Genomic DNA, 115343 nt, shown 5'->3' with positions numbered 1-115343 from the left:
TAATAGTTGTTGTAAATTTCTTTAGATCCTACCAAAATTTTCACACCGTAATAATTTTCAAAATCCTTAAACACCTTTCCTAGTGGAGTGGTATTGTATGAAAACCGATTTTGTTTCCAGCTTAAAACGGCTACCTCATCTGCCTTTTTCACCTTTATCTCCTTTCCTGGTTGGATATCTACCAATTCGCCAGGCGTGATTTGTTTTTCCGTCCCCTGGGTATTTTTCACAGCCACTTTTCCAGTAGAGCAATAAACTTGATAGCCATTGTTGCGAGAGAAAATGTTGAAAGAAGTTCCCAACACCCTTGTTGATCCCAAACTAGAACTAACCTCGAAATTCTTACCCTTTTTCACCTGAAAAAAGCCCTCGCCCTCCAGCTTTAATTCTCTGGAAAAATTCCACCAGTATGGAAAATAAGTAAGTTTAGAATTAGCATTAAGCACTACTGAGGATCCATCGGGCAAATCCACTGTTTTGGATTCAGCAAACTGGGTAGTAACCACTTTCGTGGATAAGCGCATAAATAAAAACGCCCCTATTAGTGCCGCTACACTAGCAGCAGCAACGTACCTAAAGTAAAGAGGAATTACCTTGCCTATAAAAGATTTAGATTTTGTTTCAATTCCATTGGAAAAAAGGTCCTTTTCCAAATCGGCCCATACCGCTTCCTTACTCCTACTGTAGCGAGTTTCTACCTTAGAAAAAAGCTTTTTTTCCTCTGGACTAGGTGTGTTATCAGGATGATTGGACGACATGATGTAATGCTTTTCTTAATTCTTGTAAGGCTCCGTTCATTCGCTTTTCCACGGCTTTCACAGATAGGTTTAAACAAGCCGCTATCTCCTTGTAACTCATTTCCTCCTGGCGACTCATTAAATAAACGGCCCTTCGTTTTTCCGATAGTTTCCCAAGGGCTAGTTCATAGACTTTTTTTAGTTCTTTAAGGTCCATGGCTTCTTCAGTTGAATTGGGGTTTTCGGACTTTAAATGCAGTTGATATTCCTGTTGTTTGTTTTGCTTCCGGTATTCCGAAATCCAGGTTTCTTTAGCAATTTTATAAACCAAACTTCGGGTTGCGTCTCCTTGAAACTCCAATTGCTTCTCCCATATTTTAACAAAAGTCGACTGCACTATATCCGTGGCAAGATCGGGATCTTTGCACCGGAAACAGATGTAGTTTCTAACTTCTTCGAACCACTGGTCGAAACAATATTTAAATTCTTGTTGGGTCAATGTGCTTGAAAGATAAAGCGGTACACTAAAGTGCACCGCATATCCAATTAAAATCAGTCTTTTTTACAAGCTTCCATAGCAGCTTCGAACTCTTCGACATTATTTATTACGCGGGTAGATCCGTCTCTAAATTTAATAGTAACTGGAAACTGCACTTTCCCCCTTCCATCAATATCTGGATTGTTTTTATGCCATTCGTGTACCAATCTCCAATCCTTTCTTTCGGTTAACTCTATCAGCGTTTCTCCATCGGGCATTAGCAAGGTAAAGGGATACACCTTTTTAAAACAAAGCAGGGGTTTGATGGCATCGCGACAAGCGTCTTTGGCTTCTTCCAACTGATCCTGATCTGTGATGGTCACAACGGAATCCTTGTAGACAATCTCAAGTGGAAATACAAACTCTGGACGATCCGTTAGGTCTGGATTGGATTTATAGTAATGCTTCACTTTTCGCCAGTCAGCTGGACTCGCTAATGTAACTTCACCGGTATCTGGAAGAATTATTTCTAAAGGATAAACAAAACGGAAACATTCTTTAAGACGCTTGCGAATAAATCTTCCTTTTCTTTTTTTCTTCCCCCTTAATTCGCGACCGTCTTCGGAAAAGTACGTAGTTCCTTGGTCGCCAATATAAGCTCCTTCTGCTCTAGTTAAACTTACCTCATACCCGATCCCATTAGCCTGCAAAGCTTCGGTTACCACATCCCCGTCGTAATCGTTTTCAATTATGTTTAAAGACAAGGCTGGAAGATCCGCTTCGGTGATGGCGCTCTTTTCTGCACTCTGAATGGCAGCTATAAGTTCATCATCTGAATTAATTTGGGAAACTGAGTTGTGGTCTTTCTTACAAGCGAAGAACACCGTTGCTGCGATAATTAACATCGCAAACCTGGATAATAATTTTGAAGTTTTCATGACTTTTCGTTTTAGCGTTTGGTTATATACCGCACGAAAAAGCCATTACCCTACCTTGATTGAAAAATTTTAATGATGTACCGATGAAACTGTGAAAGGATTGAGCAATGGAACAATTTGGAAATGTGGAAATTGAGGCGCTGCCCGGGTAGGTTGACGATGTGCTCCAAATAATTAAGTTGGTAGGGCATTGCATCTGAGGTTGGATTGCAAATCCAATGGGGCGTCCGTTGGAGTTTGGTTGGAGTAGTTCTGGCATGAAGATGGGATTGATTTGCATGGCAAATCATCCTTAATGGGGAGACGCTCCTAAATACACCTATCCCACAAGCGTAAAATGCGAAGAAAACAACAGGTTCGAAACTAATAATTATATTTTAACCTCTTATCCAAACACTATGATTACACCTTTTCTGAAGAAGACCTCTTTAGACGTTCCGTTGAGAAACTTAATGATATAAACATAGGTTCCTTTAGGGACTTTCTGGCCATTCATTTTACCATCCCACCCTTTTTCTGGGTCGTTTGAAGAAAAGATTTTAACCCCCATTCTACTCCAAATCTCAAGAGTATATTGAATTGGGACAATACCAGAAAAAATCGGTACAAACACATCATTTACGCCATCTCCATCGGGAGTAAAGCTATTAGGTATAAGGACATCAGATAAAACATCTTGCAAATAAAGATCCATGCAGTACTCATCAACACAACCAAGGGTTGTACTGACCTCCAAACAAGCCCTTGCAGCAAATGATTCATCAATGGAAAGACTTATTGTATCGGGATTAAATCCAAAGTACGCTTCTGCTGATCCACCAAAATCCCACAAGTAAGCATCTCCATTAATACTTAAGTTTTCAAAGGTGAAATTATACCCTAAGTCTACTTTGGTCTCTTTGTAAACGAATAATGCGGTTGGTTGGATTCTGTAAATAATAGAATCCTGAAACAGTCCAATGCACCCGTCATTATTGACTTCCAACTCAAAATTATATGCACCAAATACAGGAGCTGAAACTAAAAATTTATTGGTCGAGTTTTCTAATGAAATATCCAAACTGTCAGAAGTACCTGAAGAAATTCTTATCTCTGAACTGGTAGATTTTACTTCTACCGAAACCTCTTTTTTGCCACAGGTAGGGTTTTCAAAAACAATATCAACAATGGGTTTAGATTTCCCCTTAACATCTGAATCCAATACGCTACTACAGCCATTTTTGTCAGTAACCGTTACCCTGTATGTGCCAGAAGCTATTCCTGCATTTACTTTACCACTAACATTATTAGACCAGTTAAAGGTTAAATTTCCAGTTCCACCTTTTGCGGTAGCTGATAAATATCCTCCCTTTTCACCTATACAAGTATTTACGATAGAGTCTATTTCCAATTCTATTTCTGGTGGAGCTACCAGATTAAAGTCAATGGAATCTACACATCCTAACTCCGTAATTATTTTTACGGATCCCAAACCCGCAGGTAAATCTATTCTACTAGAATCAGTAGTACTCTCCCCATCAGACCATTCGAACTGAGCATTCCCTATGGTTCCTGTAGTACCCACTTTTATTTGTCCTGTGCTTTCATTGGCACAAAGTGGGTTTAATTGAGCATCGAGAAATAAGCTAAACAGAGGCGCGCTTTCAATTTCAAAGTCTAGGATACTAATACACCCCTTTGCATCTACTACTTCTATTTCTCCCACCCCGGGCCAAATACTAGTGACAGAAACATCATTGCCAGTAATATTAACCTGAGACTCTGGAATTAAAATGCTGTTTACACGTGCTTTCACTTCAAAAGGCGCTGTTCCACCCTCAATCTTCAATTCTATTAGACCATTTTTATAATCTTCACAAGTTTCATGGACTACATTCTCCAAAATCAGATTTAATTTTTGGGGCTGCCCCACAACAATAGGTTCTATTACTTTACACCGTGGCAGATCAGCATAACTTAAATCAAGGTTATAAATACCGGCCCTTAATCCTTGAATCGCACTTCCAACTGCTGTAAATTCCGTACTATCTGTCAAAGTCCAATTAAAAGCCGCCTCCAAATCAAGACCTAGTGACGTTTCTACCTCAATGCTGCCGTTAAAAAGACCAAAACAAGTTACATCAACAAGGTCCGTCGAAATTACTTGAGGTAATGGAAGTATTTCAGTAGAGTCTTTGATTTCTTGGTAACAAGTTCCTTCTAATAAGGAGAAATAAAATGTTCCAGGTGGCTTTTGATTTTCCAAAGAGAAATTGTTTGCCTTATTTAGGGCAATCTTTTCTTGCATCCCACTTTCATATTGGTAGGTTAATTCGAATTCATAACTATCCTCCTCAAAGAAGAAATGAATGGAATCTGAGGATACACAAGCAAGAGAATCAAGCTCAAAATTAAAGGTTTCTCCAAGTACATTAACTCCAACAGTGTCCCTTGCAATGGGGCATACACCATTGGCAATACTAAGAACATAAGTAGAAGTGTCTATTGGGACATCTACCCAGGAATTTTGAGTTTCCTCAAGAACATCAAAACTTTCTGTACCAACCGATTTTTGCCATGACAAAAACTCTCCCTCATAACTTGCTGAAACCACTATAGTATCTGGGGAGCAAAGCGCGCTATGGGAGACATCAAGATCAAGAATGGATGCTCGTTTATCAGGTTTGTCGATAGTAAAGTTGGAATAGGACACGCAAATATCATTTACCAATTTTGCTCTTGCTGCTACAGATATATTCTGAAGGACAATTTCTACAGGATTTACCTTGTTATTTAGAGATTCAAAATCAGAAATCAATGGATTAAACACTTCCCAATCCACTAGGGAACCCGTAAATTCTTTTAAAAGAAGGAAAACTGTATCACCCTCACAATAGGCTTCCTTATCTGAGGAAATAATGCCGGGGTCAGGATACTCTAAAACATCTATAGAAATTTCATTACTCACTGGGGCATTGGGACCAGAATATGCTCTCAAACGGAAAGTACCCGACTGTGTTGGCTGAATGGTAAAATTAGTAGAAGGGATTTCATAAAATTCTTCAAAGGTGGAACCTCCATCCATTTTATATTCTAGATATATTGGCGATAAGGAAGACTGACATTCAATTGTTATCTCATCCCCAATGCAAATTTTATTCTTATCAATCACCAATATTGGAGGCTCTTCATGTTCTGCACAATCTTCAAATTTCACGTATGATACTCGACTTGTATCTTTACATGATGGAAAAAATTGGTGTTTTACAATGGCTCTATAGCTTCCGGTCTCGGTAACAGATAAAGTAGAACTGGAGCTTTTGTAGTTCCAGCTATTATTATCTTCTTTATACCATGTGTTGGAAAAACCCTGTAAACCAAGCAGGGGAAGCGAATTTTCATCGCAAGCTTCAAAACAACCACTCATAACTAGTTCCGCGTTAGGCATGGGGTATACCTGAAGGTGTTTACTTGTAGTTTTACTGCATCCAAATTCATTGGTTACCGTTACGAAATGAGTTCCGCCTTCAGCTGTATTTAAAAAACTACTTCTAGAAGCATTGGTATTCCAATAATAACTTAGATTCTCCTCATCGGTATCCACCTCTAATTTTGCCTTTCTACCCTCACAAATGTCAAAACCAACATCACTTACTAATTCAACATTTCCAATTTGGTGTTTTTCTACATTAAATGGTTTTGAAGTACCCTCACAACCGGTGATATCATCGGTTTGGGCAACTACAAAATCACCCTCTTTATCTGAATATATGGTATTTCTTAAAGAAGTTTGACCAACTCCGTCTACCTTCCATGCATATGAATGGTCCCTAACAAAGTCTACACTGACCCCATTTACATTATTACAAAACCCTGGAGCGGACGGGGAAAAAATAACAGGTTTCGGTCTTAAATTTACCCCCACCTCTATGGGGTCAGGTATTTGTAAACACCCAAAATCATCAATTAAGGTTACACCATATTTACCTTCGTTTTTTGCGTAAATCGATTTAGTCGTTTTAAGATTTGACCATTCAAATTGCACACCATTGGGTGCAGATAAGTGTGCTGAATCTCCTTCACAAATTGGTACGGCATCTAATACAGATATTGAAACATTTTGTGGAGAATTCACATTTACAGTTAATGTTTTTTGATTACTACAACCTTTTTCGTCTATTGCACTTAGGGTAATGTTATTAGTACCCACATTTTTAAAAGTGAATATAAATTCATCGAAATTTGACACAACAGTACCATCAAAATCAAATTCATGGTAAATCGATGTGTTAAGTGTAGGTGTGGGAACTAAAATACTAATGGGTGTGTTTATACATAAAGGACCTGCTAGATCAAAATCGACAATCGGTTCAGTAACTGTTATTACCTGAGACGATGTTTGGCTACATTCAGAATTACTAACCCTAAGGCTTACTGTATATGATCCTGCGGAACTGAATCTATGACTTGGAGTTTTAGAATTGGAAAAATTATTAGAGCCCGAGGAAGGGTCTCCAAAGTTCCATTCCCAATTGGTCACATCATTACCTGGAATCCAAGAGGAAGTTTCCTCAAAATATATTTCCCTTCCGTCACATTTATTGGGGACAAAAAAATCAGCGTTTAAGGGTAAAATAAAAGCTTTTGTTTCGCTATAGGAACAATTTGTTGGGTCACCGTTTTCATCCACTCCGGGCAAGTTACCTAGTAAAGTTGCCAAATATTCACCAGCATCCATTTTGTATTCATGCACAACGACCTCTCCTGGTGAAGTAAAGTTATAGCTATCACCGTCTCCAAATTGTAATCTTAAATTACTAGCATTTGAAGAAGATGTGTTTGTGAATGTAATTTCATTACAATTTTGTGACATGGTAAAAGACACCTCACCACTGGACTGAAAACAGTTAGGTGGTACTTGATTGCAAGTACTTTGGAATACAGAAAAATCTCGGGAGTTTTGGCACCCATAATTATTTGAAACCAAAACATTATATTCCCCAGTACTATTCACATTCAAAGTGTGATTTTTAGCACCGGGAATAGTTGTACCATTTTTGCTCCATTGATAATTGTACTGTACAGCATCTAGGGTAAATAAATCTATATCAACAGCATCACCTTGACAAACTTTTCGCCAGGAAGGGCCACCTATAACCCTAGGTATAGGGTTTGGTTCAGCTTCAAACAACTTACTACCCTTACACCCTACATTATCAATATAGTTAAGAACAATTGCCCCTTTTTGACTGATATTAAAGCTATTGTTTGTGCTCACTAAGTCGCCATTAAACTCCCAGGAAATTACATTACTTGCATTTGTGGTAACGCTTGAAGAGCTACCAACACAAAAGGGTTGAGAAATATTAATTTCAACTGGTGATGCTGCCTTAATGCTAATAGGTTTACTTATTGTTTGCATTGTATTTCCACAAGCTTCAACTTCTAGTTTTACTGTTGCACTTCCAGCATAGTCGTTAAATTGAATTTTGGGCTTTTGAGTATACTGCCCAGAAACTATTACACCTGCTTTCTCAGGAATTATTGTCCATTTAAAATCACCGTCGAATTCAGTTATACTTTCACCATCAATCAGAGCTTCCAGTGCTAGATCAGAATATGTACAGAAGCTACTTTCCATAGAAAAGTCTATATCCAGTCCACCAAAAACTGAAACCTCCTTCTCACTGGTATCCCCAGGACACATAAGAAAATTTCTATTAATTAAGCTTGCTGATAAAATACCATTGGGATCGGTCCATTCAACATCAACGTAATTTCCTGAGCGCACTTTAATGCTTCCTCCTTCAATCCTCCAGTTAACTCTATAACTATTTAAATCAAAGAAGTTTGTTTCGTACCTATATGGTTTACCTATGCAGATGAGGCTATCACCAGTTATAAAATCAACGGGAGGCGCAGCCTTGGTTACTGAAATTACTTGTTGCTTAGTCGACTTACAAAATTGGGGGTCGGTATTTTCGTAGGTAACAATTGCTCTATTCCCAAAACCTGCTTTTATAGTTAACTCGTCAGATTCAATATTTTCTATACTGGCACCCACAACGGACCATTTACCACTGTTGGAGTTACCAGAATAAGCTTTACCCGTCTCCCCTGCACAGAGGTTAGTGGGAGCTGATAAAAAATGTTGTGGTTTTACATTAACCTGTAATTCAGAATTACCTGAGCAATTTAAAGTTGGATTGAAATAAGATAACTTTACTTTTCTAGAACCAACCCCATACCAATTAACAACTATGTTCGATAAATTGGATTGCGAAATAATTTCACCACTGCCCTCTATAGACCAATTATACTGCACCCCTGGAATGGGATCAATATGGTACGTATAATTCCCATATGCACATGGTTCAACCTCGCCTTTGATTGATATAGCATCCGTAATTATGGGCACTTTGACAATAGCCTTATCTGGACATAAGTTTCCTTCACAGTCAGCAACTTCCAACTCCAATATACCAGTTGTTACCTGTTGGTCCCAGCCAACCTCTATCGTTTTTGTTCCTTGACCTTTTTTGATGGTCCCTCCTATTACATTCCAAGAAAAAAAAGCGCAGGCCTCAGAGGTATTATATAATACTTCAGCACCAAAACAGGCAGGTCCAACACAATTAATAGTGGGAGCAATTTTATCACTTATGGTAACCGGTTTAATTACCGAATCAGCACAGTTATACTCATTGTATGCTAATAATTTTACCAAGTACTCCCCTGGGCTACCATATGCGTGAACCGGGTTAGTCTCAGTTGAGATAATTCCATCCCCGAAGTCCCACAAAAACTTCTTTGCCTCTTGGGTTGTATTTTGGAAATAAACATCCCCCCCTATACAACTATTATTCGCTTCGAAATTTGGTGCTGGCTTTTCAAATACTGAAATACAAATTTCAGTGGAATCTTTACATCCGAATTCATTCGTTAAAAATAATTGCAAATTTGTGTTTGTACCAGATTCCCAATCTACGGTAACAGCGTTCTGGCTATTTTCACCTATCAATTGTCCTCCATTCGAAACCCATTGATGCCCACTACCAGATGGAAACTGAGACCTATAATTTGCTGGTATATTTTCACAAACAGGACTACAGGTAAAAATTGTTGTTGAATCCTGGAAAGGAATTGTATCGATCTGCGAAATGTCATCAAAATTATCTTCAGAGTAGAAAATATCACCTAGTTCATCAATAATTACGGCTTTAGGATTAGGGTTAATGGTAATTTCGATTTTACTGGTAACCCTCTCTCCATTGGCATAGGTCCCCTTTAGCACAACTTCTCCATTCCCACTTCTTCCCCAAAATACTTCTATAGAATCATTAACTTGCGTGAAATAATTGCTTCCAAAAATCACCCATTCAACCTCAACAAAATCTTGGTCAGCCCTATACATAGCCCGTACTCCTTCACAGACTTCCTTTTTCCCAATAATTTCTACAACCCCTTGCCCAGCTACATTAATTGTTAATACAGAAAGGAGTAAAAAATATATGTATCTCATTTATTTCAAATTACTCAGACCACTGAATTCAATAGACCACGCAGAATTCAAAAGCAAACTAATAATAGTTAAATTTTAACAAAAGTATATTAAATTATTCAACTAAAATTGGATTCTACGACCAAGTAATTGTTAAATAACATGTAACTGCCAAAGTGAAGCAATGTAGAAATGAAGCGCTGCCCAAGTGCTTACCTACGGTGTCACCAATGCAATTTGGCTAATTAAAATAGAAGAATAGCCCGTCACATCTGAGGTTGGATTGCAAATCCAATGGGGCGTCCGTTGGAGTTTGGCTGGAGTAGTTCTGGCATGCAGATCGGATTGATTTGCATAGCAAATCATCCTTAATGGGAGGCGTACTCGATAAAAGCCGCAAAAGGGATTTTGCTGCTGTTTTTGTTTTTCAGAATTCCCCTTACAAAAGCAAGCTTAAACCTTCGGCTCCAGAGGAAAATGGGGATTGATTTGCATAGCAAATCATCCTTAATGGGAGGCGTACTCGATAAAAGCCGCAAAAGGGATTTTGCTGCTGTTTTTGTTTTTCAGAATTTCCCTTACAAAAGCAAGCTTTTGATGGTAAATTCTGAAAAACAAAAAGCCACAACTTTCGTTGTGGCTTTTATCGTGACTCTGCAGGGATTCGAACCCCGAACCTCCTGATCCGTAGTCAGGTGCACTATCCAGTTATGCTACAGAGCCTTTTCGGGGTGCAAAGATAGACTTTTTCTTTAATCCTCCTACACTTTGCTCTTAATTTACTTCGGCGCTCAAATCGCGATTTAATAGGCTGGTACACATCTGTACCATCTCCTCCAATTCTCCTTCTTTCACCACACATTTACCTCGGTAATGCACTATATACGCACATTGTTCAGCCTGTATGGGATCATGCTTACACACATCCACCAAACAGTCTATTACATGATCAAAAGTGTTGACATCATCATTAAATAAGATCAATTGGTGCTCTTTTTGTTCTTCGAGCAACACATCTACTTCGCTGTATTCTTGCTCCTTTACTCCCGCCATTGCCGATTGATTATTACTTTTTCTATTCAAATCTTTCTAAAAACGCCGATTTACTGGTTCTGGTTGCCATCTCAAATAAATACTCTGGCTCACCCTTTTTAACACTCAGCTCCTTGTCTTTATCCTTTAACTCATTCAAACGCCCCATATACTCCTCGTTCGGAGAATAGGTTTGCATGCGTGGCTTTTCATCGAATTTGTACCTGTAGTAGTACCACTGCTGCGGATCTAACTCATAATAAAGATTGAGCTCATTCCCTCTTTTGCTCTTCATTACTTGCATCTTCCCACGCATCTTTGCAAAAACAGGAACATCATCTATACTCGCTATACCAATTGGAGAATTGGTTACCCAAGAAACTTGTGCCGTATCCCAAACAAAATTTAAGTCGGCCAAAACATAACTCTTCTGCATGCTTTCTGGAATTTTATCCAGCATACCCTTTTCATTTAAGGATTTCTCAAGTTGCTCTGCATCCTTTCCTCCTACCCATGCCTTAGCTGCTTCAACATAATTGCTGGTAGCAATGTTCATAGGCTGTAAAAATGGAAACTCCTTAATTTGGTTGTTGATAATGCCCAACATTTTCTTATCGAAGAAAAAGTCAACCGTTACCAAGCCTTTTAGTTCTGTTTTCCCACTAGAATAGGTGTATTTGGTTTCACCCAATCCAGCTAGCTTAACTTGCCCCAATGGTATTCCAAAATCGAATTCTCCTTGCGAAGAAATGTTACAAGTCTTCGTATTTAAGGCAATTACATTCCCCTCTTTACCTCCTTCGTTTCTCGATTTAGATCCTATCATATAAGAACTAGAGGCGTCATCGTACCATAAGTAACCCGCGCCTTTGGTTATTTCGGCATCAGTAGGATTTATTTTTCTGGAAATAAAGGTGGGGTAAATCTGGTTTTGATCGTTATTTAAAACAATCCCTGCTGCCAGTTTTTCACCAGCATCATTTTTCATTTCACCCGTTATCGGGATCAATGCGTTCTTAGGATCTACCTGTCCTTTAAAAACTAGCCAGTTTCTGGTAATACGATCACAATTGGTTTGCAGCCTGGTAGAACCACTAAAGTTCAATCCTTTTTGCAGTGCCATGAGCATTACATTCCCCTTGTAGTCGAAATAGCTGTTTAGCTTAAAATCTTGCTCTTCGGGTATAGTCCCCACAGCAAAGGTATGTCCACCTGTATCTATGCTGATATCCTCAAATTCGATTACTTGTTTTTTACCAAACTCATCTTCGTAATCGTATTTTCCTCTACCTAGATATTTCTTCCTTGAAACTACATCAACCGAAGCTTCGAAAATGGTGTGGAATTGATTGATATAATCTGCCGTAATGGTTGCATTTTGCAAGGTTTCCATTTCGGCATTTGCCAGGATATTTACCTTACCGCCATCTGGCTCTATAAAGGCATCCGCCACGGTAATCTTTTCTACCTTTTCTGCACGGATTACATTTTCCTTTATATCATAAACCGCCAATGGTGCTACAAATTGTAAGCTGTCTTTATCTGGATGTATGGATACCAACTTAGATGCCAACGAAGTTGAGTCTTCTGCCGCGCTTTGTCGGGTTGATGACATTTCAATTTTTTCATCCTCTATTAACCACTTGTAATTATCCATAAAGGCCACATACTGGTTCTTTGGGAAAGTAACCTTTGATTCATTGATATCATTGGCCGTGAAATTCCCCACTTTATAGGTAAAGTCTATATGGGCCTGCACATTTTGTGTTTCTATAGCCAACACCTTCTCATCTATAGATTTCAACTCAAAATCTGCGGTATCCGCAAAGGCATTTGCGTTGTTATAGGTAAAACGATCAGAGATCACCTTTCCTTTAAACATAGACAGCGACCCCGAACCCTCTAATCCAGCTGGTCTCAAGGTTAAGTCTCCTACTTGCTGCGCCTGATTGGCGAACATGTTCAATGGCGTTTTTATCGTCTTAGCCACTAACTTGCTCTCTTTATCTCCAGCGAAAAGGGTAAAACCGAAATCTTGTCCATTAAAATCTGGAACATCTGGCGATGCTTTTTGCTTAACGTTCTCTATTTTTTGAGCCAAGGCATAGGTTGAATCTGGAAGGAAATTAAAGCGTTTACTATAAGACTTGGAGGTTACGTATTCAACCATTCCATCCCCTTGCAATCCTTCGTCGCTAAGCGTAATGTTGTTATCGAACTTTGCCACGTTTCCATACATGGGCAGCCCACCCTCAGGAGCTTTGTACTTAAATCCTAAAGAATAATCCTCCATTACAATAAGGGAGTCGTTTATATCTGGGAATATTCCAGCCGAAACCAGGGTTCCCGGCATTCTAAAGGCCGATTTAGAGAAGTTATCCAGTGAATCTAGGGTGATTGGATTTATCTTAAAGTAGAATTCATCTTTTTTATATGCACCACCCTGTACCGACGGTTTTTCGTAATAGGTAAATGCATCTTCGGTAGTCTCTAAAACAGGATACTGCGCCTTATCTGCATTTAACCCAGACTTGTTTAGCGGGTTATCTATGAATAAAGTACCTGTAATGTTGTAGATAGGTGTACGGATAGGCGTAAAGCGCATTCTACCATCCTGACTGTATGTTTGAAGATACATGAGGGCAGAATCGGCTTTGGGAATTTCCACCTGAAATTTTTCGTAATTAAATTGGAAGGAATCTCCATATAAATCGAAGTTCCCCGCTTTTAAAACCCCGTCAAATTCAAGGTCTCTATTCTTCTTAACACGCAGGTACTCCGACCTCTTATCTAGGTAGATGGATACGGACTGCGTATCGGATAAAGCCACCTTTTTAACCCCAAAAAGATCTAAGTTGTAGTTGTTTAAATCTAACTTCCCATTTGGAATATCGGTAGATCCAGTATAGGAATCCATCAAAAGCACATCGTAATCTACCTTTCCCCCATTGGCTAGGATAAAGTCGAACATTTTATCCTTCAGCGTAATCATTTCTGTATCGATATCGTAATACAGGAAACCCTTATTTGCCAGGCTAATTATCAGCACCTTAGCATCCACAATTGGGTATCGAACATAGGCCGCAAAATCATCGAGCCTAAAAGTTAGCTTATGCATTTTATTGCTATACCCCCGCAACTGTATTAATGGCGATGGCTGACCAGGCATTTGCAAAGCCTGAAAACGCTTGGGATCGAAAAAGTTAGAAGATTCGAAAGTAGCTCGGGTAGCTGCAGAAGATTTCAACTGACCAAACTCCACATAGTCGTTACCTCTATTCCATGCAATACGATCTACATAGATATCAAGTTGGTGATAGGAGGAGAAAAATGGAGAGTAGGAAATACCTTCATCTCCCCTTAAAATCTCCAGCAATTCTTTCTCTCTATCGTACTTAAAAATAGCTCCAGAATGATAAATGGAATCGCTACCCAAAATCACTTTTACTTCTGCTAATGAGCTACTAAGACGATCTGGAGAAATGTAAAACCCAATGGAATTAGCTTCAACAAATACCTTTCCGTTTTGCTTAAATCTAAGTTGACAGCGATTTAATGGGTCTCCCAAGCCGCTAAAATTGGCTCCTTTCAGTGCAAATCCTCCACGGTAGTCAACATCTGGGAGGATGTCCTTTATTTCCACCGATTTCTCGTTACTCACAAAAGCTGGATATTTGGCATCAGAAGGATCTTTGATGGCCACCACCTTATCAGTAAATTTTCCGGTTAAGCTCTGGGGAAAATACTCGCTTACCAGGGTAGCATTGTCGGCATCGTAAAAAGAAGACCTCAATTTAATTTCAAAACCTTTAAGGTCGGCGTAGTTGGTGCTAGGATCTAACCCTACGCGTTCCCAAGTAACTTTGGCCTTTTCTCCGTAGAACACACCCTGTGTTGGTGACAAAATCCCCTCCACTTCTTCCAACTGCATAGAGTCGGCCTTTTGCGTACAAACCAGTCGATTGTTGCTAAACTTAATACCGTGCAAGGTATCGGCAAATAATTCATAATCTGCATTTCCTACCGACCATTTTACTGCGTTAGATTGGTAGATTACCCTTTGTTCGGTTAATAAAAAGGTGGTTTCTAGGTAGTCGGATAATTTGTTTTTAGATCTTCCATCAGCCAATTCTAGAACGGAATTGGTAAAGGCTTCGAAATTACCTCCACCTCCAGCACCATTCTTTAGGCGCATAGTTGATATTAAAAGATGCGTAAAATGTGGGGTGATTGGAAAACGCTTTTTCACCATTTTTTCCGAAGCATCGTATATGAACTCCTCGACACTCGCGCTTAAACCAGGAGCCTCCCAAAAAGGTAAAAACTCCTCCTCTATTACCTCTTTATAATAATCTGGGTTTGCATCTTTTATTGCCGATTCCACGGCTGCCCAATACTCCTTTTTGGAGCGCGGAACTTCTCTTAAATATTGCGCCTCAATTCCTTGTATACCTAAAAAGGTAAAAAGTAATAAGGCAATAATGTTACTTCTGTAACTGTAAAAGGCACCAGTCATTCTTAAGGGTTTTATTAATGCGCGTTAAACCGAGTTCATTTGCTTTGGTCACCAATATTTCCACATCCGAATTGTAGAAACCAGAGAGAAACAGATCTCCTCCCTGCTTAAGGGCTGCAGCATATTTATCCATATCCTGAAGCAAAATGTTACGGTTTATATTCGCGAGTATTAATTCGTATTTCTCTTGCGGTATCCCATTGGCATCGCCGTGTAAAAAAGCAGTTTTACTACAGTTATTTAACGCAGCATTATCCATTGCATTTTGTACCGCCATTTCTTCAATTTCTATACCAAGCGTTTTTTTGGCACCTAGCTTTTCGCACAGGATGGCTAAAATTCCTGTACCAGACCCCATGTCTAACACCGATTTATCCGTCACTGGGTAATCGAGCAACATGTTACACATTAGATAGGTAGTTTCGTGGTGACCCGTTCCAAAAGACATTTGAGGGGCGATAAGTAAATCCATCTTCACCCTTGTGTTCTCTGGGTGAAAAGGAGCGCGTATCAATAGCCTATCCTCAATTTGTATGGGCTGGAAGTTAGACTCCCAAACTTCGTTCCAGTTTTGATGCTCGTGTTGTTCTACTGTTATTTCAACTTTCGAACTAGCAAGCCAAGCGTGGGATTTAACCTCTTCCACCAAATCATTTTTGTAATCATCGGTGGGAATAAAAGCCTTAAGACCTTCAGAGGTTTCTTCAAAAGAATCGAATCCTAATTCCGCCAAAATCGGATAAAGAAGCTCCTTTTGCTCTAGCGGAGAAATGCTAATGTTCCAGCTGGTATATTCCATTTAAAAGGAATTTGCTATTTGAAGAAAATCGTTTGCTTTTAGGGATGCTCCCCCAATTAATCCACCGTTTACATCCTTACCACCAAAAATTTCTTTGGCATTTCCGGGTTTGCAGGATCCACCATATAGAATTGGTGTTTGTGTATTAAAGCCATTCTCTGAAAGAATCTTTCTAATAAAAGCATGCATTTCTTGAGCCTGCTCTGCACTGGCAGTTTTTCCAGTACCAATTGCCCAAACTGGCTCATAGGCCCAGAGCACCTTAGCACTTTCCGCTTCTGAGAGGCCCTCAAGAGCAGCGAGAATTTGTTTTTCTATTACCTGAAAATGCGTTTCATTCTCTCGTTCGTGTAATAATTCACCTATGCAAATAATCGGCTGAATACCGTCTTTGAGGAGACTCTTAACCTTTAGGTTTACATCGGTATCGGTCTCCTTAAAAAGCGTTCGTCTCTCAGAGTGACCTACGATGCAGTAATTAATTCCGAGGGAGGAAAGCATACTGGTAGAAATCTCACCGGTGTATGCACCGTTATCACTGTGATATACATTTTGTGCAGCAAGGGAGATGTTCTCTAAATCGCGCAAGGCACTAGAAAATTCTGACAGGTAAATTGCTGGTGGAGCAATAATCAACTGGACATCATCGGGTTTTGAAGATCTAGAAATAATAATCTCATCAAGAAGCTTGGCTGCCTCGTGATAGTTCATGTTCATTTTCCAATTCCCTGCTACAATCTTTCTCATGATTTATTTAATCTAATTCTTGGATCTAGGTAGGCATAACTGATGTCTACCAGAATATTAATAATTACAAAAACGGCTGCAAAAAATAATACTGCACCCATTACTACCGGTTGGTCTTCGTTTTGGAGCGCTTCGAATAACTCCAGCCCCAAACCTCTCCAACCAAATATAAACTCTACAAAAACTGCACCAGCCAGCATGCCTGCAAACCACCCCGAGGCGGCCGTAATAACAGGATTTAAAGCTGGAGCTAATGCATGATGAATAAAAATCTTGGTATCCGAAAGCCCCTTCGCTTTTGCGGTGCGAATATAATCGCTACTCAGCACATCGAGGAGCGAATTCCTTGTGAGTTGGACAATTACCGACAAAGGTCTAATTCCCAAGGTCAAGGTTGGCAAAATCAAACTCTTTAGATTTAACACCCTGCCTTTAAATGGATCTATTTCGTACAAGGACCCGGTCATATCTAAACCAGTCCCGCCCATTTCAATGCCCGGAAGCCAAAACGAGGCTGCTAGTATGCCAAGGAAAACAACATTTACCCACTTTCCCCTGGGTGCTCTTTTTAATTTGGGATATATAAAAACATATAGCACCAAAAGCAGAATGGGAACAATAGGTAAGCTAAAAGATTCTGACCATTTAAAACCGAATAACCAGGATATTAGCATTCCCACAAAAAATGAAGGTCCGGCCATTCCCAAGGCCGATATGGCAATGATAAACTTATCCCACCCCTCTCCTTTTTTAAAGGCGGCAAATGCCCCCAAAAGCACACCCAAAATCATGGCCAATCCAATTGAAAAAAGGGCGAGAATAAAAGAATTTGGAATCGTTTCGGCTAAAATATCCCATACCGGGCGCCCGCTTCTATAACTCAATCCTAAATCTGGAGCCTTTATTTCCAACCCTTCGGAAAATCCTATGGGTGATAAGCGCTCTAGGTAGTTTAAATACTGTTCGCTAAGGGATTTATCCAAGCCATATTTAGCGCGAATACTAGTCAAGGTAGCCTCATCGGTAAATTGCCCACCCAACATGCGCGCAGGATCTACTGGATTAACTGCGAAAAGCAAAAATACCAAGCTTAACACCCCAAAAAGGAGCGAGCTGCCATAAAGAAACTTTTTTAGGACAAATCCCAGCAAGAGCGCATTATTTTAATTCCGCAAGGGCTTCTGTCAAGGTCGGTAAATCCGTAGCAGGCCATTTACCCTGTATCACGCCATTTTTCATGAGCATAAGCCCAGGATTAGAACGAATAATGGTTTTTAAAACAATGGCATCGGCTTGGTAAAACTCCAAATAGCTTTTGTTACGAAACTTATACTCCGAAATTTCATCGATTGGAGAAGCTGATAGTGCATATACCTTAACCCCCTTAGTCTTTGCTTCTGCCACCAATGCGTTTAGGTCTTCCGATGCGCTTTCATCGGCTTTATTGATATCGTAAAATATCACGAAAAAGCTAGGATTTGATTCCGAGAGTAACTTTTGAGTAACGTCCTCCCCATCCACACTCATAATTCCAAAATCGTGAATAGGTGGCTCGTAACCATCCTTAACCTTATACGGTTGCCCAACAGCTTCTACAAAATCCCATGATTCCCACATTTTGTTTTGCATGTACACATCAGACCTTACCGTTTGCTCTTCGCTTCCACCCTTTTTCTTCAGTTTGTAATCGGTAGCATATTCCGGGGCTTCTAGGCCAAGCTCTTCTGCACTTTTCATTCCCTCAGGAATACTTTTACCCACCGCATAGGGTCTAAAATCCTTTATTGGCAAATAATAAAGTGTATGGGCAGCAAAGGCTATGGTAACAATTTTCACCCATGCAATTGCTGGAATGTCCGACTGCAGTTTAAGTCCGTATTTAGCCGCTACATACCCCGCAAACAGAATAATGGTAAATATCCACGGGAAGCTCCATCCTAACATTCCCAGACTAAACAGAACGATAAGCACTAGTGAAATTGGGAGGATAATTTTATCCTGAACAACTGAATTTTCCTCTACTTTATTTCTTGCGATGAAAATTATGAGAATGAAAACCAATAGAACTACATCCTTGTAGAAAGACTCCCACGGTGTTAACTTAATGGCATCTCCAAAGCAACCGCAATCAGTTACCTTGTTAAAGTAGGCTGAGTAAAAGGTTAGGAAGGTGAAAAACACAATCATACCCAACAAAAGCCAGGCACTTAATTTCATCCTATATCCAAACAGCACTAATGCACCTAGAACTATTTCTACTAAACAAATTAGGAAGGCTAATGGCAGTGCAAGAGGAATTAAAAACTCTAGGTTTAACACCCCTGGCTCGAAATACTCTACCAGTTTGTAGGAAAACCCAAGGGTATCGTTCGCTTTAATTAATCCCGACACAATAAACAGGGATCCAACAAGAATTCTAGCAATTAAGACAAGTGGTCTCATAATTAATTTTCTTCGTTTAGGTGGATTAGTGAGAATAAGCTGTAATTGATAATATCTAAATAGTTGGCATCAATACCCTCCGAAACTAGGGTTTTACCTTTATTGTCTTCTATTTGTTTAACACGTAATAACTTTTGGAGAATTAAATCGGTAAGGGAACTTACGCGCATATCCCTCCACGCCTCGCCATAATCGTGGTTTTTTTGAATCATTAGATCCTCGGCTTTTTTCAACTGCCCTTTGTACAAATCAGAAACGGTATCAAAATCCATTTCAAGTGGGGCATCCTCACCGAGTTCCATCTGTATTAATGCCAAAACCGAATAGTTTACCAAGCCGATAAACTCGTCTTGCTCGCCTTCTGCAATTTTTTGCGTACTCGCTTCTTGTATGGTTCTAATTCGCTGCGCTTTAATAAACAACTGATCGGTAAGAGAACTGGGCCTTAAAATGCGCCATGCTGTTCCGTAATCTTTCATTTTTTTGTGGAAAAGATCACTGCACAAACCTGCGGCGCTTCTATATTGATTTAGAGTCTTGTCGCTTTTCATAAATTCACCCAAAAATAGCATTTTGAGTCAGCCATCAAACCCAAGTTTCAGCCTAAATATCAAGGGACAAATTCACAATTTCTCTGAACCTGTAGTAATGGGTATTTTAAATATCAATGCAGACTCCTTTTACTCGGGCTCTAGAGTAAACGAAAGCGAATTACTTTCTCGTGTGGAAACTATGTTGCTAGAAGGAATGGATATGCTGGATTTGGGCGCTCAAAGTAGTCGACCTGGAGCCTCAGAAATGCCGGAGGAAACTGAAACGAAAATTCTAACTGCTGCGGTATCGGCGCTGAGAAATAGATTTCCCGAATTAATTATTTCAGTAGACAGTTACCGAAAGCTTCCGCAAAAAGCTTGTTTAGATTTGGGTTCGGACCTTATCAATAACATAGGTATTGATGGAAGTGATGAACTTCTTGCTCCCCTGGCTGTAGAATATTTCGCTCCATATATTGCCATGCATATGCGTGGAACACCCCAAAACATGATCACCAAATCGGAATACAAAAACGTACTACAGGAAACGATTTATGAATTATCTGCGAAGGTGAATTTCTTAAAAAAGCAAGGGGTTATAGACTTAATAATAGATCCGGGATTTGGATTTTCTAAAACGCCAAGCCAAAGCTTAGAACTACTAAAAAACCTTGTCTGGTTTAAAGAGTTTGAGCTCCCAATTCTGGCGGGAATTTCGAGAAAGAGCATGTTCTATAAAACACTGGAAATCAACCCCGAAGAGGCCTTAAACGCCACCACGTTCGGAAATACAATTGCCCTACAAAACGGGGCCAGTATCCTCAGAGTTCACGACATAAAAGAGGCGGTGGAACTTAAAAAGTTGCACACCGCCATGTATCATTAATCTTAGAAAAGAATTCCTTATTCTGGTTGTTGAGATTTTTCCTCCAACATCTGTAAAATCTCTTCAGGAGTCATGTACAGCTGGGTAATAAGTGCTTCTGCATCATCTGCCAAATCGTGCTTTGGAAACTCGTCTAAAAGACGCTGATAATTTTCGCGAGCCTTTTCTTTATTCTTCAAATCCTCGTCGTAAATAAACCCTTTAAGAAATATTATTTCTGCTGACTTCTCGCCTTTGGGATACCTTTCAAGATAAGCATCGAACAACTTAATAGCCTTTTCGAACTCACCAGCCGTTCTTCCAGCTTTCCCCCCTTCGAACAACCACTTTTCTAGTTTAACCGTGTTGGGATTTTTCTCTAGCAGAAGCTCAGCAAACTTCACCTGACTTTTAGACTGGCTAATAATTTGGGCCGGAGGTAAATCTTGTTCCAACTTGGCATGTCCAGCCTTTAAGCTATCCACAATTTGCTCCTCAGAATAAGCATCCGAAGCCTTAGGCTCAACACTTGTGCAAGAAACCGCTAATACAAGAACACATAAAAATCCAACTATTCTCATCTTCCTTTCTTTTTTGTGAAAAACTTCATTTTATAGTGAACATCGATTTTACCTTTTGCGATATCGTCTAATTTCCCCCTAAGCATGTTTCTTTTTAGAGGGTGGATGCGATCTGTAAATAATATTCCCTCTACATGGTCGTATTCGTGTTGAATAACACGCGCAGCAAATCCAGAATAGGTTTCTTCCTTAAGCTCCCAGTTTTCGTCGTAGTATGAGATTACCACTTCCGGTTTTCTTTTTACCTCTTCTCTAATGTCCGGGATAGATAAACAACCTTCAGCAAAAGGCCATTCTTTTCCAGATTCCTCCTCAATTATGGGGTTAATAAAAACCTTTTTAAAGTTCTTAAGCAATTCAATCTCGGCAGGGTCATCACCCTCCTCGGGGTCTTCGGCAAAGGGACTTGCATCTACAATAAACAAACGAATACCCAATCCAATTTGCGGAGCAGCCAATCCCACACCATTTGCGGCGTACATGGTTTCGAACATATTGGCTATTAACTCCTTAAGGTTGGGGTAATCTTGATCTATTTCTTCTGCCTCTTTTTTTAATACGGGATGCCCGTAGGCGACAATTGGTAGTATCATATTAATATAGACTCCTATTTAATATCTATGGTTTAAATAATCTTGAAGAATAATGGTAGCGCTTTGTGCGTCTAGCATTCCCTTTTCTCTTCTTTTGCTCTTCTTCACTCCAGCCTGTATAAGACTTTCCATTGCCATTTTCGAGCTAAAACGCTCGTCTACAAAAGCAATATTAATATCTGGAAAACGTTCTTTTACTTTTTTAGCAAAAGCTTCAATTTCCGTCCAAATATCCGAATGCTCCCCACTGGCTCTAAAGGGTTCTCCAAAAACAATGGTTTCGCATTTATGCTTTTGGATATAGCCTTTTAAAAAGTCCATTAACTCTTCTGCAGGCACCATTCCCAAACGGCTTGCAACAATTTGCAAATCGTCTGTTTCGGCCAAACCACAACGCTTGGCTCCATAATCTATGGCTAGAATTCTCGACACAACTTGCAAAAGTATCCATTATGCCTGTAATATTGTGCCCCAAAAGACGAAAGAAATGCAAAACATCATTGAGGCGGCGTGGGAAGATCGTAGCTTATTGGAGAAAAAAGAGACTCAAGAGGCAATTGAGCAAGTAATTTCGGATTTAGATAACGGTAAAATTCGCGTAGCAGAACCTACCGATAATGGATGGAAAGTAAACGAATGGGTTAAAAAGGCTGTAGTTCTTTATTTCCCAATCAAGAAAATGGAGACCATTGAAGTAGGTTGTTTCGAATTTCACGATAAAATTCCTCTAAAGCGAGGATACCAAGAAAAAGGTGTTCGCGTTGTGCCTCATGCCATTGCAAGACACGGATCCTACGTTGCAAAGGGTGTAGTAATGATGCCATCATACGTAAACATTGGAGCCTATGTAGATGGAGGAACCATGGTGGATACCTGGGCTACGGTAGGATCTTGTGCTCAGATTGGCAAAAATGTGCATTTATCAGGTGGCGTTGGTATTGGAGGAGTTTTAGAACCCCTACAAGCTGCCCCCGTAATTATCGAAGATGGCGCCTTTATCGGTTCTCGCTGTATAGTAGTAGAGGGAGTTAAAGTTGGAAAAGAGGCCGTTTTAGGCGCAAATGTTGTGCTAACTAAAAGCACTAAAATAATCGATGTTTCTGGCGATAAAGAAGTAATTTATCGTGGAGAGGTACCACCACGATCTGTGGTTATTCCTGGGTCTATTAGCAAGTCGTTTCCCGCTGGTACCTACAACGTCCCATGTGCCCTTATCATTGGAAAAAGAAAAGAGTCTACCGATTTAAAGACCTCTTTAAACAATGCCTTAAGAGATTTTGACGTTGCCGTATAATGGATAAAATTCTAATTGTTCAAACGGCCTTTATTGGGGATGCCATCCTAGCCAGTTCACTGGTGCAAACGGTTTTAAGAAACCGAAAGGATGTGGAACTTCACCTGCTGGTACGCAAGGGAAATGAAGGACTATTTAAAAATCACCCCAACATTAAGAAAGTTTGGATATGGGATAAGGCGAAAAAGTACAAGTCGCTTTTTGGCCTTATCCCAACAATTAGAAAAGCAAAATTCGATTGGATATTTTGTGTGCAGCGCTTCGGAACCATGGGTCTTTTAACCACCCTTTCTGGTGCCAAAAAGAAGGTTGGATTTCGGAAAAATCCCTGGGCTTTGTTCTTCGATTTTAAAATAGACCATCAAATAGGCGACGGCACGCACGAAATTTCCAGAAATGCAATGCTTTTAACTCCCTGGCTTGGGACCCAACCTACCGCCGAACCGCCGCATTTGGTCATTGGTGAAAAGGAGCTCAATAAAGTACGGACCTATGCAGATGAAAAGGAATTTATCTGCCTATTTCCAGCCTCCGTATGGTTCACAAAGCAGCTTCCTTTTGAAAAATGGCTGGAATTAATTGCAAAGCACCCCGATCAAAAAATATACATTATGGGTGCGCCTGGGGATAAATTATTAGGCGACAATTTAATTTCCCAGACCCAACACAAGAACATTGAAAACCTTTGTGGCAAATTAAACTTGCTCGAATCGGCTGCCTTAATGACCAAAGCGCGCATGAATTATGTAAATGATTCTGCTCCACTCCACTTGGCCAGCGCTACACAAAGTAAAGTGACTGCCTTTTTTTGCTCTACCATTCCACAGTTTGGGTTTGGTCCAACACAACCCGACGCCAAGATTATAGAGACGAAAACTGAATTAAAATGCAGACCCTGCGGATTGCACGGTAAAAAATCTTGCCCCGAGGGACATTTTAAGTGTGGTAGAGAAATAGAGGTTCCTACGCTTAAATCATAAAAAATTTAAAATAAATTGGTGGTTATCGTATATTCGACCCAACAATTCAACAACCCTATTCGATGAAAGTTTTAAAGTTTTTAGGTTTCACCGTGCTAACGATAGTAGCACTATACCTAATTATAGCAGCTGTTAGCTCTAAAGATGTAGTTGTAGAGCGCAGTACAGAAATGCCTTACTCACCCGAGACTGTATTTAACGCCGTTAACGACTTTAATCAGTACCAGGAGTGGAACGCATGGTTTAAACTAGACCCCAACGTAGAGTATGCCGTATCTGGAGATGGAAAATCTATTGGCGACACCTGGTCTTGGAAAAGTGATAACCCAAATGTTGGTGAAGGTCAAATGACGCACAAAGAAGCGGTTCCTGGAAAGAGCATTATCAACGAAATGACTTTCAAGGGAATGGACGGAACATCTAGCGACGTTTGGATCTTTGAGGAAACAGAAAATGGTGGAACAGCCATTACTTGGAAAGCAGAAATGGAAGCACCTTTTTTAATGCGTCCGTTCTTTAGCACTGTTATGGAATCTGGAATTGGGCCATTATTTGAGCAAAGCTTAACCAATTTAGAAGCACATATTGAAGCAACAAAATGGAAAGGTTTTGAAGAAGGAACAGAAGGACCTTTTGAATACATTTCAATTGCTGGACATATTCCTGTAGAGCAAATGGCGGAATTTTTTCCAAAAAACATTGCAGCTTTATTTGCTCATCTTGAAAAAAACAACATCGAACCAGCTGGTGCTCCAATGGGTATTTTCTACAGCTGGGGTGACAGTACCAAGCTAGAGGTTGCTATCCCAGTAGCGGATGAAGTTAAAACCACCAAAACCATAAAAAAAGGAAGCATTGCAGAAGGAAAAGCTGTTACCTATATGCATGTAGGATCTCATGAATCTAGTGAGGCAACACACTACAAAATGGATGAATACATCCAGAAAAAAGGACATGAATTTGCTGGACCGGTGGTAGAAATCTACTTCGACAACCCAGAAGAAGTTGCTGAAGAAGAACTGCGTACAAAAATCATTTACTTCATTAAGTAAACGATTTATATTTTTGCATATTTAAGGCAGAGCAGATAGGCTCTGCCTTTTGCATTTTAAAAATTCCCTCTTACCTATGAACATGGATTTAAAAGAAGCTGCCAAGGTTGTAAAAGACGGTGGGGTAATCTTATATCCCACAGAAACCATTTGCGGTTTGGGTTGCGATGCCAGAAACCAAAAAGCTATTGACCGCATTTTTGAAATTAAAAACAGACCAAAAAGTAAAAGTGTTTTGAGCTTATTTAGCTCAGAACAGATGTTACTTAGACACTTCAAAGACATTCCCGATGTGGCTTGGGAACTCATGGAATTAGCCACCACCCCCACCACAGTTATTTTAGACAATCCTGTTGGACTAGCCCCAGGTGCAGTTAGTGAAGAAGGTACTGCTGCTGTTAGATGGGTAAAAAGCGGCCTCGTACACGAATTAATTGAAATGGTAAATGTACCTTTGACCTCCTCTTCGGTAAATATATCGGGAGAACCACCGGCCCTCACGGTTAAAAAGGTGCCGGCCTATATTAAAGAGCAGGTAGATTACGTGCTGTATGAGCGTGAAGGAGAAATTGGAACAGGAATACCATCCTCAATTATTAGAATTAGAGCAAGTGGGGAATTACAAATCATTAGAAAGTAGATTTTCCGAACTAGAAAAAATATTGAACTCGGAACCCTTTGTCGGAATACGAAAAGCGGTTAAGAAATTAGATCAACCCGCCTATATTGTTGGTGGATATGTAAGAGATTTTCTACTTCAGCGTCCTTGTAAGGACATAGATTTTGTTATTGAAGGGAGCGGCTTAGATTTTGCAAAGGAGAGTGCAAGGTCGCTTCATCTTCCCGTTAAATCCGTAAATACTTTTGCCAATTTTGGTACGGCTGCTTTTCGCTACCGAGACTACGAATTAGAATTTGTAGGTGCTAGAAAAGAGTCATACCGAGAAGACAGCAGAAACCCTTCGGTTGAAGCTGCAACTATTGCTGAAGACCAACTGAGGAGAGACTTTACCATCAATGCCCTGGCCATTGATTTACGAGAAAATGAGCTGGGAAAAATTGTAGACCCCTTCGATGGAATCTCCGATTTGCAAAAGGGAATTATAAAAACGCCAACCGATCCAAACATTACATTCTCGGACGATCCATTGCGAATGCTGCGCGCCATTCGATTTGCATCGCAGTTAAATTTTAACCTTACTGCCGAAGTATTCGATGCCATAAAACACAATGTGGAACGCATTCGAATTATCTCTCAAGAACGCATTACCACTGAACTAAATAAAATTCTGGGTAGCCCAAAACCCTCGGTGGGGTTTAAATTGCTTTTCAAAACGGGCTTACTTCAGGAAATTTTCCCCGAAATGGCCGCCTTGCACGGCGTAGAATCTATTAATGGAAAAAAGCACAAAGACAACTTTTACCACACCTTAGAGGTAATAGACAATATCTGTGTGGAAACCGATAACCTTTGGTTAAGATGGTCGGCCCTACTCCATGATATTGCCAAACCAAAAACTAAAAGATTTCACCCAAAACAAGGATGGACCTTTCACGGTCATGAGGATTTAGGTGCCAAAATGGTGCCCAAGATTTTTAAAAGAATGCGCCTGCCCCTGGATCGTAAAATGAAATACGTTCAAAAGCTTGTCGCACTGCACTTAAGGCCTATTGCCCTAACAAAAGAGGAAGCCACAGACTCGGCCATTAGACGACTTTTGTTCGATGCTGGTGAGGATTTAGAAGATCTTCTTACCCTATGCAGGGCGGATATTACCTCTAAAAATGAAGGCAGAGTTAAGCGATATCTAGAAAATTACACCAAGGTAGAACGCAAACTAAAAACGGTTGAAGAAAAAGACCGTATAAGAAATATGCAGCCTCCAATCTCCGGGGAGGAAATAATGGAACATTTTAAAATTGGACCATCGAGGGAAGTAGGAATTATTAAAAACGCCATCAAAGACGCTATCCTAGACGGAGAAATAACCAACGAAAGAGAAGAAGCCTGGCAATTTATGATCGCCAAAGGTAAAGAGCTAGGATTGGAAAGTGGGAAATAAGAATTGGCTGGTGGCAGTTAAAAATTGCCTCACTATTGACCATTAACCATTGACTACTGACCATTGACTACTGACCACTAACCACTAACCACTAACCACCGACCATTATACCATTCCCCTAACTCCTAACCCTAGACCCTACACCAAGTATCCTAGCTTTGCAACATGAATGATCCAATAAAAACCCGAGAACAAATTCTTAACAAGCTGGGCATTTCAGCGTTAAATGAAATGCAAAAGGCAGTAGATGAAGCCTATCCTCATCATTCGGAACTGGTTTTAATTTCTCCCACTGGATCTGGAAAAACTTTAGCCTTTCTCCTACCCATCATAGAAAACCTTGAGGAAAAAGAGGGTATTCAGGTGTTGATTATGGTTCCCTCGAGAGAATTGGCTATTCAGATTGAACAAATTATAAGAAACATAGGATCGGGATATAGAGCTTTAGCTGTTTTTGGAGGTAGGAGCAGCAATAGAGATAGAACGGCATTGCAAAGTACTCCGAGTATTTTGGTGGGAACTCCCGGAAGAATTGCGGATCATTTAAGAAACGAAATATTAGATTTTTCCTCCGCCCACACCTTGGTGCTCGATGAGTTTGACAAGTCTTTGGAAGTAGGTTTTGAAAATGAAATGCGGGAAATATGTTACCATTTGGAGAATGTATCACACAAAATCCTAACATCGGCAACAGAATCCACTGAGATCCCAGTTTTCATAAACCTGAAGAAACCTTTTAAACTCAAATTCGAGAAGGACCAAGAACCAAGGTTGAACCAAATAAGAGTTACTGCCAAAAAAGGAAATAAGCCAGTTGCTTTGGCTGATTTACTTAAAAGTTTTGGAAAGAAAAGAGGTATTGTTTTCTGCAATTTCAAGGATAGCATTGCAGACATTAGCGATTATCTGCATGCCGAAGGAATTAACCACGCCAAATTCTATGGTGGATTAGAGCAGTTAGATCGCGAACAGTCTTTAATTAAATTCCGAAATGGAAGTTGCAACATACTGCTAGCAACAGATTTAGCTGCCAGAGGATTAGATATACCCGAATTAGATTACATTATTCACTACGAACTGCCTCAGCGAGAAGATGCATTCATACACCGAAATGGGAGAACGGCTAGAATGCATGCACATGGTACGGCATACATCCTGCACGAATTAGGGACTTCCCTCCCACCATTTATACCAAAGCTGCCGGCTACAGAACCATCTAAGGCTTCCGGCTATGCTCATCCCACCATGGAAACGCTGTACATCACAGGCGGTCGGAAAGACAAAATATCCAAGGGTGATGTCGCTGGGTTATTTTTAAAAGAAGGAGGCCTTAACCCAACAGACTTGGGCTTAATAGAACTTCACGACCATTGTACCTATGTGGGAATAAAGGCTAGCAAGGCAAAAGGCATGGCCCAAAAGCTAAATAACAGCCGACTAAAAAAGAAAAAGGTTAGAATTAGCCTTTTACGTTAGGAGTTTACTCATTGTAAATTGTGAACTGGTAGACTGGTAGACTGAATACGGTCAACGCTATTCAGCGCTAAACAACTACTGACCATTAACCACTGACCATTGACTATTCACCTCTCCCTCCTAACTCCTTACACTTAACGCTTAACTCCTACGCCCTTGTTCTCTCGATACAACCACGCCTCGTTACCTCGTCGTGGCCACTCGAGAACCGTAAATCGCTACCGAACCCCTCTTAACTCCTGACTCTTAACCCCTAACTCTTAACTCCTAACACCCAATCAATCAGTCCTGGCATAGGACGCTGAATAACCTTTTTAAGCTCCAATCCTGCTTCTTCTAAAACCTGCTTTAACTGGTCTTGAAAATAAAAAGCAATGGAGCCCACAAAAAAGCATTGTTTGGGACTTTGGGGATAGCAGTGAATGAAATACTTAACGTAATCTCTAAACGATTGCTTTACAAGTTCTCCAAGCTCGGGAAACTCGCTCTGGTACTTAGAAAGTAGCGGAACAAAAGACCCAAACACCTTTGTTACCGACTCCTCACCTGCATATAATCTAGTAACTATCTCTTCCTCGGAGGGTTTATGAGCTTCAAGGGTTTCCAATAAGGTGGGACTGAATTCTTTTTCTAACCACGCCTTGAGAAACATTTTTCCCAAATAGGCGCCAGAACCTTCGTCTCCCATTAAATAACCATAGGAAGGCCTGCTGCGCACAAAAGCTCCATTTTTAAATAAAGCAGAATTGGCTCCGGTTCCCAAAATACCAACAACTCCATCGCCATTACCCACCGTTGCATAGGCGGCTGCATACAAGTCGCTACGGACCTCTATTTTAGTTGCCGAAGGAAATCGTTCCTTCAACAAAGTTTGAATTAACTGCTGATTGCTACCGGTTGAGCATCCTGCACCATAAAAATAGATATGCTGGGGCTCGATATCCTTAAAAGGATCACCATTCAACTCCTCTATTATGGCATTTGTAGATTTTGTATTGGGATTTAACCCTTTCCCCGTCCATTCCACCGTATTCCCATCACCCTCTAAATAGGCCCAGTCTGCCTTGGTTCCGCCGCTATCGGCAACAAGTATTTTCATGCTAATTTTAATTCAGTCTAAATAAAATACCTAATTCTTGGTATTGTCCACCCTCCCCTTGCGAAGTAGATTTGCCTCGAAATTAATAACCCAAATGAAAAAACTAACCTTACTTACCGCCTTATTTTCTGCTGTAGCATTTACCGCTTGCCAGCCAGATGAAAAACCACAAACGAGTACCCCTACCGCTCCTTCCACCTATTCCTTTACCAGAAACGGAGAAAGCACCGTATCCTACACCGGGCAAGAAGAACGCATTGCCATGTTAACTGCCATTGGATCTTACCTTGGTAATGTTAACACGGGAGGAACAGTAAACGCTTCTCAACTAAAAGATATGTTTGCCAATTCCAACGGTGCCTTTGCAACGGAAGGATACAGCAAGCAATTAAAAAACAAATGTGCCAGCGTTGAAGATGCGGCCTTTTACGAAGCTTGGTTCGAAAAAACAGATTCTATCTCCAAGTTACAAGCAACAGCCGCAAACGGTAAGGCTGGATTACTTCTTAAAGAAGGATCTTCTTCTGGATACCTTTTTGATGAAAATGGTTTAGAGCCAAGACAAATCATTCTTAAAGGTCTTATGGGATCTGTGTTCTATTATCAAACCGTTGAGCACTACCTATCGGTAAATATCCTAGCCGACGACAACAATAATATCGTAGAGGGTAAAAACTATACCCAAATGGAACACCACTACGACGAAGCGTTTGGATACCTTGGAATTGCTCCCGACTTAAGCAATGCCGACACCGATCCAAAAGACCAAACTCGTGTAAACTTTTGGGGAGAATATGTTGTTAAACGCCATGTTGCGAACGACTCTTACAATATGCCTGGTATTAATGAGAGACTTCTTAATGCCCTTATTAAAGGTAGACACGCTATTGTTTTAAAACAATACGATAACAGAGATGCTGCAATTGCTGAAATCTCTATTATCCTAGAACAAGTTTGTGCAAACAATGCTTTAGCATACCTAGAAGATGCAAAAGACGATACCGATGTTGCAGCCCGCCTTCACCACCTTTCTGAAGCTGTTGGATTTATGATTGCCATGGAAGGACATAGAGATGGGGCAATAAGCGAAGCCTTATTCCCGAGAAAATCTAACCAAGCCAAAGTAGATAGCGCACTTGCTATAGTTGGACTTAACAGTAATCTGTGGGAAGTGAGCAATAGCGACATAGACATGGCCATTACCCACCTGGTTGAAGCTTTTGGTAACAACCCATTAAAGTAAAAAGAAACTAACCCTATGCGTATAAACAAAATCATATCTGGATTAGCAGTGCTCCTTACGGGGGCATTGCTTTTATCCTCTTGCGACGAGAAAAACACACCACCGGTAATTTCAGATTGTGTTTTCGATTTGCAGGGAATGCAAGCTTCATATCGTTTGGAAGCTGCATCAAGGAGTGAGGCTATTCAAGCGGCAGTTGGCAGAATCCATACCGAATTGGTAACCAAATTTGCCGAAACCCCAAACCAAGCTAGCTTAGATCGAATGCGAGAAGATTTCGTCAACGCCTATCTTCTTTACCAAGGGTTTGCAGGATTTGATATTGGCCAGGGATTTGATTATCGCGAGGGCACCTTTTTTAATGAGTGGGCCAACACCTTCCCTACCAATACCGACAGCATTGAAACCAGAATTAGTCAGGGGAAGTTAAACCTAACCAATGCCTCACGCTTACTACTTGGTTTTCCAGCCTTAGAGTACATGCTATACGGTATAGAACCCACCGACGCAGAAATCATTAATAGGTACCAAAATGATGGCAATGCTGTTATGATGGGCATTCGTCAAGCGTTTTACTTAGAGCAGCTTTTTAGAGATATAAACGAGTTTTGGACGGGTGACGAAAGTGAGTTTTTTAACCTTAGCTCAGGTTCTGGCGATGGTTCACCTCTTGCTTTAATGGTTAATAGCCTAGTAAAAGATTTTGAGTTCAATAAAAACTTCAAACTAAAAAGTCCGGCAGGGAGATACAACGGAGGAAACCCACAACCGGAACAGGCGGAAGGGAAGTTTATGGATAAAACCATATCGCTTGCCAAAGCTAACTACCAATACAACAAAACCCTTTTATACGGCACCAACAGCAATGGCGAAAGCATTTCAAACGGAATACTAGCCTATGTAGAGTGTATAGATCCTACCGTTTCTGCTGCCATAACCGACCAGTTTAACTTTATCGATGGGCTATGGATGGAATTACAAGACCCCTTTTCGGAAATCGTAAATGATAGCCAGAAATTAGAAAAGCTAAACATTCTAATAAACGAATTGCAAAAACTAACTCCAGCACTTAAAGCGCAAATGACTTCGGTGCTAAACGTTAGAATTACCTATCAGGATAACGACGGTGACTAAAAGCCAAATAACATATCGCTTAAACGAAGCTACTCACCCCATAGGTCTTGCAATTTTCCGCATGGCCTTTGGGGCTTTGATGCTTTTTAGTGGTATACGTTTTTGGTCTAAAGGTTGGATACAGGAATTTTACGTAGAACCCACCTTCTTTTTCAAATATTACGGTTTCGAATGGGTACAACCCCTGCCCGAGATTGGATTGTACTTGGTGTTCACCCTCATGCTCCTCTCTAGCCTCGGAATTTTACTCGGATATCGATATCGCATAGCAACCCTGCTATTTTTCCTAAGCTTTAATTATTTCGAATTACTCGATAAAACCTATTACCTCAACCATTACTACCTCATTAGCCTGCTTTCCATTTGGTTAATGATTATTCCTACCCATAAAACGCTTTCATTGGATGCTAAAGCAGGGCGTGTTGCAAACACCGACGTACCTCGTCTTTACATCTACCTTCTGCAATTTCAAATTGCGGCCGTATACTTTTTTGCGGGCATGGCCAAGGTTGCCCCAGACTGGCTTTTTCATGCAATGCCCATGAAAATTTGGCTAAGACAATTTGATCCTAACAGTTTTTTAGGTCTGGTAATGCATGCCCCCATTGTGGCATTTATCGCCTCTTGGTTTGGTTGTATTTACGATCTCTCCCTACCCTTTTTGCTCAGCTTTAAAAAAACCAGACCCCTTGCCTATGTTGCGGTAATTGTATTTCACCTTGCAACCTGGGTCTTATTTCCCATAGGGGTGTTCCCCTTTGTAATGATAGGCTTAACGCTAATCTTTTTTCCAGCTGAAACCTGGTTAAAAGCAGCAGACAAATATTTGCCTCGTGTTAAATCTTGGTTAAATATTTCAGCAGTAAAAAACACTTTCTCGCCCAGGTTAATTTGGATCATTATTCCACTTATTTCATGGCAAATTTTGTTCCCATTAAGATCGTGGATTTATCCTGGCAATGTGTATTGGCACGAACAGGGATTTAATTTTTCGTGGAGAGTTATGCGGGTGGAAAAAGCCGGTATAGCTACATTTTACGTAGAGGATAAGGAGACAGGAAAAGAATGGGAAGTACTCAACGAGGAATACTTAACACCGGTTCAGGAGAAGATGATGGCGGTGCAACCCGACTTCATTCTTCAGTACGCTAAATTCTTGGCCGAGGAATATAAATGGCGGCACGATATTAAGAATCCGGTGGTTACAGCCGATGTTTTTGTCACCATGAATGGATCGCCGTTGAGACGGTTTATAAAAAGCGATGTAAATTTGCACTCCCTTAAAGACGGATGGAGTCATAAAACTTGGATACTTCCGCAAGAATGAAAGCACTTAGAATTGCACTATACATATTAGGGTTTCTTGCGGGAACAACGGGTTGGGCTCAAATGTCTGATCCGCCGACCAAGCTATCGGGTGTGGTAATCGATGAAATGGGAAACCCCATTCCTGGCGCCAGAGTTAGTCTTATTAATTCATCAGAAGCAATAACAACCACCGATTTATACGGTAGGTTTACTTTTAATAGGCTTGCACAGGGTAAACAAGTACTGTTGGTATACAGCTTGGGATATGAACCCATTACCGATACGCTTATTTGCACACACGCCTCGCACCAAAAGGTAGAATACAATTTAAAACCGCTTGCAGCACAACTGGCCGAACTAGAAATAGCTGCCGATAGGCCCGAAATTCTAGAGCGTCTCCGTACCATAAGAGGTACCATGCTTTTTGCTGCCAAAAAGAATGATATCGTAAGGCCTGATGATCTCGTTGCCAATACGGCTACCAATAATGCACGTCAGGTGTATGCCAAGGTTTCTGGACTAAACATTTGGGAGAGTGATTACGGTGGAAATCAATTAGAAATTGGTGGACGAGGATTAAGCCCTAGCCGTACATCCAACTTTAATACTAGGCAAAACGGGTACGACATTAGTGCAGATCCGCTTGGATATCCAGAAACCTATTACAGCCCTCCTACCGATGCAATAGACCGAATTGATATAGTGCGTGGTGCCTCTTCCCTTCAGTTTGGGAGCCAGTTTGGAGGAACCATAAACTTTATACTTAAAGATCACCCCAAAGACAAAAAACTACACCTCAACAGCAAGCAAAGTGTTGGGTCTTTCGGGTTATTCAATAGCTATAATTCATTTGGGGTTAAATCTGGAAAACACCAGGTCTTCGGATATTTTAATCATAAGAAATCGGAAGGATGGAGAGCGAACTCTGCCTCGGAGAACAACACCTATTACTTTAAGTACACCCTGCAAAGCACTCCGCAATTAAAATTGTCTTTTTCGTATACCGGGAACAGATATCTTGCCCAACAGCCAGGGGGTTTAACTGATGCGCAATTTGAGGAGGATCCTACTCAGGTAAATAGAAATAGAAATTGGTTTGCTGTAGCTTGGAATTTACCCGCATTTAATGCCACTTGGAAACTTTCTGATAAAACCTCCATTACCCATAATACCTATGCGCTTGTTGCAAGTAGAGATGCACTAGGATTCTTGGCCACGCCAAACGTAGCAGATCCAGCCGAGCAAGCATCTAATGAAGAGTTTAGAAAACAACGGAATTTGATTTCCGACCAGTTCAATAACTGGGGAACCGAAACTAGACTATTACAGCGCACTCAAATTGGAAATTACGAAACCGCTTTAACCGCAGGTGTAAGAGCTTATAAAGGAAAGAACCATAAACAGCAAGGATTTGCCAGCTCGGGGTCTGACGCTTCATTTAAATACATCAGCGAGGACTTTCCTGGTATTTCTGATTACAACTTTAATAACACCAATTACGCTGCTTTTGCGGAGGCTTTAATTTATCCCACCAAAAAACTAGCGCTAACCTATGGTGTACGTTACGAATTTATTGATACACAAGGGAATGGCGTTTACCGCAATTTAGTTCGCGCTCCGAACAACAGCATTCTTATAGATGAGCAAATTGAGGATGGAATGGAGAAAAGAAGGGATTTTGCCATTCTTGGATTCGGTGCTGCCTATAGAATTCATCCAAGCCTGGAGCTTTTCGCCAACTTCTCACAGAATTACCGCTCCATTACTTTTAATGATGTAATTGTAAGAAACCCGGCGTTTAGGGTAGATCCTAACATAGAAGATGAGCGTGGTTACAATTTGGACTTAGGTATAAAAGGCATGGTATTACCTGGAGTAGGGCTCGATTTTACCGCTTTCTATCTTAAATACGCCAACCGTATTGGGCTTCTATTGGCAACAGACTCCGAAACATTTCAAGTGTACCGCCTTAGAACTAACATAGGGAAAAGCAACACCTTTGGGTTTGAAAGTTTAATTGAAATAAAGCCTCTGGAATGGATGCATTACCAAGGGGATTTAAATATTTCGGCCTTTGTAAATGCTTCGGTTTTAAAAGGTAGGTACAACAGCACGGATCCCACTATAGATGGAAATAAAATTGAGTTGGTTCCCGATTTTATTTTTAAAACAGGAATTAAACTGGGATATAAAGAGTTTCAGCTTTCTGCCCAGTACAGCTATGTTAACGATCATTTCTCTGATGCTACCAATGCCTTTGAAACGGCGAACAGCATAAGTGGTTTAATTCCATCCTATAATGTATTAGATATAGGATTGCGTTACAACTACAATAAATGGACTTTAGAAACCGGGGTTAATAATGCTGCAAATGAAAGCTACTTTACCCGCAGAGCAACTGGATATCCTGGACCTGGAATCATTCCTTCTACTCCAAGAAATTACTACTTTACTTTAGGATTTACCTTCTAAACCCTCGCCTCTCCTGAGAAGAGGAACTTATTGGGGCTTACCAAATTATTTTTAACCGCATACATCACAATGGCTGCCGTGTTGTTTACTCCCAACTTGGTCATGATGTTTTTTCTGTGCGTATTTATGGTGTGGCTAGATAAGAATAGTTTTTCGGCTATTTGAGTGGTTGTGTTACCCTCTGCTATTAAGAGAATGATTTCTTGCTCTCGTTGTGTAAGTGCAATAGGAGCGCAGGAAAAGGGAGCTACATCAATATTCTGAACCTCAATTGCCTCCTTTTGGATGGTTTCGAGAATTTTACCACAGAAAAATTTAGATCCTGCCGCAGTTTCTTTAACGGCATCTCTTATTTCCTCTATATCGCAATCCTTTTTGATGTAACTAGTAACACCACTCTTAATCGCGTTGGTAATGGTAAATCCAGATTGATCGTAGGTAATTGCCACAAATTGCAGCTTGTTATTGATTTCCCTGCTTTGAGGTATGGCGTCTATCGTAAAACCTGGGCTGGTATAATCTATTAGTACCACCTCGGCAGCGGTGCTTGCTGCTTTGGCAACCAAATCATCGCCATCTACAGCCTCGTCTACCACACTGTATTTCTCAGTGTCGCTAAACACGTTTCTCAATCCAATTCTAATTAACTGGTTGCTATCGGCTAGTAAGATTTTGATGGGCTGCATTCTGTTGTGTTGCAATTATTAAGAACGATTCAAAATTAGACATTTATTACCATTCCATCATAAGCTAAAACCACATTATTGAAAAAAGGTTTTGCCTCCTCTAAAAATGGTTGCAGGTTATTATACCGCGCCGAAAAATGACCAATTACTAATTTTCTAGCGTTACACAGCATAGCAATCTGGGCTGCATCCTGCGAAGTACTATGTCTTGTTTCCAAGGCTCTTTTTTTATCCTCAACTAAAAAGGAAGCCTCGTGGTAAATAACATCTACATCTTGAATGAAGGTGGCAATTTTGGGATAATATGCCGTATCCGTACAGAAGGCGTAGCTTTTTGGGGGCTCAGGATCTTTGGTTAAAAGCCTGTTAAGTATTCTATTGCCCTCTTCATCAATGTAGTCCTGCCCTTGTTTAATTCGATCTATCCAGTAATGCGGTATTCCAAAATCCTCCCCTATTTCGGGTCTATAAAGACGTTTTTTCGGCTTTTCTTCAAACAAAAATCCTGTTGTGGGCACCTTGTGTAACAATGGAAACGAATAAATTTCGAAAGTACTGTGCTCGATAATCAGCTCCTTGTGTTCTGTTTGGGTCTCTACAAACCTTAACGGATACCGAAGATTAGAACGACTAATTTCCACCATGCCCATAACCGCTTTTTCGAGGCCGGGAGGTCCAAAAATGGTAATGGGTTTAGATCTTCCCAATAAATGAAGGGTAGAGATTAACCCCGGTAAACCGTAAAAATGATCGCCGTGTAAATGACTAATAAGAATGTAATCTACCTTTTGTAGACGAATGGAATTCTCTCGGAGGCAAAGTTGAGTTCCCTCCGCACAGTCGGCTAGAATATAAGTATTGTGAAGGTTGATTAATTGGGCAGTAGGATTCCTGTCTCTTGTCGGAACAGCAGATCCACTGCCTAAAATAGTAACCTTAAATTTCAAAATCCTCCCCTCCCAGTTCGTTTTCCATTTTTACCATAAAGAGCATATCAGCAGCTTCTGGCACAGTTGGAACAACATTTATCGTAAGAGATTCTTGTTCATTGTATAACTCATAATGCTCCTCACCAGCTATCCAAACTAGGTTTCCTAATTTACCAAGTCGATTAAGTTCATTTACAAGGTCATCGGATAGGGTAACAGTAGCCTTACTTAAGTCTACCAAAATATCGGGTGCAGCCGCTTTAATTTCCTTTTCCAAAAGATTTAGAAGGGAATCATTTAACGGATACGCTCCTACCTCCAGTAGGATATAATTGTCGGTTTTTTCCTTCCTAATCATTCGCTTTTCAATTTTATTTTGGATGCAAGCAAATACAATACAGCCATGCGGACCGCAACCCCGTTTTCTACCTGTTCTAGAATGATAGATGAATCGGAATCTGCCACATCGGAGGTGATTTCCACTCCTCTATTTATAGGTCCTGGATGCATCACTGTAATGGGTTTTCCAATGCGATCTAGTCGCTCCTTGGTGAGTCCAAACATATTGCTATACTCCCTAAGTGAAGGAAAATATTTGTCTTTTTGACGTTCTAATTGGATGCGTAGCATATTTGCGACGTCGCACCAAGCTATTGCGTCATCCAAATTGGTGCTAACTTCTACGCCCAGCTCGTGGATATGCTTAGGAATAAGAGTTTTTGGCCCGCAAACCATTACCTCTGCTCCTAATTTTTTAAGACAGTAAATGTTAGAGAGTGCCACTCTAGAGTGAAGAATATCTCCAACGATAACCACCTTTTTTCCGGCTACGGTTCCCAACTTTTGCTGAATGGAAAATGAATCTAATAGCGCTTGAGTAGGATGCTCGTGCGTACCATCTCCAGCATTAATAACGCAAGTATCAACGTTTTTGCTTAGGAATACTGGCGCCCCGGGGTTGGGATGGCGCATTACCACCATGTCTACCTTCATGGCCAGCACATTATTTACCGTATCAATAAGGGTTTCGCCCTTTTTTACGGAAGATCCCGACGCCGAAAAATTAATTACGTCTGCTGATAATCGCTTCTCGGCCAATTCAAAAGACAACTTGGTTCGGGTAGAGTTCTCAAAAAATAGGTTGGCAACCGTTATATCTCTTAAACTCGGCACTTTTTTAATGGGGCGATTGATCACCTCTTTAAAGTTCTTAGCCGTATCCAGAATTAAATGAATATCCTCTGCACTAAGTGGTTCTATTCCCAGAAGGTGATTTACGGATAACTCCTTACTCATGCCGATTTATTTGGTATGTATAAAACTACTTGATCTTCTTGCTCGGTACCTTTCCACTCCACCGATACGCGCTCCTCAACAATAGAATCTATCTGCCTGCCAACGTAATTTGGTTGAATGGGTAAATCCCTATGAAAACGTCTATCAATAAGGCACATCAACTCCACAGATTTTGGGCGTCCGAAGCCTAGCATGGCATCCAAGCCTGCCCTGACCGATCTTCCGGTGTACAGCACATCGTCTACCAAGACAACATCTTTGCCTTCTATTAAAAAGTCTATTTCCGTTTTATTGGGTTGTAAAGGAGAATCTCTTCGACGGAAATCGTCGCGATGGAAAGTGATATCAAGAGATCCCAATTCTATTTTACGACCGGTTATTTCGGAGCAAATATCTACTATGCGTTTCGCAAAATATATCCCTCTCGGCTGCAAGCCTAGAATCGCAGTATTAGAAAAATCATTGTGATTTTCTATGAGCTGACGGGCCAATCGCTTAAGCGTAAGATCTATCTGCGTGCTATTAAGAATTGTAATTGGAGTCATATCTGTATTGGCAAATATAAATTACTGAGTGGTTATTCAATTGATTGAAGTAGGTATTTATTCACCACGGATTACTCGGATTATTCCGAATTGTTTTTTGGATGAGGGATGAGGGGATGAAGGGATAAAGGATAAGGAGTGGATGGGTTTAGGTGTTTTTGGGGAAGTCAGTGGTTAGTGGTTAGTGGTTAGTGGTTAGTGGTTTGGTTGATAGCTCGTAGCTGAAAGCTGAAAGCTGAAAGCAGGATGCGAATTGCTTTGGAGTTCTCGGTTCTCGAGTGCACACGCTTTGGCGTGGGTGTATCGAGAGAACGGGAGCAGAGCGATGATGAGAATGAGTTGTTGATGGGCCTTATTCTCGCACTGTTTCTCGCTCCGGTAAACGGAGATTCTCTCTTCGCTACGCCATATTCGAAATGACCGCGTTGGTTTGGTTGTCAGTGGTTAGATCGTAGCTGAAAGCTCAAAGCTGGAAGTTAAAAGCTGAAAGCACCAAATAAATGCAGTCTGGGATATCAATTCTGAGTTCTCGAGTGCACACGCTTTGGCGTGGGTGTATCGAGAGAACGGGAGCAGAGCGAGATTAGGTCTGAAATAAACCCAATGACACACTTTAGTGAACGCAACCATCACCTAGGGGTCCACCCAGTATACCAGTTATCCAGTACACTAGTACACGAGAAAAATCAATCGCTAGGCCTTTTTCATCCCCTCATCCCCTCATCCCTTCATCCCTTCATCCATCTTCCACCAACCACTGACCACTAACCACTCAACTACTGACTACTGACTCCTAACCCCTAACTCTTCACTCATCACTCCCAACTCACCTTTTCACCACGGGGAAGCTGCGACGAGCGCCATTTTTTTCCACCCATAAGTGGTACACACCCGATGGGTATTTACTTAGGTCCAGCTTTGCATTTTTCTCGGATCGTTGCTCTTCTACGACCAACTTTTGTCCAAGTGCATTGTATAAAACAAGTTTTGCTCCCTCTGGAATTCCTTCTACGTTTAGTATGGTTTCCACGGGATTTGGTGTCAAAAAAACTCTGTCTACCTCTTCTTGCTCAAAGCCCACTGTACCGGGATTATACTCCACACATGCCACCGTATCCGAACAGGAGAATGGCCAATTATTTATAGAAAACATGACTCCATAACTGGCCCTTACAGTTGTATCTATGGTAATGTACGTCTCTGCTTGTACATTAAATACACTATCATAATTCCCAAATTCGTCGCAGGTAAACCAGGTAGACTCTATGCTATAAGACTCCATGTTTTCCATGTTTAAGAAAATGGTATCATCTTTTATGGATAACTCAGGTTGCGGATCAAAATATCTAACCTTAAAACGCTCTATGGAATCGCAACCATGAACAGTTTTTAGGGGTACATTATACTCACCAGAACCGTTATAATTCACCCCTCGATAAGTACCCGACTTCTCACAGGTAGTTAACGAATCAGAGATATATTCCCCGTAGAAACTGCTGTACACTTCTGCCTGATATTGATGAACGCTATCACAAGAATTTGGAAAGGGTTTGGCTACCGAGTATAATCCAGATTCAAAAATCACATTTCCATTGGGGATTTGAACGGAATCGCAACCGGTAACAATGGTGGTATCCGAATAATTTGGTAGCGAATCAACCAGAATCTGAATAGGTATTATACTATCGCATACGCCACCTCCTCCTTTTAGCACATTAAAATATCCAGACTCTTTAAATACCAATCCATTCCATGGAATCACTACAGAATCACATCCAGAAATAAGGAGGGTATCTTCTCGAATTGGTTTTTCCTGGATAATTACCTCATAAAGTTGGAGACTATCTGGCAGGTTCGGCCTCTTATTTCGCACCCCATATATTCCAGATTGCTTAACCATTAAATTCGAAATGGGGAGCGAAACGGAATCGCAAGCAATTAACGGTATTGTGTCGCTAGCAATTAATGTATGCTGATTGGGAAATAAATAGGAAAATTCAAGATGATGTAGGAGTCCCGATGCGGGGTGACTACCAATGGAATCGATTAAAACCACTTCTTCGGTGGATAAATCCAAACGGTACAGCCTGTGTAAATTGTCATCCGGGCTACCCGGTTTAGTTGGAAAATACAGTTGCGTGCTATCTAGAGATAAAAAGGCCGTACCAATTATATCTTCCCCATTATTATTTCCAGCGAAATGCTCATATACCACGGCAGCCTCTTTGCTTTGCAAATCGAGCTTAGAAACATATCCTTCTCCTGAAGAAACCGTACTTATCCAATAGAGGTTTTTGTTGTTTGCAAAAATTAGCCTGGCATTGGTTAATCTAGGTCCCGAACCATCGTATTCGTAAATAATTTCCGTTTCCTTAGATTTTAAATCGTAGGAAAAAAGCACTTGCCGCGTAACTGCATCTACAATAACCCTAAACGCATAACCATAAATTTTGCCATCATGGTAGATTATATTCCCCATTATTCCCCCCAAATGGGAATCGATTTCCTCGGATTCGAGGGTAACGGTTAAATCAAAAGGATTAAAACGATATAGCCTAACATGTAGGAACCAGTTTTCTGTGGTTTTGGTAACAATACCATAATACATTCCGTCTTCACCTTCTGCCATGCCAAAACCCTCTACTCGATATCCAACATTTTCAGCAATATCTCCAGTAAATGGAATGATGTGAAGCGAATCTGTTTCGGGACTATACCAACGGAGCGCTCCAACCAAATCTCCAGAAACGGGATCGTAAAAATCTCTTACCTCCCCGCCTATTAAATTATTATCCGTAAGAAATAACTGGGGAAAAGCATTTTCGGTGCCCGTAGCATCGGTGTAATTCTTCACCATCTCTAGTTCCTTAGTGAATTTATTGATGGCATAGAGCCCCCCTTTAAAGTATTTAGCTTCACCTCCCGTGGTACCATACCAATGGTCTTTATACTCCACAAGATTTCCTCTTGTGTAGGCAGCCTTTTCCACGTGATCCAAAAAAAGATCAATCACCACCGTATCCTTGCCAGGCCACATTCTAAATAAAGTTCCATCGGTACTTGCCGTGCTCCTATTTGATGCAAATCCCAGCACACTGTCTTTATAACTTTTAAAATCGAATATGCCGGTTGGACGGTAACCATCAACGTTTTGGGTATAGTGATGAATAACCGCACAAGAATTATCATCTAGGTTATATTGAAATACCCCGCCTGTATTAAATGGGCCGCCATATTTAACCAGGCCAAGAATGGTATTATTTCGGAATCGAGTTAGACGAGATGCAATGTAGTACCCCTCATCGTAAAGATCGGTGTATGCTTTAACCGTTTGGAATGTTTTGGTGGGTAAATGGAATTTATACAAAGCACCAAATCCATTGGGACCATTATATCCCATGCAACCTACCAATACACCCTGATCCATGTACACCGGAGCTACTTCTGGATATGCACCAGAGTCCATTTCAAAATCGTGAAGCTTGGTGAATTCGTCTTGTAGGTAATTATACTGATATAAAGTGCCTGCCTCGTTCGCTCCCCCATATATGGAAACTCCAATAATTAGGCTATCTCCAACAAATGACAATTCTGACGAAGGCCAACTGCCTTCTAATAAACTATCATTATTAAATTCATGTAGGGTTCTGAATGTGCTATTTTTGGTATTATACTCATAGAGAACAGGTTTTTTTCCATCGGCAGAATATAGGGTTCCTACTAACAAACTATCTCTAAAAACATTAAGGCCATTATAAGCCCTGTGTGCTTTAACTTCGAAATTATGGATTATTTCAAATTGTTGATTTCCAAGATGGTATTTAAATAAATACCCTTTTTGACTTGGAAGGGTACTCGCCATTACCCCGTAAATAGCACTATCAACAAAAGCCAACACCTCGTTCGTTTGTTCGTTCATGCCAGGAATGACTTCAATTTGAAAAACCGCCTTTGTTTCCCCCGATAAAAGGTTGTAGGAAACTACTAATCCAGCGCCTCCGGTGCCACCACCTGGGATTAGGCCATAAATAATACTATCGGTACTAGTGCTAGATACAAATCGACTAACCACTCGGCCATCTATGTTTAGGTCTGCAGAATAAACATGCTCCGCTTGACCTGTTTCTATGTCGTAGGTATAAATTTCGCCAAGACCATGCTCTCCACCAAAATCGGAAACCCCAATAAGGGTGTGCTGCCCGCTTGTAATGATAGAAAAGCCTACTAGAAAAGCTAAAAGGAAGAGTAAATGGTTGGTACGTTGTAGCCTCATGAAAAACTGTTATTGGTCTTGAATCCCAATACAGTTTAAAGCAAAGAGGATTCTTTATAGTAAGACCCCCAAATGTAAAAAAACAAAGAGCTTAAATTAGATCGAAACCGCGTGAAAAGCAGAGCAAGAATGAGAATGCCAATTGGCGAGTTGGCGAATTGGCTTATTGGCCGGTTGCCCCATGGCGCAAAAATCAGGACAAGACATCCCGACAATTACGTGCATGTTTTTTTATATCGTAAGGAACAAAAATTTCTTAGGTTTGACTACTTAACAACAACCCTAACCGTTGCTCCACTTTGGTGTTTAACCAAATAGGTACCACTTTGCACATCCGAGACATCTAAAGCATCACTTTGAACAAAAGATTTAAGTGTACGTCCTTGGATATCCAGTAAAGAATAATTGGCTTTAAGATTGGTATTTAAAACACCTGTATTGTTGGGGTTGGGGTAGGCCGAAAAACTCTGAACTCCCTCCTTATTCGAAATGGAACTTACTGGACTGTAACCCAATTTAAATACGTAATAATCATCCGGCTTTCTATCTTGCAATGGGCCATAATATTCTGGGAAAGCATCTTTGTTTTTATTGGTACTTAAAAATATCAGTTCATCATCCTGGGTACACATAAAATCAACAAAAGAACCTCCCGACAGCCCATAGTTAACGAAATTTTGATCTATTATCTCTCCACTTGGATCAACTTCTAAAAGCCAAGTTCCTTGTTCAGTAGATTCATTGATTAGGTCTCCATCAGAGGAGTTTGTTTTTCCACAAATTACTAAGTTGCCTTTGTTATTTTCTAAAATTCTAAAGAACCTATCCTCACCAGTACCTCCAAAGTATTTTACATAAATAACTTCCCCCGTTGAATGATCCACTTTCGTGAGAAACCCATCCTTTCCAAGGGTATCATTATGGTGCCCAGGAATTGATGTATTAGTACCATTTCTACCACCCACAATATACATAAACTTATCGTCGATAAAATACTGTTTTGCTCCTGCATTTATCTCATTTACCCATGGGTCATTAGGTATTGCACTTTTAAGGATAATTCCCTCCTCATCAATACTAAGCAACCATTTCTTACTTCCAGAAGAAAAACCTGAGAGGTCATAGTCATCCGAAAAGGACCTAATAATCGCAATTATCTTATCATCCAAAATCTCAGCATACTCAACAAAATCTAATTTACTTCCTCCAAAGTTATTTTGCCAGAGCTGTTGACCAGTAGAATTTAACATAATCAACCAAGCATCTGCATCTCCATAATTGTTAAAGGGGGCGTCTGGATCTCCTCCAAAATTATTTGCAGGAATTAAAATTTTATCATTTTTCTTCTTCGTGAAAAACATTATTTCGTCCTTTGTACTTCCAAGACAAAAGGAACTAGCTGATTCACCACTAGAGTCGGTATATGTTATTCTTATGTCTCCGAAGTTATTCCCATCATTCCTCATACAAACTCCATTATCGATAAATACCAATCCGCCTAGGTCATTTTTATAAATATCTCTTAGTCTATCATTTCCCAGGCCACTGGTCTTAATAGCTCCTTGGTTTGAATTTAACATAAACCAATTTTTGTATGCATCTGATGTTTGACCACCCTCAATTAAGCCAAGAATGGCAAAATCTCCATCCATAAAATCATTAATCAAAACTGGTTTTTCATTTTCATGAGTCCCATAAATATTCTCCCATTGCTTATGTATTGGTAATTGAGAAAACAAGTCGCCAACTGACAATAAGATACCTATTAAGATTATATACTTATATGATCGCATGATTTAATCTTTTATTAAAATTTTACTGAATTTCTCGGAGCCTCCCTCTATTACTAGGGTGTAAAAGCCGGATTCAAGCGAACTCACGTCAATTTTATGCTTGTACAAATTTGATTCACTTAAATCTCTTTTCACAACCAGTTTCCCTGTCATATCAAAAAGCATCAACTTGGAAATACCAGAAGCTGAATTCTTAAAAATAATTTCTAATGAAGCTTTCATCGGATTTGGGAAGGCAGATACTCCTATAGAATTTTTATCTGATATATGTAACACCTTCCCATCAGCTCCACCTCCTCTATTTAATAAACTTGGTGATGGATTAGAGCTGTAATTCAACTCCATATCATCGGACTCTGCAATGCAACCGTTATCGTACCTTACCTTTACACTATAATTACCAGGGTGGGATAAATCTGGTCTAAAATTAGGTAACACCGCACCAACTATATCCTCCCCGTTCTTCACCCATTGAAAACTTGTTGCTAATTCAGCACCTACTGTATGTGCTGTTAGATTGAACGGGATTATTTGGGTTTGTAACACCTAGCTATTCTAATCCCTATAATTCTTTAATCGAAATTACCTGACATTTAATCCGAGTTAATATGCGGATTGTCATATTTCGAACTTTAATATTTTTTTACTTAAGTATCCGTCCGCGATACCAGCATTAAACCGACTAGCCATCTAAAACTTATTGAAACCAGGAATTAAGCGATAAAACGCTATTTCCCGTGCTGCGGCCTCGCCCTTAATAGATGAGCACCAAAAAATGCAACTGTATAATGCCAGCAAAGAGAACTCTTTTAGCTTGGTTGTTCGCTGCCTGAACAAACACGAAGAGAGGCAACTTGTTTGCTAAGCGTGGCCCAATGTAGCTTGGTGGCTGAGCGAAACCGAAGCAACAAAAAAACCCCGACAATTACTTGCCGGGGTTTTTAATATAGAGTGGATTAGAATTACTTCTTATCCTTTTTTTCCATTTCCTGCTTAAGGTTAGCAAGAACATCTAGATCTCCAAGAGTAGATTTCTCATTCTTGTCGTTAGATGCTTTAACTGCTTTAGATCCTCCTGCAGACTTAGAAGCTTTTGGTGTATCGTCAACCGCTTTCTTATCGAAAGTTCTGGTGTGAGAAACAACAATCTTTCTAGCTTCTTTATTGAAGTCGGTTACAACAAAATCTAATGCCTCATCAGCAGCAACTTTGCTTCCGTCTTCTTTTCTCAATTGCTTAGCTGGGCAGAATGCTTCAACTCCGTAAGGAAGAGCAACTGTAGCACCATTGTTATCAGAAGAAACAACAGTTCCTTGGTGTACCGATCCAATTCCGAAGATGGTTTCGAATACATCCCATGGGTTTTCTTCAAGTTGCTTGTGTCCTAGAGAAAGCTTTCTGTTTTCCTTGTCAACTTCTAAAACAACAACTTCTAGTTCGTCTCCTACAGAACAGAACTCAGATGGGTGCTTCACTTTCTTAGACCAAGAAAGGTCAGAGATGTGAATCAATCCGTCAATTCCTTCTTCTAATTCGCAGAATACACCGAAGTTGGTGAAGTTTCTAACTTTTGCTTTATGCTTAGATTGAGCTGGGTATTTCGTTTCGATTTCTTCCCATGGATCTGGCATAAGTTGCTTGATACCAAGAGACATCTTGCGCTCTTCTCTATCAAGAGTAAGAACTACTGCTTCTACCTCGTCTCCTACTTTCAAGAAATCTTGAGCTGAGCGTAAGTGCTGAGACCAAGACATTTCTGAAACGTGGATAAGACCTTCAACACCAGGCTGAATTTCAACGAACGCACCGTAGTCTGCAAGAACAACCACTTTTCCTTTAACCTTGTCTCCAACGTTAAGATCTCCTGGAAGGTTATCCCATGGATGTGGCTCAAGTTGCTTAAGACCAAGAGCAATTTTCTTCTTCTCGTCGTCGAAGTCAAGAATAACCACCTTGATTTTCTCGTCAAGTGTAACCACTTCTTCTGGGTGGTTGATACGCCCCCAAGAAAGATCGGTAATGTGGATAAGACCATCAACACCACCAAGATCGATAAATACACCGTAAGAAGTAATGTTCTTAACAGTACCTTCAAGAATCTGACCTTTTTCAAGACCAGCAATAATTTGCTTCTTCTGCTCTTCAAGTTCCGCTTCGATAAGCGCTTTGTGAGAAACAACAACGTTTTTGAATTCGTGGTTGATTTTAACCACTTTGAATTCCATTGTTTTTCCAACGTACTGATCGTAATCTCTAATTGGCTTAACGTCGATTTGAGAACCTGGCAAGAACGCCTCAATTCCAAATACATCAACGATAAGACCACCTTTAGTACGACACTTAATGTATCCCTTGATGATTTCTTCGTTCTCAAGAGCTCCATTTACTTTCTCCCATGCAGAGTGTACTCTTGCAGTTCTGTGAGAAATAATAAGTTGACCTGATCCGTCTTCTTGATTTTCAACGTATACAGGTACTTTATCACCAGGCTTTAAGTCTGGGTTATATCTGAATTCGTTGTAAGGAATAATTCCTTCTGATTTGTAGCCGATGTTTACAACTACTTCTTTCTTAGTAACGGCAACAACAGTACCTTCGATTACCTCGTGCTCCTCGATAGAAGTAAGGGTTTCTTCGTACTTGTCAGCGTACTCTTTTCTTTGATCTCCCGAATAACGGTTTTGATCCTGCTCAAACTGGTCCCAGTTAAAATCTCCGTTCGCAGTTTCTACTACTTTGTTTTCAGCCATGTGGCGTGATATTCTTTGTATCCTGTTTGCCGGTAAACAGAAGTGGTTTGGTTTAATAAAGGACGACCGACCATCCAAAAATTGGAGTGCAAAGGTAGTGATTTTTGTTTTATTCCCTCCAAAACACTGGTTATCAATTTTATGGATTGCAAAAATGAAGCTTTTGACTGGATGCTTGGTTGAATTTTCGATTAATCGTTCCTTATTAATTTAGAAATGTAGCAATTAAGAAATTTACCAATTGGGGCTCCCATGGGGCTTTTGCTGTGTTGCCATACCACCCATCTTTTATTAAGCTACAAACTACTTAACCACTAACCACTCAACTACTGACCCCCTATACATCAATTGCTAGTTTTAATAATGTGGAAATTTACCAATTAAGAAATTTACCAATTAAGAAATGTACCAATTGGGGGCTCCAATGGGACTTTTGCTGTGTTGCATGAGCTCCATTGTTACATTGTTTCATTGTTACATTGCTAAATTGCTTACCTGGACATTACCAAAACACCCAGATTTTATATTTCTCGGCTGGGGAATTTCAATTAAAGATTACCATTCTAAAAAGGGTTGGTAGCATGTACCGTAAGTTCAGGCACATAACCCCTTCTATCCATTTTTAAAGTTGATACAATTGCATGGGCGATATCTTCACTATGCAACTTGTTGGGTTCATCTTCTCTTGGCTTTCTGTCGGCTTGTCCAAATGCTGTAGGCACCTCACTTGGATTAATAAGTACCACTCGTACATTATACCTGCGAAGTTCTTGCTGCCAGCATTGGGTCATACCGCGCAACGCAAATTTAGACGCAACATAAGCCGTTCCGGTTGGGTAGCCTTTACTCGCTGCGGTAGAGGCAATATTTATAATTTCCCCGTGTTGTTGCTTCTTAAAAATTTCGGCAGCATGTTGAGCCATCATTGTGGCTCCGAAAACATTCACGTCGAAAATTTTACGCATCTGCTCCATGTCAAGATCCGTAAGTTCGGCTCTATGCCCTCCTATTCCTGCATTGTTAATCAATCCATCCAAACGACCGAATTTCTCCAGGAAACTTGCATATGTTTTCACCACTTCCTCGGTTTTGCTTACATCTGCATGAATAGCAAAAGCACCTATACCTTTAGCTACCGAATGCAGTTTATCCACATCTCTTCCAGTTATTGCCACATTAGCCCCTTCTTTAATTAGATAATTTGCTGTGGCTTTCCCCAGGCCCGATGAGCCTCCGGTAATTAAAAAATTCTTATTGACTAAATCTATCATTACTGCGATTTTGAATTCACCCAAAATTAAAGGCTTTTTACCGGCTTGCCATGGCTACTTCACCCTAGATTCCTCCGGATTAACACAAATTACCGCTAACCAATGTGAAAATGTAACAATTAAGAAATGTAACAATAGGGACTTCAATTGGGCTCCTGCTACTGAGCTATACAAACATAGTTTTATTGAGCTAAAAACTACTTAACCACTAACCACTCAACTACTGACCCCTCAAACCACCATTGCTACCCTGTTTAATTGGTAGGTTGTTAGATTGGTACATTAATAATTTACTAAACGGGGCGTCCGATGTAGCTTAGACTTGAGTAGTTCTGGCATAGGTATTCGTAAGTAAAAAATAGAATTCGGCAGTAAAATGTGAAAATGTAACAATAGGGACTCCAATTGGGCTCCTGCTACAGAGCTATACAAACATAGTTTTATTGAGCTAAAAACTACTTAACCACTAACCACTCAACTACTGACCCCTCAAACCACCATTGCTACCCTGTTTAATTGATAGATTGGTACATTAATTAATTACTAAAAATTTATCCTTCTGTAACAGCTTTAAAAAAGCTTCTTTCGCATCTTTGCCCTGTTATGAGAAGTTTCGATATCCCAGAGAAATATAAATCCGAGAAAATTGCGGCAATTAAAGCCAAGCGTAAAGCCGACGACCCCAAAAAGAAAGACTTTACTCCTTCTTACGTGGATTTCGAAAAATTCGAACTGATTCTTGCCCGGCATTTTGGATTTTGCTTCGGTGTTGAAAACGCCATAGAACGCGCCTATAAAGCGCTAGCCGAAAACCCAGGCAAACGCATATTCCTGCTTTCGCAAATGATTCATAACCCAGCGGTTAACAAAGACCTCGAGGAAAACGGCATCCGATTTATTATGGACACCGAAGGGAAACAGTTCATTCCTTGGGAGGAAATTTCTAAAGAGGATATTGTTCTAATTCCCGCTTTTGGAACTACTCTAGAAATTGAAGGCATCCTGGCAAAAAAGGGTATAGATGCCAAAACCTACGATACCACCTGTCCTTTTGTAGAAAAGGTATGGAATAGATCTGCCAAACTTGGAAAAGACCAGTACACGGTTATCATACACGGAAAACCTAAGCACGAAGAAACCCGCGCTACTTTTAGTCATGCCGCTGCAAGCGGTCCGGCTCTGGTAGTAAAAGATATGGGTGAAGCCCAGCTTTTGGGTGGCTTGATGCTTAAAAATGCTGAAGCCGAAGAATATGCTAAACATTTTGGCGAGCGTGTAAATCCCGGATTTTCTTTCGAGCAAGACCTTAACAAGGTTGGCGTGGTTAATCAAACTACCATGCTTGCTTCAGACACCCAAGCCATTGCCGATTACTTTAAAACCGTGATGGAAGAGAAGTTTGGTACAGAAAACATCAAGGAGCATTTTGCAGATACCCGAGACACCCTTTGTTATGCCACTAACGACAATCAAAACGCAACTTTAGAATTACTTAAAGAGCCTGCAGATTTAGCTTTGGTGGTTGGAGGTTACAACAGCTCTAACACCTCGCACATTGTTGAGTTGTGCGAACAAAAGTTTCCTACCTACTTTATTAAGGGACCAGAATGTTTGGAAAGTATAGATATTATTTCGCATTGGAATTACCCGGCTAAAAAGAACGAAATAAGTAAAGAGTGGTACCCAAAAGGGAATAAAAAACCCCGCATCATAATCACGAGCGGGGCCAGTTGTCCAGACAGCTTACTAGAAGCAGTTTTAAACAGATTAATAGAAATTAGTTAGTCGTAGCGGTAGGTTCTTCTACTTGGCTTTTTAGATTTCTTCTTCTCTTTATTCTTGAGTTTTGCCTCGTTTCGGCGATTGACCTTTTTAATCTGTCTATCGCTTTCGAAACGCGGGCCCGAATTAATAGGTCTTCCGTATTTATCCTTGAAAACGGGCGCTTTTTCGGCGTCCATAGCCTTTTTGTAATCCTGTAGTTCTTTCTTATCTGGATCTACTTTATCGTCCTTTGCAGGCTTATACTTCCCTGCCTTTTTACCATCTACTACAATACCACCATCGCTACTATCTGCAACGGCCTCTTTTTTGTCTTTACCAAAAACATTGAGTTTAGAAAAAACACCTTTTTTGCTTTTTCCTTCCTTTTCGGCAATAATTTCCTTTTCAACTTCTTTAAGCGCTTCTTTGTCTTGCGCCATCACAGCAGAAGTTAGAAACAGGGAAATGAGAATAAGGGGAAATAATTTCATACTTAGTTAATTAGATATCAGGGAACGTACCCAGCCAAGAACCAAAGTTAGTTGTTCGTCTTTGGTCATACAAGTATTATCGACCAGACGTGCGTCATCTGCTTTTTTCAGCGGATCTGTAGCTCTGGTTGTATCGAGGTGATCGCGGTGTGCTAGGTTTTTCTTTACCTCTTCCAGTGTAGACTCCACCCCTTTTGATTTTAATTCTTCGAAGCGTCTTCTTGCTCTTTCCTCTACATCTGCCGTTACAAAAAGCTTTAACTCGGCATTTGGGAAAACTACTGTGCCAATATCACGACCATCCATAACCACCCCCTTCTCTTTTCCGAAATCTTGCTGCAAGGCAACTAACCTTTTTCGTACTTCGGGAATTGCACTTATTTGTGATACGTATTGAGCAATATGCGGTTTTCGAATTTCTTCTTCTACATTCTCTCCATTTAAATGGGTATCGCTTTTTCCCTTTTCCTGGCTAGGCTTAAACCCAATTTGCACGGTATTTAAAGATGCTATTAATGCCTTTTGGTCTATAACACCGTTTTCTTTTATCCACCCATTACGCATAGCAAAAAGGGTAACCGCCCGGTACATTGCCCCACTATCTATGAAAGTGTAGGAAAGTACTTTGGCTAAATCTTTTGCCAAGGTACTTTTTCCACAAGCCGAATAACCATCTATGGCGATATTGATTTTTCGAGTTACAGCTGCTTTCTCGTCCAAAAATTGTTGATGTTAGTTGTTACAGAGAAAAAATGTGCTCCACCAGCAAGGTGAAACCTGCTATTGGCGTAGTGTATGTGAAATCGATTAATCTTAAATCCTAAGCCCCAAGAAAGCCCAACTGTTCCAGGCTTTTCGGCAATGCTTAACTCCTTTCTTCTTAAGTAATTATATCCAACCCTTATCTGAAAATTCTGGGAGAAAACAATTTCCGATCCCGCGTAGATATGGCGCGTAAAATTTCTAAAAAATCTACCCATGCTAGATTTTTCCTCGGGAGGTAGATCTTCGCCGGTAAGCGGATCCCTTTTTACCTCTGTATCCTCTGGCAATTCTATTTCCCACTGCTGCAGGTTATCCATGGTAAATAAGAAGCGGAAAGGAGCCTTATCCAACTTCTTACTGATTCCCATGGCAAAGTTTACTGGCAACTTTTGTCTAGCATCGAGATAATTTGAAAGCATAATTCCCGCATTACTCAGCTGAGCTCCGGCAGAAAACTGTTTTACAGTATCCACATAGGCCACTCCTAAATCCATTGCTAGTGCGTTGGCGGTGTATACTTCGTAGGTGGAGTTTAAAAATTTTAAACTTGCCCCATATTGCCAAGGGCCCGGTCTATTATAACCAGCCGAAACGTACAATACCTGGTCCCTCGGCGTAAAATTGCCATTTACATTACCAAACTCATCGGTTTGATCCATGGGACCAAAGCTGAACAACCTAGCTCCTGCTAAAAAGGTAAAGGGAAGGTCTTTTACTTTAAAAAGATAACTCGCATCGGTAGACTTAAGCCCATTTGGCAAGAATAGGGTTTGGAAATTAACGCTCCCCTTTTCCATACCACTTATGAGCTGGGGAGCAGCACTTGCCATTTGAGGATCGGAAAAATCTGCGGCAACAATTTTACCTCCAAGCGCTGCAGTTCTGGCGTTAATAGGAAAATTAACGTTAGAAAATGCCTCTGTTTTCTGTTGTCCTAATACAAAAAGACTTGACAAAACAAGGGCAATTACAACCAGAAAATTTCGCATGCTTGGTATGGGTTTTACTGCAAACGCAAATTATAAAAATAAATTTCCAAGCTACTTAAATTCCCTGGCTCCTTCTACTTTCTCTTTAAGAATTGCCCTTTTTAGAACCTCCTCCATGTTTTGCACATAGGTAAAAATTAATCCGCTCAGGTATTTCTCGTCGATATCGAGGATATCCTTTTCGTTTTGGATGGAAAGAATAATCTCTTTAATTCCAGCTCTTTTTGCAGCTAAAATTTTCTCTTTCACACCTCCTACTGGCAGTACTTTACCTCTTAGCGTTATTTCTCCTGTCATAGCAATATACTTTCTAACCTTACGCTGGGTAAAGGCAGAAGCAAGAGAAGTAAGCATGGTTATACCAGCAGATGGTCCATCTTTAGGAACAGCACCCTCTGGAACGTGAATGTGCACATTGTAATTATCGAAAACCTCGGGCTTAAGGCCTATCAATTCGCTGTTAGCCTTAAGATACTCCAATGCTAGCAGGGCACTTTCTTTCATAACATCACCAAGATTACCAGTAAGGGTTAATTTCCCTTTTCCAGCACTTAGAGAGGTTTCTACAAAAAGAATGTCACCACCGGTTGGAGTCCAAGCCAAACCAGTAACCACACCAGCGAAATCGTTCCCTTGGTATTTGTCTTTTACGTGGGTTGGGCCATATATGGTTTTCAAATCGGCCACTTTCAGGGTAGGATCGAACTCCTCCTCCATGGCTATTTGCTTGGCACGGTGACGAATAAGTTTAGATAGGCGTTTTTCTAATCCACGCACACCCGATTCGTTGGTATACTGATCGATAACCGCCTCTAATACCGCTTTGCCCAGTTTTATTTGAGTTTTTTCAACTCCATTATCCTTAAGCAACTTAGGAATGAGGTGACGCTTAGCTATTTCAACTTTTTCTTCCAAAGTATAGCCACTTACCTCTATAATTTCCATTCTATCGCGAAGTGCGGGTTGGATGGTAGCCAGATTATTCGCCGTGGCAATAAAGAGCACCTTAGAAAGATCGAAATCTTGCTCTACGTAGTTGTCGTAAAACTTATCGTTTTGTTCGGGATCTAATACTTCTAGTAAGGCAGAAGATGGATCTCCATGGGTATCGTGAGTGAGCTTGTCTATTTCATCCAAGATAAAAACCGGATTGGCAGTTTTCACCTTTTTCAGGCTTTGAATAATACGCCCAGGCATAGCTCCGATATAAGTTTTTCTATGCCCTCTTATTTCTGCTTCGTCTCTAAGTCCACCCAAAGACATTCTAGCATACTTGCGACCCAAAGCCTCAGCAACCGATTTCCCCAAGGAGGTTTTACCCACACCGGGAGGGCCGTACAAACAAATAATCGGAGATTTTATATCCTTTTTAAGCTTAAATACAGCCAATTGCTCTAAAATGCGCTCCTTAACTTTCTCTAACCCATAATGGTCGTTGTTAAGTATGCGTTCCGCACGTTTTAAATCGAATTTATCCTTGCTGTACTCGTTCCAAGGAAGCTCAACCAACAACTCCAAGTAGTTAAGCTGTACGGAGTATTCCGCAGCCGAAGGATTCATTCGCTGTAGCTTGTCGAGCTCTTTGTTAAAGGTTTGCCCAACTTCTTTCGACCACTTTTTACCCTTGGCCTTTTTACGCAGCTCGTTTATTTCCTCTTCAACTGGATTATCACCCAATTCATCTTGGATGGTTTTCATTTGCTGATGCAGGAAATATTCTCTTTGCTGCTTATCTATATCCTCCTTAACCTTAGATTGGATATCGTTTTTAATCTCAAGGAGCTGATTTTCTTTAGTAAGATGTTTCAGCACCATTCTAGAACGCTCTTCTAGTTTTGGTTCTTCGAGCATCAATTGCTTGTGCTCCACCGTAGCGTTCATGTTCGAGGATATGAAATTCACCAAAAAAGAGGTGCTTTCAATATTCTTAATAGCAAATGCAGCTTCACTAGGAATGTTAGGCGATTGTTGGATGATGTTTAAAGCCATTTCCTTGATGGAGGAAATAAGGGCTTCCATCTCTACATTTTTCTTGGGTTTAAGATCCGGATACTCCTCTACCTTGGCCTTAAAGTAGGGTTCAATCTCTACCATTTCTGAGATGGCGAAACGCTTTTTACCCTGAATAATAATGGTAGTTGAACCATCGGGCATTTTAAGCATGCGAATGATACGGGCGATGGTTCCTATTTTATGTATTCCATCTTCTTTAGGCTCCTCCTCGCTTTGATCTTTTTGCGCGACTACCCCTATCGTTTTGTCTCCTTTGTAGGCCTCTTGAATAAGTTTTATCGACTTATCTCTTCCCACCGTAATTGGAATTACCACACCAGGAAACAAAACATTGTTTCGCAAAGGCAAAATGGGTACAATTTCCGGTACAGATTCCTTACTCATATTCTCCTCATCCTCGGAGCTTATAAGGGGTATAAATTCTGTATCGGTTTCTATAACGTCTGAGAAAAAATTCTCATTAAAAAAGCTATCCTTCATGTTGTAATCTTCCTTCCAAGCCATAATGTCATGACTTTGCTACTTCACTATGTACGGTGTGTATTTGGCAAAGGTCGTGCCAAGGGGAAAAGCGGAAAAATTGTCAATTATTTCGCGTTGTTATACAAATACTCCAACAATCTTTTGTCAGCATCTGTAAGTGGAACTTCCCTTCTTTCCATTACTCGCAGGGCAACTTCGTAAGCTTTTTCGAGGTTGAATTTATCTTCTTTATCCTCTCCCATCCAAGCAAAACTTTTAATGTGCTTAGGTGGAAATTTAGATGTAAAGACATTGGCAAAAACCCCAACAGTAGTTCCGGTATTAAATTGGGTATTAATAGCAGATTTACTGTGATCTCCCATTAACAATCCACAAAACTGCAGTCCACTTCCTTGATAATCTTGTGTTTTGTAATCCCAACGTTTAACCTCTCCGTAATTGTTTTTCAAATTACTGGTATTGGTATCGGCACCTAAGTTGCACCACTCACCAATTATGGAGTTCCCCAAAAATCCGTCGTGACCCTTATTGCTGTAACCAAAGAAAATGGAGTTACTAATTTCTCCTCCAACCTTACAATGAGGTCCAATAACGGTTGGACCATATATTTTGGCACCCATTTTTACCACGGCGCCTTCCCCGATATATAATGGTCCCCTTAGGTTACAGCCTTCCATAACCAGAGCTCCCTTATCAATAACCACGGGGCCAGTGGTGGTATTTATGGTAGAAGCATAAACTTCTGCTCCCTTTTTAATAATTAGCTCTTTACCTAAAACCTTGCAGTAATTGCCAGGATCGGTGTTGTACTTCCCCTTAAACAATGAGATATCACGAGTAAGATATTGCCCAGCTTGGGTAAATAAATCGGTAACCTGTTCTAACCAATAAACGGCACCATCGTACTCTATTTCTTCGATATCGTTGATATAATCTTTTATCGCCGTTGCCCCAGGAACATTAGAAATTTTCTCAGCACCAAGTCGAATCGCCAGTATTTCACCTTGATGTACAAGCGCTTGGTTATTTAGCAAATCGTTAACCTTGGATACGAGAGATTTGGTTGGAACCAATTCTGAGGGCACCACCAAATTATCGTTCTCAAGTACAAAAGGGAATTTTTCTTGCAAACTCTCGTGCGTTTTGTAACACACCTTTAAGTTTTTGCCGTAAGCTTTCCATTTCTGAGCAATGGTAAAAGCTCCTGCCCTTAGTTCGGAAACTGGGCGAGTAAAAGTAAAAGGATAAAAATCCTCTATATGCGTATCGAATAGAATCAGGTTCATATATGGGTAAAAAAAAAGCCTCAACTAAAATTGAGGCTTTAAATATCTTGAAAAAAACTTCTTGTTACTTTTTCTTCTTGTCAAATTTAGCGTAACGAGTCTTAAACTTATCGATACGTCCAGCAGTATCCACGAATTGGATCTTACCAGTAAAGAATGGATGCGACTTATGAGAAATTTCCACTTTAATTAATGGATACTCATTTCCGTCTTCCCACTTGATAGTTTCATTACTTGGAGCAGTAGAACGCGTTACAAATGAGTAATCGTTAGATACATCTTTAAAAACAACCTGTCTATATTCTTCTGGATGGATTCCTTTCTTCATCTCCCTCAATTTTGGACGGCAAATGTATAACTTTTTCGTATAATTCAAGCGTTGTTTAAATAATTATTTTCTTTTGTTCCCGTTAAGCTTGGGTCATGATTAAAAAATCGCCGTTATACTTTCTTTTTATCCTCCTTATTATCATCGCATTTAGTGCTTGTAAAAAGGAAAAATTCACAGCGAACTTAAGCGATTTAAGCTTTTCTATCGACACCCTATTCTTCGATACCGTTTTCACGGAAATAGGAACAGCAACACGCAATTTTAAAGTTTACAACCGAGGCAATAAAACCATTGAAATAACTTCTGTTGCTCTTGAAAACAACAATTCGGTTTTTAGAATTAATGCCGATGGAACCCCAGGTCCGGTTAACAAAATTATTGAAATTGGTGGTGGAGATAGCATCTTTGTTTTTGTAGAGGCTAACATCGATCCCAATGGGGTAAATAGTCCACTGATTGTGGAAGACAAACTCGTTTTTTCAACCAGTACGGAATCCAAAAAACTTCCTATCGTAGCCTGGGGGCAAGATGCGCACTACATCCGCCCCAACACCATTATCCAAGGGCTACCTCCCCTACACATTCTTCCAGAGAACACAACGTGGACCAACGAAAAGCCCATTGTAATTTATGGTTATGCAGTGGTCGACAGTCTTAACTCCCTTACCATACAAGCGGGTACACAAATTCATTTCCACGCCGGTGGAGGATTATGGATTTATAATGGAGGAAATATAAATGCCAATGGAACGCTAGAGGAGCCCATTGTTTTCCAAGGCGATAGGCTAGAATCTTTTTACGACGAACTCCCAGGGCAATGGGATAGGATAATTATTAACGAATCGGACAAGGATCACGTACTTAAGAACTGCGTAATAAAAAATGCATTCATCGGACTGCAAATTGAAACACTCCAGTTTCCTTATAATTTGGAAGCTCCTACCTCATCCAACCAGATTACGCTAGAAAACATTGTATTAAAGAATCATAGCCTTTCTGGTATTCTTGCCAGAAACTATCGGATAAAGGCTGGAAATGTGGCCATTTACAATTGCGGACAGCAAGCTGCGGCATTTCTTGGTGGTGGGGAATACCAACTGAGCCATTTTACCATAGCAAACTATTGGGCCGAAACGGTGCGCAACCAGCCGTCCCTATATATTTCTAATGCTTACCAGGATATTTTAGGACGGGTTCAGGTAAGAAACATGGAAAACAGTTACATGGAAAACAGCATCGTAACCGGATTTGAAGACACTGAAATTGGAATAGAAAAATTTGAGGAAGGCAATTTAAATTTCCTTCTAAGACACAACCAAATAGACGCAGAAGAAGAAATTAGTAAACTCCCAACCCAAAACATCATTTACGACAACCCCGTTTTGGAAGGAGATGTATCTAAAGGATTTAAGCCAACGGCAAACTCTCCGGTATTGGGTGCTGGAATACCAAGCAATTACCCCAACGACATTACCGGCAAACTAAGACCCAACAACCCTGATTTAGGCGTTTTCGAAATTGATTAAAGTCCGTTTAAAAACTCCATGGTATTTACCTGGTCGGCATAGTCGGTAAAGCAAGGTTTCTGAGCCGAACCTAGCGCCAGACCATCCACCCCTACCCTGCACTGTATCTTCTCTTGCATATCAGTTAGGGTGTTGTTTAAAACCGCTATATCATCATAAAACTCATAGTGCAAACAAGAAACGGGCGAATGCAAACTTTCCTCTTCCACCAAATTGCAAAACCCATTCTCCAGATAAGGAGTCTGATTCATTAAGTACAAAGCCTTATGGTAGGTATAGTTATTCATATACTTATTGTGGTTAGCCAAATACTCAAATTTAGGCATGGCCTTAAATACCCGTTGCACATCAAAACCTTTAGGTAAATAGAGTTTGGTGATACTCCTACAACCCAATCCGAAATAGGCAAAAACATCTTCAAGCAATGCTTCCATTTCTTCTTGGGTTTCGCTTCCATCCAAAACCGCTACCGAAGTCCTATTCTTTCTGATGATTTTATGGTTTTCTCTAAAGTAGTACTCAAAATACCTAGCGGTGTTATCCGACCCTGTTGCGATAAGGGCATTTATATCACGAGATTTAAATCCTTCTACAATGGAATAGCGCGCTTTAAAATCCACTACGAATTCCGAAAGCTGCGCGAGAAAAAAAGGCAATAAGATCTTGTCTTCACTGCTGCACTTTAAAAGCAGGTTATGACCGCTTAGCAAAACCGAAATAGCATCGTGCAAACCAACCATAGGAATGTTTCCTGCAGCAATTACACCCACAGTTTTTGTGGTGGTTTTTGGCGGAAAACGGTTTAGTTCCGCTTCGAAAGATGGGTCGGTAAGGATAGCAACCCAACTTTTTAGACTTCTTAACTGTTCTCTTTTAGTGAACCAAGGGTTCTCTATTTCCGCCTTACGAATACACGCAACCCATTGCGAATCGTAGCTTTCAGAACTTTCTATACGTGCTAACTCACCCTTTAAATTAACTGCAAATGCATGAATTTGTGTTAAGACGCTTTCTTGGACCATCATATCTAATTGTTTCAGCTGATTGCAATAGCTATATTTGCAAGCGAATTGCAAAGGTACACCTAAAACTGACTGTGTAATGGCTATAATGATCACCGACGAATGCATTAACTGCGGGGCTTGCGAACCCGAATGTCCAAATAATGCAATTTATGAGGGTGGAGCGGAATGGAGTTTTGCGGATGGAACTTCTCTTAACGGTGTTATTAAAACACCTAGCGGAAGCGAAGAAGATGCATCTGCAGATCACGAACCAGGGTCTATGGATGTGTACTACATAGTTACCGATAAGTGTACAGAGTGTGTAGGTTTTCACGATGAGCCACAATGTGCAGCTGTATGCCCAGTAGACTGCTGTGTTGACGATCCAGATCACAGAGAATCAGAAGATCAATTATTGGCTAAAAAGGATTTTATGCATCTTTAGGAGCCCCAAGCTAGCCCCATTATGCGTAAACTTTTAATAATCAACCTCTTATCTATCGTTTCCCTAGGCGGAACGGCCCAAAGTTATCTTAACCAGCTAGAAGACTCTATAAAGTTTTACAGAGCGCTTTCGCTTAATTCTAATACCGATACAGCCAAGCTCTTGTATAACGACAGAGTGGTTACTTTTTTAAAAACCGCTCTCGAGCAAGATGCAGCTGCTGCCTTTGGCTTTGATGAGTTAGAAAAATTCTCCGTGCTCAAAGAAGGAGAAGTTACTCTGGTTACCTGGAATCTAGAATTAAACCGCTTTAATAATGAGTTTTATGGAGTGGTTGGATATAGAGATCGCAGAACAGCAAAATCTAAAGTTCTTTTAGATCGTGGCATTCGCGGAAAGGAAGACGAAAAAGAAATATTCGATAATAAAAACTGGCCAGGCGCCGTATACTACCGCATGGTTCCCTTTAAGCGCAAAAACGGACGAAGTTATTTACTTCTGGGCTGGAGGGGAGACAACGCCCTAGAATCATACAAAGTAGCCGAGGTATTGAGTATCAACAAAGCGGGTATCACTTTTGGTTTCCCCGTATTGGTTACCGAAAATGGAGATCGCTTAAATCGCTTCACGGTGCATTATCCAAGCAACATGGCTTACTCTATGAAGTACGATGAAAAGGAAAAGCAATTCTACTACAATCGGCTTGGTTTAATTGATGAAAGTTTAGGAAAAGTATTCAACAACTTAACCCCTACTTACACCTTTGATGCCTTTAAATACAAAGGTGGAAAATGGATTAAGAAAACAAACGTTGAAGTGATAAAGCCCAAATAAGGATTTGATCATTAAACGACTTACATTAACCTGTCTCTTTGCCTTTTGCGTACTTTCTATCTACGCTCAAACGGGGGCTATCACTTTTAAATCGGCTCAGAAACAAAATTTCTTCCTGGTTGTAGACACCCTGGCTGCAGACACCATAGCCCAACCTCTATACACCCTTTTAGATAGTAGCAAAAGTACCTTCCTGATTACGGCATATGGAGATAGTGTAAGCGTAAAAGGGCAATATGAAATTACGCTACTACCAAATAAAAAGCAGGAGATAGAGCTAAGCATAATAGGAGAACAAATATTATTTCTCCCTCTTTTCACCTCCACCTATAAGCGTAAAGAAGGAATTTGGTTAAACCAATTATCCACCCTCCACCTAAACGAACTGGAGGGGCTATACTTGAGAAACAAGTATGGAAACACGGGTGGATGCATGCCCCCCATGAGTACAGGTGCATTTGAGAAAGCCCGTGAGGATTTTAAGGAGATTTATTTCTCCAAAAGCCGATTAAAAGCCGCAAAATCTTTTATTGAGGAGCACTGCCTTATGACCAAACAGATAAACCATTTGTTTGACCTATTCGACTTTGATGAACCCAAATTGGAACTAGCAACGCTTTTGGAAGGGCATATATTCGACCTCAACCAGCTGGAAGAATTGAAACCAGAATTAATACTTCCATCGAGTCAGAAGCAGTTTGAGGAAATAAAAGCCAGACTAAGAAATAATTAAGAATTGTGAGAATTAAGAATATTCTTTTAGCACAAGAAATTTATTTATAACCTTTGCCATACATTAAATAGACACAAAAAATCAGGTTTCATGAAAAAAGTACACAACTTTAGCGCAGGTCCTTGTATTCTACCTCAAGAGGTTTTAAAGAAAGCCTCAGAAGCAGTAGTAAACTTCGATGATTTAAACCTTTCGCTAATTGAAATTTCGCACCGTTCTAAAAACGTAGTTGCGGTAATGGAAAAAGCGCAGAACCTGGTTAGAGAGCTATTAAATGTACCGGCTAACTACGAGATCCTTTTCTTACAAGGAGGTGCTAGCTTAGGATTTTACACTGCTGCATTAAACTACCTTTCTAAAGATGGAAAAGCGGTATATGTAAACACCGGAACTTGGGCTAAAAAGGCCATTAAAGAAGCAAAATTGGTTGGAAACATCGAGGTAGTTGCAAGCAGCGAAGACGATGGGTTCAAGTACATTCCAAAAGGATTTAACATTCCAGCCGACGCAGATTTCCTGCATATTACTACAAACAACACCATATACGGAACCCAATACCCAGAGATTCCTAAATCTCCAGTGCCTATTATCGCCGATATGTCTTCTGACATCTTCAGCAGACCGGTAAATGTTAGCGATTACGCTATGATTTACGCAGGAGCACAAAAGAACATGGGACCTGCTGGAACTACCCTGTTTATTGTAAACAAAGACCTTTTAGGTAAAACAGGTAGAACCATCCCTTCGATGTTAGATTACCAACTGCACATCGATAAGGAGTCTATGTATAATACGCCTCCTGTATTCCCTATCTATGTTTCTATGTTAACTCTAGACTGGTTAAAGAATCTAGGTGGAGTTCCTGCAATTGAGAAAATCAATGCAGAGAAAGCGGCAGCTATGTACGCGGAAATCGACAGAAACCCATTGTTTGTGGGTTACACTGCAGTAGAAGACAGAAGTAAAATGAATGCCACGTTTAACCTTGTAGACGACACGCACAAAGAGTTATTCGATAGCATGTGGAAGGAAGCGGGTATCAGCGGAATCAACGGACACCGTTCTGTTGGAGGATATAGAGCATCTATGTACAACGCTTTACCATTAGAAAGTGTACAAGCGCTGGTAAAGGTGATGCAAGAATTTGAAGAAAAAGTTTCTGTAAAAGCATAATTATAAATGATGAAAGTATTAGCGAACGACGGAATATCTCCAAGTGGAGAAGCGGCACTAAAAGAGGCTGGATTTACTGTTATTACCGATAAGGTAGAACAGAGCGACCTTATAGATTACATCAACAAAGAAGATGTAGCAGCACTTTTAGTTCGTTCGGCAACTACAGTAAGAAAAGACCTAATTGACGCTTGCCCTAACCTAAAATTAATTGGTAGAGGTGGTGTTGGTATGGACAATATCGACGTTGCATACGCAAGAGAGAAAGGTAAGGTTGTGGTTAACACTCCAGCCGCATCTAGTCTTTCTGTAGCAGAAATCGTTGTAGGAAAAATGTTTAGCCTTGCGCGTTTCCTATACGACTCTCACCTATACATGCCACAAAATGGAGTTGCCGACTTTAAAGTACTTAAGAAAAAGTACGGTAAAGGAACCGAATTAAGAGGTAAAACTCTTGGTATCATTGGAATGGGGAGAATCGGTCAGGCTTTAGCTTCTTATGCCCTAGGATTGGGTATGAAAGTTTTATACAACGACAGATCTTCGAATTCAGTAGACATTAAGTTGCATATCCATGGAGCTGGGGACCTAACAGTAACATTGGATAAATGTGATAAAGAAACCCTTATTAAGGAGTCTGACTTTATCAGTTTACACGTTCCTAAGCAAGAGAATGGTGAAGCTGTATTGGGAACCGCTGAACTAGCTAAAATGAAAAACACGGCGTTTATCATTAACTCTGCTAGAGGTGGATCTGTAGACGAAGAGGCACTTTTAAAAGCCTTAGACGCAGGTGAAATTGCTGGAGCGGCGTTAGACGTATACGAAAACGAACCTACTCCAAACGAGGCATTACTAAAGCACCCAAAAATTGCGGCAACCCCACACATTGGAGCTGCAACCGTTGAGGCTCAAGATAGAATTGGAACCGAACTGGCTGACCTAATCAAGGAGCACCTTTTGGTAAAAGCTTAATAGCTTAACAAATTAAATAGGGAAGGCTCATCCGCATGGATGGGCCTTTTTTGATTCCACTCCATCCAACTCATTATTAACTGCGCAAAATCATAATGCATATCAGCTTTTTGCACAAAGGGAAAATTTAATTTGGTCTAAACTTAAATCAACCCGTTATGCTACAAGAGTTTAAAAAGTTCATTGCTAAAGGCAATGTAATTGACATGGCTGTCGGTTTAATTATGGCCACCTATTTTGGAGCCATTGTTAAATCATTAGTAAATGACGTCCTTATGCCCCCCATTGGGAAAATGCTGGGAGGTGTAGATTTTTCCGAACTTAAATATGTAATTCAAGAAGCCAGTGGTGAAGGCGAAGAGGCTATCGCCGAGGTAGCCATTACCTACGGTAACTTTATTAACACCATTATTACTTTCGTAATTGTAGCCTTCTGTATCTTCATGGTAGTAAAAGGATACAACAAGATGAAGGAGAAAATGGAGAAACCTAAAGAAGAAGCTCCAAAAGCACCACCTGCGCCAAGTAAAGAAGAAGTTCTTCTCGGTGAAATCCGAGACCTGCTTAAGAAACAGCAATAGTGAAAAAGCCGGCTTAGCGCCGGCTTTTTTGTTTATCAAAACTAGGTTTTGAGCAGACCCCAAATCCAAGCTAGCTATACAGCAATCTATTTTACTTTAACTCTCCCATAATAGCATAAACCTGTAGCTCTGCATTTTTGGTATCGTACTTGGCCTTGCTTCTATTTTGCATGGCCTGCAAATAATTTAACTGAGCAGATCGGTATTCGGCATTGGTGATTTGCCCCAGATTAAGCGCTTCTTTACTGCGTACAAAATTTCGCTCTGCAGTGGCAACATTGTCTTCCTGGGCTTGTAATACCGCCATGGCATTTTTATACAAACTAAAAGCATTATAAGCCTGTGCTTTTACCTGCTGCTTTATTTGCTTTTGCCTTACTTCTGCCTGTTGTAGGCGCAGCTTAGCATTTTGCTGGTTTACTATATTCTGCCCGTTAAACACGTTCCAGGTCAACCTAATCCCCGCTTGAGGTCCCAATCTTTCCGACCCCTTCAAAAAGGCACCGTTAGGGTCTTCGGAACCACGATAATTATATCCTGCATTTGCACTTAAAGTCGGCATCCAAGGGGCTCTAGAATTAGCTAGGGCATATTTACTGTTCAAATAATTATGCTCGTTTATAGCCAATTCTAAGTTTTGATCTTGTGCAACCTCTAATACGGTTCCCAAATCCAAGGTGCTATCTATCTGCACCTGCTTTTCTAACTGATATGCTGCCTCAATGGAATCGCCCATAAGCAGATTTAAATTCCTCAGTGCATTTTCAAAATCTAACTTACCATTTAAAAAAGCGATGCTATCTTGATTAAAATCTACTTTAGCATTTAATACATCCACCCTACTGTTTCGACCGTATTCAAAGCCATAGGATGCTCGTAGCAATCTATCCTTGCTTATTTCCATGGAAGACTCCAGGAGTGCAACATTTTCCTCCAAAAAAGCAACTTCGTAATAAATCCTTCCAAGCTCTAAAATGCTATTCTGAATGAGCAGTCTATATTCCGCCTCGGCAAGGGCTAAGTTTTCCTCGTTAATCTTTAATTGGTATTTCCTTCCGAAGCCATTAAAAATGATATAGTTCAAACTCAAGGCTGCATCGTAGGTATAAGAAGCGTTGGGATCTAGTTCTATGGTTCTGTCTTCCAATCGGTTTTCTCCGCCAAAGTAGGTCCAGCCCCCTCCAGCATCAACAGATAATGTAGGTAGATAATTATTATTAAGCTTGCTGGCCGTATTCTCCGCAATTTGTTTGCTCAACACCTGCACCTGGATATCATAGTTTTGCAAAAGCAACTTTTCTAGGGCTTCATCAAACAAAAGTTTGGACTGTCCTAATGCAGAAAGCCCAATCAACAAAAATCCAATTACTAGGGCTTTAATCTTCAGTACCATCTTCTATCGATTTAATTTCTTTCACCGCACGCTCAACCTCTTCGGGTTTTGGCCACTCGTTGTGCCAAATTTTATGAAACAAACACTTTATGGAGTTACTAAGGGCCAATAGCATGGGTAACATTACCAATGTTAAAATGGTGGCTACTCCAATTCCGTATGCAATGGAAATAGCCATGGGAATTAAAAATTGTGCCTGCCTACTGGTCTCAAAAATTAATGGCGATAATCCGGCTATGGTAGTTACCGAGGTTAAAAAGATAGCTCTAAACCTAGACTTACCTGCCTCGATAAGCGCCTCATTAAACGGCATCCCATCTTTCAAAAACCCATTGAACTTGGATATAAATACCAAGCCATCGTTTACCACAATTCCTATCAGGGCGATGATTCCCAACATAGAAAGGATGTTTACCGGAAAATCGTGGATGTAATGCCCCCATCCTACCCCAATAAAAGCAAATGGAATCATTACCAACAATAACAAGGGTTGGCTATAAGACCTAAACGTAAAGGCTATAACAATGTAGATTAAGAGAAGAATGATAGGTAAAACAGCTCCAGCCGAATTTTGAGTTTTGGCCGCTTCCCTATTCTGCCCCTCATACAATGCCGAAACGCTGGGATATTTAGAAATAATCTCTGGCATTACCTCATTGCGCAAAGTGCTTACAATATCGGTTGCACTTTCCTTTGGATTTTTTAGATCTGCATTAACTTGAATTTCTCGTTTTCCATCGAGGTGATTTATAGAAATCTCTCCACGCTCAATTTTATAGGTAGCTAATTCTTGCAGGGGAATTCGGGCTCCAGTTGGCGTTACTATGCGCATTTTTTCTAGGTCTTTAAGCGAAGACCTTCCCTCTAATCCATAACGAACCCAAACGATAATTTCATCTTCGCCACGCTGAAACCGCTGGACTTGCATACCATTAAATGCGGCCCTAACCTGTGAAACTACAGACCTTAAATTCAATCCTAAATTGTAGGCTTTTTCATTTAGCGTTAAGCGAATTTCTTTAATCCCCTTGGGATCGTTATCCTGCACATCGCGCAAGCGGGGATTGTCTTTTAGATATTGCTTAACCTCTTCTTTGGCAGCCTTTAATTCCGATATATTATTCCCCAACAAGGAAACCGCAACGGGTTTACCTCCGAAGCTAGATCCTCCATCGATGATGAAACTTTCGGCACCAGGAATTTCACCTACCTTTTCAAAAAGAGCACCCGCTATTTCTGGAGCAGAAAAATCTCTTTCCTCACCGGGAAGTAAATTCATGGTTAGCGTTGCCTTGGCGGTACCTGGCCCCACCCGTTTAATAATGTTTTCAACCACCTGTTTGTTACCAGTCTGCTTTTCGGTAAATTCCCTGTTCACCTCCCAAGCCGCTTTCTCTACTTCTGTAATAATGGAATCGGTTTCGGCCGGATTCACTCCTTGAGGCATGGTTAAAGTTACCGCCACCCTATCCGATGAAATACTCGGGAAAAAAGTTCCTCGAATAATTCCCCCACGCATGGCCCCTACCGTAATGAGTAGTACCCCAATAGCAATGGCAAAAGCAAGCGATTTGTAGCGTAAACTCCAATTCAACAAGGGTAAATAGAGACGGTCGCGCATGGCGTCCATCATTCTATCTCCCCATACATTAAACTTGTAGGTTTTTTGCTTGGATGTAAGCACCGACGAGTGTGCCACGTGGGCAGGAAGGATGACAAAGGCCTCTAAAAGCGAGAACCCTAGGGTTAGCATAACCACTATGGTTACCTCCATAAAGAACTCCCCTATGCGTCCCTCTAAAAAGAAGAAGGTACTAAAGGCAATAATCGTAGTTAATATGGCCGAGGTAATTGCTGGTATCACCTCCAAGGTTCCGTCAATAGCTGCCTTTATTCTCGACTTCCCCTGCTCGTAATGATGAAAGATGTTTTCGGCGATAACAATACCGTCGTCTACGAGGATTCCAATTACAATGATCATCCCAAACAGCGACAATACATTTATGGTTACATCCAGGTAATTTACCAGCATAAACATTCCCAAAAAGGAAATGGGCAGGCCAAACGCAACCCAAAATGCTAATCTGGGACGCAAAAACAGTGAAAGAAAGAAAAGTACCAAGATTACCCCTTGTATCCCGTTTTTAAGAAGTAGCTCTGTACGTTGAATAATGGTAATACTACGGTTACTGGTGACCTCTAGCCTTAAATTTTGTTGCGTTTTATTGTACTCCTCAACATAAGCCAAGGTTTTATTTGCAGCATCTACTAAATCTTCTCTATTGGTGGTGTTTACCTCGATATTTACCGATGGATTCCCATTAAAATAAGAACGGTCTGGAGTTTCGGACCACGTATCTTGTAATACCGCCACATCGCCCAAATAAATTCGCGAGCCGTTGGGCAAAGCTTTAACCACCACCCCTTCTAACTCCTTAGCGTAGTAGGATCTGTTTTTTACTCGGATTAAATATTCTTCTTCGGCTGTTTTAACCGACCCACCCGTGGCGAGCACATTGGCATTTGCAACCGCCTGTGCTATTTCGGTAAAACTTAAATTGTAAGCACGCAGTACATCTTCCTTTACAGAAATAACAATCTCTTCCCTCGGAAAACCGTTTATCTCTACCTGTGAAATACCCTCAATAGAACGTAGATCGGTTTCTATTTTCCGCGCTGCAGTTTTAAGGGTTTTTAAATCCACCCCATCGCCGGTAACCACCATAGAAATAGCACGATTGAGGGTTTCTTGTTTAGCGACAACTGGCGGTTCCATTTCAGCTGGAAAAGAAGGAACCTTATCCACTGCATTTTTCACATCTGCCAGCAGCACATCTATGTCGTAACCCTGCTCAGCCTCTATAACAATGCTAGCACTATTCTCAGAAGAACTAGAAGTAAAGCGATCTATCCCTACCAGACCTCTTAAATTATTCTCAATTTTAAGAACTACCCCCTCCTCCATTTCTTGCGGAGATGCCCCTGGATATACCACTGAAATGTTAATGATTTTTGACTCCTGTAAAGGGAAAAAGCTCGATTTCATTCGAGACATCCCCAAAAAGCCAAGAATTACAAAGGCAAAGATGATTACGTTTACAGCAACGGGGTATTTTATGAAATAAGAGATAACCTTTTTCATCCTACTACCTTGTTTTGCTCATAAACCTTCACTTCCATGCCTTCAAATGCACCAGGAGGAACTTTAGTTAGCACCCACTCGCCTTCTTTTAGTCCTGTAATAATCACTTCTTGATCTCCTCTGTGAACCACCGTTACTCTGGTTAATTTCAGTTTGTTATCCTGTACCTTGTACACGGCATTGCCATCTACCATAGCCGACCGAGGTAGTGTAATGGAGTTAGGAATTTCGCGGGCTTGTAACTCCGCATTTAAGAACATTCCATCCTTTAAGTCGCTGCCCTCTACACCAACCACTATGGTGCACATTTGGCTGTTGGGATCTATTGCTTTATTGATTCTAATTACTTTCCCTGTCCATTCCTTATTTCCCAAGGCAGGCGATTGCAACATCACCTCCATTCCTGTACTCAGAAATTTAACCTCGGCCAGGTTTATTTGAACGGGTAGTTCGTACTGGTTAGGTTGTATGTATGTCCCTAATTTCTGCCCAGGTCTTATTACCGTTCCCGGATCTACCAATGCTTCGGTAACCACTCCGTTAAAAGGAGCGCGCAGCCTATATTTTGCCAACACTATTTCTGCGTTTTTTACAGAATAAAAACTGCTGTAAATTCCTCTCCCCGTTAGAAAAGACTTTAGATTTTCGTTTTCCGTTTCAGGTAAATTGGGTAAGGCTTTTTCTGGATTAAGCAGTTCCAAATAATCGCTCCAAGCTTTAAAATTTTGCGGAAAATCCACCCTAATATCTGGCATTACCGAGGTAAGGGTGCTTATAAACTGACTTCTCTGCGAAATAATGGATGCGGTTTGACTTTCGTTGCGAATTAGGATAAGCGTTTCCCCGGTGCGAAAAGAATTTCCTTCTCTAAACCTGCCTTGATCGAATTCCATAACCCCTTGTACCTCGCTGAACAAATCCAAACGATTTTTGGCTCTCAAAATCCCAGTGCTTTCAAGAATTACCGGTGAGTTATCTAAGACAACTTTGCTTGCAAAAACAGTACTTACACTTTTAACTTGTTCCTTTTTTGGTCGCTCCTTACCTTTTCCTAGGAAATTGGAAATAGCAAAAGCCAATAGAAGAATTCCAATCGTGGATAACACCACGATGATTTGACGCTTAGTCATATCTAAAAATATTGAAGCTTAAATGGGCGCTAAAAGTACATTTATAAGCCCTGAAAAGAATATTAAATGGTAGTTTTAACCCTTTTTTAGAGGCGAGAATTTCACAAAGCAAAAACCTGTAGCAAGGCCATGATGAACAATAACTACATACTGCGAAGCATTAGATATACCTACAATTACAGCGATGAGAAAATGCTGAAGATATTTAGCCTGGGGGATTTTGAGACCACAGTTGAAGATATTCAGAACTTCCTGGCCAAAGACGATGCCGAAAATTTCCAACCTTTAAACGATAAAAAACTGGCGCATTTTTTAAATGGGCTAATTACCCTTAAAAGAGGCCCTAAGGAGGGTGAAGCCCCCAAAGCAGAAAGTCAACTAAACAATAACCTCATCCTAAGAAAACTAAAAATTGCGCTTCAGCTAACCGATGACGATATTGTAGATATCATGAAAAAAGTGGATTTAGAATTTAGCAAGCACGAGGTAAATGCTTTTTTTAGAAAGCCCGGACACAAACATTACAGGGAGTGCAAGGATCAATTTTTACGCAATTTCCTTCGTGCTTTAAACACCAAAAAATAAGACTATGAAAGGATTACACCCCTATTTGTATTTCAACGGCAATTGCCATGAGGCTATGCATTACTACAAGGAGCACATCGGTGGGAGTTTCGACTTTGTAGGTAAATATGCAGACATGCCTCCTCAAGCTGGATTTAACGTAGACGACAGCAACAAAGACCAAATAATGCACATGACCTATTCCCTACCCGACGGAAGTAAAATAATGGCCAGTGATGTGGGCGGAGAATGGGCTCCAAATTACCAACAGGGTAACAGCTTTAGTCTTTCTTTAGGTGCCGAAAGCCAAGAAGAAGCAGACCGAATTTTTAATGCACTTAGCAAGGATGGAAAGGTAAGCATGCCCATGCAAAAAACCTTTTGGGGCGACTATTTTGGGACCTGCACCGATAAATTTGGAGTAAACTGGATGATTAGTTTTAACGAACAACATTTGGCAGAAAATTAAAGCGAATCCTTTGATGATCTGTTGATGAAAGCTATAAATTGGTCGGCTTATCACACAACCCATTAATATGGCCGTAGGTTTTCCAGCAAAATTTCAAGAAGAATTCCCCCTTCCTTCCCAAGATAAAGTACAACTAGGAGCTTCCATTTTAACCGCCGCTGAGCAGTTAAATTGGGAGCTTTTTTCTTTAACCGAAAACAGTTTCACTTTTGTCTCTCGCATGTCATGGACATCATGGGGAGAAAAGATAACCATTAGTATCCTCGAGGATGAGATTAGCATAATATCGTGCTGCGCTGGGGTTCAGATTGTAGATTTTGGGAAAAACAAAGAGAATGTTGCTCGTTTGCGAAAGGAGCTTGATAACGCATTACTTAGTCCTGATGAAGGGGCCATTGTGCGTTACCACAATCTGCTAAATTCTTTGGAAGATGCAGCAGAGCAACAAGAAATAGACGCCAACCCACTAATTCCGAATAAGGTATTTCTTATTACACCATTACTTATTTGGATTAACGTGGCCATTTTTCTTGTAATGGTAATTGGGGGAGGTATCCATGCAATAACCCCCGATCCAGGTGAACTTATAGCCTGGGGAGCAAATTTTAAACCCCTGGTTTTTGAAGGTGAATATTGGAGGGTATTAAGCAGTAATTATTTGCATATAGGAGTCATTCACCTTATTGTAAACCTGTTTGCCCTGCTTCAAATTGGCGTGTTTTTAGAACCCCTTATTGGGAAAACAAAGTTTTTTGTTGCTTATACCATAGCAGGGATATTTGGAAGCATAATAAGTCTTTACTGGAATGCTCCCGTAGTGGCAGCTGGAGCTTCGGGAGCCATTTTTGGAATGTATGGCTTGTTTATTGCCTTGCTGCTAACCCGCCTTATTCCCAAGAAAACCCGATCTGCACTGTTAACCAGTATGGTGATATTTGTAGCTTACAACCTGTTAAATGGGCTAAATCCAGGCATTGACAATGCAGCACATATAGGTGGATTAATCGCTGGGCTGGTGCTAGGATTTTGCTTTTATCCCACTTTGAAAAAACCCAATGATGTAAGCCAGAAAATTGTGGCTTATGCTATTTCTCTTTCCTTGTTATTTGTGGTTTCTGCATTCGCTTTAAAAAACACCACCAATGAGTTAAGTGTCTACCAAAAGAATATTGAAGAGTTTGCCTACCATGAAGAACAGGCGCTTATTTTCATGAATGATCCCAACCAGGGAAAGGAAACCATCCACGCTTTTGTTGCCAATATAGATTACGTTGCCATTTACCATTTTAAGCAGGCTAAAACGGCACTTTTAAAGAATAATCAATTGGAACTAAATGATTTTCAAAAAGAACGAAATTCCATCCTTTTAGATTATTGCAATTTGCGTATCGAAAGCCTTGAACTGCTTAAAAGGGCGCTGAAAGAGGATACCGACAAATACGATCCAGCCATAGAACGAACTATGGATAAAATCGAAGAAATCATTAGTACTTTAACCAATTCCTAAATTGCCTTTTTTGGCAAGGGTTTCTTTTTAATTTCGCAGCAACAGCGTAACTATGGCGATATTTAAACCATTTAAGGCGGTACGTCCACCAAGAGACAAGGCCCACCTCGTTTCATCCCGATCATACATTACCTATGGTAAAAAGGAATTGTTTGCCAAACTCTCAGAAAATCCCTTTTCTTTTATCCATATCATCAATCCAGAATATAGGGAGCGTATAAAAACTCCGCCTAACTCCGAGGAGCGTTTCCAGGCGGTTAAAAACAAATACAACGAGTTTGTAAACAAGGGATACTTTCAAAGGGATAAAAAACCGGCTTTCTACCTATATCGTCAGATTTCCGGAAAAAATAGTTACTGCGGTTTGGTTGGATGTTGTGCTGTTGACGATTACCTCGAGGGCAACATTAAAATCCACGAGCACACCCTAGCTCCGAGAGAAGAAATATTTAAGCGTTATCTAGACACAACTGGTTTTCACGCCGAGCCCGTTCTAATGAGTCATAAAGACCACGAAGAAATAGAGCGCGTTAAAAACATCTACCTAGAAACTAGAGCGGAATACGACTTTAGCACCACAGATAAAAATCGGCATCAGTTATGGGTGATAGATGATCCAGAACACATTGCAACGCTAACGGGAGCTTTGGGTGAAATTCCAGAACTTTATATTGCCGATGGTCACCATAGATCGGCATCGTCGGTTAAACTTGCCCAGGAAAAAAGAGCATTGGAGCCCAATTACCCCAAAGGCTTCGATTTTATCTTGTCGTATTTAATTCCCGAAAGCGAACTCGAAATACTTCCCTTCCACCGTTTGGTTAAGGACAATATTTATACGGACCTCAACGACATATTAAAAAAGCTACAGCGGAGTTTTGAAATAACCGAAGTTGGCCCCAATGTAAAGCCAACTAGCAATAAAGAAGTACTGTTTTTAAGTTGGGAAAAAAACTTTCTACTGAAACTAAGAGAAGAGGTTTCTTTAATTCCACCGCTGGAGACGATTTCGCCAGATTGGGTTTCCACCAAAATTTTGGAACCTGTTTTTGACATAAAAGATTTAAGAACCGACAGTAGAATTGAGTTCTTGGGAGGAAAATTCAGTGTAGCTGAAGTGAAAAACATCATTAAAAAGCGCGCAATACCCTATGCTTTTTATCTTTATCCTGTTCAGGTAGAAGAATTAAAGGCCGTAGCGGATGCAGGATTATCCATGCCACCAAAAAGTACTTTTATTGAACCTAAATTGAGATCTGGGGTTACTGTTTACGAAATGAATTGATATGATTCAAGGAAATCTAAAGCGTCTAAAAAAGTCACTGCCACAGGGGGTTAAGCTAATTGCGGTATCCAAGAAAAAACCGGAAAGTGCCATTTTAGAAGCCTACGAAAATGGGCAGCTAGATTTCGGAGAGAATTACGTTCAAGAATTGGTAGATAAGGCAGAAAGCCTTCCTAAAGACATCCACTGGCATTTTATTGGACATTTGCAGCGCAACAAGGTTAAGTACATTGCCCCTTTTGTATACCTCATCCACGGAGTAGATTCCTTTAAGCTGCTTAAAGAAATAAACAAACAAGCCAAGAAGATAGACCGCGAGATTTCGGTGTTGTTGCAAATTCACATAGCCCAGGAGGATAGTAAGTTTGGGTTTGACGATGCCGAGGTAATAGAAATGCTAAACGACCCAAGGTTTCCCGACCTCGAACACATTGCAATTCGCGGGGTAATGGGCATGGCGACCAATACCAATAATACCACACAAATAGAAGCCGAATTCAACAGCTTAAAAGATGTTTTCTACCACATTCGTCAGCATCCTGCTTTAGCGGATCATGCCGTAACCGAAATGAGCATGGGAATGACTCAGGATTACCAAATTGCCATAAACTGTGGAAGCACCATGGTACGTATTGGCTCTGCCATTTTTGGCTCACGGAAATGATTTTTGAGTTAAGATTAGGAAGTGAAGAGATGAAGGGATGAAGGATGAGGAGATGAGAGGATGAAGGGATGAAGGGATGAAAAGATGAAGGGATGAAGGATGAAGGATGAAGGGATGAAGGATGAAGGAATGAAAAGGCCTTACGGTTAACTTTTCTCGTGTACTAGTGTACTAAATAACTGGTATAATTGTTGGGCAGCCCCAAGTGATAGAATTTTCTTTCGGTGTAAAACCGAGAACCGAAAGTAGCTACCTCCTTTTAGCTTTGAGGGTTGTGTTCACTAAAGTGTGTCATTGGGATTATTTCAGACCTAATCTCGTTCTGCTTAGGTCCTCTCGATACACCCACGCCAAAGCGTGTGCACTCGAGAACCGAGTTCCAAAAGCTCCAACGAAATTCCCTTCGTACTTTCAGCTTCCAACTTTCAGCTTTGAGCTAGGAGCTACGAACTCTGAGCTAACCACTTACCATTGACCATTGACCATTGACCATTAACCACTCAACCAACGCTGCCATCTCCATCGAAGCGATGCTATAAGAAAAACCCCAGTATGCCAAAGCGAGAAACAAAGCTAGTATAAGGGGCATCTACAACTCATTCTCATTCTCGCTCTCCCCCGTTCTCTCGATACACCCACGCCGTAGCGTGTGCACTCGAGAACCGAAAACCAAAAGCTCCACCGCAATTCGCTTCGTGCTTTCAGCTTCCAGCTTTGAGCTACCAGCTACCAACTACGAGCTAACCACTCAACCACTAACTACTAAACCACTGACCACTAACCATCCACCAGCTCCAATTTCCTCCGTGGCCTCTGTGGTGAAAATCCTTTATCGAACACCAAACGACCTAATTCCCTATCTTCCATCCCATAACCAACCCCGATTATGAATAAGCTCAAATTTATACCGCAGATCATAGCTGCATTCACGCTATTCTCCTGTGCAGAAACCGACCCCAAGGAAATATTGCAAAACTCCTTTCAAAAATGCCAAAGCATACAGGCGGGAACCTATGAAATGGTTGAATACGTAAAGTTTATGAGCCAATCTGATACGAATAAGTTTGAATACGATTGCGTTTTCAAAAAACTGAAGGACGACAGCCTATATAGCTCCGCATTCCATTACACCAAATCCTTTGAAAATGGTAATACCTGGGACGTTATGTATACCGGAAATGAATTCGTCTCCTACTTTGGGGACAAGGACACTGGTATTATTATGAACAAACAGCAGTGGGCTGAAGACATCATTAAATTCCGTCACAACCATACCTTCTACGAACCTTTTACCGAACGGAATAGCTATCCTATACCCCACGATAGCATTTTAAAGAATCCCCGCAAAACCTTTCAATTAGTGGGAGAAACGGTAATAAACGGAAGAGAATGCTACCAAATTAGAGTAACCACCAAACCGGAGAACGACACTACCGACTCATTCCAATTTTTAAGAATCGAGCAGGATTTCTGGATATCCAAGAAAGATTTTATACCCCTTGCGTACGCCGACGCCATAGATGGTGAAATGGATGGAGACACCATGTACCAGTACAACCGAAAGGAATTACTAAATTATTCAATAAACGACAGCTCAAAAATAAAGGCGATTAGTCCCGCTGCGCTTCCCTCCCATGTTTACCTTAAAGACTATCAACCGTACAAATCTCCGCCTCTATTAGCCAATAATACTCCAGCACCAAATTTTACGCTCATCTCCATTGATGGAGATAGTATTTCTCTTGACGACTACAAGGGAAAAGTTGTGTTGTTAGACTTCTTTTATAAAAGTTGCCATCCCTGTATGAAAGCTCTGCCCCTTTTAAACGACCTACATCATAAGTATGCGGAAAAGGGTCTGGTAATTTTAGGCATCAACCCCTTCGATGATATTAAGAACGATGACATGCGCAATTTCCTAACCAAGCGAGAAGTTAAACATCTAAGTCTATTTGGCGCCAATAAGGTAGCTGCCCAGTATAATGTTTCGGCCTACCCCACCTTTTACCTGATAGACAAAACCGGTAAAATCACTTATCAACAAAGCGGTTACGGTCAAGTAATAGACCAAGAATTAGAAGATACTATTAAGGAGAGGTTGTAGAGGGGGGGGAGAACGTGGAAGGAAGATGATAATAAATTTTGATTTACCTAATCATTCCCAATAAAATCAGGACTTATTATTAATGATTAATTTCAATCAAATTCAATTAAAATTTATTGATAGAGATTTGGAATTCATGTTTTTGCTATTTTAACACATTAAACCTAATAATTTCCAAGGGTATAACCTTCACATACAACTCAATAAAACCTTATATGATTCGGGTAACCTGTGCTCTTATCGAAGCCAACAACAAAGTTCTTGTGGTTCAGCGAAGCGAAAATATGAGCTTGCCAAATAAATGGGAATTTCCTGGTGGAAAAATTGAACCAAATGAGAGTGAGCGGGCTTGTATAATCAGAGAAATAAAAGAAGAGCTAAACATAGATATAACAGTATTGAAAAGACTAAGTCCTTGTGTTTATAAGTACCCCAAAAGATCAATTCAACTTATCCCATTTCTTGCTGTACATAAGGGAGGTGAACTGAAATTAGCGGAACATAAAAAATTCCTATGGTTGCAAAAAAAAGACCTTCTAAAATTGAATTGGGCCGAAGCTGATGTACCAATAGTTAAAGAGTATTTGAAGATATGATTGAAGGAATTTACGAAGAGATTGTTACAAAATTGGTAAAACATCAATTAAACAATGTTGTTAAAAGCAGCTTTTTCATTAAAACCAGCAAATTAGACAAAGAGGAGGCTTCGACTATTTTATCAAAACATTTATCACAAACGATAAAGTACGCCTTGGATTATATTAAGGGTGATAATTCAATTACGTTACAAATCGAAATTGCCAATAAAATCATTCTACTTCTAAAAAAAGAATTAGAAAATGAAGAGTTTGAAAACGACTTAGTTGTAATAGAGGGAGAAATTTTGAAAGCAATATTTTCAAAAATTGATTCTGATTACTCAAATCTGGATTTACACCTAAAAGAAATCACTCCATACACAAGACTTACCCATAGCGAGTTATTTACGGGGGGGAATGCTGGGTTATCGTTAGAAAGTGAACTCAAAAAGGAAATTCTATCATCTAATGAAATTGATTTACTAGTTTCATTTATAAAATTTAAGGGAATAATAATACTTCTAAAGGAACTTAAAGAGTTTACTCGAAAGGGAGGGAAACTCAGGGTAATTACTACTACCTACATGGGTGCTTCAGATTATAAGGCAATTCAACTACTTTCAGAACTCCCAAATACCCAAGTAAAAATTTCATACAACACAGGTAATGAAAGACTTCATGCTAAGGCATACCTTTTCAAGAGAAATACAGGGTTTCATACTGCATACATTGGTTCATCAAATTTTTCAAGGACAGCCCTTACCGATGGGTTGGAGTGGAATTTAAAAATTACGACTAAAGAGGTGGGACATATTATCTCTAAGTTTCAAAAAACATTTGATACTTACTGGCAAAGTGGTGATTTTGAACAATTTGACAACACCATCCATAAAGAAAAACTGGTTAACTCATTAAAACAAGGAAAAGGCACCAAATCCAATCAAGTAGTATCCAATTATTTTGAAATAAAGCCTTATCCATTCCAGCAAGAGATTCTTGAAAAACTCGAGGTTGAACGATTATTACACAATAGAAATAAAAATTTAATAGTAGCCGCCACCGGAACAGGAAAAACCGTGATTTCAGCATTTGATTACAAAAGGTTTAGAAGTAAATCCTCCGATAAACTCTTATTCTTGGCCCATCGTAAGGAAATTTTGGAACAATCACGCTCTACCTATCAGGGTATATTAAGAGACAACAATTTTGGGGAATTATGGGTTGACGGTCATATTCCTGACAGCTTTGACCATGTATTTGCTTCAATCCAAACACTAAACAATAGGATAAACAACTTAAATCTTTCCGATAAATATTATGATTTCATTGTCATTGATGAATGCCATCATTTAACTGCAAATTCTTATCGAAAAATTATCAATTATTTTAAGCCAAAAGTTTTTTTAGGTCTAACTGCTACCCCCGAAAGAATGGATGGTAGTAATATCCTAGAAGATTTCCATGGTAAAATTGCAGCTGAAATAAGATTGCCGGAGGCGTTAAACAGAAAACTGCTTTGTCCATTTCAATACTTCGGGATTACTGACAGTATAGACCTTACCAAAGTTAGCTGGGAACGAGGTAGATATGTTACCAGCGAATTATCATCCATTTACACCGCAAATGATCGGAGAGTTAACGAAATACTTGACGCCCTGGAAAAATACACCAAAGACCCATCAGATGTACGGGCATTAGGATTCTGTGTTAGCATAGAACATGCTCAATACATGGCGGAAAAATTTAATTTGGCCGGATACAAAGCGAGTTGCCTTACCAGTAAAAATACTCATCTCAGAGGGACAGTTAAAAATAAACTCTTGAAAAAGGAAATCAACTACTTGTTTGTAGTTGATATTTTTAATGAAGGAGTTGACATTCCAGAAATAGATACAGTACTTTTTTTGAGACCAACTGAAAGCCTTACTATTTTCTTGCAGCAACTGGGGCGTGGATTAAGACTTGCAGATAATAAAGAGTCCTTAACCGTGTTAGACTTTGTTGGAAATGCAAGACCTGAGTACAATTTTGAAGGAAAGTTTAGGGCTTTAGTTGGTAAAACCAAAACTCCAGTAATAAAAGAAATTGAAGATAATTTTCCTCATTTACCATTAGGGTGTTCAATCATTTTAGAGAAAAAAGCTAAAAATTTCATACTGGAAAATATTACGAAAGCAACTTCATTAAACCGAAACCAACTCATTTTAAAAATCCAACATTTTCAAAACCATACATCATTAGAACTAAACCTTAAAAACTTCATTGAATTCTATAATATTCCCCTGCAAATAATTTATAAACGAGGAGGATGGAAGAGACTTTGCCAAATGGCTGGCACACTTAAAGAATTTGATTCCAAAAATGAAAAAGAAATTGTTACTGCCATTTCAAAAAAATGGCTATCCTGCAGTTCAACTAGCTATTTTAAATTCATTTTAAGTTTAGCCAGAAGACAATTTAAATGTGTAACAAGTGAACTTAATGAAGCACAACAGAAAATGCTATTGATGCTTCACTACGACATATGGCAAAGTGCTGGTCGGTTTCAATCATTGGAAGAAAGCATTTCAGAATTGGGAGAAAATCCAATATTGATTGATGAAATAATTGAAATACTAGAGGTATTGATAGACAGAGTAGACTTCAAAGAGATTAATATAACTCTTCCGTACAATCAACCCCTGAAAGTTCATTCAAGATATACTAGAGATCAAATTCTTGCTGCTTTTGGCCTAAGTACATTTGAGAAAAAATCATCTAGTCGGGAAGGAGTAGCTTTTAATCCAAAGTTAAATACGGAACTTTTATTTATTAATCTCATAAAATCCGAAGAAAATTTCTCTCCAACCACAATGTATGATGACTATGCTATTAATGAAACTCTTTTTCATTGGCAAAGTCAAAATTCAGCTGGCCCCAATACGCCAAAAGGAATTTCCTATATAAATCATAAAAATGATGGAAAAAATATTTTACTATTCATCAGGGAAAAGAACAAAGATGAATATGGAAATACTATGGGTTACGTATTTAGCGGAAAAGCGGCAATTGAGGACCATTATGGTACCAAACCGATGAATATTAAATGGAAACTTAAAGAACCTCTACCACACTACTTATGGCATGATGCTGCTAAACTTAGAGTAGGATAATTTAATAATACTAACAAAAATCACCCGGATAAATATCCTTTTTAAGGCAATCAATCATTTTTTTGAGTAGTACAAAATGTCTCCCTATAAGTATTCATTCGTAATTTTTAAGTAACGGTAGGCAATCCCCGTTTCTCCTCCCATTTGAAAATTTTGTAGTTGATGAGCATTTAGGTGTTTTTTTTAATGGAGTTGCTAACAGGAGAGTCCCCAAACTCACATAAGTAGTGAAATAAGAACCCTTATTCCTTGACTCTATGAATTGAATAAATGGGGGTGAATTTTCCTGATAAAAATATGTAGGTAGATTAATTAACCTGGTTTCCGTGTCTTTTGCAAAAACCCGATGTATGGGTGGATAATCAAGAATTGACCAAAACCTATTTTTGTAGATTACATTTACACCCAATAATAATACTACATAACACATATATTATTATTTTCACGACTTTATTTTGCTATTAAAGCTAGTTTTAAAACATTTCAACACTTTACAAAGTAGTCAAGAAATTATTTAAAGATGAGTAAGTTTTTAACAGGGAACGACTTAGATAATGCTATTTACGATACCATTTGGGAAGCAGACCGAATATTAATGATCGTATCACCCTTTATAAAACTTGATGATTATTTTAAAAAACTATTCGATAGGCACCTCAACAACCACAAGCTTCACATCATCATTGTTTTCGGTAAAAATCAAAACAATGTAAGGCGGAGTTTGAGTAAAAGGGACTTCGATTATTTTAAACAGTTCCAAAACATAAGCATCATCTATGTACCCAACCTACATGCAAAATATTATGGCAATGAAAAACAAGGGATAATTACCTCTATTAATCTGTACGATCATTCCTTTAAGAACAATATTGAGTTTGGAGTATTCTCCGAGCAAAACATTTTCGGGAAACTAAAACCAAATGCAGATAATGACGCTTGGAACAAATGCCGCGAAATTGCGGATACTAATGAAGTCGTATTCATTAAAAGACCGGTATATCACACTAAAAAGCTATTAGTTACTCTTAGCAAAAATTTTGTGACATCCGAGGTAATCGTTGACCACACAAAAAATTATTACAGCAGTGGGCATACCTTTGAAACAGAAACCAAAAAGCTCCCTGATTTCCCTTTAGAAATCGAAAGGGAATCAGAAGATTTAAAACGTCCTACTCGAGTAAGGAAAGAGGCCCAAAACCCAAGTATTGGTTACTGCATTAGAACAGGAAAAAAAATAAGATACAACCCAAAGGAGCCCCTAAGTAAAACAGCATGGTTATCCTGGAATGAATATAGAAATCCAGATTACCCTGAAAAATATTGTCATAAAACCGGGAAAAAATCATTTGGTAAAACATCCATGAGCAACCCGATTCTAGAATAAGTGGTTTAATCTGGTAGATGATAATTCTACCCCCCAACTCTCAAATAATCGTTTAAAGCGGCTACGTACTTTTCGAAGTTATCTATGCCGGTTTTGGTGATTTTGCAGGTGGTGTGGGGATAGTTGTTTTTAAAGGTTTTTTCTACCTCTATGTAGCCCTTTTCTTTGAGTTTACTCAACTGCACACTTAAATTGCCCTTGGTGGCTTTTGTTTTTTCTAGTAAGAAATTAAAGTCCGCCTGCTCCACTCCCATCAGTAGTGAGATTATGGCCAGTCTTAGCTGGTTGTGAAGCAGGGGATCTAATTTTTTAAAGGCTGCCATTTTCTTCTGCTCTTTTTAGCATCAATCCTGGAATGATGTACCCGAAGAATAAACTGATTGCAAATGTAAGGGGTAAGTAGTTGGACGGGATAAATAAGGCTATTAATCCAGCTACCCAAAATACGATGCCACCATAGATCAAAGGCCTAAATTTTATAAGTAAACCCGATGCCAAGGTTGGTAAACCGGTTAAAAACATTATCCATAATCCAGGGTTTTGCTTCTGTAAAACCGAGGCTATGATTATTAATACCAATGTAACGGTATAGGAACTCCAGATGGCCATTATGGCTCTGTCGTATAAAGTAAAATGCGTCTGTTGCATTCCCTGCTTGCGACCTACTACCCCGGCCCAAATTCCGCCAATTGCTCCTGCCACAGGCCATGCAATAAACGGACTGGCATATTGCTCTTGGGTTAACCAAAATTCTACCAAACCAGCTACCGCCATTACTATTCCCCATATCAAAAAGTAAATAGAAGTTTTTGAAAAGGACTTCCTGGCCTCTGCGATCATAGATGTAATCATGTGGATCTGATTCAACTCCGAACTGTTTTCTTGCTTTTCCATCAGTAAATTATTTTAAACTTATCGCAAATATAGACTAGTTTATTTTATAAACCAAATATTTGTTTGGGTTGGAAATTAAGGGTGAAGAGTGAACGGATGAGGAGGGATGAGTGGATGAAGGATGAAAAGATGAAGGATGAAAAGATGAAAAGGCCTAGCGGTTAACTTTTCTCGTGTACTAGTGTACTAGATGACTGGTATACTGGTTGGGCAGCCCCAGGTGATAGAAGGTTGTGTTCACTAAAGTGTGTCATAGGGTTTATCTCAGACCTAACCTCGTTCTGCTCCCGTTCTCTCGATACACCCACGCCAAAGCGTGTGCACTCGAGAACCGAGAACCAAAAGCTCCAACGCAATTCCCTTCGTGCTTTCAGCTTCCAACTTTCAGCTTTGAGCTTTGAGCTTTGAGCTACGAGCTAACAACTCAACAACTAACTACTAAACCACTGACTACTTACCACTGACCCTTGACCACCAAACCAACGCGGTCATTACGAGCGTAGCATAGCTAAGAGGGAAACCCCGTTTACTAGAGCGAGAAACAGTGCGAGAATGAGGTGCATCAACAACTCATTCTCATTCTCATTCTCGCTCTCCCCCGTTCTCTCGATACACCCACGCCAAAGCGTGTGCACTCGAGAACCGAGATTCGATAGCGCAGACTGCATTCGCTGCGTGCTTTCAGCTTTCAGCTTTGAGCTTCGAGCTTTGAGCTACGAGCTAACCACTCAACCACTAACTACTAAACCACTGACTACTGACCCCTGACCCTTGACCACCAAACCAACGCAGTCATTACGAACGTAGCATCGCGAAGAGGGAAACCCCGTATACCAGAGCGAGAAACAGTGCTAGAATGAGGCCCATCAACTACTCATTCTCATTCTCATTCTCGCCCTCCCCAGTTCTCTCGATACACCCACGCCAATGCGTGTGCACTCGAGAACCGAGACCCAAAAGCTCCAACGCAATTCCCTTCGTGCTTTCAGCTTCCAACTTTCAGCTTTGAGCTTTGAGCTACGAGCTAACAACTCAACAACTAACTACTAAACCACTGACTACTGACTACTGACTACTGACCAGCTACGAGCTACGTTCCCTCACAAAAATCTTCTGTACTGTAGCCCACAAAACACCCAGATCACTTAAGACTCCTCTCCTATTGGCGATGTACTCCAAGTTTATTTTAATCTTGTCGGGCATGATCTGATTGATATAAAGCTCCTCTGGATCCTCCGCCTGGCGCAACAATTCGGTCTCATCCATATATTTTACGGAGGCCCAATCGGTTATACCTGGCTTTACTTCCAATACTTTTTTCTGTTCCAGGTTGTACATGTTTGTGTAGCGCGGCACCTCCGGACGAGGTCCAACCAAGCTCATGTCCCCCTTTATTACATTAATAAGCTGCGGGAGTTCGTCTAACTTATACTTACGAATTACATAGCCCACCCGAGTTACACGAGGATCTCTATCTCCTAGTGTGAGCTGCCCCTTGCCTTCGGAATTTTTGTACATGGACCGAAACTTGTACAGGCCAAAGGGCTTTTCATTTTGGCCTACTCTTTTCTGAATAAAAAATGGAGGAAAACCATCTTCCAGTACTATGGCTAGCATTAACACCAAAAAAAGTGGGGAAAATAGAAGGAATAAGCTTAAAGCAATTGTAAAATCAAATAGCCTTTTCATCGCATTACTGCTTGTACTGCCTTTTTTACGTGGTCTACTACATAATCCACCATTTCATCGGTTAAATCGAAATATACCGGCAGTGAAATTTCGTTGGCAAAACAATTATAAGCGTTGGGATAATCCTTTATATCATACCCTTTATTCTTGTAATAGGACAACATAGGTAGCGGCAAAAAATGGACATTGGTTGCTATACCCTGCTCCGCCAAAATGGTAATTATTTTATCCCGATCCGCCTCTTTAGCATCCTTAATGCGCAGCCTAAATAGGTGATAAGAAGACTCCTTTACATTATCGGCAAATTCGGGAAGTAGGCATAGTTCCTCATCGGCCAATCCTTGAATGTATCGGTTACATATCTCTTTTCTTCTGTTCAGGGTTTCATCATAGCGTGCAAGCTCCACCAGTCCGATAGCAGCCTGCAAATCCGTCATATTACATTTGTATCCAGGATATGCAACATCGTATCGCCAAGCACCGGGCTGCATTTTTTTAAAGGCATCTTTAGATTGCCCATGCAGTGATAGCGTGCGTAGTTCCGCGTATAGCTCATGGTTATTAAAGGCCTCGAAATTAAGGCACACTGCCCCGCCTTCAGCGGTAGTCAGATTTTTTACCGCGTGGAAAGAAAACACCATTGCATCCACCTGTGAGCCCAACCTTTTTTTTCCGTACAAGGCTCCAAAGGAATGTGCTGCATCGGCCATAACCATTGGGCGACCTAACTGTTTTTGCCTGTCGTTTCTCGGTTGGAATAACGCTTTACCTTTTTCTAATGCCAAAGCCAGAATTTCGCAGTAATCGCAAGGCATTCCAGCAATATCCACCGGTACAATTACCTTGGTTCTATCGCTAATTGCAGCTTCTATAGCTGCTAAATTTATGTTTGCATCGGCATTGTTCACATCCACCATTACGGGTGTAGCTCCAACGTGTTCTACCACATTTGCCGTTGCGCAATAAGTGTAAGCCGGTACAATTACTTCATCGCCCTCCTGCACCCCAAACCATCTTAGCATCAACTCTAATCCGGCGGTGGCACTGTTTAAACATACGGTTGCACTAGCTTGAGTGTATGCTGTAATTTCTTCCTCGAGTTTTGCCGTTTTTGGTCCCGTTGTAATCCACCCACTATTAAGGGTATCAACCACCTCAGCTATTGTTTTATCATCTACCCTTGGGGGTGCAAATGGAATTTTCATGAACTCTTTCTTTTTTCCCTGTACGCCATGATGCAAAACGCCGTAACAACCGTTGTAACTCCCATCTGACGCTCCAAAGTACACTCAAAAAGCAGCGCAATGGCTATGGATATGGTTACAACCCAATTGTAAATATTAGGTTCGGGATAGCGTAAAAAATAAAGTAAGACCAGGCACAACGCCAATAAACCAAGAATCCCCCCTACTACAAATAGCTGTAGGTACTGGTTGTGCACGTTGGTATATCCTCTTTCTTTAAGAAAATCCATGCCATCCTCTTGCCACTTTGCATGTAGAAAGGAAGTTGCATGCTGCGCCCCCACGCCTCCGGGCATAATTTCACTTTTGTGGTCGTATACCGATTGCCACATGAGCAAACGTACATTGGTACTGCTTTTCGCCTTGCTTTTATCTTTAGCTGCAAGGGTTTGCACCATTTCTGTGGTGCGATTAATTCCTTTACCCATCATGCGAACCGTCCCACAAATGAGTGTGGCGCCCACTATGGTGTATACTAAATACTTTATTCCTCTATTATAAATAAAAGCGTGTACCAACATTACCAATGCCGTTACTATGGCCGCTATATGTATGGCTCTGGCAGAAAGCAAATACAACAGGGCAAGAAATAAAACTCCCAGGGCATAATCCCAAGTTCCTTTTTGCTTTTTCTGAATAAGCCATATCCACCCTATTAAGACCATTAATGCGAAATAACTGGGATGCATCCGTAGGGATAGGTTTCCATAGTAAAACTCACTGGCGTCCCCAGATATGGCAAAGCGGATTATCGCCGCAAGCAATAAGGCTGCCCCCATAATTCCAGCACCCCAAATCCATGTGTTTTTAAGGGTTCGGATATTTATTTCTTTAAAGCAGAAAAGTAATGGGATAAATAGGTAGTAAAACTTGTTTCTAACGGTATAAATACCATCGTATAGTTTGGGCTCATTCCATATGCCCCAAACGTATATTATTAGCAAAACCAAGAGCAGTAATGGGAGTTTCCCCATGGTTCTGAAATCGTTTCGAGAGAAATTTATAAAATGGGCAAGTACCAAGGTAACCAAAAGGATAATGGTGTACCAGGTTAGTGGAAAGGCAAGTAAAAATACACTTGCCATTGCCAACCACGTTGTTTTAGTGTGTCTCGAAATATTTATCAAGGCTATTAACTATCATTTCTCCTGCATTTCCCTTTCCGTAAAGTTCGAGTTCGGGAAAATTGGTTTCGTTTAAAAGTCGCTTTGCATGGCTTGTAAACTCCTCTCCACTATTGATTAGCGTGTTTACACCATTTTCAATTAACTCTACCCACTCGGTCTGCTCTCTCAGGGTTAGACAGTGCTTTTTAAAGAAAAAGGCTTCCTTTTGCAATCCACCCGAATCGGTAACCACAAATTTACAACGGTCTAACAACTGTACCATATCCAAATATCCAACTGGATCTATGGTTTCAAAATCTAACTTTAATCCTACTTCTGCCAATTTCTTTTTTGTTCTTGGGTGCAGAGGTAAAACCACCTTGGTTTCTTGATTTAACTGGTTTAGCGCATTAACAATAAAGGCCAAACGCTCGGGATCATCGGTGTTTTCTGCGCGGTGTATAGTACATAGCACAAAATTATTTTGAGGTAGTGATTTCACAAAGTCCGACGCCTCCCCTTTTTCTTTGTAGAACAGCGCTGCATCGTACATTACGTCGCCCGATTTTTCAATCACTGTGTCTATGTTATCGTATCCCTCGCGCTTTAAATTTTGAATGGCCGTTTCGGTGGGACAGTATAGTATATCCGAAATTCTATCGGTGAGAATTCGGTTAACCTCCTCGGGCATTTTCATGTTAAAAGAGCGCAACCCCGCCTCTACATGCGCAACAGGTATATGCATTTTCCTTGCTGCAAGGGCACCAGCGATCGTAGAATTGGTATCCCCATAAACCAGCACCATATCGGGCTCTTCTTTCTCAAAGACCTCTTCTAGTTTCTCGAGCATTCTTCCCGTCATGGCTCCATGACCTAAAGAATTAACCTCCAGATTATAGGCGGGTTTAGGGATTTCCATTTCCTCGAAAAAAACATCCGACATGTTTTTATCGAAGTGTTGTCCCGTGTGTATTATTTTTTCTTCGAATCCACTTGCTTTAGCAAAAGCTCTACTTACTACTGCAGCCTTTACAAATTGGGGTCTCGCCCCTACAATGGTTAGAATTTTTTTCATGCTTTATCTTTAAGATTTAACAGCCAAGTAATCAGCTCCTCGGCTATTTTATCTCTATCAAAATTTTCCGCTACGAACTTACGACCATTTTTACCGCTTTCCATCCGAAATTGCTCATCCTGATATAATTTCTCAATGGATTGGGCCATGTCTACAGCGCTTTCTGGGGTGTAAAACACACCACAATTTCCTCGGTCTATAAATAGCTCTTTCGCCTCCCCTTCTACACCTAATACCAAGGGGATTTCCATTGCAGCGTTCTCGAATATTTTGGAAGGAATTGCCCCCTGGAAAATGGGTAACCGCTTTAAGGGCACCAATGCACAAGAGGCATTCATTAAAATCCCTGGCATTTTATCTTTTCCAACGGGATCTAAAAAATAAACCTTATTTAAGCCCTTCTCTTTTGCTGTTGCCTTTAACTCATCCTTTAGCGGACCTGCCCCAAGAAACACAAAGGCGATGTCTTTTTCTTTTAGGATTTCTGCAGCATTTAAAATTACCTCCAAACCTTGGGCATGACCGTGAATTCCAGCATAAAAGCAGTAAAACTTATGTTCTGGAATGGCTATATCTATCTTGCTAATTTGCCGCCTATCGAAGTAAGTCAAATCTACCCCATTGGGCAGCCATTTCACCGTTTTATTTGGAAAACGACGCTGGATATCTTTTACGATCCCTTGGGTTTGCCCAGTTATTAAATGCGCCTTTTTGTACAACCAAGCCTCTAGTTTATAAGCCGGTTTTAACATAAGTGGATTAGTCACTAAGCCAAGTGATTCGGCACTTTCCGGCCATAAGTCGGATACGTTAAAGATGAATTTTGCCTTCAACCTTTTACTTAGGAAATAACTGGATATCCCTAGAAATAAGGGAGGAGATTCGCACAAGACAAAATCAAAATCCCCTTTTAAATGCTTGCGACCTATTTTATACGAGCTCCAAACAAAGGAAAAATAATTTCTAAGTCGAGAGGTTATGGCCTTACTTTTACTCACATAAATGGAGGATCTATGAACGGTAAGTCCACCCATTTCCTCTTTCAAATAGCTTTTGTTTTCATAGCCCGGCATTATTTCCATTTGTGGATAATTGGGCATAGCCGTAAGCACCTCTACCTCAACTCCCTTTTTTACCAACCGGACTCCTAATTCATAAAGTCGATTTTGTGGAGCCCCTACTTCAGGGGGAAAGTATTGTGAGTGGATTAAAAGTTTCATTACCCCAGTATTTCGCGATACGCAGCTAACTGCTGTTGTACATTCAATTTAAAGTCGAAGTGGTTTTCAACAAAAGCCCGTCCCTCATTACCCATCTTTTGAATCATCTCCGGATGATCGATATAATATTTCATTGCCCTTTCGCAACGCGTTGCCGTTAATTCCTCTATCATTATACCCGTTTTATTGGGCTCCATGGTTTCGGGCAAGCCCCCTTTGTTGGAGACGATAACGGCCAAACCACATGCTTCGGCCTCTAACACCGATACTCCAAAGCTTTCGCTCCTAGAGATATTAATAAAAACGTGGTTTTGATTGAGTATCTCTGGGATTTCACCGGGCTGTTTTCGACCCAAAAAGGAAATGCCACGGTCTAGATATTTCCCTGCCAACTTTTTGTAGTTTGTCTCCTCTGCACCTCCTCCAACAACGGTTAGAGTGCATTTTAAACTCGGATGTTGATTTAGCAAATTTACAAAGGCTAAGACGGCAATATCTATACCATAGGTATGCTCCAAGCTCTTTACTATAACAAAACGAATTCCCTCGGAAAGTTCTGGTTTAGAGTGGGGGCGGAAATGAGTTAAATCTATCCCAAAGGGAATGAGCTTTGATTTTCCAGCAACTCCAAAACCCTTCAGTTTCTCCATCATAAGTGCACTGGATGAAAAAACCGATTTCGACCGCTTTAAAATCATGGTCAAAATGGTTTTGTGCAGGTAAGACCTATTGGGAAAGACCAATAAATCTGACCCCCAAACTGAGACTACATAGGGCCTAAAACGAGATAAGTAGGCTAACAACCCATACGACGTTGCATAATGAACATGGATTAAATCGGGCTGAAAGGACTTGATGGTCTTTTTAAGTTGAGGCAGCACTTTTAAATAGGTGCTTTTATCAAATGCCGAAGCGTTCGATTTTACAAGGGTATCCGCCGAAAAAGAACCTATTCCCAGCTCTTTCAATGCTGGCGAAATGTCTCTAAGACTAAAAAGAAAAATCTCCACATCTCTCCCATGGATGGCACTTACCCACTTTATAGTGTGAGAGGAACTTCCATCGGCTAAAAACAGGATCCTTTTCATGCGCCTACCTCCATTTTAGCCATCAATTGCTTACAGACTGCTTCCCATGTAAATTCCTGGCGTACCTGTGCTACCATTTCCTTTTTTCCGGAGATCTCGGAAAGCTCACGGGACAAGTTTTTCAACACCCGTAGTACATCCTCTTTATTGGGTTTTGTAATCCAACCTATGCCTTTTTTTGCTATTAAATCTGCACTAATCGTTCCTTCCATGGCGAGCATAGGCAGCCCGTTACAAATGTATTCTGGTATTTTTATGGAGTAAGACAGCTTACCATATCCAGAAGGTAGAAGCGGAAACAACCCTATATCCATTTGAGGGTAAACCTCCTGCAAACCTTTATGATCTTGATGGATCACTTTTAATCTTGGAATTTTCCCCAATCGCAACTTCTCCTTCTCGTATTCTGGCTTCCTACAACAAAGGGTGAGTTCCATATCTTGTGGTAACTGCTCTAAAGCACCCAAAAAGGCATCGCTTATATACATGCTGCTAACCCCTCCAACATAAAAGAGTTGAATCGGCTTTTGAGTTTGCGTTTGGGGATGCTCGTTAAAAATCACACCTCCAGGTGACAAAGGGGTAGATTTAAGCTGGTGCTTTTGAAGTAAGTAATCGGCAAAGGGTTGAGATGGAACATAAAGGTGGATTTTCTTTTCCTTCAAAAACCTCAACTCCTTGGTTCCATACTTTTTTAAATAATGTAGGATGTAGCGCTTTTTAAGTAGCGGTAAGTTTTTATACACCTCATCAAAATCCCAATAAATATCGCGGTAGAAATAATGTATAGGAAGCGATTGGGCGAGTAAATACTCCAATAAATCCCTTTCGGTTGCATCATAAAAGTAGCGTTTGAATGGGAGGATTCCTTTTTTCTGGATATGTAAACCAAGGGGAAGCGTTCTGTTTTCTACGTATACCGCATCGTACTTAACTCCTGAGGCTATGCTATTTTTTAAGGCAACGATCCTTTCCTTAAAATCCGCCCCTTCACCAGAAACACAAAAAACATCTGCAAATTTTCTAAGATGAGCCAACATTTTAGCAGGCCTTAAATTGCTACCTGCATTTTTAGCTTCCACCTTACCCGAATGAATGAATATTATCTTTTTCATTTCCCTGAATTCTGTTTTGCGATAAATAGAATCCACAATAATTTAACGAGCATACCTATACTTTGAACCAGCACTAGAAACCCAAGAACTTCGTAAAAGCCCCAAGATAATTCAGCCAATTGCCAAATACCAATTAGCGAAAACAACGAAATCGCCAGACTTATTCTAAAAAATGTTTTTTGTCTTTTTAATATGGTGGGAATGGTGCTAACCGGCGATGCAATAAAATTTAAACCCAACCAGGGCGCCATGTAAGATGCGTAATTACCAGCCTCTGCCCAATCCTGCCCCAATACAAAGGCAAAAATTTCTTCGCCGAATAAAAATAATGTTCCAAATCCTACGGTAGAAATTAAGAATAAAAGGCCCGTTACGCGTAAAATCAAAGAAAAATAGGCCTCTCCAGCATTGTGAGCCTTTGAAATTTTCGGATACAAAGCCTGACCGATAGAAGCTCCAAACAACTGCAGCGGTATTCTAAGATATCGTAGCGTAAATGCAAAAAGACCGAGACTCCAGGCACCAAAGTAGGCAGATATCAAGGCTAACAAAATCAACTTTTCACCTTCATCCGTTAGTCCGTGAGGTAAATTTGCTTTGGGAAACTCCTGCCACACCTTCATCTGTTCCCTTTCCGATTTTGAACTTTTGAAACGGAATCCATTCAACTTTTTCTTTAAGCTTTTCCATCCCATAAAAATTGGAAAAACTAGCCCCAGTAATTGTCCCCATAATAATCCAAGGGAACCCATTCCGGCATATCCACCTGCCACTTTAACCAACTGATTACTGGTGGTTGAAACAATTTTAATACTGGATATCTTTTTAAAATTTTCAGCCCGAATTAAGCTCTGGTTAATGATGGAAAACAAGGTGGTTACCGCTACTAATGGTCCCAAATAAACAAGTAGCGTTTCCAAGCCCGCATTATCCATCAATTGGGCCACGTCCGATTTAAAAAGCAGTGTTAAAATCAAAATCGCGCAACTAAACATTAATGAAAATCGCAGGGCTATAGTGGCCAAATTAGCGCTGTGCTCTTCCTTTTTAGGTAGCACCATAGCCAATTCATATCTCAGGGATGCTAACACCACTGCAAATGCCAAAAGCTTTGCAAACAACTCAAAACTCCCAAAGTCTTCTGGGGTGTATAGCCGGGTTATAATGGGTGCAGCTATAAAGGGTATAATTAATGCAAACACATTGCCCGACAAGAGTATTGCTACATTTTTAAAAAGGCCAGTTCGCATTTAATGGGTGAATTGCTTTGAGGGCTTAAAAGTAAAAAAGCCATCGTTAGGATGGCTTTTCAGTTTTTTATTTAGCGTAATTAATCGCCCGTTTCTCTCGAATCAGGGTAACTTTTACCTGACCCGGATAGGTCATTTCGTTTTGGATACGCTGCGAAATATCAAAGGATAGTGTATCTGCTTGGGCATCGCTTACCTTTTCGCTTTCTACCAATACTCTCAGCTCTCTACCTGCTTGGATAGCGTACGCCTTAAGAACGCCATCGTAACTTAATGCAAGCTCTTCGAGGTCTTTTAAGCGCTTAATATAAGATTCAACCACTTCTCTACGAGCACCTGGTCTTGCACCTGAGATGGCATCACAAACCTGAATAATTGGCGAGAATAAAGAAGTCATTTCAATTTCGTCGTGGTGCGCTCCAATAGCGTTGCATACCTCGGCTTTCTCTCCGTACTTCTCTGCCCATTTCATACCTAAAATAGCATGAGGTAATTCTGGCTCGTTATCTGGCACTTTACCTATATCGTGTAACAGACCGGCACGTTTAGCAACTTTAGGATTAAGTCCCATTTCGCTAGCCATAATAGCACATAGGTTAGCAACTTCTCTAGAGTGCTGAAGTAAGTTTTGTCCGTATGAAGAACGATACTTCATTCTTCCCACCATTCTTGTTAATTCTGGGTGTAAACCATGAATTCCAAGATCTATACAGGTACGCTTACCTGTTTCAATAATTTCTTCCTCTATGTTCTTTTGGGTTTTGCGAACCACCTCTTCAATTCTTGCGGGGTGAATTCTACCATCAGAAACCAACTGGTGTAAAGATAATCTTGCTATTTCTCTTCGTACCGGATCGAAACAAGAAAGGATAATTGCTTCGGGAGTATCATCTACGATAATTTCCACTCCAGTTGCTGCTTCTAGTGCTCTAATATTTCTTCCTTCTCTACCAATAACACGTCCTTTAATCTCGTCGCTATCGATATTGAATACCGAAACCGAATTTTCTACGGCATGCTCCGTTGCGACACGTTGGATGGTTTGAAGTACAATTTTCTTGGCTTCTTTAGAGGCGGTAAGCTTGGCCTCTTCCATAGAATCCTGGATAAAAGACATCGCCTCTGTTTTGGCTTCGTCTTTAAGCGACTCAACCAGCTGTTTAATAGCCTCGTCTTTGGATAATCCTGATACGCTTTCGAGCATTTGAATGTTTTTCTGATGGGCTTTATCCACCTCAGACATTCTTTTCTTAAGCCCAGTAAGCTGGTTTTCTACCTCTTGAGTTTTGTCTTTTAAACTCTTCTCTTGGCGCTTAATTTCCTCGTGACGTTGCTTTATATTTTCTTCTCTTTTATTAAGCTTATCCTCGATCTGCTGCTGCTTTTTATTGCGCTCATTAATCAGCTTTTCGTGCTCTTCTTTAAGAGAGGAAAATTTTTCTTTTGCCTGGATAATTTTATCCTTCTTAATTACCTCTGCCTCTTTCTCTGCCTCGGCAATTATTGCTTTTTTTCTATTGCCCAACAAGAGGTTGGAAAGCAAGATGGTAAGCCCAGCCCCTACGACTAAACCACCTATCCCGCCAATTAAAATACTCGTTAAATCCATGTTTGTAACACTTAAAAATATTAAACATGGCCTAAGAAACTAACGAAAAGAGAAGGACTAAATAGAGGTGTTTTCTAAGTAAAAATCGAGTTTAGCTTCTATTTGCTCCAACTCGTTTTTAGCGGCATCTACTTCTTTTTTATCACTTAGCAATAAGTTTTGCGTAGCAATTTGTAATGCCGTCATAGCCAATAGATCCTGCTTATCTTTTACAGCGTAGTTTTCCTGAAATTTCTTTACGTGATCCTCGATTAAATCGGCGGCCTTACGGATAAATTCTTCCTCCTCAACGCTTACCGTTAAAGGATATACCCTACCTCCTACTGTTATTTTTATCGATAAATCACTCATGTCGAAACCTACTTGTTAAGCAAGGCTATGCATTTATCTATTTCCCTAACTAATTCGTTAATCTTAAGCCTGGCCTCTCTTTTCCCCTCCTCGGCTTCGCCACCAATGGCGCCGGCAGTTTCCAAAAGAACCAACTTTTCATTTACACGGGTAAATTCCTGCTCCTTTTCTTTTAGCAAAGCTTTTAAGGAATTAATCTCTCTGTCCTTTTCGGACAATTCCTCCTTTAAAGATTCAGCGTGCTGCAATACGCGCTCTAACTTTTTGCTTAACCTAAAAACTAGATCAGACAATTCACTCATCCTGCAAATATATAACGCAAATGTAATTTTGTAAACGGGTAAAACAATAGACTTTCACAACTATTGTTTAGTTTATTTATGGAGCCGAACTATTCTTTTATTTTCGCGCAAATTTCTAATCTCCGTATGCCTTATAAACCAGCTATTTACCTTTTTATTTTTCTTTTTTGTCAATTTCGTGCCCTCGCACAAGATTTTCACCCCCCTCTTAATATCCCCCTGGTACTTTCTGGAAATTTTGGAGAAATAAGATCCAACCATTTTCACTCTGGTTTGGATATAAAAACACAAGGTAGAATTGGTTTACCCGTTTTTTGCATCACCGACGGAACCGTTGCAAGGGTAAAGGTATCACCATACGGATACGGCAAAGCTTTATACATAAATCACCCCAACGGACAAACTAGTGTATACGCCCACCTCAATTCTTTTTCTCCCGAAATCGAAGCTTGGATAGAAGATCAACAATACGCCCAAAAATCATACGACATCAATACCTTTCCTCCCGCGGGAAAATTTGTGTTTAAAAAGGGAGATGAAATTGGGAAAAGCGGAAATAGCGGTTCCTCTGGCGGGCCGCACCTTCACTTTGAAATTAGAGATACCAAAACCGAGCGCCCCATTAACCCCTTGAAATACCCTTTTAAAATTGCCGATAACAAAGCTCCGTCTATTTATGGCCTCTCGGTGTACGCACTCGACGATAAAAGTCATGTCAACAATACCCATTATGCAAATTTCTCAATGGGTGGTAGTTATGGCAATTACAGTTTAAAACCCGGAGAAACCATTTCGGCACATGGGAATATTGGTTTTGCATTGCATACTATAGATCGCCTAGATGCAGCCAACAATAAGTGCGGCGTGTACAAGGTAACCCTTAGTGCTGGAAACGACATTTTGTATCAATTCGAAATCGATGAGCTAGACTTTAGCACCAACCGCTACATGAATGCCCATATCGATTATCGCAACTACAAAAAATACCGAAAACATTATCACCGTTTATATACCGTAGAAAATAACCCGCTAGATATATACAATATCCGAAAGCGAAACGGGGCCCTGCAATGCATTGGCGAAGGAGAAATACCAATAAAAATAACAGTTGAAGACGTGGCTGGAAATGCCTCCACCCTCGAATTTACAGTTCAATGCACCGCACAACCTAGCACCCGAATTATAGAAGCTAACCCCAACCAACAATGGGTAGATTGTAAAAAACCTTTTGAATGGAAGTCAGACATTGCAAGCGTAGCCATCCCAAGCAGCTGCTTATACTTATCTGAATACATGGATTTTAAAAGCAGCACCGATAACAACGGCCTCCCTGTTTTAACGGTTGGTGATGAAACCTATGGCGCACAAAAATCTTACACCTTACGACTAAAAATTCCAGAAACGCTTATGCCCAAGGCTAATAAGATCCACCTGGGTAAAGTAGCTGCAAATGGAAGAGCTTATCCAGATAATCCTGGAGAGGTACACGGCGCTTGGTTCGAGGCCAAAAACAGAGAATTTGGAACCTACACCTTACTTGTTGACACCCTTAATCCATATATAAAACCACTTTCCTTTTATCCTGGAAAGGAAGTTAGAAATGGAAATAGCCTGCGCTTTAGGATTAAGGATAGCGGCAGTGGTATTCAGGAATACAACATGTATATAGACGACCAATGGGTACTGGCAAGTTACGACTACAGAACGGGGGCCTTAACCCACATTTTTGATACGGAAAGAATAAAACCCGGAAAACACGTTTTACGTGTAGAAATTTTAGATAAAGTTGGCAATCTTGAAAGCTATTCGGGAACGTTTACCAGCTATTAAATGTATCTTTAAGGCCCCATGTTGTATCGATTTATTTTAGCTTTTGCTTTTTGCCTTTTCACCACTTTTGTCGGGGCGCAGGTATCTGAGAAAAATCCAGAGAATGTTATTCAATTTTCAGGGGTAGTCGTTACCGCCGATTCTCTAAGAGCACTTCCCTACACTAACATCTTAATCGTTAACAAGGGAATTGGTACCTCGACAGATTATTACGGTTACTTCTCTTTTGCAGCCGAATTAGGCGACAGTATTTTATTCTCCTCGGTTGGATACAAACGAGCGTATTACCAAATTCCTGACACGCTTACCGATAACAAATACTCCATTGTTCAGGTAATGAATAGCGATACGGTTTACCTGACCGAAACCGTTATTTACCCTTGGCCTACTCCAGATGAGTTTAAGGAGGCTTTTCTTGCCCTTAATGTGGCCGACGACGAAATTGCTCGAGCTCAAAAAAACTTAGATCCTAGGGTGCTTTACAAACGCATGCTCGAAATGCCTATGGATGGTACAGCGAATTACAAATATCAAATGCAGCAGATCCAAAATCGACTGTATTACGCTGGTCAGGCACCCCCTATTCAATTGTTAAACCCCTTTGCCTGGGCTCAATTCTTTAAGGCTTGGCAAGAAGGAAAATTTAAACGCGAAAAAAATTAAAGGAATTTTGATCCGTAGTTTTCTCTGCTTATTTCTAGCCTTTGCCTTTACGAGCACCTTCGCTCAAACAACATTCTCCGGATGGATTACCGAAGAAACTGGAAGCCCCGTTCCAAACGCTATCATTATAGCCAACGACAGTGTGGTGGCCGTTTCAACGGAGGATGGTACTTTTAGTTTTAACGGCAATTACCAGAAGGTAAAAATTCAAGTAAGACACACGGGGTTTCAGCCATTTTACAGAGTCATTCAACCGAAAGGAAACGAGGTAAAACTAAAGTTCGAACTGGATTACCTACAACTTTCAGAAGTACTTATTGAAGAAAAGGCCAGAACAGATAATCTTCAAAAATTATCCGCAAAAGACATTTCAGAAATCCCCTCCGCCTCTGGAGACTTTATTCAGCAAGTCTTAGGCGCCCAAGCTGGGGTTGCTATAAATAACGAATTATCAGCCTCCTACTCGGTAAGGGGCGGTAGCTACGACGAAAATTTGGTTTACGTAAACGGAATTAGAGTTTACCGCCCATTTTTGGTTAGAGCTGGACAGCAAGAAGGGTTGAGCTTTATAAATTCTGCCATGGTAGAGAACATAAACTTCTCAGCCGGTGGATTTGCTGCCCGTTATGGGGATAAAATGTCGTCTGTTTTAGACATCACCTACAAAAAGCCTAAAAAGTTTGAAGGTGAGGCCGAGTTGGGACTTATGGGAGGAAATTTTGCAGCCGGCTCAGCAAGCTTGGATGGAAAATGGACCTACATAGGTGGTATCCGATACAGAGCAAACGGCCTGCTTCTCGGAAGTCTAGAAACCCGAGGAGAGTATCAACCTCAATTCTGGGATGCTCAATTCTACGGGACGCATCAACTTTCAGATAAAACCGAGATAGGATTATTGGCAGTGCACAGCAATAACCGCTTTCGATTTGTTCCTCAAACCCGCGAAACAGATTTTGGAGGATTTGCTCAAGCACTTAAATTCACTGTTTTCTTTGACGGACAGGAAGAGTCTCGGCAATCTGCCACCACGACCGCACTGGAAATCAACCACCAATTTTCTAACCGAAGTAAGCTAAATGTAACCCTTAGTAATTTCGGAACAGTACAAACCGAGAACTTCGATATCGTTGGGCAGTACCGCCTTGACGAAACCAATAGAGATTTTGGATCCGATGAATTCGGCGACGTGGTTCGAAACCTTGGAATCGGAGGCTTCTTAAACAACGCTAGAAACCGCATTGACGGAAATGTAAGCAGCATTCAAGCTAGACACAGCTATAGCCTTGGAAGACACTTTATTAGAACGGGAGCGTCGTATTCTATTGAAAACTTTACAGAGAAGGTAAAGGAATACCAATACGTAGATTCTGCCGATTATTCCATCCCAAGGGATCCAAACCAACTTCTGGTTTTTGAAAATTTACGTGCCCGAAACAAACTAAACACTTCGCGTATTCAGTTTTTTGCTGAGGACGAGTGGAAAATTGATTTACCCAAAGATGCGGAGTTGGCCATAAACGCAGGGTTTAGAGGACATTACTATCAGTATAACAATCAATTTGTGGCGGGTCCCCGGGCTTCCATCGCTTTTTATCCCAAAATCATTAACCAAATTAATGATAGCCTTTCGGTTAACAGAGAAATGGTAGTTCGCCTTTCGTACGGACAGTATTACCAACCCCCATTCTATAGAGATTTAAGAAGCTTAAATGGTGTTATTTCTCCAGATATTAGGGCGCAAAAATCAACACATTATGTATTAAGCCTAGAATATGGCCTAATAATCTGGGACCGCCCATTTAAGTTACTCTCCGAATTTTATTATAAAGACTACGATAATCTTATTCCATACGAGTTAGAGAACGTTCGGATTCGTTACTACGGCGAAAACAGTGCAAAAGGTTATGCCACGGGTTTTGATGTTAAATTAAACGGGGAGTTTATCGAAGGACTGGAATCTTGGTTAAGCCTTGGAGTTTTGAGCACCGAGGAAGATTTATTTAACGACAGAGAGGAAATCTATCTAAACTCCGATGGCGATACCATACCCTCTTTTTCATTTAATAAAACCCCAGTAGACACCATTGTAAATTTCCCTGGTTTTATTCCTCGCCCAACCGATCAACGCCTGCGATTTGGGATGTTTTTTAGAGACCAAATGCCTGGCTTTGAGGACTTAACCGTTCAACTAAACTTCCTATTTGGAACGGGACTTCCCTTTGGACCTCCAGATTTTAATCGCTACAAAGACATTTTAAGAACCACCTCCTACAAACGAGTTGATGTTGGCTTTAGCAAAGAGTTTATTAAAGCGGGTAAAGAATATTCCGGGCTTCGTAAAAATCTTAAAAGCCTGAATTTCAGTGTGGAAATATTAAACCTATTAGATGCCCAAAACGTGGTAAACCACACTTGGATTAAAGATGTAAGTGGTGGTCAATTCGCCATACCAAATTACCTAACACGCCGAAGAATTAACTTAAAGCTTACTGCTCTCTTTTAACCGCCTTAAATACTTTAAGGCGTAATTTTTCGTAGCGAATTTGCATTTCGGCTACTTCTTCAAGAGCAATATTTTCGTCGTATTCATGCGAAACATCGTAGCGGGCAATTAGATAATCACCGGGATTTAATTCTCCCTCATGGTACCTTAGAATTTCATTGCGCTCCACCTCGACATAAAAAGTGCTTTCATGGTTTATGGGAGTAGCTGGAAATAGATACAAAGGGCTTCCCGCCGTTAACTTGGCAACTGCAATCGCATCCTCCTTGTATTCCACCGTTCTATCAAACCGATACCGGTGTTCCATTACAAAAAAGTTGAAAGCAAGCCTCACTCCTATCAAACAAACAAATAGATATAACCAGCGGCGAGCACCATGCCTCCAGTATAAGAAGGTACCTACTCCAATGATCAGAAAACAGAGTAAAGCTTTAATAAATCCTTGCTCTACCTTAAAATCAACAAATAAAACCGCAAATGGAGCCAGGGTTAAAAGGATAAGTATACCCCCTAGAAACATTTCTAATCCGCGGATAACTTTATGATTCTTATGCACGGTATAGTAATATCCCAAGAAAATAAAAACAATGGGATATAACATAAACAAGTAACGTGGGTAATACCCTGGAGACAGCCAGTACACCGGAATATTCACCAAAAAAATCAAACCAAAGGCCTTTAAGAATGAACTCTCTTTAATTCTTGTTCTAAACCCCTTTAGAAAAAACACAGGGATGAAAAGCAAAAAGGGTGCGAGGTGCATTAAATGATCTACAGGAAATTTTATGATGCTAACTAATCCTTCCCACCACTGCTTATCCTCATCGATAACGGTGCGTTGTGCACTTTGATCCCACAATTGGGCAACCCATCCATCTAAATCGTTGTACTGATTATAAACCGAAAAGTAAGCACTTATAATTCCTGCAAAAATCAAAAATGATAGGATGTGCTGCCAGGAAAAAATCTTCTTCCAATTACTAAAGAGGCAAATAATAGCAATGGCACTTAATCCAGTAAACAACACACTGGGTAATCCTTTACACAAAAATCCAATAGCATGCAGAATGTAGCTATACATCAGAGCTTCAAGCCACTTGCCTTGCTTACCCTTTTCGAATAACACAATGAATCCCAAATAGGTAATCCATGAATAAAAAATATCGATATGTCCAAGAAAAGAGGCATAAATCAGCATGCGCCCACAGAGCACAAACATCAAAGCTGCCAAAAACGCAGCGAAATGCGAGATGTATTTTTTGCTGTGTTGAAAAATGGTGAAAGCGAATAAGAACAAGGGAACAGAACTTGGTAAACGCAACAGAAACTCAGACTTTGAGCCCGTTAATTGCATCAGCCCAATTAAAATCCAATTGTAGAAAGGAGGTTTGCGGTAATACCACTCGCCATTTATGGTTGGGGTCCAGTAATTACCCGAAAGCATCATTTCTAGCGCAACCACTGTACGAGTTGGTTCATCGGCTCTTAAGGGCAAAAAGCCAAGTCGAAAATGATAAACCAAAAAAGCTAGGATAGCTATTCCTAAATACCAGGTGTTGGGATGGGTTCTATAATGATTTTCTAATCGCTCTATTAGGCCAGGTTTCATGGATAGGAAATATCTTGATCTATGGGTTTAAAGGCGAAAATAACTCCAAATAAACTGGAAATAGCCATAGAAAAGAAAAACAGCAAGGCGAAGGCTACTGCTTTGTCCTCGGATATTAGCAAGTAAGATGTTCCGTATAAAAATACCAGCTCCCGCATCCCAACACCGGCTATTGTTAAAGGTATAACCGCGGCAACCGAGGAAAGCATAAACAGGGTTAGGTAATCCATATAATTTGCATCTACGTGTAATGCATAAAGCAAACACATTGCGCTGGCTACCTGCCCCAATTGCACCCAAAAACTATAACTAGTGGTTTTCCAAAATTTTTGTACCACCTGCTTATCAAGTATCCACCTAAAACCAAAATAGAAAGCGGGCAAGCAAAATAACACAGCCGCAATTACACCTATAGTTATAAGATGCTCCTCCCAAATTGGAAAATGACTGGCAAAATAAAATCCACCACCCAATACAACCAGTAGGCAAAGCCCAGAAATTCTATCGGCCAAAGTGGCCCATATTAAACTCTTAGTTTTTATTTTTTCACTACCCCTTAGGATATATACCTTATAGGCGTCTCCTCCAATTGCGCCGGGTAAAAACAAGTTGTAAAACATCCCTAAATAATAAAGCTTAAGGTTGTATACATGCCCAAGCACTAACCCAACGTTAGCGTAGAATTGTCTCAAACGAAGAGCTGCAATTATTTTGGAACCATTAAATGAAAGAACGGCCAATGCAAACCACCACAAATTTGCCTCGCGGAGGTTTTCCTTAAAAGCTTGAAAATCTATCTTGGTATAGGCAAAATATAAAGCAGCCAAAGAAACCGCCAGTTTTACGACAAACTTGGCTATCCGTTTTTTTCGGCTGCCTTTTTTGGGTGCAGAAGCACCAGATTCAGAAACTTCAGACATCAATAAAAATTAAACCTTATCCTCGAATTCCTTCAAGGTTTTGGTAATGATCTCTACACAATCTAACAACTGCTCCTTGTTCATTACCAATGGTGGTGCAAATCTAATGATGTTTCCATGAGTTGGTTTTGCCAATAATCCGTTATCCCTAAGTTTTAAGCAAATATCCCAGGCCGTAGAACTATCCTCGCTATCATTAATAACAATGGCATTTAAAAGCCCCTTTCCTCTCACGAGATTTACCGCCTTACTTTTAGCTATGTATTCGTTCATTTTTGCACGGAATAATTCACCAAGCTCCGCTGCATTTTCTGCTAAAGCTTCATCCTGAATTACATCCAATGCCGCCATGGCCACTTTCATACCTAGCGGATTCCCTCCAAAGGTAGAACCGTGCTCGCCGGGCTTAATAACTTCCATAATTTCGTTGTTTGCCAATACCGCAGAAACCGGGTAGGCCCCACCAGAAATTGCTTTTCCTAAGACAAGAACATCTGGTTTTACCTGTGGCTGTTTTCCGCAAGACTTATCGCAAGAGCAATTTCCACAAGTAGCAAGTAACTTTCCTGTTCTCGCAATTCCAGTTTGCACCTCATCGGCAATTAGCAATACATTTTTCGCCTTACACAGCGCATGGGCTTTCTCCAAGTAATCTTCAGCTGGTACCATTACACCTGCCTCGCCTTGGATGGGCTCAACCAAGAATCCAGCAACATTGGGATCCTCTAAAGCTTTCTCTAAAGCAGGAATATCATTGTAGGGGATTAATTCAAACCCAGGAGTAAAAGGACCAAAATTTGTTTGCGCAACAGGATCGGTAGAAAAGGAAACTATAGTAGTTGTTCTTCCGTGAAAGTTATCTCCACAAACAATAATCTTTGCGTGGTTTTTGTCTAAGCCCTTTTTCTCATATGCCCATTTACGCGTTAACTTTATAGCGGTTTCTACCGCTTCAGCTCCCGAATTCATAGCCAGAACCTTGTCGAAACCAAACAATTTGGAAGCTTTTTCCTCAAACTGACCCAACACATCATTGTAAAAAGCCCTAGAGGTAAGTGTTAAAGTCTTTGCCTGCTCTGTTAAGGCATCAATTATTCTTGGATGGCAATGTCCTTGATTTACAGCGGAATATGCCGAAAGGAAATCGTAATATTTCTTTCCTTCTACATCCCAAACAAAAACACCCTCTCCCTTGCTCAGAACTACAGGAAGTGGATGGTAATTATGTGCGCCGTATTTATTCTCTAAGGCAATAGCCTCTTTAGATGAAACCGTTGAAATCATATCTGGTATTTTTAATTTTCTGGATAAGGCTACAAACTAATAGAAAGGCGAGATGAAAACAAAAAATTTTGGTTAATGCTTTTAAATCAATGATGGAAAAACCGAGGGATCATTGGGAATTTTCTATTTTCCCGAAGCGAAAAACCTTGTCATGAAAAGTATTTATCTCATTATTTCCCTCCTCCTTCCAAGCATTGGATTTTCATACACCATTTCAGATACCACAAAAAAAACCGTTGAAAAAGGAGAGATTTTCCATTCTCAACAAACTCTTACCATCAACGGAAAACGAATTTCCTTGAAAACAGAAACGGGTACTGTTCAGTTAAGGGACGAAAATGACGAGCCCATTGCTCTATTTGGGTTTACCTATTACCAAAAACAATCTAAGATCGACAGCAAATACGAGAAGGATAAGCCAAAACGCCCAATAGTTTTTGCTTTTAACGGCGGCCCCCTATCCGCATCATTCTGGCTACACATGGGAATATTAGGCCCAAAAAGGATAGAAATTAACGATCCTGGATATACCCTCCCCGCTCCCTACAAAGTAGTAAACAACGAGTATTCCATTTTGGAAAAAGCAGATTTGGTAATGATAGATCCCATTGGAGTTGGATTCAGCAAACCCACTGGAAAGGCCAAATGGGAAGATTTTTGGGGAGTTGATCAGGACATAAGATCCATTGGTTTGTTTATTGATCAGTTTCTAGCTAGAACGGGTAATTTTAATGCCCCTAAGTATTTATTGGGAGAAAGCTATGGCACCTTTAGAAATGCTGGTTTGGTGAAATACCTTCAAGACAAAGGCATTGCTATGAACGGCGTGATAATGGTTTCGGCAGTTTTTGAATTACAGCATCTTTTGTTTGGACCAGGAGACGACCTTGCCTATTTAATCCATTTTCCTACCTACGCTGCAACCGCTTGGTACCACAAGAAAATTAAAGGGGAACCCGAAAATCTGGAAAACTTCTTAAACGAAGTAAGGCAATTCACCGAAACCGAATATGCGCTAGCCCTGCTCCGTGGCGACCGACTAAGCACAGACGAAAAAGAAGCCATGGCAGCAAAACTTGCCAAATACAGTGGCATTGACAAAAACACCTGGCTAAAAGCAGACCTAAGAATAACAAATCGTGAATATTTCCAAGCGCTACTGAAAGAAGAACAACTTACCGTTGGGAGGCTTGATTCCCGATTTACCGGCATTAACGAAGACCCACTTGCTCAAAACGCACTCACCGATCCTCAAAGCGATGCCATTTCTCCACCATATATTGCCGCATTTAAAAATTACCTATATCAGGATTTAGGTGTACGCCCCGACCTAACTTACACCACGTCAACTGGTGGTAGAAAAGACTTCAAGTGGGACTGGAAACACAAGGGGAACATATCTTGGAACGCACAAACAGCGGTTAGCACCCTGCCGGATTTAGCAAGCGCTTTAAAACAGAACCCAAACTTAAAAGTGCTAATCCTGAATGGCTATTTTGATCTTGCTACCGTTTTCTACGGAGTAGAACACTCAGTTAACCACCTTAATTTACCAGATAACCTTCGAGAGAATGTTATTATGAAGTACTACGAAGCCGGCCACATGATGTACACTCATCCTCCATCGATGAAAAAGTTTAAAGAAGAGGTAGACCAATTCATCGAACAGACACAACACTAAAACAACCCTTCATTCATCCATTCATCCATTCATCCTTCATCCCTCAACCCACAAACCCACAAACCCTTTACCCCTAACTATTGACCACCAACCATTGACCACTAACCACTAACCACTAACCATTCCCCTTCATCCATTCATCCATTCATCCTTCATCCCTCAACCCACAAACCCACAAACCCTTCACCCCTAACTATTGACCACCAACCATTGACCACTAACCATTGACCACTAACCACTAACCATTCCCCTTCATCTCTTCATCCATTCATCCATTCATCGTTCATCAATTCATCCTTCATCCCATCATCCCTTTAACTCCTAAAAAACCTACTTTTGCCGAATGGGAAGAAAAAGAAGGGAAATCAAAACGGTTGAAAACGTTAGGATTGAGAGAGCTGGAGCGGAAGGAAAGGCTATTGCTCATATCGACGAGAAAGTAGTTTTTGTTCCATTTGGTGCGCCTGGGGATTTGGCGACACTTCAAGTTAAGAAGTCGCATAAACGCTTTATGGAAGGAACCATAGTAGCGTTACACGAAAAATCGGAGCAACGCGTAGACCCCATTTGTGATCATTACGGATTATGTGGTGGGTGTAAATGGCAACATGTAAGCTACGACTACCAGCTTGAATTCAAAGAACAACAAGTGCGAGACGCTATGGATCGCATTGGTAAAATTGAATACCAAGAATTTCTTCCTATTGTTGGTGCAGATAAAACAAGCGAATACAGAAATAAACTAGAATTTACTGCGTCCGACTCAAAGTGGTTAACCGACGAGCAAGTAAAATCTGGTGAAGAAATTGATCGCGATGCACTAGGATACCATATGCCTGGAAGATTCGATAGAGTTTTCCATGTAGATAAATGTCATTTACAACACAATCTTTCTAACGACATCAGATCTACTGTATATAAGCTAGCCAAAGAAAATAACATTCCCTTTTTCAACTTAAGAAATCAAACGGGCGTATTGCGCACGGTGATGATTAGAAACTCTAGCTTAGGTGAGTGGATGGTTTTGGTAGCCTTTAAAGAGCCTCAAAAGGAGCATATAGAAATAATAATGGAAGGACTTAAGACCAACTTCCCACAAATAACCTCGCTTAATTACTCCATAAATAACAAGCGCAACGATAGCTTGTATGACCTTGAAATAGAAAATTGGTCGGGATCTGAATACATCTCAGAAAAGCTGGGTGAGTTAAAATTTAGAATACGTCCAAAAAGCTTTTTCCAAACCAACAGCGAACAAGCTGAAAAGCTTTATGCATTAACCAAGGAACTTGCAAGTTTAGAAGGAAACGAGACCGTATACGATTTGTACACGGGAACGGGTACTATAGCGTGCTATGTCTCAGATTTGGCCAAAAAAGTGGTTGGAATAGAATATGTGGAAACCGCAATTGAAGATGCAAAACTTAATGCGGCAGACAATAAAATCACCAACTGCTCCTTCTTTGCAGGAGATATGAAGGACGTATTTACCGATGAGTTCGTAAAAACAAACGGAACTCCAGATGTTATTATCACCGATCCACCAAGAGCGGGAATGCATCAGGATGTTGTGGATTTGATAAATCGACTTGCGCCAGAAAAAGTGGTTTATGTGAGCTGTAACCCAGCCACCCAAGCTAGAGACCTAGACCTAATGCGCGAAAAATTTATTGTGGAAAAAATTCAGCCGGTGGATATGTTTCCGCATACCCATCACGTAGAAAACATTGCCCTACTGCGCAAAAGATAAATCAACCAACTTACTGAGTTATGGCATTGTAAGATAAGGGCTTGTGTAAGAATTTTACACAAAGCTCTTATCCATGTCAACCCCGACTCCAAAATACCCTCTGGCACTTACCTTTGTTCTCATTCTGCAATGCGCTGCATTCTCGCAATCTTCGGAAAATAGCCGACCTGAAATTGTACATTTCGTTAGCTCATCAGAACCTATGGATGATAGCGAGATTTATTTCAACCGCGTTTCCAATTTGGTGCAAAGCAAAATTTTAAAATCACTCAAAGCTACCCCAGATATAAAGGGTAAAGAAGCTGTTCTATTCATTTCCCTTGCCAACAATAAGCTAGAAAACTGCCGAGTAGTTAAGGGAATTAACTCAAAGCTAAATCAGAAAATAAAAACCATTGTTGAGTCCATCGATTTCTCCGAATTGGAGGCTAAAAGAAACCCTTCCAACAATGATTTCCTAATTCCCATAAAATTCGGTAACACATCGAAATAATCGGTCATTCTATCCGCGCATCAGGATATAATTTTACTCTTTGGAATTCAATAATTGGATTGAAACCCTTTCTACATTTCACCTAACACGCTATCAATCCCATCAATCCTTAAATTCCCTTAAAAATAGACGCCTACACGCTTAATATCTAAGTCAATAACCACAAGCCAAGCTCTGAATCAATTTACACAACCTTCTAAATTCACCAAATATTATTCCTCTTCTATCGTAATAACCATAATTTTATATCTCAATTACAGGCTAACCAAAGTACTTCATATTAAAGAATCCAATATTTCATTTCAATATTTCCCAAACAAGCCCAACTAAAGCAACTTCTCCTCGTCCGCAATCCGTAGATTAGTTATACATAAATCTCGAAATTTAGTTTAGAGCTAGACCTATGCGATTGAAATTACTTGTTGCCCTAACCTTTTCCCTAATTACTTTTGGAGTTTTTGCTCAAAGCAATCCGTACTGTATCCCCTACAGTCACTGCCAACAAACCTATCAACGGGATGTCTGGGGAGACTCACAACTTTCTATTGTCGACATAGAGTTCGATACTCAATTCAGCAACCCTTCTGCATACAACAAAGATGTGTGTATCAATAATGGTTACCAAGACTTCAGCCAGGTGAAAAAGGGTGTTGTAGAGCAAAACCGAGAGTACGACCTAATTGTATACGCTGAACCATATAGTCACCAATACTCTTCTACTCTGTACATGTGTCAGGTGTGGTGCGATTGGGATATGGATAAGGAATTTGAAGATTCGGAAATGACGATAATCCCGGGCGACCAGGTTGGTGCTTTTAGTACTTTTCACGTTTTCTTTCAGGGAAAAATTGCCGTTCCAACAACGGCCAATATCGGTGAAACTCGCATGAGAATTAGAGTTTTCCAACAAAACAGACTACCCGAACCGGTATTAGGAAGCAACAGATTTTTAGACAGTACTCCAGATACAATAGTAGGACCTTGCGACACAACCTACACTGGAGAAACAGAGGACTATGGTCTTTTGGTTTACTCCGAAGCTCCACCTGCAACAGAATATTGTAAAGCATCTGGACCAAAAGATTGTAGAGGATCTAGATTAGATTTAGATGGAGGATCGCTTCCAACAAAATACGAGTGGCATTACATTGACACGGTTAAGATTGACGGCGAAAATGGATCTGGAATTACCAATGTAACTGACTTACCCGAGTGTAGAAACACCCAATCCTACGGAGATTACACCAAAAAATATAAATACCCCCCCACTTGGATACCTGGTAATGAATACGAAGTTTATGTAACAAGAGCGGATAGTTTTAGCGACGAACTCCCCATTTCATGTGGACTCTGGATAGACTGGAATAATGATTTCGACTTCGAAGACCCAGATGAGTCCTATATGGATTTCAAAACTTACCAAGTAGATAGCCACACACGCTGGCATAGATTCATGATTACCGCTCCATTAAGTGCAACAGATGGCCGCAAAAGACTGCGAATCAGAACCACTGTAGCCCAAAGTACTCCGAGAGCCTGTGGAGATAAGTTTAACAATGGAGAGGTAGAGGATTATGAAATTTTTGTTTCGGCTGCCGGAGAAAAAGCTACTTTCCTTGCCTGTATTCCCGACTCCTCGGTACTACCCAAAAATGACACATTTAACCTCTGTCAAAAAGATCTGATGTTTAGGTGGGCAGCTGATACTTCAGCCGACCCTGCATCGGGTTATTACCTCTCATTTGGTACCAATAATCCACCCGATAACATCCTAGACAAATTCGATGTTGGCCCCAACCTAGGGTACAACTTTCCCGATGAACTCGACCATAACACCCTGTATTACTGGACGGTAACCCCATACAATCAAAATGGGGAGGTAAACGAACCATGTACCGTATACAAGTTTAGAACTGGCTTCCAGCCCGATCCTACTCCTACTATAGAAGGATTAGATGTCGTAAACGATACCGCTATACTCTGCCCAGATTTTGCTACAACATTAAAGGCGAATGTAGACGGTGGTAACGGAGTGCTACGCTACGAATGGTTTGGTGACGGACAATTTGTAAAAGGTGGAGGTGGTAATACCGATAGCCTTGTATACGAAGCAAGTTTCTCGGCTGCAGGAGATTACACAGTTCGCGTGGTAGACGACAACGGCTGCTACGGTGAAGATGATGTACATGTTATTACTAAAACCCCAGCAGCAGCAGGAACATTACAAGGCCTACAACAAGTATGTAAATACAGCGACCTAACCGTTTCGGTTACTGGATCACTTGGTAAACTGCAATGGCAGAAATACGACGCCCACCGCAAGGTTTGGAACAATATTCCTGGAGAAACAGGCACCTCTATCACCTTCACCAATATCCGTTGGCCTGAAACCTACCGTGTTTACGCCGATTTAGAAGGTTGTGGAGATACGCTTGCCGCCTTTGATGTGAAAAGCTACCCCATCCCTCCTGCCCCGAGAATTACTAGTAATATTGGCAAATTCCTTTGCGATGGATTTGTGGCTACGCTAAGCTCTAACTACACAGGCCCCGGAGGAAATGTATGGAATACAAAAGATACTGCCAACAGCATTAGCACCCCTAACCACGGAAAATATACCGTGTATTACTTTAATGGTAATGGATGTAACTCAGATACGGCAGAATTTCAACTTATTGATTACCCAGACCCAGTTAAACCAGTCATTACTACAGCGGATAAGTTTGGTTTCTGTCTTGGAGACTCTATAGTGATTTCTGCCGATGCAGGTAACGACGATTTCTACTGGAATGGAAATACCGGCAATAGAAACACGGACCTAACTGTTAACGCATATAGCCCCCTTAAATATTGGGCGACCTCTATAAATCCAGGTGGATGTAAAAGCACTTCCGACACGGTTAATATAGAAGTATACTCCCTACCGGAGAAGAAGTTTATCGAGAGCTCTACTGGCCAGTTTAATTTCTGTGCTGGCGCTTCAATTAACTTAATTGTACCAGGCAATTACACCACTTTCTGGCAAGACAACCCACAAAACAACAGCAAGATTTTTAATGTAAATACTGCTGGATTGTACTTCGCTCGATTAACCAATAACAAAGGTTGTATTAATTACACGGATACCGTTGCCGTTGGAATTAATCCTGTTCCTATTGCACCTCAGATTAAATTGCTGAATGCAAAAGAGTTCTACTGCTATTACCAAACACCAACTATTTACTTGGTAAATAACGACCACTCGGTTACTTGGAACCACGATAACACCCTACACTCGGATACAGTAGTAGTTAACAAATCTGGTAAATACGGAGCTGTTGTTCGCAACCAGTTTGGATGTGCCGCCAGTACGGCTGAAATTGAGGTAAACATCATGGACACCATGATCATCCCAACCGTTGAACTAAAAGGTGACAGCCTAATAATAGATGTACCTGCTGGCTACAACATTCAGTGGTACTTAGATGGTCTTCCTATCGCGTTAGCAAACGACTATTTCTTTGTTCCTGAAGTAGATGGTGATTATGCAGTGCGTGTAATAGATGAGTTTGGATGTTTAAGCTTTTCCAGTGGATATAGCTTTAAATACGGGCAAACTACAGGAATTACTGAAAATCAATCAATTAACTTAGAGGTAGTTCCTAACCCAGTTCAATCGGGAGGTCTTGTTAAAGTAGAAACTTCCGAAGAAATAGAACAACTTCAAATCTTTGATCAAAGCGGTAAAATGATTACTGCAGGTTCTGGGAAAAGACTTACTACAAGCAACCTTGCTGCTGGATCCTATATTCTTAGAATAGACTTTAGAAACAAGGCATTGGAACCAATGCACAGAATAATAATTGTGAAGTAAGATATCTTTCCCTTCCTATCTTCCCCAAAAAAAAGAGGCGGTCTCATATTGAAACCGCCTCTTTGTATTTTACAGAAACTCCATTGGGGACTAAAGATGGAGGTCTTCGCGTTTTAATTTCCAATGATAGTCGGCAATTAAAAGCTTACCATGTATTATGTCTTTAGCAGACCATGTACGAACATTTTTGTACCATGCCTGTTCCAATTCCATTACATCGATAAAATCAACCTCGTCTAAAAGCCCGCGTAATTCATTCGGGTTTCTAAACACTAATTGTTGCTTTCTCTTTTCCTCTATTATTGCAGCCATAATACTTCTGTATACAAAAGTACGTGACCAACCTTGGCTAGGTTTAATTTCGACACCTGATAATAGTCAGCTTATATATGGATATTGATAAGGATTACTGGACAAAAAGATACGACGAAGGGGATATTCCATGGGACGTAGGGTATCCTACCCCCTCAATTGTGAAGTACTTCGAGCAAATCGAAGACCAGACAAAACGTATTTTAATCCCCGGAGCAGGGAATGCTTACGAAGCAAGTGAACTCTACCATAATGGATTTAAAAACGTGTTTGTGCTCGACTTCAGCCCACTCCCCCTAAAAAACTTTATTAGCAAGAATCCGGATTTCCCAAAAAGCCAGATCTTACAGTCGGACTATTTCGAGCATCAGGAGCAGTACGACTTTATAGTGGAGCAAACATTTATGTGTGCCCTGCCTCCAGCACTTCGACCCAAATATGCAGAGCATAGTTTTAAGCTTTTGAGACCTGGCGGAAAATTAATTGGTGTTTTGTTTAATGCACCTTTAAATAACGACAAACCTCCCTTTGGAGGAAATACTTACGAATACCAACAGTTGTTTTCAGCTTTCCGTATTAAATGCATGGAAAACAATAGCCATGCAATAAAACCTCGGCAAGAGCGAGAATTGTTTATAATATTGCAAAAACCGAAATCGTGAATAAATCACTCATACTTTCTCCTTTAAAAATCAAGCAAAAGATTTCTCGAATTGCCCACCAAATTGTGGAGTTCAATTACGACGAAAAAGAAATTTACTTGGTTGGAATAAAACAGGGTGGAGCCATTTTGGGTGAACTCATTTACAAGGAAATAAAAAGTATCACTACGATTCCGGTTCATTTAAATTTATTGTCCTTAGACAAATCCGATCCATTAAATGGAAAAATTGAACTGGATGCTCCTGTTGAAAACCTTGACAATAAAACGGTTATCCTAATTGACGATGTTCTGGAAAGCGGAAGAACCCTAATGTACGCCGCACAATTTCTACTTAACCGACCTTTGAAAAAATTGAGCACCACCATTTTGGTAGATCGCATGCATCCTAAATTTCCAATTAGAGCAGATTTTGTAGGACTTACCCTCTCCACAACTCTCCAAAACCATATCCAACTCGAAGAGGAAAATGGCGAATTAGCGGTCTACCTCACTTAATTTTTGGAGTATCCATTTTTTAGGATCCATTTTGGTCTCTGAAAATTCATATACCCATTCCGCCTGCAGGTAATACTGCTCCCTATTTGACAATAAATCAGAGATTTTAATTTCCAAGTCCTCCCCTTTTAATCCGGCTATTAACGGGCGACTATCCCCAGATGTAGATAACCGTTGAGCTAGCGTCTTTACCGGATAATTCAAATAAATAGAAACACCCTTGTTTCGGATGGTAGACATGTTATCATGAAAGCACGGCGCACCGCCGCCTAAACTCATGATGCAAGGTTTAGCTATCCATTCTTTTAGCAAACGACTTTCTTGTAATCTAAACGCCTCCTCCCCTTTGCTATTTATAAAATCAGCTATGGACATTCCAAATTGCTCCTCCAGCATGTGATCTAAATCTAAATGAGGAACATTTAAGGCGTTGGCTAACTTTTTCCCAAGAGTGCTTTTTCCACACCCCATAAATCCCAATAAAAACAAAGGTTTTACCAATTGCATGCTTTCGTATCTTTCCGCCCAAATTAAAGTTATGACCCTAAAAGAAGTAAAATCCCCTTCGGATATAAAGGCCTTTCTTAATTGTGTTGATTCGATCTACAAGAATAATAAAACATACATCCGCCCCCTAGATAAGGATGTAGAAAGAATATTTGACAAAAAGAAAAACAAGGCTTTTCGTCATGGGGAAATATGCCGATGGATTCTTACCGACTCAAAAGGAAAAACCATAGGAAGGGTTGCTGCTTTTATAAATAGCAAACATAGTAGCCAGTTTCCAGGTGTTGGTGGAATGGGCTTTTTTGAGTGCATAGAAAATAAAGAAGCCGCTTTCAAGCTTATTGATTGCGCCAAAGAATGGTTGCAAAACAAAGGAATGAAAGCTATGGATGGCTCTATAAATTTTGGAGAGCGCGACGAATTTTGGGGAATTACCGTTGAAAATTACGAACAAGCCCCTTATTACAAGCAAAATTTCACCCCGCCCTACTACAAAGAGTATTTTGAAGAATATGGTTTTAAAGTCTTTTTTAACCAGCTTGTTTATCATCGAAAGGTAAATGACAAACTACAAGATAAATTTGAGGAGCGCGCCAATCGCCTAAAAGCCGACCCCAATTTTACAGTTTGCTGCATAGACAAAAAGAACCTAGATAAATACACCGAAGATTTCCGAAGCATATACAATGCAGCCTGGGGTAAACGAGATGGAAAAAACTTTAAGGGAATGAGCAGTGCCCAAGCCAAATCCATAATGAAAACCATTAAGCCCATTTTGGATGAACGACTGCTACATTACGCGTATTACAAAGGAGAACCTATAGGATTTTTTATCGGCCTTCCAGAGGTAAACCAGTTATTTAAATTGTTTAATGGGAAATTTGGCCTTCTAGAAAAACTGCGGTTTATAACGCTTCTTAAGTTGGGGAGAATTAAGACCTGCTTTGGTACTGCCTTTGGAGTAGATCCAAGATTTCAAGGAAAAGGGGTAGAAGGGCTCCTATTTAAGAATTGCTCGGAAGTACTGATAAAAAGTCCGTACGAAGACGTAATAATTACCTGGCTTGGAGATTTTAATGGTAAAATGATTCACATAATAGAGCAATTGGGAGCAAAACAAATTCAGAAGATGGCGACCTACCGCTATATTTTTGATGAAAATGAAACATTTGAGCGACATCCAATGGTTTAAGGGCTAACCTATCAGTTACAATATTTTATTTTGCATTGTAAATTTCTGATTAACAAACCATTAAAAAAAAGTCTGACTTTTTTTACCAAAAAGGTTTGCAGGAAAGGCTAAGGCTACATATATTTGCACCGCTTTTCACGGGAAGCACAACACAAAATAACGATTCCGTAGCTCAGTTGGTAGAGCAATACACTTTTAATGTATGGGTCCTGAGTTCGAGCCTCAGCGGGATCACAAAGCCACTACGCACCGCGTAGTGGCTTTTTTGTTTTATAACATTTCTTGATTTCTCAGCAACCAAGTTTCTTTGGATCAAGTCATAAATCTGTGGACTTGAAGATTTTTAAGGATCAAGTCATAAATCTGTGGACTTGAAGATTTTTAAGCATAAATCTGGGTTAATCTAAAAAGGAAGAATTCGATTTTTCTAACCCCTCTAAATTGAGCTCTAAAGGCCTTGATTTTGGCATTAAA

At 40.4% G+C, this 115343-nt stretch carries 90 protein-coding genes, 2 tRNA genes and 1 pseudogene (1 of these 93 running past the window's edge); 39 read left to right on the top strand and 54 right to left on the bottom strand.

Annotated features, from left to right (window positions below; genetic code table 11):
- From FRX97_RS10255 to FRX97_RS10200, 12 genes are all read right to left on the bottom strand, one after another.
- On the bottom strand, positions 1–758 hold the 5' portion of the coding sequence (locus FRX97_RS10255) for a FecR family protein (protein WP_147015121.1). The gene continues 121 nt to the left of window position 1, outside the view; 758 of the gene's 879 nt are visible here — the first part of the coding sequence; its start codon is at positions 756–758; its stop codon lies beyond the left edge, outside the window.
- Positions 739–1236, bottom strand: coding sequence for an RNA polymerase sigma factor (locus FRX97_RS10250; RefSeq protein WP_170227104.1), 498 nt, complete (start codon positions 1234–1236; stop codon positions 739–741). Before FRX97_RS10250 ends, FRX97_RS10255 begins: the two co-directional genes overlap by 20 nt.
- 53 nt (positions 1237–1289) lie before the next feature.
- Positions 1290–2153: a hypothetical protein gene (locus tag FRX97_RS10245; RefSeq protein ID WP_147015119.1), complete on the bottom strand. Its 864-nt coding sequence runs from the start codon at positions 2151–2153 to the stop codon at positions 1290–1292.
- 385 nt (positions 2154–2538) lie between these two features.
- Positions 2539–9654, bottom strand: coding sequence for a PKD domain-containing protein (locus FRX97_RS10240; RefSeq protein ID WP_147015118.1), 7116 nt, complete (start codon positions 9652–9654; stop codon positions 2539–2541).
- Positions 9655–10282: 628 nt separating this feature from the next.
- Positions 10283–10356, bottom strand: a tRNA-Arg gene (locus FRX97_RS10235).
- A 51-nt stretch (positions 10357–10407) separates the two neighbouring features.
- Positions 10408–10686, bottom strand: a complete 279-nt coding sequence (locus FRX97_RS10230; protein WP_147015117.1) for an ATP-dependent Clp protease adaptor ClpS — start codon at positions 10684–10686, stop codon at positions 10408–10410.
- Positions 10687–10708: 22 nt separating this feature from the next.
- Entirely contained in the window at positions 10709–15181 is a 4473-nt protein-coding gene (locus FRX97_RS10225; protein ID WP_147015116.1) for a hypothetical protein, read from the bottom strand.
- Positions 15150–15980, bottom strand: a complete 831-nt coding sequence (gene prmA, locus FRX97_RS10220) for a 50S ribosomal protein L11 methyltransferase (RefSeq protein ID WP_147015115.1) — start codon at positions 15978–15980, stop codon at positions 15150–15152. Before prmA ends, FRX97_RS10225 begins: the two co-directional genes overlap by 32 nt.
- Positions 15981–16727 (bottom strand): triose-phosphate isomerase, encoded by a 747-nt coding sequence (gene tpiA, locus FRX97_RS10215; protein WP_147015114.1) that lies wholly within the window; start codon positions 16725–16727, stop codon positions 15981–15983. It abuts the gene before it with no gap.
- Positions 16724–17878, bottom strand: a complete 1155-nt coding sequence (locus FRX97_RS10210) for an ABC transporter permease (protein ID WP_223266614.1) — start codon at positions 17876–17878, stop codon at positions 16724–16726. The genes tpiA and FRX97_RS10210 overlap by 4 nt, the downstream gene beginning before the upstream one ends.
- A 7-nt stretch (positions 17879–17885) precedes the next feature.
- Positions 17886–19169, bottom strand: a complete 1284-nt coding sequence (locus FRX97_RS10205; RefSeq protein ID WP_147015113.1) for a DoxX family protein — start codon at positions 19167–19169, stop codon at positions 17886–17888.
- Positions 19170–19171: 2 nt separating this feature from the next.
- The gene (locus FRX97_RS10200) at positions 19172–19720 is read right to left on the bottom strand and encodes a DUF1599 domain-containing protein (protein ID WP_147015112.1); all 549 of its coding nucleotides are present in this window, start codon (positions 19718–19720) and stop codon (positions 19172–19174) included.
- 22 nt (positions 19721–19742) lie between these two features.
- Between FRX97_RS10200 and folP the strand changes: the two genes are divergently transcribed.
- Positions 19743–20588 carry a dihydropteroate synthase gene (folP, locus tag FRX97_RS10195; RefSeq protein ID WP_223266613.1) on the top strand — a complete coding sequence of 282 codons (846 nt, stop codon included), beginning with the start codon at positions 19743–19745 and terminating at the stop codon, positions 20586–20588.
- Positions 20589–20605: 17 nt separating this feature from the next.
- Here folP and FRX97_RS10190 read toward each other — a convergent pair whose 3' ends face one another.
- Genes FRX97_RS10190 through ruvX form a run of 3 tightly spaced genes read right to left on the bottom strand, consistent with a single transcriptional unit; the run spans position 20606 to position 22173 of the window.
- Complete coding sequence (locus FRX97_RS10190; RefSeq protein ID WP_147015111.1) at positions 20606–21148, bottom strand: tetratricopeptide repeat protein; 543 nt, start codon at positions 21146–21148, stop codon at positions 20606–20608.
- Entirely contained in the window at positions 21145–21741 is a 597-nt protein-coding gene (gene def / locus FRX97_RS10185) for a peptide deformylase (RefSeq protein ID WP_147015110.1), read from the bottom strand. Before def ends, FRX97_RS10190 begins: the two co-directional genes overlap by 4 nt.
- A gap of 18 nt (positions 21742–21759) precedes the next feature.
- Positions 21760–22173, bottom strand: coding sequence for a Holliday junction resolvase RuvX (gene ruvX / locus FRX97_RS10180; RefSeq protein ID WP_147015109.1), 414 nt, complete (start codon positions 22171–22173; stop codon positions 21760–21762).
- 55 nt (positions 22174–22228) lie between these two features.
- Here ruvX and FRX97_RS10175 point away from each other — a divergent pair, with 55 nt between their 5' ends.
- The 6 genes from FRX97_RS10175 (at position 22229) to FRX97_RS10150 (ending at position 28606) form a co-directional block, all read left to right on the top strand.
- The gene (locus tag FRX97_RS10175; protein WP_223266612.1) at positions 22229–23035 is read left to right on the top strand and encodes a 2,3,4,5-tetrahydropyridine-2,6-dicarboxylate N-succinyltransferase; all 807 of its coding nucleotides are present in this window, start codon (positions 22229–22231) and stop codon (positions 23033–23035) included.
- Positions 23035–24015 (top strand): glycosyltransferase family 9 protein, encoded by a 981-nt coding sequence (locus tag FRX97_RS10170; RefSeq protein WP_147015107.1) that lies wholly within the window; start codon positions 23035–23037, stop codon positions 24013–24015. Before FRX97_RS10175 ends, FRX97_RS10170 begins: the two co-directional genes overlap by 1 nt.
- Positions 24016–24077: 62 nt before the next feature.
- Complete coding sequence (locus tag FRX97_RS10165; RefSeq protein ID WP_147015106.1) at positions 24078–25067, top strand: SRPBCC family protein; 990 nt, start codon at positions 24078–24080, stop codon at positions 25065–25067.
- Positions 25068–25143: 76 nt separating this feature from the next.
- Entirely contained in the window at positions 25144–25707 is a 564-nt protein-coding gene (locus FRX97_RS10160) for an L-threonylcarbamoyladenylate synthase (RefSeq protein WP_147015105.1), read from the top strand.
- Positions 25619–27130 (top strand): CCA tRNA nucleotidyltransferase, encoded by a 1512-nt coding sequence (locus tag FRX97_RS10155; RefSeq protein WP_147015104.1) that lies wholly within the window; start codon positions 25619–25621, stop codon positions 27128–27130. The genes FRX97_RS10160 and FRX97_RS10155 overlap by 89 nt, the downstream gene beginning before the upstream one ends.
- Before the next feature lie 165 nt (positions 27131–27295).
- Positions 27296–28606 (top strand): DEAD/DEAH box helicase, encoded by a 1311-nt coding sequence (locus tag FRX97_RS10150; protein ID WP_147015103.1) that lies wholly within the window; start codon positions 27296–27298, stop codon positions 28604–28606.
- A gap of 253 nt (positions 28607–28859) precedes the next feature.
- Here FRX97_RS10150 and FRX97_RS10145 read toward each other — a convergent pair whose 3' ends face one another.
- Positions 28860–29705: a hypothetical protein gene (locus FRX97_RS10145; protein WP_147015102.1), complete on the bottom strand. Its 846-nt coding sequence runs from the start codon at positions 29703–29705 to the stop codon at positions 28860–28862.
- 94 nt (positions 29706–29799) lie between these two features.
- Here FRX97_RS10145 and FRX97_RS10140 point away from each other — a divergent pair, with 94 nt between their 5' ends.
- Genes FRX97_RS10140 through FRX97_RS10125 form a run of 4 tightly spaced genes read left to right on the top strand, consistent with a single transcriptional unit; the run spans position 29800 to position 35862 of the window.
- On the top strand, positions 29800–30948 hold the full coding sequence (locus tag FRX97_RS10140; RefSeq protein ID WP_147015101.1) for a DUF4856 domain-containing protein: 1149 nt from the start codon (positions 29800–29802) through the stop codon (positions 30946–30948).
- Positions 30949–30963: 15 nt separating this feature from the next.
- Positions 30964–32082: an imelysin family protein gene (locus FRX97_RS10135; RefSeq protein WP_147015100.1), complete on the top strand. Its 1119-nt coding sequence runs from the start codon at positions 30964–30966 to the stop codon at positions 32080–32082.
- A complete protein-coding gene (locus FRX97_RS10130; RefSeq protein ID WP_223266611.1) occupies positions 32075–33409 on the top strand; it encodes an HTTM domain-containing protein in 1335 nt (444 codons plus the stop codon). The genes FRX97_RS10135 and FRX97_RS10130 overlap by 8 nt, the downstream gene beginning before the upstream one ends.
- The gene (locus tag FRX97_RS10125; protein WP_147015099.1) at positions 33406–35862 is read left to right on the top strand and encodes a TonB-dependent receptor domain-containing protein; all 2457 of its coding nucleotides are present in this window, start codon (positions 33406–33408) and stop codon (positions 35860–35862) included. Before FRX97_RS10130 ends, FRX97_RS10125 begins: the two co-directional genes overlap by 4 nt.
- On the opposite strand, the gene FRX97_RS10120 is transcribed toward FRX97_RS10125, so the two are convergent.
- The 10 genes from FRX97_RS10120 to FRX97_RS10075 form a co-directional block, all read right to left on the bottom strand.
- A complete protein-coding gene (locus tag FRX97_RS10120) occupies positions 35859–36548 on the bottom strand; it encodes a response regulator transcription factor (protein ID WP_147015098.1) in 690 nt (229 codons plus the stop codon). The two genes, FRX97_RS10125 and FRX97_RS10120, sit on opposite strands and share 4 nt — an antisense overlap.
- A 35-nt stretch (positions 36549–36583) precedes the next feature.
- Positions 36584–37495 carry a ribonuclease Z gene (locus FRX97_RS10115; RefSeq protein WP_170227103.1) on the bottom strand — a complete coding sequence of 304 codons (912 nt, stop codon included), beginning with the start codon at positions 37493–37495 and terminating at the stop codon, positions 36584–36586.
- Positions 37485–37835 carry a hypothetical protein gene (locus tag FRX97_RS10110; protein WP_147015096.1) on the bottom strand — a complete coding sequence of 117 codons (351 nt, stop codon included), beginning with the start codon at positions 37833–37835 and terminating at the stop codon, positions 37485–37487. The genes FRX97_RS10115 and FRX97_RS10110 overlap by 11 nt, the downstream gene beginning before the upstream one ends.
- Entirely contained in the window at positions 37832–38773 is a 942-nt protein-coding gene (locus FRX97_RS10105) for an aspartate carbamoyltransferase catalytic subunit (RefSeq protein ID WP_147015095.1), read from the bottom strand. Before FRX97_RS10105 ends, FRX97_RS10110 begins: the two co-directional genes overlap by 4 nt.
- A complete protein-coding gene (gene pyrR / locus FRX97_RS10100) occupies positions 38770–39318 on the bottom strand; it encodes a bifunctional pyr operon transcriptional regulator/uracil phosphoribosyltransferase PyrR (RefSeq protein WP_147015094.1) in 549 nt (182 codons plus the stop codon). The genes FRX97_RS10105 and pyrR overlap by 4 nt, the downstream gene beginning before the upstream one ends.
- Positions 39319–40144: 826 nt before the next feature.
- Positions 40145–43591 (bottom strand): T9SS type A sorting domain-containing protein, encoded by a 3447-nt coding sequence (locus FRX97_RS10095; protein WP_147015093.1) that lies wholly within the window; start codon positions 43589–43591, stop codon positions 40145–40147.
- Between the two features lie 266 nt (positions 43592–43857).
- Complete coding sequence (locus tag FRX97_RS10090) at positions 43858–45384, bottom strand: T9SS type A sorting domain-containing protein (protein WP_147015092.1); 1527 nt, start codon at positions 45382–45384, stop codon at positions 43858–43860.
- 3 nt (positions 45385–45387) lie between these two features.
- A complete protein-coding gene (locus tag FRX97_RS10085; protein WP_147015091.1) occupies positions 45388–45930 on the bottom strand; it encodes a T9SS type A sorting domain-containing protein in 543 nt (180 codons plus the stop codon).
- Between the two features lie 416 nt (positions 45931–46346).
- Positions 46347–48134 carry a 30S ribosomal protein S1 gene (gene rpsA / locus FRX97_RS10080; RefSeq protein WP_147015090.1) on the bottom strand — a complete coding sequence of 596 codons (1788 nt, stop codon included), beginning with the start codon at positions 48132–48134 and terminating at the stop codon, positions 46347–46349.
- Between the two features lie 563 nt (positions 48135–48697).
- Positions 48698–49405, bottom strand: a complete 708-nt coding sequence (locus FRX97_RS10075; protein WP_147015089.1) for an SDR family oxidoreductase — start codon at positions 49403–49405, stop codon at positions 48698–48700.
- 603 nt (positions 49406–50008) lie between these two features.
- Here FRX97_RS10075 and FRX97_RS10070 point away from each other — a divergent pair.
- Entirely contained in the window at positions 50009–51190 is a 1182-nt protein-coding gene (locus FRX97_RS10070; RefSeq protein ID WP_147015088.1) for a 4-hydroxy-3-methylbut-2-enyl diphosphate reductase, read from the top strand.
- On the opposite strand, the gene FRX97_RS10065 is transcribed toward FRX97_RS10070, so the two are convergent.
- From FRX97_RS10065 to FRX97_RS10040, 6 genes are all read right to left on the bottom strand, one after another.
- Positions 51187–51660, bottom strand: coding sequence for a hypothetical protein (locus tag FRX97_RS10065; protein ID WP_147015087.1), 474 nt, complete (start codon positions 51658–51660; stop codon positions 51187–51189). The genes FRX97_RS10070 and FRX97_RS10065 overlap by 4 nt on opposite strands.
- A 6-nt stretch (positions 51661–51666) precedes the next feature.
- A complete protein-coding gene (gene cmk / locus FRX97_RS10060; RefSeq protein WP_147015086.1) occupies positions 51667–52380 on the bottom strand; it encodes a (d)CMP kinase in 714 nt (237 codons plus the stop codon).
- A complete protein-coding gene (porQ, locus tag FRX97_RS10055) occupies positions 52359–53414 on the bottom strand; it encodes a type IX secretion system protein PorQ (RefSeq protein ID WP_147015085.1) in 1056 nt (351 codons plus the stop codon). The genes cmk and porQ overlap by 22 nt, the downstream gene beginning before the upstream one ends.
- Before the next feature lie 51 nt (positions 53415–53465).
- Positions 53466–55907 (bottom strand): endopeptidase La, encoded by a 2442-nt coding sequence (lon, locus tag FRX97_RS10050; protein ID WP_147015145.1) that lies wholly within the window; start codon positions 55905–55907, stop codon positions 53466–53468.
- 107 nt (positions 55908–56014) lie between these two features.
- Positions 56015–57196 (bottom strand): putative sugar nucleotidyl transferase, encoded by a 1182-nt coding sequence (locus FRX97_RS10045; RefSeq protein WP_147015084.1) that lies wholly within the window; start codon positions 57194–57196, stop codon positions 56015–56017.
- Positions 57197–57260: 64 nt separating this feature from the next.
- Entirely contained in the window at positions 57261–57524 is a 264-nt protein-coding gene (locus FRX97_RS10040; protein WP_147015083.1) for a type B 50S ribosomal protein L31, read from the bottom strand.
- Positions 57525–57619: 95 nt separating this feature from the next.
- Between FRX97_RS10040 and FRX97_RS10035 the strand changes: the two genes are divergently transcribed.
- Positions 57620–59053 (top strand): hypothetical protein, encoded by a 1434-nt coding sequence (locus FRX97_RS10035; RefSeq protein WP_147015082.1) that lies wholly within the window; start codon positions 57620–57622, stop codon positions 59051–59053.
- On the opposite strand, the gene FRX97_RS10030 is transcribed toward FRX97_RS10035, so the two are convergent.
- Positions 59050–60075, bottom strand: coding sequence for an acyl-CoA reductase (locus tag FRX97_RS10030; RefSeq protein ID WP_170227102.1), 1026 nt, complete (start codon positions 60073–60075; stop codon positions 59050–59052). The genes FRX97_RS10035 and FRX97_RS10030 overlap by 4 nt on opposite strands.
- A gap of 79 nt (positions 60076–60154) precedes the next feature.
- On the opposite strand from FRX97_RS10030, the gene FRX97_RS10025 reads away from it, so the two are divergent.
- The 6 genes from FRX97_RS10025 to mscL all read left to right on the top strand — a co-directional run bounded on the left by FRX97_RS10025 (position 60155) and on the right by mscL (position 64798).
- Positions 60155–60502 (top strand): 4Fe-4S dicluster domain-containing protein, encoded by a 348-nt coding sequence (locus FRX97_RS10025; RefSeq protein ID WP_147015080.1) that lies wholly within the window; start codon positions 60155–60157, stop codon positions 60500–60502.
- Positions 60503–60523: 21 nt separating this feature from the next.
- A complete protein-coding gene (locus FRX97_RS10020; RefSeq protein WP_147015079.1) occupies positions 60524–61336 on the top strand; it encodes a hypothetical protein in 813 nt (270 codons plus the stop codon).
- Between the two features lie 4 nt (positions 61337–61340).
- Entirely contained in the window at positions 61341–62069 is a 729-nt protein-coding gene (locus tag FRX97_RS10015; RefSeq protein ID WP_147015078.1) for a DUF4476 domain-containing protein, read from the top strand.
- Between the two features lie 90 nt (positions 62070–62159).
- Entirely contained in the window at positions 62160–63242 is a 1083-nt protein-coding gene (gene serC, locus FRX97_RS10010; RefSeq protein ID WP_147015077.1) for a 3-phosphoserine/phosphohydroxythreonine transaminase, read from the top strand.
- Positions 63243–63251: 9 nt separating this feature from the next.
- Positions 63252–64217, top strand: coding sequence for a D-2-hydroxyacid dehydrogenase (locus FRX97_RS10005; RefSeq protein ID WP_147015144.1), 966 nt, complete (start codon positions 63252–63254; stop codon positions 64215–64217).
- Between the two features lie 158 nt (positions 64218–64375).
- Positions 64376–64798 carry a large-conductance mechanosensitive channel protein MscL gene (gene mscL, locus FRX97_RS10000; RefSeq protein WP_147015076.1) on the top strand — a complete coding sequence of 141 codons (423 nt, stop codon included), beginning with the start codon at positions 64376–64378 and terminating at the stop codon, positions 64796–64798.
- A 91-nt stretch (positions 64799–64889) separates the two neighbouring features.
- Here the strand turns inward: mscL and FRX97_RS09995 are convergent, their stop codons facing one another.
- From FRX97_RS09995 to FRX97_RS09985, 3 genes are read right to left on the bottom strand one after another with little or no spacing between them, the layout of a single operon-like run.
- Positions 64890–66191 carry a TolC family protein gene (locus FRX97_RS09995; RefSeq protein WP_147015075.1) on the bottom strand — a complete coding sequence of 434 codons (1302 nt, stop codon included), beginning with the start codon at positions 66189–66191 and terminating at the stop codon, positions 64890–64892.
- On the bottom strand, positions 66175–69333 hold the full coding sequence (locus FRX97_RS09990; protein WP_147015074.1) for an efflux RND transporter permease subunit: 3159 nt from the start codon (positions 69331–69333) through the stop codon (positions 66175–66177). The genes FRX97_RS09995 and FRX97_RS09990 overlap by 17 nt, the downstream gene beginning before the upstream one ends.
- The gene (locus tag FRX97_RS09985) at positions 69330–70463 is read right to left on the bottom strand and encodes an efflux RND transporter periplasmic adaptor subunit (protein ID WP_147015073.1); all 1134 of its coding nucleotides are present in this window, start codon (positions 70461–70463) and stop codon (positions 69330–69332) included. The genes FRX97_RS09990 and FRX97_RS09985 overlap by 4 nt, the downstream gene beginning before the upstream one ends.
- Positions 70464–70592: 129 nt before the next feature.
- Here FRX97_RS09985 and FRX97_RS09980 point away from each other — a divergent pair, with 129 nt between their 5' ends.
- The 9 genes from FRX97_RS09980 to FRX97_RS09940 all read left to right on the top strand — a co-directional run bounded on the left by FRX97_RS09980 (position 70593) and on the right by FRX97_RS09940 (position 82170).
- Entirely contained in the window at positions 70593–71048 is a 456-nt protein-coding gene (locus FRX97_RS09980) for a YehS family protein (protein ID WP_223266610.1), read from the top strand.
- A 4-nt stretch (positions 71049–71052) separates the two neighbouring features.
- Positions 71053–71496: a VOC family protein gene (locus FRX97_RS09975; protein WP_147015072.1), complete on the top strand. Its 444-nt coding sequence runs from the start codon at positions 71053–71055 to the stop codon at positions 71494–71496.
- Between the two features lie 67 nt (positions 71497–71563).
- Complete coding sequence (locus FRX97_RS09970) at positions 71564–73003, top strand: rhomboid family intramembrane serine protease (protein ID WP_147015071.1); 1440 nt, start codon at positions 71564–71566, stop codon at positions 73001–73003.
- Positions 73004–73055: 52 nt separating this feature from the next.
- Positions 73056–74288, top strand: a complete 1233-nt coding sequence (locus FRX97_RS09965) for a DUF1015 domain-containing protein (RefSeq protein WP_147015070.1) — start codon at positions 73056–73058, stop codon at positions 74286–74288.
- Position 74289: 1 nt separating this feature from the next.
- Positions 74290–74952 carry a YggS family pyridoxal phosphate-dependent enzyme gene (locus FRX97_RS09960; protein ID WP_147015069.1) on the top strand — a complete coding sequence of 221 codons (663 nt, stop codon included), beginning with the start codon at positions 74290–74292 and terminating at the stop codon, positions 74950–74952.
- Between the two features lie 886 nt (positions 74953–75838).
- Positions 75839–77056 (top strand): TlpA family protein disulfide reductase, encoded by a 1218-nt coding sequence (locus FRX97_RS09955; RefSeq protein ID WP_147015068.1) that lies wholly within the window; start codon positions 75839–75841, stop codon positions 77054–77056.
- A gap of 215 nt (positions 77057–77271) precedes the next feature.
- Complete coding sequence (locus FRX97_RS09950) at positions 77272–77652, top strand: (deoxy)nucleoside triphosphate pyrophosphohydrolase (protein ID WP_147015067.1); 381 nt, start codon at positions 77272–77274, stop codon at positions 77650–77652.
- Positions 77649–80786 carry a DEAD/DEAH box helicase gene (locus FRX97_RS09945; RefSeq protein ID WP_147015066.1) on the top strand — a complete coding sequence of 1046 codons (3138 nt, stop codon included), beginning with the start codon at positions 77649–77651 and terminating at the stop codon, positions 80784–80786. Before FRX97_RS09950 ends, FRX97_RS09945 begins: the two co-directional genes overlap by 4 nt.
- 520 nt (positions 80787–81306) lie before the next feature.
- The gene (locus FRX97_RS09940) at positions 81307–82170 is read left to right on the top strand and encodes a phospholipase D-like domain-containing protein (protein ID WP_147015065.1); all 864 of its coding nucleotides are present in this window, start codon (positions 81307–81309) and stop codon (positions 82168–82170) included.
- A 26-nt stretch (positions 82171–82196) separates the two neighbouring features.
- On the opposite strand, the gene FRX97_RS09935 is transcribed toward FRX97_RS09940, so the two are convergent.
- From FRX97_RS09935 to FRX97_RS09875, 13 genes and pseudogenes are all read right to left on the bottom strand, one after another.
- Positions 82197–82493: a winged helix-turn-helix domain-containing protein gene (locus FRX97_RS09935; protein WP_147015064.1), complete on the bottom strand. Its 297-nt coding sequence runs from the start codon at positions 82491–82493 to the stop codon at positions 82197–82199.
- Positions 82480–83064, bottom strand: a complete 585-nt coding sequence (locus FRX97_RS09930; RefSeq protein ID WP_147015063.1) for a hypothetical protein — start codon at positions 83062–83064, stop codon at positions 82480–82482. Before FRX97_RS09930 ends, FRX97_RS09935 begins: the two co-directional genes overlap by 14 nt.
- Positions 83065–84147: 1083 nt before the next feature.
- On the bottom strand, positions 84148–84753 hold the full coding sequence (locus FRX97_RS09925) for a sugar transferase (RefSeq protein ID WP_147015062.1): 606 nt from the start codon (positions 84751–84753) through the stop codon (positions 84148–84150).
- The gene (locus FRX97_RS09920; RefSeq protein WP_147015061.1) at positions 84750–85958 is read right to left on the bottom strand and encodes a DegT/DnrJ/EryC1/StrS family aminotransferase; all 1209 of its coding nucleotides are present in this window, start codon (positions 85956–85958) and stop codon (positions 84750–84752) included. The genes FRX97_RS09925 and FRX97_RS09920 overlap by 4 nt, the downstream gene beginning before the upstream one ends.
- Positions 85955–87082 carry an O-antigen ligase family protein gene (locus FRX97_RS09915; protein WP_147015060.1) on the bottom strand — a complete coding sequence of 376 codons (1128 nt, stop codon included), beginning with the start codon at positions 87080–87082 and terminating at the stop codon, positions 85955–85957. The genes FRX97_RS09920 and FRX97_RS09915 overlap by 4 nt, the downstream gene beginning before the upstream one ends.
- A 16-nt stretch (positions 87083–87098) precedes the next feature.
- On the bottom strand, positions 87099–88178 hold the full coding sequence (gene wecB, locus FRX97_RS09910) for a non-hydrolyzing UDP-N-acetylglucosamine 2-epimerase (protein WP_147015059.1): 1080 nt from the start codon (positions 88176–88178) through the stop codon (positions 87099–87101).
- Positions 88175–89398 (bottom strand): glycosyltransferase family 4 protein, encoded by a 1224-nt coding sequence (locus tag FRX97_RS09905; RefSeq protein WP_147015058.1) that lies wholly within the window; start codon positions 89396–89398, stop codon positions 88175–88177. The genes wecB and FRX97_RS09905 overlap by 4 nt, the downstream gene beginning before the upstream one ends.
- Entirely contained in the window at positions 89398–90486 is a 1089-nt protein-coding gene (locus tag FRX97_RS09900; protein WP_147015057.1) for a glycosyltransferase, read from the bottom strand. The genes FRX97_RS09905 and FRX97_RS09900 overlap by 1 nt, the downstream gene beginning before the upstream one ends.
- Entirely contained in the window at positions 90483–91601 is a 1119-nt protein-coding gene (locus FRX97_RS09895) for a glycosyltransferase family protein (RefSeq protein ID WP_147015056.1), read from the bottom strand. Before FRX97_RS09895 ends, FRX97_RS09900 begins: the two co-directional genes overlap by 4 nt.
- Positions 91598–92851, bottom strand: a complete 1254-nt coding sequence (locus FRX97_RS09890) for a lipopolysaccharide biosynthesis protein (RefSeq protein WP_147015055.1) — start codon at positions 92849–92851, stop codon at positions 91598–91600. The genes FRX97_RS09895 and FRX97_RS09890 overlap by 4 nt, the downstream gene beginning before the upstream one ends.
- 67 nt (positions 92852–92918) lie before the next feature.
- A pseudogene (gene rny / locus FRX97_RS09885) lies at positions 92919–94343 on the bottom strand (ribonuclease Y); the annotation flags it as partial.
- A 174-nt stretch (positions 94344–94517) separates the two neighbouring features.
- Positions 94518–94811, bottom strand: coding sequence for a cell division protein ZapA (locus FRX97_RS09880; RefSeq protein ID WP_147015053.1), 294 nt, complete (start codon positions 94809–94811; stop codon positions 94518–94520).
- Between the two features lie 8 nt (positions 94812–94819).
- Positions 94820–95113 (bottom strand): hypothetical protein, encoded by a 294-nt coding sequence (locus tag FRX97_RS09875; RefSeq protein ID WP_147015052.1) that lies wholly within the window; start codon positions 95111–95113, stop codon positions 94820–94822.
- Between the two features lie 126 nt (positions 95114–95239).
- On the opposite strand from FRX97_RS09875, the gene FRX97_RS09870 reads away from it, so the two are divergent.
- The 3 genes from FRX97_RS09870 to FRX97_RS09860 are packed head-to-tail and all read left to right on the top strand — an operon-like array spanning position 95240 to position 100109.
- On the top strand, positions 95240–96943 hold the full coding sequence (locus FRX97_RS09870; protein WP_170227101.1) for a M23 family metallopeptidase: 1704 nt from the start codon (positions 95240–95242) through the stop codon (positions 96941–96943).
- 18 nt (positions 96944–96961) lie between these two features.
- Entirely contained in the window at positions 96962–97606 is a 645-nt protein-coding gene (locus FRX97_RS09865; protein WP_147015050.1) for a carboxypeptidase-like regulatory domain-containing protein, read from the top strand.
- Positions 97607–97613: 7 nt separating this feature from the next.
- Positions 97614–100109, top strand: coding sequence for a TonB-dependent receptor (locus FRX97_RS09860; protein ID WP_170227100.1), 2496 nt, complete (start codon positions 97614–97616; stop codon positions 100107–100109).
- Here the strand turns inward: FRX97_RS09860 and FRX97_RS09855 are convergent.
- Genes FRX97_RS09855 through rocD form a run of 3 tightly spaced genes read right to left on the bottom strand, consistent with a single transcriptional unit; the run spans position 100093 to position 103922 of the window.
- The gene (locus tag FRX97_RS09855) at positions 100093–101718 is read right to left on the bottom strand and encodes an ArnT family glycosyltransferase (protein ID WP_147015048.1); all 1626 of its coding nucleotides are present in this window, start codon (positions 101716–101718) and stop codon (positions 100093–100095) included. The two genes, FRX97_RS09860 and FRX97_RS09855, sit on opposite strands and share 17 nt — an antisense overlap.
- A complete protein-coding gene (locus tag FRX97_RS09850) occupies positions 101715–102638 on the bottom strand; it encodes a lysylphosphatidylglycerol synthase transmembrane domain-containing protein (RefSeq protein WP_147015047.1) in 924 nt (307 codons plus the stop codon). Before FRX97_RS09850 ends, FRX97_RS09855 begins: the two co-directional genes overlap by 4 nt.
- A gap of 9 nt (positions 102639–102647) precedes the next feature.
- Entirely contained in the window at positions 102648–103922 is a 1275-nt protein-coding gene (rocD, locus tag FRX97_RS09845) for an ornithine--oxo-acid transaminase (RefSeq protein ID WP_147015046.1), read from the bottom strand.
- A 151-nt stretch (positions 103923–104073) separates the two neighbouring features.
- Between rocD and FRX97_RS09840 the strand changes: the two genes are divergently transcribed.
- The 4 genes from FRX97_RS09840 (at position 104074) to FRX97_RS09825 (ending at position 111699) form a co-directional block, all read left to right on the top strand.
- The gene (locus tag FRX97_RS09840) at positions 104074–105603 is read left to right on the top strand and encodes a S10 family peptidase (RefSeq protein ID WP_147015045.1); all 1530 of its coding nucleotides are present in this window, start codon (positions 104074–104076) and stop codon (positions 105601–105603) included.
- 343 nt (positions 105604–105946) lie between these two features.
- A complete protein-coding gene (rlmD, locus tag FRX97_RS09835) occupies positions 105947–107353 on the top strand; it encodes a 23S rRNA (uracil(1939)-C(5))-methyltransferase RlmD (RefSeq protein WP_147015044.1) in 1407 nt (468 codons plus the stop codon).
- Positions 107354–107426: 73 nt separating this feature from the next.
- On the top strand, positions 107427–107846 hold the full coding sequence (locus FRX97_RS09830) for a hypothetical protein (RefSeq protein WP_147015043.1): 420 nt from the start codon (positions 107427–107429) through the stop codon (positions 107844–107846).
- A gap of 403 nt (positions 107847–108249) precedes the next feature.
- Positions 108250–111699 (top strand): T9SS type A sorting domain-containing protein, encoded by a 3450-nt coding sequence (locus FRX97_RS09825; RefSeq protein ID WP_147015042.1) that lies wholly within the window; start codon positions 108250–108252, stop codon positions 111697–111699.
- A gap of 90 nt (positions 111700–111789) precedes the next feature.
- Here FRX97_RS09825 and FRX97_RS09820 read toward each other — a convergent pair whose 3' ends face one another.
- On the bottom strand, positions 111790–112011 hold the full coding sequence (locus tag FRX97_RS09820; RefSeq protein WP_147015041.1) for a hypothetical protein: 222 nt from the start codon (positions 112009–112011) through the stop codon (positions 111790–111792).
- 77 nt (positions 112012–112088) lie between these two features.
- Here FRX97_RS09820 and FRX97_RS09815 point away from each other — a divergent pair, with 77 nt between their 5' ends.
- Positions 112089–112673 (top strand): methyltransferase domain-containing protein, encoded by a 585-nt coding sequence (locus tag FRX97_RS09815; RefSeq protein WP_147015040.1) that lies wholly within the window; start codon positions 112089–112091, stop codon positions 112671–112673.
- Positions 112670–113170: a phosphoribosyltransferase family protein gene (locus FRX97_RS09810; RefSeq protein ID WP_170227099.1), complete on the top strand. Its 501-nt coding sequence runs from the start codon at positions 112670–112672 to the stop codon at positions 113168–113170. Before FRX97_RS09815 ends, FRX97_RS09810 begins: the two co-directional genes overlap by 4 nt.
- Here the strand turns inward: FRX97_RS09810 and FRX97_RS09805 are convergent.
- Positions 113150–113677, bottom strand: a complete 528-nt coding sequence (locus tag FRX97_RS09805) for a shikimate kinase (protein ID WP_147015038.1) — start codon at positions 113675–113677, stop codon at positions 113150–113152. The genes FRX97_RS09810 and FRX97_RS09805 overlap by 21 nt on opposite strands.
- A 31-nt stretch (positions 113678–113708) precedes the next feature.
- Between FRX97_RS09805 and FRX97_RS09800 the strand changes: the two genes are divergently transcribed.
- Together FRX97_RS09800 and FRX97_RS09795 are read left to right on the top strand one after the other, a co-directional pair.
- A complete protein-coding gene (locus FRX97_RS09800; RefSeq protein WP_147015037.1) occupies positions 113709–114869 on the top strand; it encodes a hypothetical protein in 1161 nt (386 codons plus the stop codon).
- Positions 114870–115030: 161 nt separating this feature from the next.
- Positions 115031–115103 (top strand) — tRNA-Lys (locus FRX97_RS09795).
- Positions 115104–115343: the final 240 nt, after the last annotated feature.

It is taken from the genome of Luteibaculum oceani (genome assembly GCF_007995015.1).
In the GTDB taxonomy this organism is placed as follows: domain Bacteria; phylum Bacteroidota; class Bacteroidia; order Flavobacteriales_D; family Luteibaculaceae; genus Luteibaculum; species Luteibaculum oceani.
Note: the sequence above shows the minus strand (reverse complement) of the source record. Positions and strands in the feature narration are given on the sequence as shown.

What these genes read in the sequence shown, in the direction of transcription:
- FRX97_RS10245 (WP_147015119.1), bottom strand. Translation starts at nt 2,153, where the DNA reads ATGAAAACTTCAAAATTATTATCCAGGTTTGCGATGTTAATTATCGCA.
- FRX97_RS10240 (WP_147015118.1), bottom strand. Translation starts at nt 9,654, where the DNA reads ATGAGATACATATATTTTTTACTCCTTTCTGTATTAACAATTAATGTA.
- FRX97_RS10230 (WP_147015117.1), bottom strand. Translation starts at nt 10,686, where the DNA reads ATGGCGGGAGTAAAGGAGCAAGAATACAGCGAAGTAGATGTGTTGCTC.
- FRX97_RS10225 (WP_147015116.1), bottom strand. Translation starts at nt 15,181, where the DNA reads ATGACTGGTGCCTTTTACAGTTACAGAAGTAACATTATTGCCTTATTA.
- prmA (WP_147015115.1), bottom strand. Translation starts at nt 15,980, where the DNA reads ATGGAATATACCAGCTGGAACATTAGCATTTCTCCGCTAGAGCAAAAG.
- tpiA (WP_147015114.1), bottom strand. Translation starts at nt 16,727, where the DNA reads ATGAGAAAGATTGTAGCAGGGAATTGGAAAATGAACATGAACTATCAC.
- FRX97_RS10205 (WP_147015113.1), bottom strand. Translation starts at nt 19,169, where the DNA reads ATGAGACCACTTGTCTTAATTGCTAGAATTCTTGTTGGATCCCTGTTT.
- FRX97_RS10200 (WP_147015112.1), bottom strand. Translation starts at nt 19,720, where the DNA reads ATGAAAAGCGACAAGACTCTAAATCAATATAGAAGCGCCGCAGGTTTG.
- FRX97_RS10190 (WP_147015111.1), bottom strand. Translation starts at nt 21,148, where the DNA reads ATGAGAATAGTTGGATTTTTATGTGTTCTTGTATTAGCGGTTTCTTGC.
- def (WP_147015110.1), bottom strand. Translation starts at nt 21,741, where the DNA reads ATGATACTACCAATTGTCGCCTACGGGCATCCCGTATTAAAAAAAGAG.
- FRX97_RS10175 (WP_223266612.1), top strand. Translation starts at nt 22,229, where the DNA reads ATGCAAAACATCATTGAGGCGGCGTGGGAAGATCGTAGCTTATTGGAG.
- FRX97_RS10170 (WP_147015107.1), top strand. Translation starts at nt 23,035, where the DNA reads ATGGATAAAATTCTAATTGTTCAAACGGCCTTTATTGGGGATGCCATC.
- FRX97_RS10165 (WP_147015106.1), top strand. Translation starts at nt 24,078, where the DNA reads ATGAAAGTTTTAAAGTTTTTAGGTTTCACCGTGCTAACGATAGTAGCA.
- FRX97_RS10160 (WP_147015105.1), top strand. Translation starts at nt 25,144, where the DNA reads ATGAACATGGATTTAAAAGAAGCTGCCAAGGTTGTAAAAGACGGTGGG.
- FRX97_RS10155 (WP_147015104.1), top strand. Translation starts at nt 25,619, where the DNA reads ATGAGCGTGAAGGAGAAATTGGAACAGGAATACCATCCTCAATTATTA.
- FRX97_RS10150 (WP_147015103.1), top strand. Translation starts at nt 27,296, where the DNA reads ATGAATGATCCAATAAAAACCCGAGAACAAATTCTTAACAAGCTGGGC.
- FRX97_RS10145 (WP_147015102.1), bottom strand. Translation starts at nt 29,705, where the DNA reads ATGAAAATACTTGTTGCCGATAGCGGCGGAACCAAGGCAGACTGGGCC.
- FRX97_RS10140 (WP_147015101.1), top strand. Translation starts at nt 29,800, where the DNA reads ATGAAAAAACTAACCTTACTTACCGCCTTATTTTCTGCTGTAGCATTT.
- FRX97_RS10135 (WP_147015100.1), top strand. Translation starts at nt 30,964, where the DNA reads ATGCGTATAAACAAAATCATATCTGGATTAGCAGTGCTCCTTACGGGG.
- FRX97_RS10125 (WP_147015099.1), top strand. Translation starts at nt 33,406, where the DNA reads ATGAAAGCACTTAGAATTGCACTATACATATTAGGGTTTCTTGCGGGA.
- FRX97_RS10120 (WP_147015098.1), bottom strand. Translation starts at nt 36,548, where the DNA reads ATGCAGCCCATCAAAATCTTACTAGCCGATAGCAACCAGTTAATTAGA.
- FRX97_RS10110 (WP_147015096.1), bottom strand. Translation starts at nt 37,835, where the DNA reads ATGATTAGGAAGGAAAAAACCGACAATTATATCCTACTGGAGGTAGGA.
- FRX97_RS10105 (WP_147015095.1), bottom strand. Translation starts at nt 38,773, where the DNA reads ATGAGTAAGGAGTTATCCGTAAATCACCTTCTGGGAATAGAACCACTT.
- pyrR (WP_147015094.1), bottom strand. Translation starts at nt 39,318, where the DNA reads ATGACTCCAATTACAATTCTTAATAGCACGCAGATAGATCTTACGCTT.
- FRX97_RS10095 (WP_147015093.1), bottom strand. Translation starts at nt 43,591, where the DNA reads ATGAGGCTACAACGTACCAACCATTTACTCTTCCTTTTAGCTTTTCTA.
- FRX97_RS10090 (WP_147015092.1), bottom strand. Translation starts at nt 45,384, where the DNA reads ATGCGATCATATAAGTATATAATCTTAATAGGTATCTTATTGTCAGTT.
- rpsA (WP_147015090.1), bottom strand. Translation starts at nt 48,134, where the DNA reads ATGGCTGAAAACAAAGTAGTAGAAACTGCGAACGGAGATTTTAACTGG.
- FRX97_RS10075 (WP_147015089.1), bottom strand. Translation starts at nt 49,405, where the DNA reads ATGATAGATTTAGTCAATAAGAATTTTTTAATTACCGGAGGCTCATCG.
- FRX97_RS10070 (WP_147015088.1), top strand. Translation starts at nt 50,009, where the DNA reads ATGAGAAGTTTCGATATCCCAGAGAAATATAAATCCGAGAAAATTGCG.
- FRX97_RS10065 (WP_147015087.1), bottom strand. Translation starts at nt 51,660, where the DNA reads ATGAAATTATTTCCCCTTATTCTCATTTCCCTGTTTCTAACTTCTGCT.
- porQ (WP_147015085.1), bottom strand. Translation starts at nt 53,414, where the DNA reads ATGCGAAATTTTCTGGTTGTAATTGCCCTTGTTTTGTCAAGTCTTTTT.
- lon (WP_147015145.1), bottom strand. Translation starts at nt 55,907, where the DNA reads ATGAAGGATAGCTTTTTTAATGAGAATTTTTTCTCAGACGTTATAGAA.
- FRX97_RS10045 (WP_147015084.1), bottom strand. Translation starts at nt 57,196, where the DNA reads ATGAACCTGATTCTATTCGATACGCATATAGAGGATTTTTATCCTTTT.
- FRX97_RS10040 (WP_147015083.1), bottom strand. Translation starts at nt 57,524, where the DNA reads ATGAAGAAAGGAATCCATCCAGAAGAATATAGACAGGTTGTTTTTAAA.
- FRX97_RS10035 (WP_147015082.1), top strand. Translation starts at nt 57,620, where the DNA reads ATGATTAAAAAATCGCCGTTATACTTTCTTTTTATCCTCCTTATTATC.
- FRX97_RS10030 (WP_170227102.1), bottom strand. Translation starts at nt 60,075, where the DNA reads ATGGTCCAAGAAAGCGTCTTAACACAAATTCATGCATTTGCAGTTAAT.
- FRX97_RS10025 (WP_147015080.1), top strand. Translation starts at nt 60,155, where the DNA reads ATGGCTATAATGATCACCGACGAATGCATTAACTGCGGGGCTTGCGAA.
- FRX97_RS10020 (WP_147015079.1), top strand. Translation starts at nt 60,524, where the DNA reads ATGCGTAAACTTTTAATAATCAACCTCTTATCTATCGTTTCCCTAGGC.
- serC (WP_147015077.1), top strand. Translation starts at nt 62,160, where the DNA reads ATGAAAAAAGTACACAACTTTAGCGCAGGTCCTTGTATTCTACCTCAA.
- FRX97_RS10005 (WP_147015144.1), top strand. Translation starts at nt 63,252, where the DNA reads ATGAAAGTATTAGCGAACGACGGAATATCTCCAAGTGGAGAAGCGGCA.
- mscL (WP_147015076.1), top strand. Translation starts at nt 64,376, where the DNA reads ATGCTACAAGAGTTTAAAAAGTTCATTGCTAAAGGCAATGTAATTGAC.
- FRX97_RS09995 (WP_147015075.1), bottom strand. Translation starts at nt 66,191, where the DNA reads ATGGTACTGAAGATTAAAGCCCTAGTAATTGGATTTTTGTTGATTGGG.
- FRX97_RS09990 (WP_147015074.1), bottom strand. Translation starts at nt 69,333, where the DNA reads ATGAAAAAGGTTATCTCTTATTTCATAAAATACCCCGTTGCTGTAAAC.
- FRX97_RS09985 (WP_147015073.1), bottom strand. Translation starts at nt 70,463, where the DNA reads ATGACTAAGCGTCAAATCATCGTGGTGTTATCCACGATTGGAATTCTT.
- FRX97_RS09980 (WP_223266610.1), top strand. Translation starts at nt 70,593, where the DNA reads ATGATGAACAATAACTACATACTGCGAAGCATTAGATATACCTACAAT.
- FRX97_RS09975 (WP_147015072.1), top strand. Translation starts at nt 71,053, where the DNA reads ATGAAAGGATTACACCCCTATTTGTATTTCAACGGCAATTGCCATGAG.
- FRX97_RS09970 (WP_147015071.1), top strand. Translation starts at nt 71,564, where the DNA reads ATGGCCGTAGGTTTTCCAGCAAAATTTCAAGAAGAATTCCCCCTTCCT.
- FRX97_RS09965 (WP_147015070.1), top strand. Translation starts at nt 73,056, where the DNA reads ATGGCGATATTTAAACCATTTAAGGCGGTACGTCCACCAAGAGACAAG.
- FRX97_RS09960 (WP_147015069.1), top strand. Translation starts at nt 74,290, where the DNA reads ATGATTCAAGGAAATCTAAAGCGTCTAAAAAAGTCACTGCCACAGGGG.
- FRX97_RS09955 (WP_147015068.1), top strand. Translation starts at nt 75,839, where the DNA reads ATGAATAAGCTCAAATTTATACCGCAGATCATAGCTGCATTCACGCTA.
- FRX97_RS09950 (WP_147015067.1), top strand. Translation starts at nt 77,272, where the DNA reads ATGATTCGGGTAACCTGTGCTCTTATCGAAGCCAACAACAAAGTTCTT.
- FRX97_RS09945 (WP_147015066.1), top strand. Translation starts at nt 77,649, where the DNA reads ATGATTGAAGGAATTTACGAAGAGATTGTTACAAAATTGGTAAAACAT.
- FRX97_RS09940 (WP_147015065.1), top strand. Translation starts at nt 81,307, where the DNA reads ATGAGTAAGTTTTTAACAGGGAACGACTTAGATAATGCTATTTACGAT.
- FRX97_RS09935 (WP_147015064.1), bottom strand. Translation starts at nt 82,493, where the DNA reads ATGGCAGCCTTTAAAAAATTAGATCCCCTGCTTCACAACCAGCTAAGA.
- FRX97_RS09930 (WP_147015063.1), bottom strand. Translation starts at nt 83,064, where the DNA reads ATGGAAAAGCAAGAAAACAGTTCGGAGTTGAATCAGATCCACATGATT.
- FRX97_RS09925 (WP_147015062.1), bottom strand. Translation starts at nt 84,753, where the DNA reads ATGAAAAGGCTATTTGATTTTACAATTGCTTTAAGCTTATTCCTTCTA.
- FRX97_RS09920 (WP_147015061.1), bottom strand. Translation starts at nt 85,958, where the DNA reads ATGAAAATTCCATTTGCACCCCCAAGGGTAGATGATAAAACAATAGCT.
- FRX97_RS09915 (WP_147015060.1), bottom strand. Translation starts at nt 87,082, where the DNA reads ATGGCAAGTGTATTTTTACTTGCCTTTCCACTAACCTGGTACACCATT.
- wecB (WP_147015059.1), bottom strand. Translation starts at nt 88,178, where the DNA reads ATGAAAAAAATTCTAACCATTGTAGGGGCGAGACCCCAATTTGTAAAG.
- FRX97_RS09905 (WP_147015058.1), bottom strand. Translation starts at nt 89,398, where the DNA reads ATGAAACTTTTAATCCACTCACAATACTTTCCCCCTGAAGTAGGGGCT.
- FRX97_RS09900 (WP_147015057.1), bottom strand. Translation starts at nt 90,486, where the DNA reads ATGAAAAGGATCCTGTTTTTAGCCGATGGAAGTTCCTCTCACACTATA.
- FRX97_RS09895 (WP_147015056.1), bottom strand. Translation starts at nt 91,601, where the DNA reads ATGAAAAAGATAATATTCATTCATTCGGGTAAGGTGGAAGCTAAAAAT.
- FRX97_RS09890 (WP_147015055.1), bottom strand. Translation starts at nt 92,851, where the DNA reads ATGCGAACTGGCCTTTTTAAAAATGTAGCAATACTCTTGTCGGGCAAT.
- FRX97_RS09880 (WP_147015053.1), bottom strand. Translation starts at nt 94,811, where the DNA reads ATGAGTGATTTATCGATAAAAATAACAGTAGGAGGTAGGGTATATCCT.
- FRX97_RS09875 (WP_147015052.1), bottom strand. Translation starts at nt 95,113, where the DNA reads ATGAGTGAATTGTCTGATCTAGTTTTTAGGTTAAGCAAAAAGTTAGAG.
- FRX97_RS09870 (WP_170227101.1), top strand. Translation starts at nt 95,240, where the DNA reads ATGCCTTATAAACCAGCTATTTACCTTTTTATTTTTCTTTTTTGTCAA.
- FRX97_RS09865 (WP_147015050.1), top strand. Translation starts at nt 96,962, where the DNA reads ATGTTGTATCGATTTATTTTAGCTTTTGCTTTTTGCCTTTTCACCACT.
- FRX97_RS09855 (WP_147015048.1), bottom strand. Translation starts at nt 101,718, where the DNA reads ATGAAACCTGGCCTAATAGAGCGATTAGAAAATCATTATAGAACCCAT.
- FRX97_RS09850 (WP_147015047.1), bottom strand. Translation starts at nt 102,638, where the DNA reads ATGTCTGAAGTTTCTGAATCTGGTGCTTCTGCACCCAAAAAAGGCAGC.
- rocD (WP_147015046.1), bottom strand. Translation starts at nt 103,922, where the DNA reads ATGATTTCAACGGTTTCATCTAAAGAGGCTATTGCCTTAGAGAATAAA.
- FRX97_RS09840 (WP_147015045.1), top strand. Translation starts at nt 104,074, where the DNA reads ATGAAAAGTATTTATCTCATTATTTCCCTCCTCCTTCCAAGCATTGGA.
- rlmD (WP_147015044.1), top strand. Translation starts at nt 105,947, where the DNA reads ATGGGAAGAAAAAGAAGGGAAATCAAAACGGTTGAAAACGTTAGGATT.
- FRX97_RS09830 (WP_147015043.1), top strand. Translation starts at nt 107,427, where the DNA reads ATGTCAACCCCGACTCCAAAATACCCTCTGGCACTTACCTTTGTTCTC.
- FRX97_RS09825 (WP_147015042.1), top strand. Translation starts at nt 108,250, where the DNA reads ATGCGATTGAAATTACTTGTTGCCCTAACCTTTTCCCTAATTACTTTT.
- FRX97_RS09820 (WP_147015041.1), bottom strand. Translation starts at nt 112,011, where the DNA reads ATGGCTGCAATAATAGAGGAAAAGAGAAAGCAACAATTAGTGTTTAGA.
- FRX97_RS09815 (WP_147015040.1), top strand. Translation starts at nt 112,089, where the DNA reads ATGGATATTGATAAGGATTACTGGACAAAAAGATACGACGAAGGGGAT.
- FRX97_RS09805 (WP_147015038.1), bottom strand. Translation starts at nt 113,677, where the DNA reads ATGCAATTGGTAAAACCTTTGTTTTTATTGGGATTTATGGGGTGTGGA.
- FRX97_RS09800 (WP_147015037.1), top strand. Translation starts at nt 113,709, where the DNA reads ATGACCCTAAAAGAAGTAAAATCCCCTTCGGATATAAAGGCCTTTCTT.